This window comes from Nocardia sp. NPDC004068, from assembly GCF_042874315.1.
Lineage (GTDB): Bacteria > Actinomycetota > Actinomycetes > Mycobacteriales > Mycobacteriaceae > Nocardia.
This window is the reverse complement of the sequence record NZ_JBIAMW010000006.1, coordinates 57,672-170,386: the sequence shown is the minus strand read 5'-3', so window position 1 is coordinate 170,386 and position 112,715 is coordinate 57,672. Positions and strand designations below refer to the sequence as shown.

General features: G+C 69.3%; 106 protein-coding genes, 1 other RNA gene and 2 pseudogenes (2 of these 109 cut by a window edge). 51 read left to right on the top strand and 58 right to left on the bottom strand.

Annotation, left to right across the window (positions count from 1 at the left end; genetic code table 11):
* The 3 genes in view from ACFYTQ_RS16845 to ACFYTQ_RS16835 are tightly spaced (at most 49 nt apart) and all read right to left on the bottom strand, a layout consistent with a single transcriptional unit that may run on beyond the window.
* Window positions 1-1,052 carry the 5' portion of a ubiquinol-cytochrome c reductase iron-sulfur subunit gene (locus ACFYTQ_RS16845; RefSeq protein WP_387361581.1) on the bottom strand. The gene continues 88 nt to the left of window position 1, outside the view, so the window shows 1,052 of its 1,140 coding nt (coding positions 1-1,052); the start codon lies at window positions 1,050-1,052; the stop codon falls past the left edge of the window.
* A gap of 20 nt (window positions 1,053-1,072) precedes the next feature.
* Window positions 1,073-1,954: a c-type cytochrome gene (locus tag ACFYTQ_RS16840; RefSeq protein WP_387361579.1), complete on the bottom strand. Its 882-nt coding sequence runs from the start codon at window positions 1,952-1,954 to the stop codon at window positions 1,073-1,075.
* A 49-nt stretch (window positions 1,955-2,003) separates the two neighbouring features.
* Entirely contained in the window at window positions 2,004-2,621 is a 618-nt protein-coding gene (locus ACFYTQ_RS16835) for a heme-copper oxidase subunit III (protein WP_387361577.1), read from the bottom strand.
* 413 nt (window positions 2,622-3,034) lie between these two features.
* Here ACFYTQ_RS16835 and trpD point away from each other — a divergent pair, with 413 nt between their 5' ends.
* A complete protein-coding gene (gene trpD, locus ACFYTQ_RS16830; RefSeq protein ID WP_387361575.1) occupies window positions 3,035-4,090 on the top strand; it encodes an anthranilate phosphoribosyltransferase in 1,056 nt (351 codons plus the stop codon).
* 4 nt (window positions 4,091-4,094) lie between these two features.
* On the opposite strand, the gene ACFYTQ_RS16825 is transcribed toward trpD, so the two are convergent.
* Genes ACFYTQ_RS16825 through cysD form a run of 7 tightly spaced genes read right to left on the bottom strand, consistent with a single transcriptional unit; the run spans window position 4,095 to window position 11,351 of the window.
* Window positions 4,095-4,991 (bottom strand): alpha/beta fold hydrolase, encoded by an 897-nt coding sequence (locus ACFYTQ_RS16825; protein ID WP_387361573.1) that lies wholly within the window; start codon window positions 4,989-4,991, stop codon window positions 4,095-4,097.
* An 11-nt stretch (window positions 4,992-5,002) separates the two neighbouring features.
* Window positions 5,003-5,455: a MaoC family dehydratase gene (locus ACFYTQ_RS16820; protein ID WP_387361572.1), complete on the bottom strand. Its 453-nt coding sequence runs from the start codon at window positions 5,453-5,455 to the stop codon at window positions 5,003-5,005.
* A 17-nt stretch (window positions 5,456-5,472) separates the two neighbouring features.
* Window positions 5,473-6,609, bottom strand: coding sequence for a sulfotransferase family protein (locus ACFYTQ_RS16815; protein ID WP_387361571.1), 1,137 nt, complete (start codon window positions 6,607-6,609; stop codon window positions 5,473-5,475).
* 11 nt (window positions 6,610-6,620) lie between these two features.
* Complete coding sequence (locus ACFYTQ_RS16810; protein WP_387361569.1) at window positions 6,621-7,400, bottom strand: SDR family oxidoreductase; 780 nt, start codon at window positions 7,398-7,400, stop codon at window positions 6,621-6,623.
* Window positions 7,397-8,584: a hypothetical protein gene (locus tag ACFYTQ_RS16805; protein WP_387361567.1), complete on the bottom strand. Its 1,188-nt coding sequence runs from the start codon at window positions 8,582-8,584 to the stop codon at window positions 7,397-7,399. Before ACFYTQ_RS16805 ends, ACFYTQ_RS16810 begins: the two co-directional genes overlap by 4 nt.
* 26 nt (window positions 8,585-8,610) lie before the next feature.
* Entirely contained in the window at window positions 8,611-10,446 is a 1,836-nt protein-coding gene (gene cysC / locus ACFYTQ_RS16800; protein ID WP_387361566.1) for an adenylyl-sulfate kinase, read from the bottom strand.
* Window positions 10,446-11,351 (bottom strand): sulfate adenylyltransferase subunit CysD, encoded by a 906-nt coding sequence (gene cysD / locus ACFYTQ_RS16795; protein WP_387361564.1) that lies wholly within the window; start codon window positions 11,349-11,351, stop codon window positions 10,446-10,448. Before cysD ends, cysC begins: the two co-directional genes overlap by 1 nt.
* A 149-nt stretch (window positions 11,352-11,500) precedes the next feature.
* On the opposite strand from cysD, the gene ACFYTQ_RS16790 reads away from it, so the two are divergent.
* Window positions 11,501-12,316, top strand: a complete 816-nt coding sequence (locus ACFYTQ_RS16790; protein WP_387361562.1) for an IclR family transcriptional regulator — start codon at window positions 11,501-11,503, stop codon at window positions 12,314-12,316.
* A gap of 6 nt (window positions 12,317-12,322) precedes the next feature.
* Here the strand turns inward: ACFYTQ_RS16790 and ACFYTQ_RS16785 are convergent, their stop codons facing one another.
* From ACFYTQ_RS16785 to ACFYTQ_RS16765, 5 genes are read right to left on the bottom strand one after another with little or no spacing between them, the layout of a single operon-like run.
* A complete protein-coding gene (locus tag ACFYTQ_RS16785) occupies window positions 12,323-12,760 on the bottom strand; it encodes a hypothetical protein (protein ID WP_387361561.1) in 438 nt (145 codons plus the stop codon).
* Window positions 12,757-13,026 (bottom strand): hypothetical protein, encoded by a 270-nt coding sequence (locus tag ACFYTQ_RS16780; protein WP_387361559.1) that lies wholly within the window; start codon window positions 13,024-13,026, stop codon window positions 12,757-12,759. Before ACFYTQ_RS16780 ends, ACFYTQ_RS16785 begins: the two co-directional genes overlap by 4 nt.
* 3 nt (window positions 13,027-13,029) lie before the next feature.
* A complete protein-coding gene (locus ACFYTQ_RS16775; protein ID WP_387361557.1) occupies window positions 13,030-14,442 on the bottom strand; it encodes a hypothetical protein in 1,413 nt (470 codons plus the stop codon).
* The gene (locus ACFYTQ_RS16770; protein WP_387361555.1) at window positions 14,439-14,738 is read right to left on the bottom strand and encodes a WXG100 family type VII secretion target; all 300 of its coding nucleotides are present in this window, start codon (window positions 14,736-14,738) and stop codon (window positions 14,439-14,441) included. Before ACFYTQ_RS16770 ends, ACFYTQ_RS16775 begins: the two co-directional genes overlap by 4 nt.
* 3 nt (window positions 14,739-14,741) lie before the next feature.
* Window positions 14,742-15,056 (bottom strand): WXG100 family type VII secretion target, encoded by a 315-nt coding sequence (locus tag ACFYTQ_RS16765; protein WP_387361554.1) that lies wholly within the window; start codon window positions 15,054-15,056, stop codon window positions 14,742-14,744.
* Window positions 15,057-15,164: 108 nt separating this feature from the next.
* Here ACFYTQ_RS16765 and ACFYTQ_RS16760 point away from each other — a divergent pair, with 108 nt between their 5' ends.
* Genes ACFYTQ_RS16760 through ACFYTQ_RS16750 form a run of 3 tightly spaced genes read left to right on the top strand, consistent with a single transcriptional unit; the run spans window position 15,165 to window position 16,838 of the window.
* Entirely contained in the window at window positions 15,165-15,617 is a 453-nt protein-coding gene (locus ACFYTQ_RS16760; RefSeq protein ID WP_387361552.1) for an ester cyclase, read from the top strand.
* 9 nt (window positions 15,618-15,626) lie between these two features.
* Window positions 15,627-16,121, top strand: coding sequence for a DUF3237 domain-containing protein (locus ACFYTQ_RS16755; protein ID WP_387361550.1), 495 nt, complete (start codon window positions 15,627-15,629; stop codon window positions 16,119-16,121).
* A 45-nt stretch (window positions 16,122-16,166) separates the two neighbouring features.
* Window positions 16,167-16,838, top strand: a complete 672-nt coding sequence (locus ACFYTQ_RS16750) for a VOC family protein (protein ID WP_387361548.1) — start codon at window positions 16,167-16,169, stop codon at window positions 16,836-16,838.
* Between the two features lie 70 nt (window positions 16,839-16,908).
* Here ACFYTQ_RS16750 and ACFYTQ_RS16745 read toward each other — a convergent pair whose 3' ends face one another.
* Entirely contained in the window at window positions 16,909-17,673 is a 765-nt protein-coding gene (locus ACFYTQ_RS16745; protein WP_387361546.1) for an SDR family oxidoreductase, read from the bottom strand.
* 125 nt (window positions 17,674-17,798) lie between these two features.
* On the opposite strand from ACFYTQ_RS16745, the gene ACFYTQ_RS16740 reads away from it, so the two are divergent.
* Window positions 17,799-18,668, top strand: a complete 870-nt coding sequence (locus ACFYTQ_RS16740; protein ID WP_387361544.1) for a type II CAAX prenyl endopeptidase Rce1 family protein — start codon at window positions 17,799-17,801, stop codon at window positions 18,666-18,668.
* 546 nt (window positions 18,669-19,214) lie between these two features.
* Window positions 19,215-20,492 carry an FAD-binding oxidoreductase gene (locus ACFYTQ_RS16735; RefSeq protein ID WP_387361542.1) on the top strand — a complete coding sequence of 426 codons (1,278 nt, stop codon included), beginning with the start codon at window positions 19,215-19,217 and terminating at the stop codon, window positions 20,490-20,492.
* Window positions 20,493-20,597: 105 nt separating this feature from the next.
* On the opposite strand, the gene ACFYTQ_RS16730 is transcribed toward ACFYTQ_RS16735, so the two are convergent.
* Entirely contained in the window at window positions 20,598-21,014 is a 417-nt protein-coding gene (locus ACFYTQ_RS16730) for a cytochrome c oxidase subunit 4 (protein WP_387361540.1), read from the bottom strand.
* A gap of 22 nt (window positions 21,015-21,036) precedes the next feature.
* Window positions 21,037-22,026: a cytochrome c oxidase subunit II gene (locus ACFYTQ_RS16725; protein ID WP_387361538.1), complete on the bottom strand. Its 990-nt coding sequence runs from the start codon at window positions 22,024-22,026 to the stop codon at window positions 21,037-21,039.
* Between the two features lie 376 nt (window positions 22,027-22,402).
* Here ACFYTQ_RS16725 and asnB point away from each other — a divergent pair, with 376 nt between their 5' ends.
* The 3 genes from asnB to ACFYTQ_RS16710 all read left to right on the top strand — a co-directional run bounded on the left by asnB (window position 22,403) and on the right by ACFYTQ_RS16710 (window position 26,821).
* Window positions 22,403-24,328, top strand: coding sequence for an asparagine synthase (glutamine-hydrolyzing) (gene asnB, locus ACFYTQ_RS16720; RefSeq protein WP_387361536.1), 1,926 nt, complete (start codon window positions 22,403-22,405; stop codon window positions 24,326-24,328).
* Between the two features lie 155 nt (window positions 24,329-24,483).
* Window positions 24,484-26,094 carry a purple acid phosphatase family protein gene (locus ACFYTQ_RS16715; RefSeq protein ID WP_387361534.1) on the top strand — a complete coding sequence of 537 codons (1,611 nt, stop codon included), beginning with the start codon at window positions 24,484-24,486 and terminating at the stop codon, window positions 26,092-26,094.
* Window positions 26,095-26,287: 193 nt separating this feature from the next.
* Complete coding sequence (locus ACFYTQ_RS16710; protein ID WP_387361532.1) at window positions 26,288-26,821, top strand: glyoxalase superfamily protein; 534 nt, start codon at window positions 26,288-26,290, stop codon at window positions 26,819-26,821.
* Between the two features lie 430 nt (window positions 26,822-27,251).
* Here the strand turns inward: ACFYTQ_RS16710 and ACFYTQ_RS16705 are convergent, their stop codons facing one another.
* From ACFYTQ_RS16705 to ACFYTQ_RS16690, 4 genes and pseudogenes are all read right to left on the bottom strand, one after another.
* The gene (locus ACFYTQ_RS16705) at window positions 27,252-28,001 is read right to left on the bottom strand and encodes an adenosylcobinamide-GDP ribazoletransferase (RefSeq protein WP_387361530.1); all 750 of its coding nucleotides are present in this window, start codon (window positions 27,999-28,001) and stop codon (window positions 27,252-27,254) included.
* A gap of 40 nt (window positions 28,002-28,041) precedes the next feature.
* Window positions 28,042-29,103 (bottom strand): nicotinate-nucleotide--dimethylbenzimidazole phosphoribosyltransferase, encoded by a 1,062-nt coding sequence (cobT, locus tag ACFYTQ_RS16700; RefSeq protein WP_387362274.1) that lies wholly within the window; start codon window positions 29,101-29,103, stop codon window positions 28,042-28,044.
* Between the two features lie 579 nt (window positions 29,104-29,682).
* Window positions 29,683-30,207 (bottom strand): annotated as a pseudogene (locus ACFYTQ_RS16695) (bifunctional adenosylcobinamide kinase/adenosylcobinamide-phosphate guanylyltransferase); the annotation flags it as partial.
* Window positions 30,208-30,518: 311 nt separating this feature from the next.
* Window positions 30,519-31,496, bottom strand: coding sequence for a GlxA family transcriptional regulator (locus ACFYTQ_RS16690; protein WP_387361528.1), 978 nt, complete (start codon window positions 31,494-31,496; stop codon window positions 30,519-30,521).
* Window positions 31,497-31,582: 86 nt separating this feature from the next.
* Between ACFYTQ_RS16690 and ACFYTQ_RS16685 the strand changes: the two genes are divergently transcribed.
* Window positions 31,583-31,786, top strand: a complete 204-nt coding sequence (locus tag ACFYTQ_RS16685) for a hypothetical protein (protein ID WP_387361526.1) — start codon at window positions 31,583-31,585, stop codon at window positions 31,784-31,786.
* A gap of 348 nt (window positions 31,787-32,134) precedes the next feature.
* On the opposite strand, the gene ACFYTQ_RS16680 is transcribed toward ACFYTQ_RS16685, so the two are convergent.
* Complete coding sequence (locus ACFYTQ_RS16680) at window positions 32,135-32,818, bottom strand: DUF3043 domain-containing protein (protein ID WP_387361524.1); 684 nt, start codon at window positions 32,816-32,818, stop codon at window positions 32,135-32,137.
* A gap of 142 nt (window positions 32,819-32,960) precedes the next feature.
* Between ACFYTQ_RS16680 and ACFYTQ_RS16675 the strand changes: the two genes are divergently transcribed.
* From ACFYTQ_RS16675 to ACFYTQ_RS16665, 3 genes are all read left to right on the top strand, one after another.
* On the top strand, window positions 32,961-33,314 hold the full coding sequence (locus ACFYTQ_RS16675) for an iron-sulfur cluster assembly accessory protein (protein WP_387361523.1): 354 nt from the start codon (window positions 32,961-32,963) through the stop codon (window positions 33,312-33,314).
* Window positions 33,315-33,494: 180 nt separating this feature from the next.
* On the top strand, window positions 33,495-34,466 hold the full coding sequence (locus ACFYTQ_RS16670; protein WP_387361521.1) for a carbohydrate kinase family protein: 972 nt from the start codon (window positions 33,495-33,497) through the stop codon (window positions 34,464-34,466).
* 157 nt (window positions 34,467-34,623) lie between these two features.
* Window positions 34,624-35,337: an MBL fold metallo-hydrolase gene (locus ACFYTQ_RS16665; protein ID WP_387361519.1), complete on the top strand. Its 714-nt coding sequence runs from the start codon at window positions 34,624-34,626 to the stop codon at window positions 35,335-35,337.
* Window positions 35,338-35,490: 153 nt separating this feature from the next.
* Here the strand turns inward: ACFYTQ_RS16665 and ACFYTQ_RS16660 are convergent, their stop codons facing one another.
* Window positions 35,491-36,591: a branched-chain amino acid aminotransferase gene (locus tag ACFYTQ_RS16660; protein ID WP_387361517.1), complete on the bottom strand. Its 1,101-nt coding sequence runs from the start codon at window positions 36,589-36,591 to the stop codon at window positions 35,491-35,493.
* A gap of 419 nt (window positions 36,592-37,010) precedes the next feature.
* Window positions 37,011-38,111 (bottom strand): glycine cleavage system aminomethyltransferase GcvT, encoded by a 1,101-nt coding sequence (gcvT, locus tag ACFYTQ_RS16655; RefSeq protein WP_387361515.1) that lies wholly within the window; start codon window positions 38,109-38,111, stop codon window positions 37,011-37,013.
* A 39-nt stretch (window positions 38,112-38,150) separates the two neighbouring features.
* On the opposite strand from gcvT, the gene ACFYTQ_RS16650 reads away from it, so the two are divergent.
* Entirely contained in the window at window positions 38,151-39,656 is a 1,506-nt protein-coding gene (locus ACFYTQ_RS16650) for a leucyl aminopeptidase (RefSeq protein WP_387361513.1), read from the top strand.
* 243 nt (window positions 39,657-39,899) lie between these two features.
* Here the strand turns inward: ACFYTQ_RS16650 and ACFYTQ_RS16645 are convergent, their stop codons facing one another.
* Window positions 39,900-40,247, bottom strand: a complete 348-nt coding sequence (locus ACFYTQ_RS16645; protein WP_387361511.1) for an oxidoreductase — start codon at window positions 40,245-40,247, stop codon at window positions 39,900-39,902.
* Between the two features lie 297 nt (window positions 40,248-40,544).
* On the opposite strand from ACFYTQ_RS16645, the gene sucB reads away from it, so the two are divergent.
* The 6 genes from sucB to ACFYTQ_RS16615 all read left to right on the top strand — a co-directional run bounded on the left by sucB (window position 40,545) and on the right by ACFYTQ_RS16615 (window position 48,458).
* On the top strand, window positions 40,545-42,374 hold the full coding sequence (gene sucB, locus ACFYTQ_RS16640; RefSeq protein WP_387361509.1) for a 2-oxoglutarate dehydrogenase, E2 component, dihydrolipoamide succinyltransferase: 1,830 nt from the start codon (window positions 40,545-40,547) through the stop codon (window positions 42,372-42,374).
* A gap of 11 nt (window positions 42,375-42,385) precedes the next feature.
* A complete protein-coding gene (locus ACFYTQ_RS16635; protein WP_387361507.1) occupies window positions 42,386-43,276 on the top strand; it encodes a TIGR01777 family oxidoreductase in 891 nt (296 codons plus the stop codon).
* Window positions 43,277-43,534: 258 nt separating this feature from the next.
* Window positions 43,535-44,050 (top strand): GNAT family N-acetyltransferase, encoded by a 516-nt coding sequence (locus ACFYTQ_RS16630; RefSeq protein WP_387361505.1) that lies wholly within the window; start codon window positions 43,535-43,537, stop codon window positions 44,048-44,050.
* Between the two features lie 252 nt (window positions 44,051-44,302).
* Entirely contained in the window at window positions 44,303-45,355 is a 1,053-nt protein-coding gene (gene lipA, locus ACFYTQ_RS16625) for a lipoyl synthase (protein WP_387361503.1), read from the top strand.
* Window positions 45,356-45,449: 94 nt separating this feature from the next.
* The gene (locus ACFYTQ_RS16620; protein WP_387361501.1) at window positions 45,450-47,648 is read left to right on the top strand and encodes an elongation factor G-like protein EF-G2; all 2,199 of its coding nucleotides are present in this window, start codon (window positions 45,450-45,452) and stop codon (window positions 47,646-47,648) included.
* A 66-nt stretch (window positions 47,649-47,714) separates the two neighbouring features.
* Window positions 47,715-48,458, top strand: a complete 744-nt coding sequence (locus ACFYTQ_RS16615; protein WP_387361499.1) for a DUF4191 domain-containing protein — start codon at window positions 47,715-47,717, stop codon at window positions 48,456-48,458.
* Here ACFYTQ_RS16615 and ACFYTQ_RS16610 read toward each other — a convergent pair whose 3' ends face one another.
* On the bottom strand, window positions 48,459-48,920 hold the full coding sequence (locus ACFYTQ_RS16610; protein ID WP_387361497.1) for an RDD family protein: 462 nt from the start codon (window positions 48,918-48,920) through the stop codon (window positions 48,459-48,461). It lies immediately after the preceding gene.
* Between the two features lie 278 nt (window positions 48,921-49,198).
* Here ACFYTQ_RS16610 and glnA (ACFYTQ_RS16605) point away from each other — a divergent pair, with 278 nt between their 5' ends.
* Window positions 49,199-50,635 (top strand): type I glutamate--ammonia ligase, encoded by a 1,437-nt coding sequence (glnA, locus tag ACFYTQ_RS16605; protein ID WP_387361495.1) that lies wholly within the window; start codon window positions 49,199-49,201, stop codon window positions 50,633-50,635.
* 62 nt (window positions 50,636-50,697) lie between these two features.
* Here the strand turns inward: glnA (ACFYTQ_RS16605) and ACFYTQ_RS16600 are convergent, their stop codons facing one another.
* Both ACFYTQ_RS16600 and ACFYTQ_RS16595 read right to left on the bottom strand, forming a co-directional pair.
* Complete coding sequence (locus tag ACFYTQ_RS16600) at window positions 50,698-51,708, bottom strand: hypothetical protein (RefSeq protein ID WP_387361493.1); 1,011 nt, start codon at window positions 51,706-51,708, stop codon at window positions 50,698-50,700.
* A 46-nt stretch (window positions 51,709-51,754) separates the two neighbouring features.
* Window positions 51,755-52,171: a hypothetical protein gene (locus ACFYTQ_RS16595; RefSeq protein ID WP_387361491.1), complete on the bottom strand. Its 417-nt coding sequence runs from the start codon at window positions 52,169-52,171 to the stop codon at window positions 51,755-51,757.
* Between the two features lie 192 nt (window positions 52,172-52,363).
* On the opposite strand from ACFYTQ_RS16595, the gene ACFYTQ_RS16590 reads away from it, so the two are divergent.
* Entirely contained in the window at window positions 52,364-53,233 is an 870-nt protein-coding gene (locus ACFYTQ_RS16590; RefSeq protein ID WP_387361489.1) for a tyrosine-protein phosphatase, read from the top strand.
* Window positions 53,234-53,274: 41 nt separating this feature from the next.
* Here the strand turns inward: ACFYTQ_RS16590 and ACFYTQ_RS16585 are convergent, their stop codons facing one another.
* Window positions 53,275-53,454 (bottom strand): hypothetical protein, encoded by a 180-nt coding sequence (locus ACFYTQ_RS16585; protein ID WP_387361487.1) that lies wholly within the window; start codon window positions 53,452-53,454, stop codon window positions 53,275-53,277.
* Window positions 53,455-53,561: 107 nt separating this feature from the next.
* Window positions 53,562-54,011, bottom strand: a complete 450-nt coding sequence (locus ACFYTQ_RS16580; protein WP_387361485.1) for a hypothetical protein — start codon at window positions 54,009-54,011, stop codon at window positions 53,562-53,564.
* Window positions 54,012-54,253: 242 nt separating this feature from the next.
* Here ACFYTQ_RS16580 and ACFYTQ_RS16575 point away from each other — a divergent pair, with 242 nt between their 5' ends.
* The 3 genes from ACFYTQ_RS16575 to ACFYTQ_RS16565 all read left to right on the top strand — a co-directional run bounded on the left by ACFYTQ_RS16575 (window position 54,254) and on the right by ACFYTQ_RS16565 (window position 58,309).
* Entirely contained in the window at window positions 54,254-55,156 is a 903-nt protein-coding gene (locus tag ACFYTQ_RS16575; protein WP_387361484.1) for an oxygenase MpaB family protein, read from the top strand.
* A gap of 145 nt (window positions 55,157-55,301) precedes the next feature.
* Entirely contained in the window at window positions 55,302-56,960 is a 1,659-nt protein-coding gene (locus tag ACFYTQ_RS16570) for a CocE/NonD family hydrolase (RefSeq protein ID WP_387361482.1), read from the top strand.
* A complete protein-coding gene (locus ACFYTQ_RS16565) occupies window positions 56,957-58,309 on the top strand; it encodes a M20/M25/M40 family metallo-hydrolase (RefSeq protein WP_387361480.1) in 1,353 nt (450 codons plus the stop codon). Before ACFYTQ_RS16570 ends, ACFYTQ_RS16565 begins: the two co-directional genes overlap by 4 nt.
* A gap of 576 nt (window positions 58,310-58,885) precedes the next feature.
* Here the strand turns inward: ACFYTQ_RS16565 and ACFYTQ_RS16560 are convergent.
* A complete protein-coding gene (locus tag ACFYTQ_RS16560; protein ID WP_387361478.1) occupies window positions 58,886-59,539 on the bottom strand; it encodes a nitroreductase family protein in 654 nt (217 codons plus the stop codon).
* 561 nt (window positions 59,540-60,100) lie between these two features.
* Here ACFYTQ_RS16560 and sigJ (ACFYTQ_RS16555) point away from each other — a divergent pair.
* Window positions 60,101-61,042 carry an RNA polymerase sigma factor SigJ gene (sigJ, locus tag ACFYTQ_RS16555; RefSeq protein ID WP_387361476.1) on the top strand — a complete coding sequence of 314 codons (942 nt, stop codon included), beginning with the start codon at window positions 60,101-60,103 and terminating at the stop codon, window positions 61,040-61,042.
* 82 nt (window positions 61,043-61,124) lie between these two features.
* On the top strand, window positions 61,125-62,312 hold the full coding sequence (locus ACFYTQ_RS16550) for an NAD(P)/FAD-dependent oxidoreductase (protein WP_387361474.1): 1,188 nt from the start codon (window positions 61,125-61,127) through the stop codon (window positions 62,310-62,312).
* On the opposite strand, the gene ACFYTQ_RS16545 is transcribed toward ACFYTQ_RS16550, so the two are convergent.
* Window positions 62,299-63,408 carry a protein kinase family protein gene (locus ACFYTQ_RS16545; RefSeq protein ID WP_387361472.1) on the bottom strand — a complete coding sequence of 370 codons (1,110 nt, stop codon included), beginning with the start codon at window positions 63,406-63,408 and terminating at the stop codon, window positions 62,299-62,301. The two genes, ACFYTQ_RS16550 and ACFYTQ_RS16545, sit on opposite strands and share 14 nt — an antisense overlap.
* A 429-nt stretch (window positions 63,409-63,837) precedes the next feature.
* Between ACFYTQ_RS16545 and ACFYTQ_RS16540 the strand changes: the two genes are divergently transcribed.
* From ACFYTQ_RS16540 to ACFYTQ_RS16525, 4 genes are all read left to right on the top strand, one after another.
* Entirely contained in the window at window positions 63,838-65,010 is a 1,173-nt protein-coding gene (locus tag ACFYTQ_RS16540) for an FAD-dependent monooxygenase (protein WP_387361470.1), read from the top strand.
* An 80-nt stretch (window positions 65,011-65,090) separates the two neighbouring features.
* Window positions 65,091-65,942 carry an alpha/beta hydrolase gene (locus ACFYTQ_RS16535; RefSeq protein ID WP_387361468.1) on the top strand — a complete coding sequence of 284 codons (852 nt, stop codon included), beginning with the start codon at window positions 65,091-65,093 and terminating at the stop codon, window positions 65,940-65,942.
* A gap of 29 nt (window positions 65,943-65,971) precedes the next feature.
* Window positions 65,972-66,739, top strand: a complete 768-nt coding sequence (locus ACFYTQ_RS16530) for a DUF2334 domain-containing protein (RefSeq protein WP_387361466.1) — start codon at window positions 65,972-65,974, stop codon at window positions 66,737-66,739.
* A complete protein-coding gene (locus tag ACFYTQ_RS16525; protein ID WP_387361464.1) occupies window positions 66,739-68,316 on the top strand; it encodes a glycosyltransferase in 1,578 nt (525 codons plus the stop codon). Before ACFYTQ_RS16530 ends, ACFYTQ_RS16525 begins: the two co-directional genes overlap by 1 nt.
* Before the next feature lie 208 nt (window positions 68,317-68,524).
* Here the strand turns inward: ACFYTQ_RS16525 and ACFYTQ_RS16520 are convergent, their stop codons facing one another.
* The 7 genes from ACFYTQ_RS16520 to ACFYTQ_RS16490 form a co-directional block, all read right to left on the bottom strand.
* A complete protein-coding gene (locus tag ACFYTQ_RS16520; RefSeq protein WP_387361462.1) occupies window positions 68,525-69,571 on the bottom strand; it encodes a DMT family transporter in 1,047 nt (348 codons plus the stop codon).
* Between the two features lie 113 nt (window positions 69,572-69,684).
* Window positions 69,685-72,051, bottom strand: a complete 2,367-nt coding sequence (locus ACFYTQ_RS16515) for an ATP-binding cassette domain-containing protein (protein WP_387361460.1) — start codon at window positions 72,049-72,051, stop codon at window positions 69,685-69,687.
* A 9-nt stretch (window positions 72,052-72,060) separates the two neighbouring features.
* Window positions 72,061-72,471, bottom strand: a complete 411-nt coding sequence (locus ACFYTQ_RS16510; protein ID WP_387361458.1) for a VOC family protein — start codon at window positions 72,469-72,471, stop codon at window positions 72,061-72,063.
* A gap of 5 nt (window positions 72,472-72,476) precedes the next feature.
* Window positions 72,477-72,929, bottom strand: a complete 453-nt coding sequence (locus ACFYTQ_RS16505) for a helix-turn-helix transcriptional regulator (RefSeq protein ID WP_387361456.1) — start codon at window positions 72,927-72,929, stop codon at window positions 72,477-72,479.
* A 274-nt stretch (window positions 72,930-73,203) separates the two neighbouring features.
* On the bottom strand, window positions 73,204-74,433 hold the full coding sequence (locus ACFYTQ_RS16500; RefSeq protein ID WP_387361454.1) for an RNA polymerase sigma factor: 1,230 nt from the start codon (window positions 74,431-74,433) through the stop codon (window positions 73,204-73,206).
* Complete coding sequence (locus ACFYTQ_RS16495; RefSeq protein WP_387362272.1) at window positions 74,430-74,825, bottom strand: YciI family protein; 396 nt, start codon at window positions 74,823-74,825, stop codon at window positions 74,430-74,432. Before ACFYTQ_RS16495 ends, ACFYTQ_RS16500 begins: the two co-directional genes overlap by 4 nt.
* 96 nt (window positions 74,826-74,921) lie before the next feature.
* Entirely contained in the window at window positions 74,922-75,587 is a 666-nt protein-coding gene (locus ACFYTQ_RS16490; RefSeq protein WP_387361452.1) for a TetR/AcrR family transcriptional regulator C-terminal domain-containing protein, read from the bottom strand.
* 72 nt (window positions 75,588-75,659) lie between these two features.
* Here ACFYTQ_RS16490 and ACFYTQ_RS16485 point away from each other — a divergent pair, with 72 nt between their 5' ends.
* Window positions 75,660-77,180 (top strand): FAD-dependent monooxygenase, encoded by a 1,521-nt coding sequence (locus tag ACFYTQ_RS16485; RefSeq protein ID WP_387361450.1) that lies wholly within the window; start codon window positions 75,660-75,662, stop codon window positions 77,178-77,180.
* Here ACFYTQ_RS16485 and ACFYTQ_RS16480 read toward each other — a convergent pair.
* Complete coding sequence (locus ACFYTQ_RS16480; protein ID WP_387361448.1) at window positions 77,129-77,389, bottom strand: hypothetical protein; 261 nt, start codon at window positions 77,387-77,389, stop codon at window positions 77,129-77,131. The two genes, ACFYTQ_RS16485 and ACFYTQ_RS16480, sit on opposite strands and share 52 nt — an antisense overlap.
* Between ACFYTQ_RS16480 and ACFYTQ_RS16475 the strand changes: the two genes are divergently transcribed.
* Window positions 77,388-77,543 (top strand): hypothetical protein, encoded by a 156-nt coding sequence (locus ACFYTQ_RS16475; protein WP_387361446.1) that lies wholly within the window; start codon window positions 77,388-77,390, stop codon window positions 77,541-77,543. The genes ACFYTQ_RS16480 and ACFYTQ_RS16475 overlap by 2 nt on opposite strands.
* Here ACFYTQ_RS16475 and ACFYTQ_RS16470 read toward each other — a convergent pair.
* The 4 genes from ACFYTQ_RS16470 to ACFYTQ_RS16455 form a co-directional block, all read right to left on the bottom strand.
* On the bottom strand, window positions 77,506-78,879 hold the full coding sequence (locus tag ACFYTQ_RS16470; RefSeq protein ID WP_387361444.1) for a bifunctional lysylphosphatidylglycerol flippase/synthetase MprF: 1,374 nt from the start codon (window positions 78,877-78,879) through the stop codon (window positions 77,506-77,508). The genes ACFYTQ_RS16475 and ACFYTQ_RS16470 overlap by 38 nt on opposite strands.
* A 141-nt stretch (window positions 78,880-79,020) precedes the next feature.
* A complete protein-coding gene (locus ACFYTQ_RS16465; protein WP_387361442.1) occupies window positions 79,021-82,032 on the bottom strand; it encodes a bifunctional [glutamine synthetase] adenylyltransferase/[glutamine synthetase]-adenylyl-L-tyrosine phosphorylase in 3,012 nt (1,003 codons plus the stop codon).
* Between the two features lie 82 nt (window positions 82,033-82,114).
* On the bottom strand, window positions 82,115-83,452 hold the full coding sequence (gene glnA / locus ACFYTQ_RS16460) for a type I glutamate--ammonia ligase (RefSeq protein WP_387361440.1): 1,338 nt from the start codon (window positions 83,450-83,452) through the stop codon (window positions 82,115-82,117).
* Between the two features lie 35 nt (window positions 83,453-83,487).
* Complete coding sequence (locus tag ACFYTQ_RS16455) at window positions 83,488-84,162, bottom strand: TetR/AcrR family transcriptional regulator (RefSeq protein WP_387361438.1); 675 nt, start codon at window positions 84,160-84,162, stop codon at window positions 83,488-83,490.
* An 80-nt stretch (window positions 84,163-84,242) separates the two neighbouring features.
* Between ACFYTQ_RS16455 and ACFYTQ_RS16450 the strand changes: the two genes are divergently transcribed.
* Window positions 84,243-85,145 carry an NAD(P)H-binding protein gene (locus ACFYTQ_RS16450; RefSeq protein ID WP_387361436.1) on the top strand — a complete coding sequence of 301 codons (903 nt, stop codon included), beginning with the start codon at window positions 84,243-84,245 and terminating at the stop codon, window positions 85,143-85,145.
* Here ACFYTQ_RS16450 and ACFYTQ_RS16445 read toward each other — a convergent pair.
* Window positions 85,132-86,679 (bottom strand): alpha/beta hydrolase, encoded by a 1,548-nt coding sequence (locus tag ACFYTQ_RS16445; protein ID WP_387361434.1) that lies wholly within the window; start codon window positions 86,677-86,679, stop codon window positions 85,132-85,134. The two genes, ACFYTQ_RS16450 and ACFYTQ_RS16445, sit on opposite strands and share 14 nt — an antisense overlap.
* Window positions 86,680-86,825: 146 nt before the next feature.
* Between ACFYTQ_RS16445 and panB the strand changes: the two genes are divergently transcribed.
* Window positions 86,826-87,674 (top strand): 3-methyl-2-oxobutanoate hydroxymethyltransferase, encoded by an 849-nt coding sequence (gene panB / locus ACFYTQ_RS16440; protein ID WP_387362270.1) that lies wholly within the window; start codon window positions 86,826-86,828, stop codon window positions 87,672-87,674.
* 207 nt (window positions 87,675-87,881) lie between these two features.
* On the opposite strand, the gene proS is transcribed toward panB, so the two are convergent.
* The gene (gene proS / locus ACFYTQ_RS16435; RefSeq protein WP_387361432.1) at window positions 87,882-89,321 is read right to left on the bottom strand and encodes a proline--tRNA ligase; all 1,440 of its coding nucleotides are present in this window, start codon (window positions 89,319-89,321) and stop codon (window positions 87,882-87,884) included.
* A gap of 136 nt (window positions 89,322-89,457) precedes the next feature.
* Between proS and ACFYTQ_RS16430 the strand changes: the two genes are divergently transcribed.
* From ACFYTQ_RS16430 to ACFYTQ_RS16415, 4 genes are read left to right on the top strand one after another with little or no spacing between them, the layout of a single operon-like run.
* On the top strand, window positions 89,458-89,901 hold the full coding sequence (locus ACFYTQ_RS16430; protein WP_387361430.1) for a hypothetical protein: 444 nt from the start codon (window positions 89,458-89,460) through the stop codon (window positions 89,899-89,901).
* Complete coding sequence (gene pip / locus ACFYTQ_RS16425; RefSeq protein ID WP_387361428.1) at window positions 89,901-90,863, top strand: prolyl aminopeptidase; 963 nt, start codon at window positions 89,901-89,903, stop codon at window positions 90,861-90,863. The genes ACFYTQ_RS16430 and pip overlap by 1 nt, the downstream gene beginning before the upstream one ends.
* A complete protein-coding gene (locus tag ACFYTQ_RS16420) occupies window positions 90,860-91,426 on the top strand; it encodes a hypothetical protein (RefSeq protein WP_387361426.1) in 567 nt (188 codons plus the stop codon). The genes pip and ACFYTQ_RS16420 overlap by 4 nt, the downstream gene beginning before the upstream one ends.
* Entirely contained in the window at window positions 91,423-92,286 is an 864-nt protein-coding gene (locus tag ACFYTQ_RS16415; protein ID WP_387361424.1) for a CHAD domain-containing protein, read from the top strand. The genes ACFYTQ_RS16420 and ACFYTQ_RS16415 overlap by 4 nt, the downstream gene beginning before the upstream one ends.
* A 113-nt stretch (window positions 92,287-92,399) precedes the next feature.
* On the opposite strand, the gene ACFYTQ_RS16410 is transcribed toward ACFYTQ_RS16415, so the two are convergent.
* The 3 genes from ACFYTQ_RS16410 to ACFYTQ_RS16400 form a co-directional block, all read right to left on the bottom strand.
* Window positions 92,400-93,842 carry an RNB domain-containing ribonuclease gene (locus ACFYTQ_RS16410; protein ID WP_387361422.1) on the bottom strand — a complete coding sequence of 481 codons (1,443 nt, stop codon included), beginning with the start codon at window positions 93,840-93,842 and terminating at the stop codon, window positions 92,400-92,402.
* 14 nt (window positions 93,843-93,856) lie between these two features.
* On the bottom strand, window positions 93,857-94,093 hold the full coding sequence (locus tag ACFYTQ_RS16405; protein ID WP_387361420.1) for a hypothetical protein: 237 nt from the start codon (window positions 94,091-94,093) through the stop codon (window positions 93,857-93,859).
* Window positions 94,094-94,913: 820 nt separating this feature from the next.
* On the bottom strand, window positions 94,914-95,717 hold the full coding sequence (locus tag ACFYTQ_RS16400) for a slipin family protein (protein WP_387362268.1): 804 nt from the start codon (window positions 95,715-95,717) through the stop codon (window positions 94,914-94,916).
* Window positions 95,718-95,898: 181 nt separating this feature from the next.
* Here ACFYTQ_RS16400 and ACFYTQ_RS16395 point away from each other — a divergent pair, with 181 nt between their 5' ends.
* From ACFYTQ_RS16395 to ACFYTQ_RS16385, 3 genes are all read left to right on the top strand, one after another.
* Complete coding sequence (locus ACFYTQ_RS16395; RefSeq protein WP_387361418.1) at window positions 95,899-96,660, top strand: hypothetical protein; 762 nt, start codon at window positions 95,899-95,901, stop codon at window positions 96,658-96,660.
* 1 nt (window position 96,661) lies between these two features.
* Window positions 96,662-97,969: a hypothetical protein gene (locus ACFYTQ_RS16390; RefSeq protein WP_387361417.1), complete on the top strand. Its 1,308-nt coding sequence runs from the start codon at window positions 96,662-96,664 to the stop codon at window positions 97,967-97,969.
* Window positions 97,970-98,049: 80 nt separating this feature from the next.
* Window positions 98,050-98,910, top strand: coding sequence for an NmrA/HSCARG family protein (locus ACFYTQ_RS16385; RefSeq protein WP_387361415.1), 861 nt, complete (start codon window positions 98,050-98,052; stop codon window positions 98,908-98,910).
* 384 nt (window positions 98,911-99,294) lie between these two features.
* Here the strand turns inward: ACFYTQ_RS16385 and rnpB are convergent.
* An RNA gene (rnpB, locus tag ACFYTQ_RS16380) (RNase P RNA component class A) lies at window positions 99,295-99,702 on the bottom strand.
* Between the two features lie 112 nt (window positions 99,703-99,814).
* On the opposite strand from rnpB, the gene ACFYTQ_RS16375 reads away from it, so the two are divergent.
* From ACFYTQ_RS16375 to ACFYTQ_RS16365, 3 genes are all read left to right on the top strand, one after another.
* Window positions 99,815-100,702 carry an alpha/beta hydrolase gene (locus tag ACFYTQ_RS16375; RefSeq protein ID WP_387361413.1) on the top strand — a complete coding sequence of 296 codons (888 nt, stop codon included), beginning with the start codon at window positions 99,815-99,817 and terminating at the stop codon, window positions 100,700-100,702.
* Window positions 100,699-101,193: a GNAT family N-acetyltransferase gene (locus ACFYTQ_RS16370; RefSeq protein WP_387361411.1), complete on the top strand. Its 495-nt coding sequence runs from the start codon at window positions 100,699-100,701 to the stop codon at window positions 101,191-101,193. The genes ACFYTQ_RS16375 and ACFYTQ_RS16370 overlap by 4 nt, the downstream gene beginning before the upstream one ends.
* Window positions 101,194-101,298: 105 nt before the next feature.
* Window positions 101,299-101,817, top strand: coding sequence for a TrmH family RNA methyltransferase (locus ACFYTQ_RS16365; protein WP_387361409.1), 519 nt, complete (start codon window positions 101,299-101,301; stop codon window positions 101,815-101,817).
* Between the two features lie 5 nt (window positions 101,818-101,822).
* On the opposite strand, the gene ACFYTQ_RS16360 is transcribed toward ACFYTQ_RS16365, so the two are convergent.
* Both ACFYTQ_RS16360 and ACFYTQ_RS16355 read right to left on the bottom strand, forming a co-directional pair.
* On the bottom strand, window positions 101,823-103,043 hold the full coding sequence (locus ACFYTQ_RS16360; protein WP_387362266.1) for a bifunctional RNase H/acid phosphatase: 1,221 nt from the start codon (window positions 103,041-103,043) through the stop codon (window positions 101,823-101,825).
* A gap of 5 nt (window positions 103,044-103,048) precedes the next feature.
* The gene (locus ACFYTQ_RS16355; RefSeq protein ID WP_387361407.1) at window positions 103,049-103,786 is read right to left on the bottom strand and encodes a zinc ribbon domain-containing protein; all 738 of its coding nucleotides are present in this window, start codon (window positions 103,784-103,786) and stop codon (window positions 103,049-103,051) included.
* Between the two features lie 151 nt (window positions 103,787-103,937).
* On the opposite strand from ACFYTQ_RS16355, the gene ACFYTQ_RS16350 reads away from it, so the two are divergent.
* Window positions 103,938-104,375, top strand: a complete 438-nt coding sequence (locus ACFYTQ_RS16350) for an OsmC family protein (protein WP_387361405.1) — start codon at window positions 103,938-103,940, stop codon at window positions 104,373-104,375.
* A gap of 370 nt (window positions 104,376-104,745) precedes the next feature.
* Here ACFYTQ_RS16350 and ACFYTQ_RS16345 read toward each other — a convergent pair whose 3' ends face one another.
* The 3 genes and pseudogenes from ACFYTQ_RS16345 to ACFYTQ_RS16335 form a co-directional block, all read right to left on the bottom strand.
* Window positions 104,746-105,876, bottom strand: coding sequence for a Nif3-like dinuclear metal center hexameric protein (locus tag ACFYTQ_RS16345; RefSeq protein ID WP_387361403.1), 1,131 nt, complete (start codon window positions 105,874-105,876; stop codon window positions 104,746-104,748).
* A 323-nt stretch (window positions 105,877-106,199) separates the two neighbouring features.
* Window positions 106,200-107,237: an Rv2231c family pyridoxal phosphate-dependent protein CobC gene (gene cobC, locus ACFYTQ_RS16340; protein ID WP_387361401.1), complete on the bottom strand. Its 1,038-nt coding sequence runs from the start codon at window positions 107,235-107,237 to the stop codon at window positions 106,200-106,202.
* 463 nt (window positions 107,238-107,700) lie between these two features.
* Window positions 107,701-107,854, bottom strand: a pseudogene (locus ACFYTQ_RS16335) (hypothetical protein); the annotation flags it as partial.
* 149 nt (window positions 107,855-108,003) lie between these two features.
* Here ACFYTQ_RS16335 and ACFYTQ_RS16330 point away from each other — a divergent pair.
* The gene (locus tag ACFYTQ_RS16330) at window positions 108,004-108,483 is read left to right on the top strand and encodes a low molecular weight protein-tyrosine-phosphatase (RefSeq protein WP_387361399.1); all 480 of its coding nucleotides are present in this window, start codon (window positions 108,004-108,006) and stop codon (window positions 108,481-108,483) included.
* A gap of 5 nt (window positions 108,484-108,488) precedes the next feature.
* Window positions 108,489-109,352, top strand: coding sequence for an SURF1 family protein (locus tag ACFYTQ_RS16325; protein ID WP_387362264.1), 864 nt, complete (start codon window positions 108,489-108,491; stop codon window positions 109,350-109,352).
* On the opposite strand, the gene ACFYTQ_RS16320 is transcribed toward ACFYTQ_RS16325, so the two are convergent.
* Window positions 109,331-109,510: a hypothetical protein gene (locus ACFYTQ_RS16320; protein WP_387361398.1), complete on the bottom strand. Its 180-nt coding sequence runs from the start codon at window positions 109,508-109,510 to the stop codon at window positions 109,331-109,333. The genes ACFYTQ_RS16325 and ACFYTQ_RS16320 overlap by 22 nt on opposite strands.
* Window positions 109,511-109,964: 454 nt before the next feature.
* On the opposite strand from ACFYTQ_RS16320, the gene ACFYTQ_RS16315 reads away from it, so the two are divergent.
* A complete protein-coding gene (locus tag ACFYTQ_RS16315; protein WP_387361396.1) occupies window positions 109,965-110,735 on the top strand; it encodes a hypothetical protein in 771 nt (256 codons plus the stop codon).
* A 329-nt stretch (window positions 110,736-111,064) separates the two neighbouring features.
* Here the strand turns inward: ACFYTQ_RS16315 and ACFYTQ_RS16310 are convergent, their stop codons facing one another.
* The gene (locus ACFYTQ_RS16310) at window positions 111,065-112,030 is read right to left on the bottom strand and encodes a cobalamin biosynthesis protein (RefSeq protein ID WP_387361394.1); all 966 of its coding nucleotides are present in this window, start codon (window positions 112,028-112,030) and stop codon (window positions 111,065-111,067) included.
* 311 nt (window positions 112,031-112,341) lie between these two features.
* On the opposite strand from ACFYTQ_RS16310, the gene sigJ (ACFYTQ_RS16305) reads away from it, so the two are divergent.
* Window positions 112,342-112,715, top strand: the 5' end (the start) of a protein-coding gene (gene sigJ / locus ACFYTQ_RS16305; protein ID WP_387361392.1) for an RNA polymerase sigma factor SigJ. 553 nt of this gene lie beyond the right edge of the window; the window shows 374 of its 927 coding nt (coding positions 1-374); its start codon is at window positions 112,342-112,344; the stop codon falls past the right edge of the window.

Below are 112,715 nucleotides of genomic sequence, written 5' to 3'. Positions count from 1 at the left end.
GGCAGCTGCGGCAGCGCTCGGGCAGCGGGACCGAAGACCGGCTTACCCCACTCTACGGCCGAGAACTGCGACTGGTGGCACGGGCAGAGAATGCGATTGGTCTGCTGCTCGAACAGCGAGGTCGGGCAGCCCAGGTGCGTGCAGATCTTCGAGTAGGCGAAGTAGTCGCCGTAGTTGAAGCTCTCCTGGCCCCGGCGCTTGACCGCCTTCTGCGCGTCCTCGGTGCGCAGGCGAATCAGCATGACCGCGTTGCGGATTCCGCGCAGCGACTGAAGTGTCTCCTCCTCGTTGCCGCGCCACTCCTCTTTCCAGGGGAAGACGGTCTCCATCGCGCCCGCGTCCAGATCCTCCGGCCGCACCAGCACGATGTCCTCCGGGCGGCCGGTGTCCTTGCGCAGGTAGATGGTCTGGCCCGGGTAGTCCGGGGTCCAGCCCGACACCCACAGCGGCGACTTGTCGCCCTTGGCCCACGGGTTCTTGATCATGCCGCCGACGAACACGAACAGCGCGCCGATGCCGAGCACGCCCGCGCCGAGACCCGCGGTCCGGGTGATCAGCTTGCGGCGGCCCAGCGTGGAGGTCTCCAGCGCGTCGGACAGTTCGGCGGCCAGCGTGCGCCGGTTCACCTCGGAGGACTTGCCGTCGTGGCGGTCCTGCACCGACAGCTCGGCGGGGATGAACTTCTTGCGGATGATCACCGCGGCCACGCCGATGGACAGCACCGCGATGCCGAGCAGCAGACCGTAGAGCGGGGTGGTCAGCGAGTAGATGCCCGCGCCCTCCTCGCCCCGGCCCTTGTACTCCCAGGGCCAGAACAGGAACACCGCGATCAGGCCCAGGCCCGACAGCGCGGAGATGGCGAACCACAGCGCGACCTGCCGCTCGGCCCGCTTCTCCGCGCGAGTGCCCGGAATCGGCCAGCGCGGGGCGCGGTAGGCGACATCGACGCCGTCGAGTTCGGTGCCGAGCTTGACCAGCTCGTCCCGCGACATCGCGTCGAGTTCGTCGTCGGTGGGGGTGGCGTTGCCGTGGGGGTCCGCGGGGCGACCCATGTCGTCAGTCTCCTGTCCACTCATGAGCGAGATCCGATCCACATCGCCGTGCCGACCAGAGCCACGATGCCGATCACCCAGACGGCCAGGCCCTCGGTGGCGGGACCGAGTCCGCCCAGGCCCCAACCGCCTTCGGGATGCGATTCGGTGCGGTTCTTGATGTAGGCGACGATGTCGCGCTTCTCCTCCGGCGTCAGCTGGCGGTCGGAGAACTTCGGCATGTTCTGGGGGCCGGTGAGCATCGCGGTGTAGATCTGCTGTTCGCTCGCGGGATCCAGCGAGGGGGCGAACTTGCCCGAGGACAGGGCGCCACCGCGACCGGTGAAGTTGTGACACGACGCGCAGTTCATGCGGAACAGCTCACCACCGCGGGCGGCGTCGGCCCCCGCGATCAGCGACTCCTGGGCGATCTTGCCGTCGGCGTCGCGCACGACCGTCGGGCCGCCGCCGTTGGCCGCGACGTACGCGGCCAGGGCGTCGGTCATGTGCTCGTCGAACTTCGGCTCCTTGCGCTGGATCTGCGCGCCGTTCGCGGCCGCGGGCATCCGGCCGGTGGAGACCTGGAAGTAGACGGCCGCCTCGCCGACGCCGATGAGGCTCGGGCCGCGGTCCTGCACACCCTGCAGATTCGCGCCGTGGCAGGTGACACAGGAGGTCTCGTAGAGCTGCTTGCCCTCGCGAATCAGCGCGGACTGGTCCTCGTTCGCCGTGGCGACCTGTGCGTGCGGGGTCAGTGCCGACGCCGCGAGACCGGCTCCCACGAGACCCATCAGCAGCACCAGACCACCCGCGAACCGGCGTCGCAGCCGCCGCTGCTTGCGGACCTTGGTGGCCTGGTCGTTCTTCGCGCTGCCGACCCCGGGGCTGGTGGGGTCCGGCGCTGACGGGGGAGATGAACTCATCTGTGTCCCTTTTGGAGTAGACGGAACCGACGGTGGCTGCTGTCCTGCTTCAGCGGACGAAGTAGATCGTGGCGAACAACCCGATCCAGACGATGTCGACGAAGTGCCAGTAGTAGGAGACGACGATGGCCGCGGTGGCCTGGGCCGGGGTGAACTTGCTGACCGTCGTCCGGACCAGCAGGAAGATGAAGGCGATCAGACCACCGATGACGTGCAGACCGTGGAAGCCGGTGGTGATGAAGAACACCGAGCCGTAGACGCTGCTCGAGATCGTGGTGCCCTCTTTGTAGAGGTTGTGGTATTCGAACCCCTGGCCGAGCACGAAGAACAGGCCCATCAGGAACGTGATGACGTACCAGCGCCGCAGCCCGAACACGTCGCCCTTCTCCGCCGCGAACACGCCCATCTGGCAGGTGAACGAGGACAGCACGAGCACCGTCGTGACCGGCACGGCGAGATACATGTTCAGCTCGGTCGGCTCCGGCGGCCACGGCCCGCCCGCGTGCGCCTGCGCGCGCGCGACGAAGTACATGGCGAACAGGCCGGCGAAGAACATCAGCTCGCTCGACAGCCAGATGATGGTTCCGACGCTGACCATGTTGGGCCGGTTCAGCGAATGCACACGCTGAGTAATGGCCGATCCTGGGGTCCCTACTGCGGTCGTCACGCCGGTAAGTATGACTCGTCGTAGTACGACAGGCGTAGCCGGGTGCGAAACTCGGCCGTCCGTGTCGGAAACCGCACGGCGAGACGGGGTCTCACCGGCCCATCGGCGTGTCCCCCGAACCCGCCGTTCGTCGCCCCTCCCCGCGGGACCCGCGGTCACCACCCGCCGCGAATCCGGCGGCGGCGCCCGCCCTTCCCCGCAGGGCCCGCGGTCGCCACCCGCCGCGAATCCGGCGGCGGCGCCCGCCCTTTCCCGCAGGGCCCGCGGTCACCACCCGCCGCGAATCCGGTGGCGGCGCCCGCCTCTCCCCGCGGGGCCCGCGGTCGCCACCCGCCACGAATCAGGTGGCGGCGCGGTCGCATTGGGGCCGCGGCGGATGCGGCGGCTCGCCCCGCCACATTAGGCTGCTAGCCATGAGCGCGCGCAGCTGGCCCGAGATCCTCGGGGCCCTCACCGACGGGGTCGACCTGACGGCGGAGGAGGCCGCGTGGGCCATCGACGAGATCTTCTCCGACAATGCCGGCCCCGCCCAGATCGCCGCGTTCGGCGTGGCCATGAAGATGAAGGGCCCCACCGCGACCGAACTGTCCGGCCTGGCCCAGGGCATGCTCGGCCACGCGCGGCGGGTGAGGCTGGACGCGAACGCGGTCGACATCGTCGGCACCGGCGGTGACCGTTCGGGCTCGGTCAACATCTCCACCATGTCCTCGATCGTGGTGGCCTCCGCGGGTGTCCCCGTGGTCAAGCACGGCAACCGCGCGGCCTCCTCCAAGAGCGGCGGCGCCGACGTGCTCGAGGCGCTCGGCGTGCGAATCGCGTTGGGCCCCAAGGCCGTCGAACAGTGCGTCACCGAGGTGGGGATCGGCTTCTGCTTCGCCCCGCTGTTCCATCCGGCGCTGCGTTTCGCCGCCGCCGCCCGCAAGGACATCGGTATCCCGACCGTGTTCAATGTGCTGGGCCCCCTGACCAATCCGGCCCAGCCCCGCGCGGGCCTGATCGGCTGCGCCTTCGCCGACCTGCTCCCGGTCATCGCCGGGGCGTTCGCCGAACGCGGCGTCAACGCCCTCGTCGTCCGCGGCAACGACGGCCTCGACGAGATCACCACCGCCGACACCACCGAGGCATGGGTCGTCACCGGCGGCCACCTCACCCACACCACCATCGACCCCACCCGCCTCGGCCTCGACCGCGTCTCCCCCGAAGCCCTGCGCGGCGGCGAGGCCGAAACCAACGCCGTCATCGCCCGCAACATGCTCGGCGGCGCCCCCGGCCCCGTCCGCGACGCCGTCCTGCTCAACTCCGCCGCCGCCATCACCGCCTGCGAACTCACCCCCGAAACCGCCGACAAGGACCTCCACGACGCCCTCGCCGAAAACCTCGGCCGCGTCGCCCGAGCCGTCGACAGCGGCGCGGCCTCGGCATTGCTGGACCGCTGGGTGCATCTGAGCAATCGGCTCGGGCCGGACTGAGCGACTACCGCGCCCGACCTCGGGGAATCGACCGGAGGAACTCGGCGAGCAGGCGCGTCGTCTGCTCGGGAGCTTCCTCGGCCAGGAAGTGACCGCCTCGAATCGGAGCGCCCGTCACCTCGGGCGCCCACCCGCGCCAGACCTCGAGCGGGTCGTACCACCGCGCGACCGCCCCGCTGTCGCTCCACAGCGCCAGCACCGGACAGGCCCCCAGACCCCGGACCCGATCCGCTTCGTCGTGGGCGATGTCGTGCGTGGCGGCGGCCCGGTACTGCTCGCAGATGGCGTGCACCCGTTCGGGATCGCGGAACTGCGCTCGATACGCCGCCCGGATCTCGCCGGTGAACACCTCCGGCCGATCGGCCCACTCGTCGAGCATGTGGTCGACGAAGGCGTCCGGATCCCCGGCGATGAGCCGCTCCGGGATCGGTGCGGGAGCGGCGAGGAACGACCACACCCAGTATCCGAGCGCGAAGTCCCGGTCCGCGCGGGCGAACGCGTCCGCGGTCGGGACGATGTCCAGCACCGCCAAGGCGTCCACCCGCTCCGGATGGTCCAGCGCGGCGCGGTACGCGCACCGCGCACCACGATCGTGCCCGACCACCGAAAACCGTTGGTACCCAAGCCGATCCATCACCTCGACCTGATCGCGAGCCAGCTCCCGCATCGCGTACTCGGCATGATCCGGCCCGCTCGCGCACACGGCGGACGCACCGTATCCCCGCAGATCCGTGACCACGACGGTGAACTCACGCGCCAGGACCGGGGCGACCAGCCGCCACATCAGGTGCGTTTGCGGAATCCCGTGCAGGAGCAGTACCGCCGGGCCCGAGCCACCCCGCCGCCCGAAGATCGTGCCGCCGCCCGTCGGAACGGTGAACTCGTCGAAGTCGTCGAACATCACGCCTCCGTCTAGACGAGGTAGCGCGCCACGCTCTCCGACACGCAAGCAGGTTTGTCCGCACCCTCGAGTTCCACCGTCACCGTCCGCACGGCCTGCACCCCGCCCGGGATGTCGGTGACCGAATCGAGGACCACCCGCGCCCGAATCCGCCCGCCCACCGGAACCGGCGTGATGAACCGAACCTTGTTGAGCCCGTAGTTGATTCCCATCCTCACCCCGCCGACCGACGCCGCCTGCGCGCCCAGAGCGGCGGTCAGCGACAGCGTGAGGAACCCGTGGGCGATGGTCTTCCCGTACGGTCCCTCGGCCGCCCGCTCCGGATCGACGTGGATCCACTGGTGATCCCCCGTCGCCTCGGCGAAGGTGTCGATCCGCTCCTGGTCGATCGTCAGCCAGTCGCTGACCCCGATCTCGGTGCCCACGGCGCCGCGCAGCGCCTCGACGTCCGCGAAATGCGTCATGGCTCCCGAGGTTACGCTCACCCGGCTCGGAATCGCTCCCGTACTTGATCTTCGGTCAGGCCGTAGTCGGCCAGTGCGTAGGTGTGCACGGGTTTGCGGTCGCCGCTGCGGCTCTCCTCGTCGAGGGCGGTCATGGCCGCGCGCGCCGCGTCGGTGAACTCGATGCCGAACGCGTTGTAGATGGCGGCGACGGTGCCCAGCGGATCCGCGCGAAGATCGGCGAAGTCGACGTCGAGGAACTGCGCCGGATCGTAACCGCGCCGCGCGGCGGTGAACTCCCGCAACCCGCGCGACCACAGTTCCAGCTGGGTCTCCCCGATCACCGTGCCGGAGAACGTATTCGACCACCCGCGCGTCGCGTGCTCGGACAGGCTGCACGCCGAGGCCAGCACGGTCTCCGGCGCGCGGTGGGTCTGGATGACCAGCGCGTCGGGATACACGGCCATGAGCGCGTCGAGCGCGAACAGGTGGCTCGGATTCTTGAGCACCCAGCGCCGCTCGTCCCCGAGCCCGATGAGTTGCAGGTTCTTGCGATGCCGGGTGTAGGCGTCGGTCCAGTCCTGCCGCCGCAGCCACTCCGAATACGTGGGCAGATAGGCCAGTGTCTCGTAGGACACCGATTTCACCGTCTGCCGCAGCAGCTGCCAGCACTCCTCCACCTCGGCCGCGTTCATGAAGTGCAACCCCATGAACTCCGGATTCTCGATGTGGTGCTGCGCGAAGCCCGCGTCGATCTGCCGGTAGATCGGATTGTCGGCCCACGTCTCGCGCGGCGGCCGCGGCTGCGGGAACTCGGTCAGCCACATCTCCAGCGCCTGATGCCGCGGATCGGCGGCGAGCAGCCGGTGCAGCGCGGTGGTGCCGGTGCGCGGCAATCCGGTCACGAAGATGGGCCGGGTGATCGCGGTGTCGGCGTAGCCCGGATTCGCCTGCCACGCCGCCTCGCTCAGCGCCCGCGCCACCAGCGCGCCGCGCAGGAAGTAGCGATTCATCTTCGAGCCCAGTTCGGTGAGGTCTGCGTCGCGGCGATACGACTCGAGCAGCACCTCGAGCGCCTCGAGATAGTCGTCGGCCCCGAAATCGGTGAGCCCGCAGACTTTGGTCGCCGAGGCGTGCAGATCCTCGACGGTGCCCACATCGGTACGTACGGTCATGTCCCTGATTCCTATGCGTGGTATTCGCCGCAGTTCACATCGAGCGTCTGCCCGGAGATGGCGCTGGACCAGTCCGAGGCGAGAAACACCACGGCGCGGGCGATCTCGTCGGGTTCCGGCAGGCGTTTGAGATCCGAGCGGGCCGCGGTCTGCTCGTAGACCTGCTCCACGGTGATCCCGTACTTCTCCGCCACCTGGCCGAAGTACCACTTCAGTTGATCGCTCCAGATGTAGCCCGGCGCTACCGTATTGACCCGAATCCCCTTGGTCCCCAGCTCTTTCGCGAGCGTCTGCGACATGGCGAGCAACGCCGCCTTGGACAGTTTGTAACTGCCGTAGCGCGGCTCGGAGTGCCGGATGGCGGCCGAATTGATCATCACCACAGCGCCTTTCGCCTTGGCGAGCTCATCGGTGAACGCCTTGGTCATCCGCAGCCCACCCAGCACCGTCAGCTCCAGGCTGTCCCGGATCTGCTGAAAGTCGGTGCGCTCCAACGACTTCATCGACGGCACCGCGAACGCATTGTTCACCAACGCGTCAACCCGCCCGAACGTCTCGACCGCGCGCGCCACCAGATTCGCCACCGCCGCGTCGTCGGTGATATCGGTCGGCACACACAGCGCCTGCCCCCCGGCCCCCTCGATCTCACCCGCAACCTCCCGCAGTCGCGATTCGGTCCGCGCGGCCAGCACCACCTTGGCCCCCGCCGCGGCGGCCTCGGTGCAGATCGAGCGCCCGAGCCCCGGCCCCACACCGCTCACGACGACCACTTTGTCCGCGAGCAGACTCATGCCAACATCCTTTCCGCGAAACCCCGCTGACGCTCGGCAATCCTTGCCCGCCAGCCGTTCTCATCGATCCGATTGCTCTCGTAGTACGGCAGCCGCGCCGCCACCTCCCCGACCGGCACCACGGTCACCGTCGGCCCCTCGGCCGCCGTGACAGGCCGCGCGACGCGCTGCCAACGGAACTGGAGAATCCCGCGCCGCCGCCCCGTCGTCTCGATCCAATTGGCGATCCCCGGATTTCGCGCCGACACCACCATCCGAATGACCCCGTCCGGATCCACCTGCGCCTGCGCGCTGTTGAGGCTGGTCTGATGGTTGACGTAGTCCAGCGAGATGTACCAGCGGCTGCCCAGCTGGAAACCCTGATACGGCGCATCGGATTTCGGCACCGCGATCACCAGCGCCTGATCGGGCTCCAGCTCGAAATGCCCCACCGACGAGTACTGCGTGCTCAACCCGCCCGGCGTGAGCCGCGGCTCGGTCAGCGTATTGACCGGCAGATCCAGATAGAACCACTTCGGGAAGTTGAACCAGGTGTGGATGCGCTGCACCAGCATTCGCCCCGCCGCCCGATACCGCTTGCGCAGCTGCTCGACGCCGGGTTCGACGGGCGCGGTGCCGATCGTATCGGTCCGCTCGATCCGGATCGTGCCCTTGCGCTCGGTGTTCCAGTTCCCGTACACCTCCCGTACCGCGAGCATCGACGCGCCCTCGCCGAGCACGAAGTAGTCCGGCTCCGGATTCGCCTTCGGCGGCCCGAACCGCAGCCGGTAGTTCCCGTCGGCGTCGACGCGCAACCGCCGATCGTCGAAGGCGTCGTCGCCGTTGGGCACGTCGGTGGCGGTGTAATCGCCCTTCAACACCTGGAAACTCAGATCCACCGTGCTGCCCCGCGTCCCGGTGACCACGTACTCCGCGGTCGGCTCGACATTCGCGTGGTAGTACAGCGTGTCCGGATTGTCCAGTCCCATCTTCGCGTACGGCCCGGTCGAGCTGACGAAGTACGGGTGGCTGGTGCCGTGCGCGCGGGACAGGTTCAGTACGGCCGCGATACTGCCCGACAGATAGTCGTACCCCTCGGCCAGATCGTGCTCGTCGTGAATGAAATCCGCTGCGGCGATGAGCTTTTCGGCCTCGGCGACGGCGGCCAGGAACGGTTCGGTCAGCGGCTGTTCCGATATCTCCATTGATCTCCCACTTCGTTGTGCGCGAGCTACAGTCCCAGATCCCGGCGCAGGCGCGCGGCGATCTCGGCGGGCGTCCCGTCCGCGGTGCCGATCACCACATCCGGATGTTCGGGCCGCTCGTAGGGCGAGTCGATGCCGGTGAACTGCGGCAGTCGCCCCGCCCGGGCGCGGGCGTAGAGCCCCTTCGGGTCGCGGCGCTCGCACACCTCGAGCGGGGTGTCCACGAACACCTCGTGGAACGGCAGCCCGCGCCCGTCGTGCACCGCGCGCGCCTGCTCCCGCTGCGCGGCGAACGGGCTGATGAGCGACACGATCGCCACCACCCCGGCGTCGGCGAACAGCGCGGCCACCTCGGCCACCCGGCGGATGTTCTCGCGCCGGTCGTCGTCGCCGAAGCCCAGATCTGCGTTCAGCCCGTGCCGCAGATTGTCCCCGTCCAGCAGATACGCCGGCCGCCCCGCGGCCACCAGCTGACGCTCCAATTCGACTGCGACCGTGGACTTTCCGGACCCCGACAATCCTGTCAGCCACACCGTCGCACCCCGATGCGGACGCCCGGTCCGCTCCACCGAGGAGCTGTGCCAGACGACCTCGCTCGCCCCGGTCCGCGCGCCGGTGTCGCGGGCCAGGATCATGCCCGCGGCCACGGTCTGATGGGTGGCGTCGTCGACGAGGATGAAGCTCCCGGTGCGGCGATTGTCCCGGTACGGGTCGAACATCAGCGGGGTACGGGAGCGCAACGACAACCGCGCGATGTCGTTGAGCGCCAGGCTCTCCGCGCCGACCTCGCGATGCAGCGTGTTCACGTCGAGGCGGTAGTCCAGCTCGGTGACGCGCACGGCGCTGGTCTGCGCGGCGGTGCGGATGGTGTACTCCGCCCCGGGCCGCAGCACGGCGTCGTCGGCGAACCAGCACACCATCGCGTCCAGATCGCGATCCAGATGCGGCCGATTCCCCGGGCGCGCCAACATGTCTCCGCGCCCGACGTCGAGCTCCTCGTCGAGGGTCAGCGAGACCGACATCCCGGTGAACGCCTCGTCCACTTTCGTCCCGCCCGGCCCCCACACCCGGCGCACCCGCGTCGAGCGCCCGGACGGCAGCACCACCACCTCGTCGCCCGGTTTGAAGATCCCGCCCGCCACGGTCCCCGCGTAGGCTCGGTGCCCGTCCGCGCGTATCACGTACTGCACGGGCAACCGGGCGTCGATGAGATTGCGGTCCGACGCGATGTGCACGTCCTCGAGATGACGCAGCAGCGGCGGCCCCGCGAACCACGTCATCCGCTCCGACGGCTCGACGACATTGTCGCCCAGCAGCGCCGACACCGGCACGAAGCTCAGATCACCGACGGTCAGTTTGGCCGCGAAATCCGCGAATTCCGTGCGGATCTCGTCGAAGCGTTCGCCCGACCACCCGACCAGATCCATCTTGTTCACGCACACCACCATGTGCGGCACCCCCAGCAGCGCGGCCAGGAAGGCGTGCCGCCGGGTCTGCTCGATCACGCCCTTGCGCGCGTCGACCAGGATCAGCGCGAGGTCCGCGGTGGACGCGCCGGTGACCATGTTGCGGGTGTACTGCACGTGCCCGGGAGTGTCGGCGATGACGAACTTGCGCCGCGGCGTGCTGAAGTAGCGGTAGGCCACGTCGATGGTGATGCCCTGTTCGCGCTCGGCCCGCAGCCCGTCGGTCACCAGCGCGAGATCCGTTGCGGCGTCGCCCCTTTGGGTGCTGAACCGCTCGATGGCGGCGAGCTGATCGGTGAACAGGTTCTTCGAGTCGTAGAGCAGGCGCCCGATGAGGGTGGACTTGCCGTCGTCCACGCTCCCGGCGGTCGCGAGTCGAAGTAGGTTGCGGCTCATCAGAAGTAGCCCTCCCGCTTGCGGTCCTCCATGCCGGACTCGGAGATCCGGTCGTCGGCGCGGGTCGCGCCGCGTTCGGTCAGCCGGGTGACCGCGGTCTCGGCGATCACCGCCACCGGATCGGCGGCCTCGCTCTCCACGCAGCCGGTGCAGGTGGCGTCGCCGACGGTGCGGAAGCGCACGGTCGTCTCGAACACCTCCTCGTCCGGTCGGGGCGTCACGAAACGGTTGGCGGCCAACAACATTCCGTCGCGGCGCACCACCTCGCGACGATGCGCGTAGTACAGCGACGGCAGCTCCACGGCCTCGCGATCGATGTACTCCCAGATGTCGAGCTCGGTCCAGTTCGACAGCGGGAAGACCCGGATGTGCTCGCCCGCGCGGTGCCGCCCGTTGTAGAGATTCCAGATCTCCGGCCGCTGCGCCCGCGGCTCCCACGCCCCGAACTCGTCGCGGAAGCTGAACACCCGTTCCTTGGCGCGGGCCTTCTCCTCGTCCCGGCGCGCCCCGCCGAATACCGCGTCGAACCTGTTCTCGTTGATCGCCCGCAGCAGCGTGGTCGTCTGCAACCGATTGCGGGTCTCGCCCGGCCGCTCGACCACCCGCCCCGCATCGATGTCGTCCTGTACCGCGCCCACCAGCAGCCGCGCGTTCAGCCGCGCCGCGGTCCGATCCCGGAACTCGATCACCTCGTCGAAGTTGTGCCCGGTGTCGATGTGCAGCAAGGGAAACGGCAACGGCGCAGGCCAGAAGGCCTTGCGCGCCAACTCCAGCATCACCGCCGAATCCTTGCCCCCGGAGAACAGCAGCACCGGCCGCTCGAACGTCGCCGCCACCTCCCGGAAGATGTGGACCGACTCGGCCTCCAACGCCCCCAGATGCGAGAGCTCATATCCCGTCCGCACAGCCCTCTCCCACTTGCACTGTCGAATATTCGACGCTATCGTTCGATATTGTGACACCGACGATAGGCCGCGCCAGCCACGCCGGTCAAGAACCTGTTCCAGAAAAGGACCCCGCGGCGGCGTCCCCGCCCACCCATCGCGTCGTCCAAGTGATCGAACTACTGGCCCGCCGCCCCACCGAGCACCTGTCGCTGGCCCGCATCGTCCGCGACACCGGCATGTCCCGCGCCACCGCCCACGCCGTGCTCACCCAGCTCACCGCCGACGGCTGGACCGCCCGCGACCCCGACGGCAACTACACCCTCAGCCTCGGCCTGGTCACCCTCGCCCGCCGCGCCGAATCCGCCTTCCCCCTCCGCCGCCTCGCCCAGGACCCCCTGCGCGAACTCGTTGCGCGCCTTGACGTTCCGGTCTTCCTCGCCGAACGAGACAACGACACCATCCTCATCACCGAAGTCCTCGGCACCCCCTCGGTCCCCTGGATCCGCCCCGGCCGCCGCCTCCCCCTCGCCCCACCCGTGGCCCGCGAATTCGCCGCCTGGGCCCCCGCCGCCACCCGCGAATCCTGGCTCGCCTCAGCCGACCCCGCCCACCGCGACCGCCTCCGTGAGGTCCTCACCGCCGTCCGCACCCGCGGCTACTCCGTAGAACGCCTCGCCGACGAATCCGCCCCCATGCTCGAAGCCCTGGCGACCCTCCGCACCTCCCCCGTAACCGACCCCCTCCGCAACCGCCTCAACGCCATGATCGCGGACCTCATCTCGATCGATTACCTCCCCGACGAACTGGGCCCGGAGAACGCGGTAGTCACAGTGGCCGCCCCCATCTTCCTCACCCCGGAAACAGTCTCGGCCACGGTAGTAGCCTGCCCGGACCGCCTCCTGTCGGCCGAGGAGTTACAGAAAATGGGCGAGGCCGTCCGAGAAACAGCCGACCACATCACCAAATCCGCCCTCCCCCAATAGTTCCCCCTACTCCAGCCACCCACTCCGATTCCGCCACCGAAAGTACTCGTCATCGGCAGCTTGAATCTCCTCCTCGGTCAGCGCGCGCCGGGGTCGACCGTCTTTTGCCGGTTCCCGCCGCCCGATCAGTTCCCGCAACGGCCCGCGCAGACGGGGATCAGCACGCTCCACTACCTGCTCCACCCGGCTCTTCGCATCGGCACGAGCCCGGCGGTGGCAGTCGCGAATCACGTCCGCGAGTTGCGCACTGTGCCAGCGCATCACCCCGGGCGCGAGCCGCATGTCGGTGATGTCCCCGGTGGCGTCGACCTCGACGAGAACTCCGCGAAACTCGGCGCGGCCCCGCACGGCTCCGAGCACTTTCCGAAAGCCCTCACCACGCTGCTCGATCTCGGCGAGTTCCCGCCGCAGAATCCGCTCCCATTCGCGAAAGTCGACAGTCACGACAGGGCCTGATCCGGATCAGTGGAGTAGATGACGTCACCCGGCTCCACCCAGGCGGAGACTTCTCCGGAGAACACCAACGAGAACTTCCCCGCCGCGGGACGATGAAGGTCGAGCGCCTCCAAAGTTCCCCGATGGACCGTCCCGTCCTTCTTGCGTAGCTCCACGTGCTCACCGACCGCGAAGTCGCCGACCGCCCGTCCCACGACAAACGGCGTCGGCCGGAAACTCACTGGAAAGATCTCTTCGACATGGAATTCACTCACGGCCTATTCACCCTTCCCGGAAACGAAACGCTGCCAGAATTCCTCGTCGGCCCGATAGGCCTCGCTCTCCAACTCATCGGCCACGGCCGAGCCGATCCGCCCTTGGGCGTACTGTTCGATATGCACCCGTTCGTGAACGAGATTCCGCAACAGCGCCTCTTCGTCGGCAAATGCACTGGGAGCCAAGGCGATATGGCCGGGCCCGGTGCTCGCGCTGGCACCCATCATATCGTAGTACCGAATATCCTCCGCTGAATTCGCCACGTCCACTTGCACACCCCGTAGATCGATCCCGGCCCGGCGCGCATATTCCTGAATGGTCTCCTGAGTCATGGGTAGATGATCTCCGCTCTCCATGATCTCTCGGTTGCTGCGTGCCCCCATTCGAGAGAACAGCCGCCCATCTGCCGAAACGGCCTCGCGCCGCGCCAACGGAGTCAGCCTTATCCTGGCAGCCTCGACCCAGTTGCGAACCTTGTCGAACAGCGGTCCGAGCCGTTCCACGAGCGGCTTGACGGCAGTGGCGACAAGGCGCGCCACTCGCGCGGCGAGTTCCCCGATAATCGTCGCGACCCGCCGCGCGCGTATCGCGATTCGCCCCGCCATGGCGGCGTTTCCCACCCATTCCGACAAGGTCACCGTGAATGGCGTGAGAACAGCGAAAGCTACCTCCCCCGCGGCTGTTTCGAGGACGAGCCCCTTCAGCTCTTCGAGTATCTTGTGGTGCGCCTCGTCCAGGTAGTGCGCGTACTCACCGCACGCGTCACCGAGCACCTGACAGACATCGGCCAGTGCCAGCAGATCGGCCTGCCGGTCCGTGCACGTCCGCACGCTGACGTCGATCTCGGGAGACTGCTGGTTTCGAAGCAGTTCCACCGCTTGGGGAGCTTGCATGGCGACGGTCCGGAAATCCCGAGACGCGGTCTGCCAAGCCACTTTCGCGGCTTCGAGTTTGTCCTGATGCCCGTTGGGCCACGCCCACCCGACCGCGTCCTCGATGATCGACCATCCGAACGGCTCGGGAATACCGTTCCCGGCTGCTGAGACCGCCGTGTCCGGTAGACACGGATCCGGCGACAGCGCCGGAGGCGGCGGTAGTTCCGTTCCTCGAGGATTGGAGGCCGCCTCGGCGACCTGATGATTATGAGCTCCGACCACGATCAGATCCCGCACCTGCCCACACGCCGTGGCCAGTTTCGACGACGCCGAGACCGCCAACTGCGCCGCCTGATCGTAGGAACTCGCCCACTCCCGCCCCACGCTGTCACTCCCCGCCATCCCCGCGTTCGCCGCCAGAACCGCCACCAACGGAGAATGCGTCGCGATGGCATCGTTCGCCATCTGCCCGAAAACCTCACCCGCGGAGTGATATTCGACCGCACGGCAGACGATCAACGGCACGGACGGCGAGGTCATTGGGGCCACATCCGCGTGTTGGTGTCGACGGCGGCGGAGTAGTTGGCGTGCGCCCGGCGCGCCACCTCGCGCAGTTCGTCGAGGTTCTGCCGCATTTCGGCGGCTCCCGCCAGCCACTTGGCGTGCGCCTCGCGCTGCACGTCGGCGGCCCGACTCGACCAGGAGAGATGGAGATCGGCGATGTGCTGATCGACCTCCCGAAGCCAGCCGTCGACCTCCGCACCGAATTTGCCCATGGCCGCGATCGCGTCATCGAGCTGTTGCAGGTCCACACGAAAGCTGAAGTCGTCCACCATGTTTCATCCCCGGCCTTCGGTTCCGGTGATCGAATCACGTCCGGCATTGTCCTGCATCTCGTACCGGTTGGCGGCATCGGCCAAACCGGACGCCGACGACTCCAGGGCGGCCACGATCTCGTCCGCCCCGCGCTTCCATTCGATCCACGATTCGTCGTAGACCGAGGCGGCCTTGCCCTGCCACCCGTCGGCCAGCAGTTCCCGCCCCACCGTGCGATCGAGCTCTTGTACCCGAGTCTTGATGGTCTGCGCCTTGTCGGCGATGAATCGGGCCGCCGCACGTAGTCGCGCGGGGTCCACCTGAAGTCCGTCGACCATCCACCCCTCCTCACGTCGAGCCCCTCTACGCACTATAAGACGCGCCGGCCCTCCTCTCGGCTCCCCGAAGTCTTGCCTTTACATACGCCCGTACGTATTCTTCCCTCCATGCCCTCCCCCCGCTTCGCCCTAGCCCAAGCCCTCGCCGAAGCCAAGAGCCGCCAGGACATCCCCGCCGCCCTCACCGTCCTCCACCCCGAATTCACCTTGCACACACCACCTTTCGGCACCACCACCCACGGCCGCGCCGCCACCGAGAAGACCCTGGCATCCTTCTTCGCCACCTTCCCCGACTACGAGGTCACCCTCGAATCCCACGCCGACAACGGCCACACCCTCGTCTGTTGGGGAACCGCCCGAATGACCATGAGCACAACACGTTTCGGCGTCACCCCCAACGGCCGCCGCGCCGAACTCCCCGTCTTCATCCGGTTCACCTTCGCCGACGACCTGATCGCCGAGGAAGTGTTCTTCTTCGATCTCTCTGCCCTCTGCGCCCAGTCGGGCGTCTCGACAGATGCCGTGCGGCACAAGCTGTTCGGCGAACCCGCCCTCGTCTGAGAAGGATCGATGACCCTCGACACCCGCGTCCACGCCGTCCCCCCGATCACCACCACCCCCTTGTTCGACATCGCCGTCGACCTCGAACCCCCCTTGAAATTCGGCCCGGGCCCCCTCGGCCGCCGCACCCTCTACCCCGCCTCGCGCGGCACCTTCCACGGCCCCCGCCTGCGCGGCGAGGTCCTCCCCGGCGGCGGCGACTGGGCCCTCTACCGCGCCGACGGCACCATGTCGCTCGACGTCCGCCTGACCCTCCGCACCCACGACGACCACCTCATCCACATGACCTACGGCGGCCGCTGGGTGATCCCCCCGGACGTCCGCGCCGACCTCGCCGACACCGCCACCCGCCACCACATCGACCCGGCCCGCTACTACTTCCGCACCACGCCCCTCTTCGAGACCGGATCACCGAAGTACGGCTGGCTCAACGACATCGTCTGCGTCGGCTCGGGTTATCTGATCGAGAACGGCATCGCCTACCACGTGGCGCAGTTGACCTGAACCGCACTCGAGGTTCTACCGTCGGACGCGACGAACGGAGGACCCATGCACATTCGCGAAGTGACCATCACCGCAACGGATCTCGACGAGAATCTCACCTTCTACCGCGACGTCCTGAACCTACCCGTCGACACCACCCCCTCCGGGCTCCGCATCGCCATCGGCACGAGCCGTCTGGTGATCACCCAGGGCCCGGAGTTCGACGGCGTACACCACCTCGCCTTCGACATTCCCCCGCAAGACCTCGACCTCGCCCACACCTGGCTCCGCGCCCGCCTCGACCCCATTCGGGTCAACGGCGAAGAGATCGTCGACGGCCCGCCCGGCTGGTCCTCCCGCTCGATCTACTTCCGCGGCCCCGACGACATCGTCCTGGAATACATTGCCCGCCAAGCACACTCGCACGAACGCGGCGCGGACGGCCACACTCCCCGCCTGCTGTCCATCAGCGAGATCGGCATCGGCGTCGCCGACCTCCCCGCGGCGGTGGCGACCCTGGACGAGACCTTCGCCCTCCCCCATTTCCCGCCCCAACTACCGACGTTCGCACCCCTGGGCGACCACGACGGCCTCCTCATCCTGGCCGACACCGACCGCATCTGGTTCGCCACCGAATCCGACCACCCCGCCCGGGGCCCGATCAACGCGATCCTGGATATCGACGGCCGCCACACCCGACTCGCTCTCGACCCCCGAACCGAACTCATAGCCGCGTAGCGCGAAGGACTCCCTCCACCCGCACGGGGTGAACGGACTCGAGGTCGTCCCCGGGGGACGACCTCGATCACTACCTCCGCCCGTACGGCGCCCCCGCGTCGGACGCCACGAACTCCCCCCACGTCCGCACCCCGTCCCGCTGCTCCGGACACAAGTTGTACCCCGCCCGTAGTCCGCGAGCCACCCGCCCCCACAACGGAATTCGCACCACCCGCCGCGGCTTGCCCCGACGCGCGCGCCACACCTCGGTCATCTCCCCGAACGTCAGCACCTCCGGTCCGCCCATGTCCGGCGCCCGTCCCAGCGGGTCACCGGCGATCAGATCCGCGATCCGCAGTGCCACGTCCTCGGTGGCGACGGGCTGGAAGCGGAAGTCCGGGGGCAGCGGCGCGATCGGCAGCCGTTCCGCCGCGCGCAGCCCGGCGGCGATCAGGTCGTGGAACTGGGTGGCGCGCAGGATCGTATGCGGCACAAGGCTTCCCGTGATCAGGTTTTCACAGGCGAGCTTGTTGCGGTAGTAGCGCATGGGGATGCGGTCGATGCCGACGATCGAGACGTACAGCAGATGCCGGACCGTACCGGAGGCCGCCAGGAGGTTGCGGGTCTGGGCCACATCGGGTTTGCCGACCCGGCGGGTGTCGGAGGCGGCGTGCACGATCAGCTCCGCGCCGTCGACGGCCGCCCGCACCCCCTCGCCGGTGGTCAGATCCCCCACATGGGTTCCGGCCCCCTCGCGCCGCGACAGCACCCGCACCTCGTGCCCCTGTACCCGCAGCCGCTCGACAATCCGCTTACCGAGGGCGCCGGTGCCCCCGGTCACGAGAACCGTGCTCATACCGTGAGCTAACCGCCGACCGCCCGCGATCACAAGTGACTGATCCGCATGTCACAGTTCGTGCCCCGGACACGACCCGAATCGTCCTGGTAGAAAGGGAGCTTTCGACCGAGGGGGATGAATCGATGACCATTTCGCGCCGCGACTTCGCGGTCTTCGCAGCGGTGGCCTACGGGACGGCGTGGATCGTCGCCGCGGGCCCGTGGCTCGACGGGCACGGCCTGACCTCGCCCTGGCTGCCCGCAGGCGCCGCGATCATGATGCTCGCCCCCACCATCGCCACCCTGGTCGTCTGGCGACTACGCCGAATACCGCTGCGGGACTTCGTCTCCGGCGTCGGACTCGACCTCGGCCACCGCCCGCGGCGCACCCTGCTGACCGTCCTCGTCGTCTGGCTGACGATGCCCCTGTTCCCCCTCGTCCGCTTCCTCGTCGACACCGGATTCGGCTGGCTCGACCTGGGCGCCCGCTACAGCGCCGAGACCACCTGCGCGATGCTCGTCATGGGCGTGTTCGTGAGCGTGCTGCAAATGGTCCCGCTCGCCCTGGGCGAGGAGATCGGTTGGCGCGGTTGGCTACTGCCGCGGCTGACCGACCGCCTCGGCGTCCCGATCGCGCTGATCACCACCGGAGTGGTCTGGGGACTGTGGCACGCCCCCCTGACCCTGCTCGGCTACGGCTTCACCGACATCGGCGCCTGGGCAGCCCTCATCTACATCCCCTTCTGCACCATCTTCGGCACGCTACTGGGCTGGCTACGGCTATGGACAGGCAGCGTCTGGCCGTCCACGGTCGCCCACGCAGCCAACAACACCATCGCATCCGTCCTGGCAACCCTTTTCGTAGCCGACATCCACCAAACCCACACCCTCCTACTCATCCTCCCGGACCTCACCCTCACCGCCATCCTCGGCACAACCCTGTTCCCCATAACCTCCATCCCCCGCCCCACTCCCACCAAGTCCCACCCAACCGAACAACCCACCCCCGCCTGAGCGACCATCGCGCTTTCCCGCCACCCGCACCCCTTACCGCAGCCGCCGCGCTCGCCCTTTCCCGCCACTCACACCCATTCACCACGCCGCCGGATTCGCGCTCTCACACCACCTGTACCCACTCACCACCCGCCGGGCTCGCGCTTTCACCGCACCCGAGCCCACCTACCACGGCCACCGGATTCACGCCTTCACACCACCCGTACCCACTCACCACCCGCCGGGCTCGCCCCTTCGCGGCACCCGTACCCACCCACCACAGCCGCCGGATTCACGCCTTCATGCCACCCGTACCCACTCACCGCCCCGCCGGATTCGCGCTTTCACGACACCCGTATCCACTCACCACCCCGCCGGGCTCGCTCTTTCACGCCACGCGTACTCACTCACCACGCCACCGGGCTCGCCCTTCACTGCACCCGAACCCACTCACCACCCCGCCGGATTCGCGCTTTCACGCCACCCACACCCTCTCACCACGGCCGCCGCCGGACCGCTGGGTTCGGGGCAGACGAAGGTAACCCGGGTGTGGTTAGCTGTGGGGCCATGAGCACGACGTTGGCCGCCCTGCCGGAGGAATATCTACCCCGCGATACCGCGGATGTCGTTCGCACAGTTCGCGATTCGCGGCCCCAGCCGCTGACCGTGTACGGCGGGGAGCCCACCGCGGAGGACGAGCTCGGTCCACCGGACCGCCGCGTGGTGCTGTCGCTGCGCCGGATGAACCGGGTGCAGGCCGTCGACGCCGACGCCCGGCTGGTCCGCGTGCAGGCCGGGGCGCGGCTGTCCGATATCGACCGCACGCTGGGCGCGCACGGGCTGGGCCTGCCAATCGTCGGCGACCACCGCGAGATCACCGCGGGCGGATTCGCGGCCGTCGGCGGGCTCAGCGGCGCCTCCCACCGCTACGGCATGTTCAGCGACAACGTCGTCTCCCTCGAATACGTCGATCCCGAGGGCAGATTCGGCACCTGCGGGCGCAACCACCACACCGACCGGTTCCGCCGCATCCTCGGCAGCGGCGGCCGCGCCGGGATCATCACCGCGCTCACCCTCGAGGCGGTCGAGGTCGACAAGGACCGCACCTGGCTGACCTCCGACGCGCACCGCTTCCTGGACTTCGACACCTTCGTCGAGCACTCCCTCGCCGAGATCGTCAAGCCCGGCGACGCCATGCTCCAGGTCGGCCGCTGGGTCGATACGGCCCCGCTACGGGTTTCGCGTCCCGTCGGTACGGGTCACGTCCAGCTCGGCACCGTGCGCTTCGGCCAGTGGTCGAGCCTGCACCCGACCACCGCCACCCCGTCGCTGCGGGCGCGCCGCGAACTCGGCGCCCGGGCCCGGAAGTCGTTGGGCGCCATCGCCTCCGCCGCGCGCGGCCCGGCCGGGATGCCGGTCCGCAACGCCGCCGCGGGCGCGCTGATGTTCTCGCCGAAGGTGCTGACCCTGCGCGACGCCGAATACCTCGCCGACACGGTCGTGACATCCTCCGAACGTGGACCGGCCTACCGCGTCGCGGTGTTCGCACCGCTGTCGACCTACACCTCGGTATTCCATCAGCTGCACGATCTGCTCACCGACCACCGCGAGCGCAACGGCGCGTTCACCGTGATCTCGGCCCTCACCTACGGCGTACGTTCCCCGTACCTGCACGAATTGTCCGGTGAGGACCACGGATTCATTTCGTTCACCTGCCGCCTGCGCCCCACCGGCACCACTTACCCGGCCCGGTCCGGCATGCCAGAGGTGCTGCGCGAGATCGACGCGGGCATCGACGAGATCTGCCTCGTGGAGCGCGCCCGCCGCTACCACGCCGCCGACTGACCGCCCCGAAAACGCCGAACGCCCGGTCGAATTCGACCGGGCGTTCCTCGTGTACGGGAAGGGCGTCAGTGCGGCTCGGAACCCAGGGGTGCTAGAACCAGGGCGTCAGTGCTTCTCCGGACCCAAGTGGTACTCGAATACCAACCCACCCACCGAGGTCAGCACACAGATCACACCGAGCCCGATCAGCCACGGCTGGAAGAACGCGAAGCCGATGGCGGTGATCGAACCCGAGGCGGCCATCAGGATGGGCCAGAAGCTGCCGGGCGAGAAGAAGCCCAGATCGCCCGCGCCGTCGACGATCTCGGCGTCCTCGTAGTCCTCGGGACGCAGATCCAACCGGCGCGCCACGAACCGGAAGTAGGTGCCGACGATCAGGGTCAGCCCCGCGGTCAGCACGATCGCGGTGGTACCGGCCCACTCGACGCCGGTCCGCGACTGGCCGGTGAAGAAGGCGTAGACGACCGCCACGATGATGAAGAACACCGTGAGCAGCTCGAAGATGCGTGCTTCGACCTTCATGTCAGATCAGTCCTCGCTTGCTCTAGGAGGAGCTTCCGCCGCGGGCGGTGCGCTCGGTCTCGAACGGGTGGGTCGTGGTCGCCACCGGCGATTCGCCGATCGCGGCCAGCGCGTCCGCATTGGTCTTACCCGCCTCGCGCGCCTTCAGGTACTGCTCGAACTTCTCCGGCGACACCGCGCGGACCTCGAAGTTCATCATCGAGTGGAAGGTACCGCACATCTCCGCGCAGCGACCGACGAAGGCGCCCTCCCGCTCGATCTTGGTGATCTGGAAGGTGTTGTCGGAGTGGTTCTCCTTGGGGTTGGGCATGACGTCCCGCTTGAACAGGAACTCCGGCACCCAGAAGGAGTGGATCACGTCGGCGGAGGCGAGCTGGAACTCGACGATCTTGTTGGTCGGCAGCACCAGCACCGGGATCTCGGTGCTCGAACCGACCGTCTCGACCTTGTCGTAGTGCAGGTAGGTGATGTCGTTGGCGGGCTTGCCGTGCACCGGGCCGGGCTGCGGGTGGCCGTCCGCGGTGCGCTCCTTGTACTCCTCGATGATCTTGTCGTCGAGGCCCTGGCGGGTCTGGTCGACACCGTCATACACCTGACCGCCGGCGAGCACGGCCTTCTGGTAGCCGAACTTCCAGTTCCACTGGAAGGCGGTCACGTCGACGACCACGTCCGGATTGCCGACCTTCTCGTGCACGTAGTTCTGCACGACCACGGTGAAGTAGAACAGCACCGCGATGATGACGAACGGGATCGCGGTGTAGGTCAGCTCCAACGGCACGTTGTAGCCGGTCTGCCGCGGGAACTCCGGCGAATTCGGCTTCTTGCGATGGAAGGCGACCGTCCAGAAGGTCAACCCCCACACCAGCACACCCACCAGCAGGGCGGCGACGACCGACCAGGTCCACAGTTCCCGCATCTTGGTGGCCTGCGGGGTCACGCCCGTCGGCCAGCCGAACCGAAGCACGGGGTTGTCGATCGAGCAGCCCGAGACGAGCAGCACGGTGATCCCCATGGACACCGCCAGCCCGGCCCGCCGAAGGATGCGGCCCCGGCCGGAGGTAGCGCCTCCGCCGGGTCGTGCCCCTATCGCTTCGCTCGCCTTGTGCGCCACGCTCAACGCCTTCCTGGTCGTCTATCCGACTCGACGCCGCCCGACCTGCGGGCGACGCGGTTTCAGCTCGTTCGGGGCACTCGCGGGCGAACCGGCGCAACGCACGGCGCATCCCGGGAGTTCCCGAGTACTACGCAGCGTAGACCAAACCGGGTGCTGTGTTGTGACCGGGTCGATTTCGACACACCGGGCCCAGCGCGAATCCCGTACCTACGGCATACTCGAAGACCACCGGCCACCGTCCGTCCCCCGATCCCGAAACGAGGTTCCCCCCGCAGTGTGTGGACTGCTCGGATTTCTGACCGCCGACGGCGCGACCGACGATGTCGTCCAGCGGGTCTACGACGCCCTCCAGTGCGGTCGGCACCGCGGCCCGGACGAGCGGGGCACGTGGCACGACGGGGACCTGATCCTCGGGTTCAACCGGCTGTCGATCATCGATATCGAGCATTCGCATCAGCCGCTGTTCTGGGGGCCGCCGGACAATCCACGCCGCTACGTGCTGGCGTTCAACGGGGAGATCTACAACTATCTCGAGCTGCGCGAGCAGTTGCGCGCCGAGCACGACGCGGTGTTCCACACCGAGGGCGACGGTGAGGCCATCGTCGCGGCCTATCACCATTGGGGCACAGCGGCTTTCGCGCGACTGCGCGGGATGTTCGCGTTCGCGTTGTGGGACAGCGAGACTCAGCGGCTGGTGCTCGCACGCGATCCGTTCGGCATCAAACCGCTGTTCCTGGCGACCGGGCCGCGCGGCACCGCGTGGGCGAGCGAGAAGAAGTCGCTGCTGGAACTGCTTGCGCCGCTGGGCCTTTCGGACGAGCTGGATGTGCGGGCGCTGGAGCACTACACGGTGTTGCAGTACGTGCCGGAGCCGGAGTCGCTGCACGCGGACATCCGCCGCCTCGAGTCGGGCTGCTACGCCACATTGTCGCCGGGTGAGAAGCCTTCCAGCGAACGGTATTTCGAGCCGAAGTTCCGGGTGCGGCCGTTCGCGGCCGGATCCGAGGAGGCGCGCTACCGCGAGATCGCGGCGGTGCTCGAGGATTCGGTCGCCAAGCACATGCGGGCGGACGTGACCGTCGGCTCGTTCCTGTCCGGCGGCATCGACTCGACGGCCATTGCGGCACTGGCGATTCGGCACAATCCGAATCTGCTGACGTTCACCTCGGCGTTCGAGCGGGAGGGGTATTCGGAGGCCGATGTGGCCGCCGAGACCGCGGAGGCGATCGGGGCGAAGCACTACATCCGGGTGGTCAGTCCCGAGGACTTCGCCAACGCGATTCCCGAAATCGTCTGGTATCTCGACGATCCCGTGGCGGATCCGGCGCTGGTGCCGCTGTACTTCGTGGCGAAGGAGGCGCGCAAGCACGTCAAGGTGGTGCTGTCGGGCGAGGGATCCGACGAGCTGTTCGGCGGATACACGATCTATCGGGAACCGTTGTCGCTCAAGCCCTTCGAGTATCTGCCGCGCGGCGTGCGCCGGTTGGCGGGGAGGCTGTCGGAGCGGATTCCCGAGGGCACGCGCGGCAAGAGCCTGCTGCATCGCGGATCGCTGCCGCTCGAGGAGCGCTACTACGGCAACGCGCGCAGCTTCTCCGATCAGCAGCTGCGGGCCGTGCTGCGCGACTTCCGCCCCGAGTGGACCCATCAGGACGTCACCGCGCCCATCTACGACCGCTCCCGCGGCTGGGATCCGGTGGCGCGCATGCAACATCTGGACCTGTTCACCTGGCTGCGCGGCGACATCCTGGTCAAGGCCGACAAGATGACCATGGCCAACTCCCTCGAACTGCGGGTCCCCTTCCTCGACCCCGAGGTGTTCCGCGTCGCCGAACAGATCCCGTTCGACCAGAAGATCACCAAGGACACCACCAAGTACGCCCTGCGCCGTGCCCTCGAGACGATCGTCCCCCCGCACGTCCTGCACCGCCCCAAACTCGGCTTCCCCGTCCCCCTCCGCCACTGGCTGCGCGGCCCCGAACTCCACGACTGGGCCGCCACCCAGATAGCCGACTCCCAAACCGACCACCTCCTCGACAAACCGGCGATCAAATCCATGCTCGCCCAACACCGTTCCGGCACCACCGACCACAGCCGCCGCCTCTGGACCCTCCTGGTCTTCATGATCTGGCACGGCATCTTCGTGGAAAACCGCATCAAGCCGGACATTCAGGAACCGACTTACCCGGTGCGGCTGTAGGGCGCTGCCCTCTCCTGTGCCCCGGCACCCGCACCCCCTGTGCCCCGGCGCTCCCACCTCCTGTGCCCCGGCGCGCTTTTCGCCGGGGCCTACGTTCACCTGCAATTCGCCGGGTTGTGACGGACCCTGAACCGGGGGCGGCTTAGCTGAAGGGCATGACCGAGCGGGAATCCGAGGGTGCTGGCAGTTCCGAGCAGACCGTGAGTCGGCGGTGGTTGTTCGGGGCTTCCGGGGTGGCGGCGATCGCGGGGCTGGCGGCGGGGGCCGGGGCCACGGCGTCGCAGCGGAGCGAGCCGGGCGGGCAGGACCATTGGCCTCGGTCGGCGGAGATGCTGATCGGGCCGGATCGGGCTGCGGCGCCGCGGGTTTCGGGGCTGCATCTGCAATTCGGGGCCGACGCGGCGCGGGAGGCGGTGGTGTCCTGGCACACGGTCGGCGCGGTGACCGATCCGAAGGTTCGGTACGGGACGGCTACGGACGGGTTCGGCACGGTGGTGCGCGCCCGGACCCGCACCTATCGCGACGCCAAATCGGGTACGGAGGTCCAGGCCCACCACGCGCGGCTCACCGGACTCACCCCGGGCACCGACTACGTCTACGCCGCCGGACACGACGGCGCGCCCCCGGAACTCGGCACCCTCCGCACCGCCCCCGCGGGCCGAGCGGCCTTCCGCTTCACCAGCTTCGGCGACCAGGGCACCCCCACCCTCGGCAAGCTCGACAACGGCAAATTCGTCAACGACAACCTCGGCTCCCCCTTCGCGGGCGACGTCACCGCGGGCATCGAACGACTCGCCCCGCTGTTCAACCTCGTCAACGGCGACCTCTGCTACGCCAATCTCGCTACGGATCGAGTACGGAGCTGGGACGACTGGTGGGCCAACAACTCCCGCTCGGCCCGCTACCGCCCCTGGATGCCCGCGGCGGGCAACCACGAGAACGAACTCGGCAACGGCCCCATCGGCTACGCCGCCTACCAGACCTACTTCACCGTCCCCGAGAACCGCGGCGACGACCTGACCCGCGGCCTCTGGTACTCCTTCACCGTCGGCGGCATGCGGCTGATCGCCCTCGCCAACGACGACATCTGCCACCAGGACGCCGGCAACACTTATGTACGGGGATACTCCGGGGGCGCCCAAAAGCGTTGGCTGGAGGGCGAATTGGCGGCCGCCCGCGCCGACCGCGACATCGACTGGGTGGTCGTCTTCATGCACCAGACCGCCATCTCCTCGGCCGACAAGTTCAACGGCGCCGACCGCGGCATCCGCGAGGAATGGCTGCCCCTGTTCGACAAGTACCAGGTCGACCTGGTCCTGTGCGGCCACGAACACCACTACGAACGCTCCCACCCCGTCCGCGGCGTCCTCGGCACCGACACTCTCACCCCCAAACCGGCCGACACCCGCACCGATCGCATCGATACCTCGAGGGGCACGGTTCACCTGGTGATCGGCGGCGGCGGCACCTCGGTTCCCTCCAACGCCCTCTTCTTCCCCGGCGAGCAGTGCCGCGTCATCACCGAGGTCGGCAATGCCGACTCCGCCACCGGCAAGAAGTCCCCCACCTACGTCGTGGAACAGGCCCCGTGGTCGGCCTTCAAGGACGCCGACCACCCCTACGGCTTCTGCGCCTTCGACGTCGACCCCGGCCGCCCCGGCGGCGAAACCACCATCAAGGCAACGTATTACGCGCTGGTCGGACCGACCAGCGAACTGAAGGCGATCGACACCTTCACCCTCGCCCGCCCCCGCTCGGATCGGTGACACCGACCACCCGTCGCGCTGTGCCATAATCGCTCCCGAGGTTGGCGCACCTGCCGCTCGCAACCCTCCTCGGGTTCGGTGAACACGCCGTCATGTCCGTCGCGTATCGGAATCCTGACACCGAGGCTCCCGAGAACCGCTGGCAACGCGAGCTCCCGGTGGTGTTTCTCCGCCTCGCCGAAGGAGATCCGTGATGTTCCCGCTCACCGTCGACGCCGCCAAGCGCGCCGCACGCGCCCTGCGCGAATCCCTCTCATCGGCCGACCTGGCCTCCCTGACCCACGCCCAAGCGCTCGAAACCCTCGCCCACACCCTCGGCTACCGGGACTGGAACACCTACAGCGCCGCACTGAGAACGCCCCGCCCCCTCACTACGGTTCCGGTACTGCGCAGCTACGATTCCCGCATCGCGCGGCGATTCTATTGCGACTACCTGGGTTTCGAGGTGATCTTCGAGCACCGCTTCGCACCGGACCTCCCGCTCTATTTCCGCATAGCCCGCGGCGAGATCCAACTCGACCTGAGCGAACACCTCGGCGACGGCACCCCCGGCAGCGGCGTCTGGATAGCCACCGCAGGCCTCGACCCCTGGTACCGCGAACTCCGCTCCAAGGACCACCTGACCACCCTGCGCCCCGCCATAGACCGATCCGCCCCCGGCGGCACAACCCTGCAACTCACCGACCCGTTCCAAAACATCCTGCGCTTCTGCGAGCCCAGCGACTAACGGGCAACCCGCCACTGCCCGTCGGAGCACACCAGTCGGGTCGATCACCTCGTCACGCCCTACGGCACCGCCGACGGGTCCAGGCAGGCCCTGCGGCACAGACACACCCGCAGGATCAGACGCGACCCAAGCCCACGCGCTCCCTGCACACCTCTACGAACCCCACCACCTCCCCACCCTCCAGGCCCACACGACCCAGGCCCTCCCCGCATACCTGTACGAACACCCAATCGCCCTCCCAACTCCCCTTCCCCACTCACGACGCAGCACCACGCCCAGCCCCACTCACGCCCAGCCCCACTCACGCGCAGGGCCACTCACGCGCAGGGCCACTCACGCGCAGGGCCGCCCCTGTCGGCAGGCGCGATGCGCCCCCGACGGGGCGGCCCTTCCCGGGGAGCCGATCAAGCTCGCGGGTCCTCGAAATCGCTCAGGCCGAATGCAGCGAAAGCGACACAGCGGCAACCGAAACCGCGATCTCCACCGCCGCGCCGAGCGCATCGCCGTTCACCCCCTCGAACCGCCGGACGCAATGCCGGACCACAAACAACGCCACGGCGAGACCCGCGACCACGGCGGCGATCCCCAGCCACCACCGCCCCGGAACAACGAAAATACTTGCCGCCGAGACGATTACGATCCACCCCACCGCCATCACCCACCCTTGGGTATCGGCGACCAACGCCCCGAACCCAGCCCCCGGCGCGGCCGCGTACCCCCGGCACGCGAGCACCACAGCCACCCGTCCCACAACCACCGCCACGGCCACCCCCCACCACCGTCCGGCCTCGGCCATCCCCGCGAACGCGAAGGTCTGCAACCCCACCGCGAACACCATCGCCACGGCCCCGAACGGCCCCACACCCCCACTCTTCATCACCTCGCGCGCCCGCTCCGGCGGCCCGTAGCACCCCAGCCCATCCGCCGTATCGGCCAACCCGTCCAGATGCATCCCCCGCGTCACCAGAGCCAGCATCCCGACGGTGATCAACCCAGCCGATGCGAAACCCGTACCCGCCCAGCACAAAACCCACAGCACACCCGTAGCCACGGCCCCGAGCACAATCCCCACCACCGGAGCCAGCGCGATGGCCCGCCCCGCCACATCCCGATCGACCGATTCCGGCCCCCGTACCGGAAGCACACTCAACCAGGAGAACGCGAGCCGCACGGCGTTCATCGCCGCTCCGCCGAGCGTCGGAACCCTTCGGCTCGCCCGCTCAGGAGCCCACCTCGCTCGGCGCCTCCGCCGTGCTCACCCCGGCCTCGTCGAATGTGGCCATCTCCCCGAGCGTCGCGACCGCCGCTCGCAGGACGGGCAACGCGGTCAGCGCGCCGGAGCCTTCGCCGAGGCGCATGTCCATATCGAGGAGCGGTGACAGGCCCAGTTTGGTGAGGGCCATCTGGTGGGCGGGCTCGGTGGAGCGGTGACCCGCCACCCACCACTCCCGCGCCCCTGGCGCGAGCATCTCCGCGACCAGCGCGGCCGCAGTGATCACCACGCCATCGAGGATTACTGGCGTGCGGCGGGCGGCGGCACGCGCCAAATAGCCTGCGGCAGCGGCGAAGTCGGCACCGGCGGCGACGCGCAGCAGCGCCACCGGATCGTTGCGATGCGGACGCGCGCGCCACATGGCGTCGCGGACGGCAGCGGCCTTGCGCATCCAGCCCGCGTCGTCGACACCGGTACCGCGACCCACCGCGAGCACCGGCTCGGTATCGGTCAGCGTGGCGATGAGAACCGTTGCGGGCGTGGTGTTTCCGATTCCCATATCGCCCGCGATCAGCAGATCCGCACCCCCGTCGATCTCCTCGTCCGCGATCGCCCGCCCCGCCGCCAGCGCCGCGCGCACCTGCTTCTCGTTGAGCGCGTCCTCCCGATCGATGCTCCCGCTGGCGCGCATCACCTTGTACGCCGACACCGACGGATCGGTATCCCCGCCGACCGCGATATCGACCACCCGCACACTCGCCCCCGCCAGCCGGGCCAGCGCGTTGACCGCCGCCCCACCCGCCAGGAAGTTGGCGACCATCTGCGCGGTCACCTCACTCGGATACGCCGAAACCCCATGTCGCGCAACACCATGATCGCCCGCGAAGACCACCACGCGCGCCCGCTCGAACTGCCGCGGCGGACACACCCCCTGACACGCCGAAACCCAGTTCCCCAGCACCTCCAACCGCCCCAGCGCACCCGCGGGCTTGGTCAACCGCAACTGCCGAGCCTCGGCCTCCGCCCGCACCCCGGCGTCCGGCGCCACCACCGGCCCGAACTGCGGCATCTCATCCCCACCGGTGAACCATTGCCTACCCGCATCCCGACTCGAATCCACGAGATCAGTTGCGTCCGAGGAAGTTTCGCGGTTCAGCCCGCCTCGCGCAGCACCGCCGTCATCCTCACCGGTAGCCGCTACACCACGCGCCGGCGACCCAGGTCCCGACGTAGCTCCGAAACCGGTTGCATCAGAATCCTTTTCAGCAACCGAGGCCGATGCGGACGCACCCTCCACCGACGTCTCATGCCCGCTCGGCACTCCCGGGGCGCGCGGACTCGCCGCGGCGGAATGCCGTTCACCCGGAGCTGATTCACCGCTAGCTACCCCCGCCTCGCCCAAACCAGCTGCGGCCGAACCACTCTCGCCCGGCACCGACTCACCGCCCGATCCCCTGAGCTCGCCAGAACCCGCCGCAGCCGAACCACCTCCACCCGAAGCCGATACCGCTGACTCGCGAGAACCCGCCCCAACTCCCCCCGCCGCAGCACCGGAAACAATTGCCGCCGAACCGGTTTCACCCTCCCGCGAACCAGCAACACCCGAAGCCACCCCGCCCTCGAACGCCCCCGGCTTGATCCGCGTGGCCACCCCCGCCACCACCAGATAGACCTCATCGCACACCCGCCCCAACCGCTGATTCAACTCCCCGATCTCATCGGCGAACAACCGCCCCGACCGGGTAGCGGGCACCACCCCCAGCCCCACCTCGGGACTCACCAGCACCAGATCCCCCGAGTAATCCGAAACGGCCGCCACCAACGCGTCCAAGTCCGCCGCCACCGTCCCCCGCGGCGCCTCCCACGCCCCCCGGGCATCGATCCGCCCGGTCAGCCACGTCCCCAGATCATCGATCAACGTCATCCGCGCGGGCTCCCCGAGCACCGCCACCGGATCCCCCTCCACCACGGCCCACTGCCCCGGCCGCCGAACACGATGCGCCGCAACCCGTTCGGCGAAGTCGGCATCGCCCGGATCGACGGACGCCGTAGCCACATACCGCACGGCCCCCGCCCGCCCGGCCAGTTGCTCGGCGAACGCCGACTTCCCCGACCGAATCCCGCCGAGTACCAGCGTCCGCAATCCCCGCCCGCCCGCAGCATCGTTCAACACGCGAGCACGGTACCAACCCCCCACCCCCTCCGGGCACACCTGTACCAGCCCCCACCACCTCCCGGCCCACCTGTACCAGCCCCCACGCCCTTCCCCACCCACCCGAAACAGGAACCCAACACACCAAGGCTCACTCCCCCAGGTACACCACCCCAGCCGCACCCCTTATTCGGATCCGCACCCGTTACATGGCCCCACAAAGGGTGCGGATCCGAATAAAGGGTGCGGCTGTGTTGCCGTACCTTCTGAAGGCCGCACTTGCCGAAGCGCCGAAAGACCGGTGGTGCCGAGCCTCTGCGGTCGGCAGAACCCTAAGACGACCCCACCGAAGACGGCTGTCCGAACCTCCGCCGATACTCCGTCGGCGCGATCCCCACCACCCGCTGGAAGTGGTGCCGCAGCAACGCCCCCGACCCGAATCCACACCGCCCGGCGATCGTCTCCAGATCCAGCGTCGTGTCTTCCAGCAGATGCTTGGCCAGCAGAACGCGTTGATTCGTCAGCCATTTGACGGGTGTCGTTCCGGTTTCGGCGACGAAGCGGCGGGCGAAGGTTCGGGTGGACATGGCGGAGCGGGCGGCGAGGTCCTCGACGGTGTGGGTGAGGTCGAGGTGTTCGGTCATCCAGGCGAGGGTGTCGCGCAGGCTGTCGGCGCGGCATTCGGGGACGGGCTGTTCGATGAACTGGCGTTGGCCGCCGTCGCGCTGCGGGGGGACGACCATGCGGCGGGCGATCTTGTTGGCGATCGCGCTGCCGAGTTCGCGCCGGACCAGATGCAGGCAGGCGTCGATCCCGGCGGCCGTGCCCGCGCTGGTGATGAGCGGGCCCTCGTCGACGAACAGCACGTCCGGGTCGACGGTCGCCGACGGGTAGGCCGCGGCGAGTTGGTCGACGTAGCGCCAGTGCGTCGTGCACCGCCGTCCGTCGAGCAGCCCGGCCGCCCCGGCGAGGAATGCCCCGGAACACACCGTGAGCACGGTCGCCCCGCCCGCCGCGGCCTCCCGCACCGCGTGCACGACGCGCGGGTCGATGGCCATTCGGTCCCCGGCCGGAAACGCGGGCACCGCAACCAGATCCGCGTCGAGCAGTGCCTCGAGGCCGTATTCGGGCGTGACGGAGATTCCGGGAGACGACGAGGTCAGCGGCTTGCCGGGGTCGGCGCCGCACACTCGGAAGTCGAAGACGGGCAGGCCGTCGTCGCTGCGGTCCAGGCCGAAAACCTCGCAGATGACGCCGAATTCGAACATGGCCAGGCGCTCGTTGAGCACGACCGCAACCTTCGACAGCATGCGTCGAGTCTACGTGGCTGAATCTTTACGAACAATGTCAAAACTGCCACTGGTGGCGGTAAGTGCAGGAGCGAAAAATTACTGCCATGATTGCTTCGCTGCTTCTCCTCGCCGCCGCGGTCGCCATGATCCTCGCCCTCGCCGCGCCTTCCCTGTTCCTGCGGCACAACCTGACCCTGCCGCTGCTCGGCTCGACCGATCACACCGACCGCGACGCCGAACGCCACGAGGCCGACCTCCGCGCCATCGTGTCCCTGCGCGGCCAGGGCTCGATGCGCGAACACGGCTGAGCGCCAAGCCGATCCGAGCCCGGCCGCCCCGCGAACCGCGAGCCCGGCCGGGGCTCGGCCCACTCCGCACTCATCCCGTACGCAACCAGGACCCCCGAAAGCGCCGCACCAACCCGTACTCGCCCCGCACAGAACTGACGCACCCGAGCCCGGACTCAAACCCGTACCGGCCCCGTAGACAACCCACCAGCACAACGAAAGCGCCCGAGCCTCAGCTCAATCCGCGCCCGACCCCAAGCCCCCGATCGAACCCGCACCCACCCCGCACGCAACCAATACGACCGAGCCTCCCGCACAGATGCGCCGCGTCGACTACGAACCGCCCCCGCGACCCGACTCACCCCACCCTCAAACCGATTCCCCCGGATTCACCCGCGGCTTAGGCGCCCGCATCCGCCGAATCTGCGACGCCCGCACGAACGCATACCACCCCAACGACAACGACGAATCCGTCCGATCCGGGAACCGCTCCGACACCCGCCGATTCACGATCCGCCCGAGCAGGAACCCCTCCCCGGCCATGAACACCATCATCACGAGCATGGCCAAGGTCACATACGCCTGCACCGCGGGCGTCAGGAACATCGTGAGAATCAGCACCAGCGCCAGCGGCATGAACAGCCCGACCAGATTGCGCCGGGCGTCGACCAGATCGCGGACGTAGGCGCGCACGGGACCGCGGTCGCGCGGCGGGAGGTACTTGTCCTCCCCCGCGAGCATCCGCTGCCGACGGTCGGCGGCGTCGCGGCGACGCTCGGCGGAGGCGGCCTTGCGGTCCTGTCGGGAGCCGCGGGCGGCCTTGCGCCGGGCGCGCGCCTCCTTGGCCGTCATGGGGGCGGGCGCGACGGGACCGCGGCGGCGGTTCTCCGCGTCGCGGCGCTTGGGGGTGGGCCTGCCCTTACCGGCGGTCGCGGTGGCGGCCGATCGTTCGGGGGTGGACGCGCCGCCGTCGGAACCGCCGCTCGTGGCGGCCGAGGTATCGTCGGCGAGGTCGTCGGTGGTGCTGGCATCGCCACGGCGGAGGAACTTCACGCCGACCAGGCTATTCGATCGGTTCCCGGGGCCATGCCCCCACCCGGTCCATCCTGGTGGCAAGATTGGAAATAGCCACCCGCGAAGTGGCGTTGACATCTTGGAGCCGTTTCACGGGTATCACAGGTCCCTAGGAGAGTTCATGACTGTGCAGAACGAGACCGCCACCACCCACGGCGTGACTCTGACCGAGGCCGCCGCGTCGAAGGCGAAGGCGCTGCTCGATCAGGAGGGCCGCGACGATCTGGCGCTGCGGATCGCCGTGCAGCCCGGCGGCTGCGCCGGTCTGCGTTACCAGCTCTTCTTCGACGATCGCGCCCTCGACGGCGACCTCACCGCCGAATTCGGCGGCGTCACGCTGACCGTCGACCGGATGAGCGCCCCCTACGTGCAGGGCGCGTCCATCGACTTCGTCGACACCATCGAGAAGCAGGGGTTCACCATCGACAACCCCAACGCCACCGGCTCCTGCGCCTGCGGCGACAGCTTCAACTGATCGAACCAGTTCGGCGCGGGACCCGTACGGGTTCCGCGCTGTCCTCTGCCCGGGGTGAGATGCCCTGCGCCACAACGTAAAACGTAGGGAACACCCGGCACGTCGGTCTGGTGGGATCGCCGTTGGACGGTGTACGTTACGGACGAACCGCCCAGCTCACGAACCCCGAAGGAATTCCCCGTGACGATCGCCGTGTCCGGATCCATCGCGACCGACAACCTCATGCACTTCCCGGGCCGCTTCTCCGAGGCCCTGCTGCCGGACCAGCTCGAGCACGTGTCGGTGAGCTTCCTGGTCGACGATCTGGCGATCCGGCGCGGCGGCGTCGCGGGCAACATCAGCTACGCCATGGGCCTGCTCGGCCGGTCCCCGCTGCTGCTGGGCGCGGTCGGCCCCGACTTCACCGAGTACCGCGAGTGGCTCGAGAAGCACGGCGTGGACTGCTCGGCGGTGCACGTCTCGCAGAAGGCGCACACCGCGCGCTTCATCTGCACCACCGACGAGGACATGGCCCAGATCGCGGCCTTCTACCCGGGCGCGATGAGCGAGGCCCGCGACATCTCCATCGAGCGGGTGGCCGACGGCCGCGACCTCGAGCTGGTGCTGATCGGCGCCGACGATCCCGAGGCCATGCTGCGTCACACCGTCGAATGCCGCGAGCTGGGCATCCCGTTCGCGGCCGACCCGTCCCAGCAGCTGGCCCGCCTCGACGGCGACCAGTCGCTGCAACTGATCGACGGCGCGACCTACCTGTTCACCAACGAATACGAGCTGGGCCTGCTGCGGCAGAAGACCGGGCTCACCCTCGAGGAGATCGACCGCCGCGTCGGCATCCGGATCACCACCCTCGGCGCGAAGGGCGTGCAGATCACCGACCGCGACGGCACCGAGATCAACGTCGAGGTGGTTCCCGAGTCGGCCAAGGTCGATCCGACCGGCATCGGCGACGCGTTCCGGGCGGGCTTCCTCACCGGGCACACCGCGGGGCTGAGCCTCGAGCGGGCGGCCCAATTGGGTTCGCTGGTAGCGGTTCTCGTGCTCGAGACCGACGGTCCGCAGGAGTGGACGCTCGATCGCGAGGCGGCGCTGGCGCGCATTCGCGGCGCGTACGGACCCGAGGCCGCCGACGAAATCAGCACAGTGCTGAATTGAAATCGGCTCGAGCGCTGGTGGATTGGCGCGGTTTCGGGTTCAAACTGGGCAATTCACAAAAAAATCGCACACCTCCGAAAGCGGGTACTCGTGCGCGGTGAGGGTTCACAGTCCACCGGATGCGTGAAATTCGCCGACGGGCAATAGGGTGGTGGGCATGGCAACCGACCGCGTGTACTTCCGTCAACTTCTGTCCGGCAGGGATTGGGCCGTCGGCGACCCGATCGCCACACAGATGCGCAATTTCGCGTATTTGATCGGGGATCGGGAGACCGGGGAGTGCGTCGTGGTCGATCCGGCCTATGCGGCAGGGGATCTCGTGGATATCGCCGAGGCCGACGGACTGCGCCTGACCGGCGTCCTGGCCACCCATCACCACCCCGATCACGTCGGCGGGACCATGCTCGGATTCACCCTGCGCGGGTTGCGGGAACTGCTCGAACGGGTCGCCGTCCCGGTGCATGTGCAGCAGTTGGAATTACCGTGGGTGGCCAATGTCACGGGAATCGCGCCGAGCGAGCTGACCGGCCACGAACACGGCGACAAGGTCGCCGTCGGCGGCCTCGAGATCGAATTGCTGCACACCCCTGGACACACTCCGGGTAGCCAGTGCTTCCTGTTCGAGGATCGGCTCGTGGCGGGCGACACATTGTTCGTCGACGGCTGCGGCCGTACCGATTTCCCGGGCGGGGATTCCGACGATATGTTCCGCAGTCTGCGTTACCTGGCCGGGCTGTCGGGCGACCCGGTCGTCTACCCGGGTCACTGGTACTCGCAGGAGCCCAATGCCGCGCTGTCCTCGGTGCGCGACAACAACTATGTCATGCGGCCGCAGACGCTGGAGCAGTGGCATACGCTGATGCCGGGCTGAGTCGCGCTGCGCGCCAAGGCGTTTCGAATCGAACCGTGCCCGGCACCGAGGGGTGGGACCGGGCCGAGTCACGCCGAACCCCTACATTCCGGGACCTACGAAGATCGCCGCCGAATCGCGTTAGCCCCCTTGACCTTTCGAGCAGGGTACGGGTCAGGCGAGGGTCTGCATCCAGTTGTGGATATCGGCGAAGGTGCCGCGCTGGATGCCGGTCAGGGTGTCGCGCAGGGCCATGGTCACCTCGCCGGGCTGGCCGGTGCCGATGGTGAATTCGCCGTCGGCCGAGCGGACCGAGCCGACCGGGATGACCACCGCGGCGGTTCCGCAGCCGAACACCTCGGTGATCTCGCCCGACTCGACGCCCTTGCGCCACTCCTCGACGGAGATTCGGCGCTCCTCGACCTGGTAGCCCGAGTCGGCGGCGAGGGTGATCAGCGAATCGCGGGTGATGCCGGGCAGCAGCGAGCCGGACAGTTCGGGGGTGACCAGGCGGGCCTGGGAACCGGAGCCGAACACGAAGAACAGGTTGTTGGTGCCCATCTCCTCGACGTAGCGGTGCTCGCAGGCGTCCAGCCACACCACCTGATCGCAGCCCTGTTCGACGGCTTGGCGCTGCGCGAGCAGCGAGGCCGCGTAGTTGCCCGCCACCTTCGCCTCTCCCGTACCGCCCGGTGCGGCCCGCACGTACTCCGTCGACAGCCACACCCGCACCGGCTCGAGGCCGCGGGGGAAATACGCGCCCGCGGGCGAGCCCAGCAGCAGGTACTTGTACTGTTCGGCGGGCTTGACGCCCAGCCCCGCCTCGGTCGCGAACATGAACGGCCGCAGATACAGCGACTCCTCGCCACCCGCGGCGGGCACCCAGTCGCCGTCGACCTCGAGCAGTTGCCGGATCGACTCGATGAACAGCTCCTCCGGAAGCTCGGCCATCGCCATCCGCCGCGCCGAGTTCCGGAACCGCCGCGCGTTGGCATCGATCCGGAAAGTCGCGATGCTCCCGTCGGCCTGCCGATACGCCTTGAGGCCCTCGAAGATCGCCTGCCCGTAGTGGAACACCATCGTGGCCGGATCCAACGGCAGCGGCGCGTACGGCTCGACCCGCCCGTTCACCCACTGCCCGTCGATGTAGTCGAGCGTCACCATGTGATCGGTGAACCACCGCCCGAACCCCGGCGCCGCGTGAATCTCCTGTCGCCGCTGCGCCAGCGTCGGACTCGGATGTGGAACACGGGTGAACTGCGCGGCAACGGTCATGCAGCTGATCCTAGAACGCCACGTCCGAAGCCTGATGCCCGGTTCGGCATGTCGAATAGATGACACCTCGACTGCTGTGCAGATTGCTCAGCCCGCTCGCTCTCGAGCCTCGCCCACCACCCGATCTGCCGACTCCGGCTCAGCGACGTTTCACCGCCCGGGCTCCCCGCCCGCAGCACGCCAGCCTGCCCGGCGCGGAACGCGGCCTCGGCAATGCACGACCGCCCCCGCCCACCCCACGTCAGTCCGCGCGGCGCTGGAACGCAGCCTCGGCGGTGCGCGACCGCCCTCGCATGCCGTACTCAGCCCACTCGGCGCGGAACCTGGTCTCAGCGGTGCACGACCACCCTCGCCCGCCGCACCTCACCCCGCCCGGCGCGGGACGCGGCCTCCGCGATGCACGGGCGCGCCAGCCCCGCTCACGACGTGTGCGAGGGCACGAACGGCGGCCGGACGATCTCCGCGCGGAGGCGGCGGCCGCGGACGTCGACCTCCACCTGATCGCCGGGCTCGAGGCCCGCGGTCGTGCTCAACAGGGCCAGGGCGATGCCGGATTTCAAAGTGGGCGAGAAGGTTCCGGAGGTGGTCTCGCCGATCGGCTCGTCGCCGCGCAGCACGGTCTGCCCCTGGCGGAGCACGCCTCGGTCGATGGCCTTGAGGCCCAACAGGATTCGCCGGGGGCCCGTCGCCTTCTCTTGTTCCAGCGCGGTCTTGCCCCAGAACTCGGCCTTCTTCCAGCCGATCGCCCAGCCACATCGCGCCTGCACCGGCGAGATGTCGAGGGAGAGTTCGTGGCCGTGCAGCGGATAGCCCATCTCGGTGCGCAGGGTGTCCCGGGCGCCGAGGCCCGCGGGCTCTCCCCCGGCCGCGCGTACCCGCTCGACGAGGGCACGGAACAGAGGCTCGGCGTCGTCCCACCGCGGCAGCAACTCGTACCCGTGCTCGCCCGTATATCCGGTGCGGCAAACCCGTACCGGCCGCCCGTCCCACTCGGCGTCGGCGAAGGCCATGTACTCCATATCGGTCGGAAGCCCCAGCGCCGCAAGCACTTCCGCCGACCTTGGGCCCTGCACCGCGAACACCGCGTACTCCCGGTGCTGCTCGGTGACGGTGACTCCCGCGGGCGCGGCCGCGCGCAACGCGGCGACCACCGCGGCGGTGTTGGCGGCATTGGGCACCAGGAAGACCTCGTCGTCGCTCACGTAGTAGGCGATCAGATCGTCGATCACCCCGCCCTGCGCCGTGCAGCACAACGTGTACTGCGCCTTCCCGGGCCGAATCCGCCCCAGATCGTTGGTCAACGCCGAATTCACGAACTCCGCCGCCCCCGGCCCGGCCACGGTCGCCTTCCCGAGATGACTCACATCGAACACCCCGACCGTCGTCCGCACGGCCGTGTGCTCGGCCACGGTCCCCCCGTACTGCACCGGCATCTCCCACCCCCCGAACGGCGCGAAACTCGCCCCCAGCTCGACATGCACACCGTGGATCGGGCCCTGCAACAGGTTCGTGTCGGTCACACGGGGAGCTTAACGGGGCCCGACAGTAGCCTGGTGCGCATGACTGGTGTTGCAGATCGTTCCCTCGGACCGGAGTTGGCTCGCGTCGTCGGCATCGGGGATGCCGACGTGCTCGTGGTGGGATTGTTCAGCACCGACGACGGACCCGTGATCGCGCCGACCGACGCCTTCGAGGACGTGCTCGGCGGCGACGTGCGGGCGGCGCTGGTCGAGCAGTTGCGGGCGGTCGGGGCGAAGGGGAAGGGCGAGGAGTTGACCCGGGTGCCCGCGCCGGAGGGGCTCGGGGTGACCAGCGTGCTCGCGGTCGGGCTGGGCTCGCCGGAGAAGGCCGACGCCGAACAGGTACGCAAGTCGGCGGGCGTGGCGGGCCGGGCACTGGGCGGCGTCGCGACGGCGGTGACCACGCTGTCCGGGCTGGATCTCGGCGCGGCGGCGGAGGGATTCTATCTGGGGGCCTACACCTTCACCGCGTTCAAATCCGGTAAGTCGGCGCCGAAGCCGGACGAGCAGCCGGTGCGGCGCGTCGAATTCCTCGTTCCCACACCGGAATCCGGCGAGGAGGAGCTGTTCCGCTCGCAGGCGATCGCCGAATCCGTCGCCACCGCACGGGATTTCGTCAACACGCCGCCGAGCCACCTGTACCCGGCCGAATTCGCCTCGCGCGCGGCGCAATTGGCCGAGGCGGCGGGGCTCGAGGTCGAGGTGCTCGACGAGAAGGCTTTGGAGGCGGGCGGTTACGGCGGTGTGCTCGGCGTCGGCAAGGGCTCCTCGCGGCCCCCGCGGCTGGTCCGGATCACCTACCGCGGCGGTGAGCGCAAGGTCGCGCTGATCGGCAAGGGCATCACCTTCGACACCGGCGGCATCTCCATCAAGCCCGCCGCCAATATGGAGAACATGACCTCCGATATGGGCGGCGCGGCGGCGGTCATCGCGACCACGCTGCTCGCGGCCCGGCTGAGTCTGCCGGTCACCGTCACCGCGACCGTGCCCATGGCCGAGAACATGCCGTCGGCCACCGCGCAGCGGCCCGGCGATGTACTGACCCAATACGGTGGAACCACGGTGGAGGTCATCAACACCGACGCCGAGGGCCGCCTCATCCTGGCCGACGCCATCGTCCGCGCGAGCGAGGACGACCCCGAGTTCATCATCGACGTCGCCACCCTCACCGGCGCCCAGATGGTCGCCCTCGGCACCCGCACCCCCGGCGTCATGGGCACGGACGAATTCCGCGACCGCGTCGCCCGCATCTCCCAGCGCGTCGGCGAGAACGCCTGGGCCATGCCCCTTCCCCCCGAACTCCGGGCCGACCTCAACTCCAAGGTCGCCGACCTCGCCAATGTCTCGCCCCATCGGTGGGGCGGGATGCTCACGGCCGGGCTGTTCCTCAAGGAGTTCGTCCCGGAGGACGTGCAGTGGGCGCACCTGGATGTCGCGGGTCCGGCCTACAACACGGGCGGGCCCTTCGGGTATATCCCCAAGGGAGGCACGGGAGTTCCGGTGCGGACGTTGATCGCGGTGTTGGAGGATATTGCGGCGGAATGAGTTTCGGTTCCTTGTGCTCGGCCCTGGGGGGCCGAGCACAAGGAACAGGGGGTCAGCACCACGGCCTGGGCACGAGGACCGGGGGATCAGCACCCACGGCCTGGGCACAAGGAACAAGGGGTCAGCACCCATGGCCTGGCCACAAGGAACAGGACCACGGCCCGGGCACAAGGAACAGGGGACAGCACCACGACCTGGGCGTAAGGGGTAGGAGTGCCACGGCCCGCGCACGAGGACCAAGCCTCAGTCCGGCCCCTCCCGCAGCTCCTCCTCCAGAGCCCGCTTCCGCTCGACCCGCCGCCGCGCGTCGTAATCCCGCATCCGCTGCGGATACCCCGTCCGCGCCACGTCGTACACCGGGATCCCCAGCCACCCCGCCAACCGCCGCGCGCCCTGCTCGCCGACCACACGGCGGGTCCATTCGCCGTCGGCGGCCACCAGAACCGCTGTGACATCGGTCACAGTGGTCTTCGGTTCGACGTAGGCTTCCACCCCCGTGTGGGTGCGAACCCAGTCCGCCAGATACCGGGTATCGCCCGCGTCGGCCACGCCGCGCGAGCCGCCGCGGCGGAAACGATCCAGCAAACCCATCCCCGCCTACCTCTCTTCCTGCACCGGAGACGTTCACACCCGGTGCATCGATAGTGCCAGGAAATTGGACAATCCCGGCCGGTGTGCGGGGCGGCGTTCTCGCCCAACACGGCCGCCCTGTGGTACGTACCGACACGGCGAGTGCAAGGATGGGAAGCCGGAACAAGAACCCACGGATCTCCGGTGCCACACAAGAGTGTTCGGGTGGCGTTCGGACAATCGCCGCGACCCGCGGCGGGCGTCCGCCGAGAGACGAACTGTTGTAGACCCGTCGAGCAGTTAGAGGAGTCAACGGACATGGCCTTCTCCGTCCAGATGCCAGCTCTTGGTGAGAGCGTCACCGAGGGCACTGTGACCAGGTGGCTGAAGCAGGAAGGAGACACGGTCGAGGTCGACGAGCCCCTGCTCGAGGTGTCCACCGACAAGGTCGACACCGAGATCCCGTCGCCCGCGGCGGGCGTGCTGACCAAGATCGTGGCCCAGGAGGACGACGTCGTCGAGGTCGGCGGCGAACTGGGCGTGATCGGCGACGCGAACGAGGCCCCGGCCCAGCAGTCCGCCCCCGCTCCCCAGGCCGAGCATGCCCCCGCGCAGGAGCCCGAGCCGCAGCCCGAGGCGCAGCCGGAACCCGCGCAGCAACCGGCCCAGCAGCAGCCCGCCGCCTCCGGCTCCGCCGACGGCACGCCGGTGAAGATGCCCGAATTGGGCGAGTCTGTCACCGAGGGCACGGTCACCCGGTGGCTCAAGCAGGTCGGCGATCAGGTCGAGGTCGACGAGCCGCTGCTCGAGGTCTCCACCGACAAGGTCGACACCGAGATCCCCTCGCCGGTCGCGGGCACGCTGCTCGAGATCAGCGCGGAGGAGGACGACGTGGTGTCCGTGGGCGGTCAACTCGGTGTGATCGGCTCCGGTCAGCCCGCCCAGCAGCAGGCGCCCGCGCCGCAGCCGGAGGCGCCGAAGCAGGAGGCCCCCAAGGCCGAGCCCGAGCCGCAGCAGGCGCCCCAGCAGCAGGCGCCACAGCAGCAGGCCGCGCCGCAACAGCCGCAGCAGCAGGCGCCGCAACAGCAGGCCCAGCAGCAGCCGCAGCAGGCCGCACCCCAGCAGCCGAAAGCCGAAGCGCCGCAACCGAAGACGCAACCGTCCTCGACCGACTCCGGTAACGCGGACTCCCCCTACGTCACCCCGCTGGTGCGCAAGCTCGCCGCCGAGCACAATGTCGACCTCGCGAACGTGAAGGGCTCCGGCGTCGGCGGCCGCATCCGCAAGCAGGACGTTCTCGCCGCCGCCGAACAGCAGCAGGCCCCCGCGGCTCCCGAGCCTCAGGCCCCGGCCGCCGCGCCGAAGGCCCCCGCCGCCGCGTCCTCCGCGCCCGCGGCCACCGCCGGTGTCCGCCCGCAACTGCAGGCCCTGCGCGGCACCACCCAGAAGGCCAGCCGCATCCGGCAGATCACCGCGACCAAGACCCGCGAGTCGCTGCAGACCACCGCGCAGCTCACCCAGACCCACGAGGTCGACGTCACCAAGATCGCCGCGCTGCGCGCCAAGGCCAAGGACGCCTTCGCCAAGCGCGAGGGCGTGAACCTGACGTTCCTGCCGTTCTTCGCCAAGGCCGCGGTCGAGGCGCTGGGCGTGCACCCGAACGTCAACGCGTCCTACAACGAGGACACCAAGGAGATCACCTACCACTCGGCCGTCCACCTCGGCATCGCCGTGGATACCGAGCAGGGCCTGCTTTCCCCGATCATCCACAACGCGAGCGACCTCTCGCTGGCCGGGCTGGCCCGCGCGATCGCCGACATCGCCAACCGCGCCCGCACCGGCGGCCTGAAGCCGGACGAGCTGGCCGGGGGCACGTTCACGATCACCAACATCGGCAGCCAGGGCGCGCTGTTCGACACCCCGATCCTGCTTCCGCCGCAGTCGGCGATGCTCGGCACGGGCGCGATCGTCAAGCGGCCCATCGTGATCGCCGAACACGGTGACGAGTTCATCGGCATCCGCTCGATGTGCTACCTGCCGCTGACCTACGATCACCGCCTCATCGACGGCGCCGACGCCGGTCGCTTCCTCACCACGATCAAGCATCGGCTCGAGGAAGCGGCGTTCGAGGCGGATCTGGGCCTGTAGGTCGCCCTCGGATGAGGGTGGTGATCGCCGGTTCGTCCGGCGCGATCGGGACGGCGCTCGTGGCCGCGCTTCGGCGCGACGGGTACGAGGTGCTGCGGCTGGTGCGCCGTCCCGCCGCCGCCCGCGACGAATTCGAATGGGATCCGTCGCGGGCGCAGATCCCCGACCGGGCCCTGCGGGGTGCGGACGCGGTGGTGAATCTGTGCGGGGCGAGCGTGGGCGCGCGCCGCTGGGACGGCCGCTACAAGCAGGTGCTGCGCGACAGCCGCATCGTCCCGACCGACGTGCTGGCCACCGCGGTCGCCGCCGCGGGCGTGCCGACGCTGATCAACGCGAGCGGCGTGCACTACTACGGGGGCGGTACGGGAGATCGGATAGTTACCGAAACCCATTGCGCCGGAACGGGTTTCCTGGCCCGGCTCTGCGCCGACTGGGAGGCGGCCACCACCCCCGCCGCCGAGGCCGGGGCCCGCGTGGTCCTGCTCCGCAGCGCCCTGGTCCTGTCCCGCCACGGCGGCCTGCTGGACATGCTGCGCCCGCTGTACTCCCTGGGCCTCGGCGGCCGCCTCGGCAACGGCCGCCAGTACGTCCCCTGGATCTCCCTCGACGACGAGATCGGCGCCCTCCGATACCTGTTGGCGGACACCACGATCCACGGCCCCGTCAACATGACCGGCCCCGCCCCCGTGACCAACGCCGAATTCACCCGAGCCCTCGCCCGAGCCCTCCACCGCCCCGCCCCCTTGGTCTTCCCCTCCCCCGCCCTCCGCCTCCTCCTCGGCGAATTCGCCCAGGAGGCAATCCTCCACGGCCCCCGAGCCATCCCCACGGTCCTCGAGGAAGCGGGCTACCCCTTCCACCACCACACCATCGGCCAGGCCCTGTCGACCATCCTCCCCTGACCACCCCTCCACCTCGTCTCCAGCAAGCCCACGTCCCCCGGTCCCCCAACCCAACCGCATCAGCCTTCAGAAGAAGCCCACTTCCCCAGGTCCTTCAACCCAACGCACCAGCCTTCAAAAGCCCACTTCCCCCAGGTTCGGCAGCCCCAGCCGCACCCTTTATTCGAATCCGCACCCCTTACAGGGCACAGAAAGGGGTGCGGATTCGAATAAGGGGTGCGGCTGGGCTGCCGGGCCTGGGGTGGTTAGCGTGGGGGTGTGATCATCAGGGATGCGCGGGAGGGGGATCTCGGGGGGATCGTGGCGATTCATAATGCGGCCGTTGCCGATACGACGGCTATCTGGGATGAGGAGCCGGTGGATGTGGAGGAGCGGGGGGAGTGGTGGCGGGGGCGGGTGGGTGCGGGGTATCCGGTGTTGGTGGCCGAGGTGGAGGGGGTGGTGGCGGGGTATGCCAGTTACTCGCAGTGGCGGCCGAAGGTGGGGTTTCGGTTCAGTGTGGAGAATTCGGTGTATGTGGGGGCGGATTTTCAGGGGCGTGGGGTGGGGGCCGCGTTGCTCGGGGGGTTGATCGAGCGGGCGCGGGGGTCGGGGAGCGTGCATGCGATCGTCGCGGCCATCGAGTCGGGTAATGCGACCTCCATCCGGTTGCACGAACGGTTCGGGTTCCGGATCGTCGGTGAGTTGCCGGAGGTGGGGTGGAAGTTCGGGCGGTTTCTGGACCTCACGTTCATGCAGCTCACGCTGGCCGGGCCGTTGGGTGAGGAGAGCTAGGCCCGGCTATAGGGCGCTTCGGGGCCACGAGCAAGGGACGCGCGCCTCCCACCGGGCCGTTTCGGGACCACGAGCGAGCGGCGCGCGGCCTCCGGCCGAACCCATCGAGACCGCCAACGAGCCTTAGGCAACGTTCCACCAGACCGCCCCGAGATCGGACAGGAGCAACTCCCATCCCCCGCCCTATCGCCCACGTCACACCACCCCAACGCACCCCCCACCCCCAATTCCCACCGGCGTAGCATCAATCCAGTGACCTCAGTCGACACCCCGACATCGAAGGACGGCGGCCAGAACCCGGCCCAGCCGAACGGACGCAAGCTGCTTCGTATCGAGGCACGCAATGCCGAGACGCCGATCGAACGCAAACCCAAGTGGATTCGCACCCGCGCGACCATGGGACCGGAGTACTCCGAACTCAAGGGTCTGGTGAAACGCGAAGGGCTGCACACGGTTTGCGAGGAGGCGGGCTGTCCGAACATCTTCGAATGCTGGGAGGACCGCGAGGCGACCTTCCTCATCGGCGGCGAACAGTGCACGCGCCGTTGCGATTTCTGCCAGATCGACACCGGTAAGCCCGCCGCGCTGGACCGCGACGAGCCCCGCCGCGTCGCCGAGAGCGTGCAGGCGATGGGCCTGCGCTACTCGACCATCACCGGCGTCGCCCGCGACGATCTCGACGACGGCGGCGCCTGGCTCTACGCCGAGACCGTCCGCGCGATCAAGCGGCTCAACCCGCACACCGGCGTCGAACTGCTGATCCCCGACTTCAACGCCGACCCCGATCAGCTCGCCGAGGTCTTCTCCGCGCGCCCGGAAGTGTTGGCGCACAACCTCGAGACGGTCCCCCGGATCTTCAAGCGCATCCGCCCGGCCTTCCGCTACGAACGCTCCCTGTCGGTGCTCACCGCTGCCCGCGAGGCCGGTCTGGTCACCAAGTCCAACCTCATCCTCGGCATGGGCGAAACCCCCGAAGAGGTCACCCAGGCCATGCGCGACCTGCACGAGGCGGGCTGCGACATCCTCACCATCACCCAATACCTCCGCCCCTCCCCCCGCCACCACCCCGTCGACCGCTGGGTGAAGCCGGAGGAGTTCGTCGAACACTCCCGCGTCGCCACCGAACTCGGCTTCGCGGGCGTCATGGCCGGACCGCTGGTCCGCTCCTCCTACCGCGCGGGCCGCCTCTACGCCCAGGCCCTCGCCCACCACGGCCGTACCCTTCCCGTAGAGATGGCGCACCTGGCCGAGGAGGGCAGCGCGGCCCAGGAGGCGACGTCGGTGCTGGCCCGCTTCGGGTCGTAACCCTCACTCCGCCCGACCGTAGGCGTGCCTGCGCCGGATCTCCCGATTCCCCGACACACCGCCCTCCCCAGTGGGAAGCTCGGATGAACCGCACATGTCGTACTCCGGGAGCGAGGGCCACATGGTCGACAAGGCGAGCGCGGTCGAACACCCCGCGGACATTCGGAACGTGGTGCTGGTCGGGCACAGTGGGTCCGGGAAGACGACGGTGGTGGAGGCGCTCGCCGTGGCCGCCGGGGCGGTGCCGCGGGCGGGGCGGGTCGAGGACGGGACCTGTGTGTCCGACTATGACGACATCGAGCAGCGGCAGCATCGGTCGGTGCAGTTGTCGGTGGTGCCGGTGTCCTGGGACGGGATCAAGATCAATCTGGTGGATACGCCGGGATACGCCGACTTCGTCGGGGAGTTGCGGGCCGGGCTGCGCGCCGCGGACGCGGCGCTGTTCGTGATCTCGGCCGCGGCGGGGGCCGAGGGGGTCGGCGGGCAGACCCTCGCCCTGTGGGAGGAGTGCGCCGCGGTCGGCATGCCGCGCGCGCTGGTGATCACCCATCTCGACGCCGCGCGCGCCGATTTCGACGAGATGGCCCGCACCTGTCGCGATATCCTCGGCGGCGGCGCGTCGGAAAGCATGCTGCCGCTTCATCTGCCGGTGTACGGGCCCGCGTCCGCCGACGGCCATCGTCCGGTCACCGGTCTGGTCGATCTGCTCACCGAGCGCGTGTTCGACTACTCCGCGGGCGAGCACACCCGTACCGAACCCACACCCGAGCAGCGGTCCGAACTCGACGCCGCGCGCGGCCGGCTCATCGAGGGCATCATCGCCGAGAGCGAGGACGAGACCCTCATGGACCGCTACCTCGAGGGCGCCGACATCGACCTGCCGACCCTGGTCACCGACCTCGAACGCGCCGTGGCCCGCGGCAGCTTCCACCCCGTCCTCACCGCCGCGCCGCCCCCCGAGGGCGCGAAACAGGGCCTGGGCACGGTCGAGATACTGGATCTGATCACGCGCGGATTCCCCACGCCCGCAGAGCATTTCGTCGCCGCGAGCCACCCCGCCGACGGTTCGCCGCCCGCTCGGCTGGCCTGTGATCCGCACGCCCCGCTCGCGGCGGAGGTGATCCGCACCGCCTCCGATCCCTACGTCGGGCGGCTGTCGCTGGTGCGGGTGTTCTCCGGCACGCTGCGCCCGGACGAGACGGTGCACATCTGCGGTCACGGCCCCGACGTCGAGCGCGATCACGACCTGGACGAGCGGGTGGGAGCGGTCTCGGCCCCGTTCGGCAAACAGCAACGCCCGCTCGCCCAGGCCATCGCCGGGGACATCGCCTGTGTCACCAAACTCGGTCACGCCGAGACCGGAGACACGTTGTCCGCCAAGGATTCTCCGCTGCTCATCGAGCCCTGGCAGCTGCCCGAACCGCTGCTGCCGGTGGCGGTGCGGGCGCATTCGAAGGCCGACGAGGACAAGCTGTCCCAGGGCCTCGGCCGCCTGGTCGCCGAGGATCCGACCGTCCGGCTCGAACAGAACGGCCAGACCCATCAGCTGGTGCTGTGGTGCCTGGGCGAGGCGCATCGCGACGTCGCCCTGGAACGGCTGCGGTCGCGATTCGGCGTGCGGGTCGACACCATCGAGCACCGGGTGGCGCTGCGGGAGACGTTCGCGGGCACCGCGACCGGGCGCGGCCGCCACGTCAAACAGTCCGGCGGCCACGGCCAGTACGCCGTCTGCGAGATCGAGGTGTCCCCGCTGCCGGAGGGTTCGGGCATCGAATTCGTCGACAAGGTCGTCGGCGGAGTCGTTCCACGCCAATTCATTCCGTCGGTGGAGAAGGGCGTGCGCGCCCAGGCCGCCCGGGGACTGATCGCGGGCTACCCCCTCGTCGACGTCCGCGTCACCCTCTACGACGGCAAGGCCCATTCGGTCGACTCCTCGGATTCGGCCTTCCAGACCGCGGGCGCCCTCGCCCTGCGCGAGGCCGCCGCGGCCGCCCGCCTCGACCTGCTCGAACCCCTCGCCGAGGTCCGGGTCACCGTCTCCGACGACTATCTGGGCGCGGTCCTGGCGGACCTGTCCGGCCGTCGCGGGCGCGTCCTCGGCACCGAACCGGTCGCCCCCGGCCGCAGCGCCGTCCGCGCCGAGGTCCCCGAACTCGAGTTGAGCCGCTACGCCATCGACCTGCGCTCGCTCTCGCACGGCACGGGCCGGTTCACCCGCTCCTACATCCGCCACGAGCCCATGCCGAGCCAACTCGCCGACGGCATCAGAACGCGGGCGACGGCCTCGGCCTGATCGTCGCGCCCGAACCGGACGGTCCGGCTGCGGAACCCGGCCCGCGTTCCCACTATCCTGAGAACCATGGCAGCAGGTAAGGGCGGTAAGCCGTCGAAGGAAGCGAAGGCCGCGGCGAAGGCGGCGCGCCGGCAGGCGTCGAAGGAGCGGCGTCAGCAGCTCTGGCAGGCGTTCCAGATGCAGCGCAAGGAAGACAAGCTGCTGCTGCCGATGATGATCGGCGCGCTGGCCGGCATCACGCTGGTGCTGTTCGTGATCGGCCTGTTCTTCGACCTGCAATGGTTCCTGCTGCCGATCGGCCTGATCCTGGGCGCGCTGGTGGCGTTCATCATCTTCGGCCGCCGGGTGCAGCGCAACGTCTATGCCAAGGCCGAGGGCCAGGCGGGCGCGGCCGCGTGGGTGCTGGACAACCTCCAGGGCAAGTGGCGCGTCACCCAGGGCATCGCGGCCACCACCCAGCTCGACGCCGTGCATCGCGCGATCGGCCTGCCCGGTGTCGTCCTGGTCGGCGAGGGCTCCCCGCAGCGCGTGAAATCCCTGCTGGCCCAGGAGAAGAAGCGCACCGCGCGCCTGGTCGGCGACACCCCGATCTACGAGATCGTCATCGGCAACGAGGAGGGCCAGGTCCCGCTGAAGAGTTTGCAGCGCTACCTGACCAAACTCCCCCGCAACATCGACACCAAGCGCATGGACCTCATCGAGGGCCGCCTCAGCGCGCTGGCCACCCGCGGCGGTCCCGCGCTGCCCAAGGGCCCGCTGCCCGCGGGCGCGAAGATGCGCGGCGTGCAGCGCACGATCCGCCGCCGCTGATCACCGCGACCGGATCAGTGCCGTTCCCGTAGCCCGGTCGTGCATGCCCCGCCCGTCGGAATCGGTGAACAGGGCGGGGACCACGAACACGAGCAGCACCTGCCGGGCCAGCGCCCGCACGATCCCCACGGGCGCCTCGGCGTCGACGCGGATCACCCGCATCCGCAGGAAGAACTGTCCCGGGGTGAACCCGAACAACGTCACCGTGACGAGTCCGATCACGAACCACACCAGCAAGGTGACGGTGTTGAGCGACCCGCTGCCGTGCACGAACAGCGCCGCGATTCCCATGGCGATGAACCAGTCGACGAACAACGCCACGATCCGCTTGCCCATCGGCGCCAGCGACCCGGCCCCGGCCTCCGGCAGGCCCAGCAACTTGCCCGGATACTCGTCGGGCCCGGGCTGCCCCGGATCGGCCGCGCTCGGCCCGGACAGCCAGGAACCCGTAATTCGTGCCATGCTTCCCAGCTTAGGCAGCCCGCGACCGTCGTCCGCGTCACACCGGCCCGGGCGGTACACTTCGGCGGCACGCGGAACGACTCGCCGATGTTGACCGAACCTTTGCCAGCGCACCCGGGCGCCCGCGCTCGAGCCGATGGCAGGATATGCCTGCCAGGCAGCACGTGTAACACTGGCGAAACACAGGCTTGACTGTCGGGAAACACCGCATCCATAGCGTTCTGCGACGAACCCAGCACGCGGCACTGGCTGGGAACCGATCCGGTAAGGAGTACTAAGTGGCGTTCAGCACGGCCGACGAGGTCATCAAGTACATCAAGGAGGAGGAGGTCGAGTACGTCGACGTCCGGTTCACCGACCTCCCCGGTGTGCAGCAGCACTTCTCGATCCCGGCGAAGACCTTCACGGCCGATCTGGCCGAAGAGGGCCTGGCGTTCGACGGATCCTCCGTGCGCGGTTTCCAGTCGATCGACGAGTCGGACATGTTGCTGCTACCCGACTTCAGCACCGCGCGTATCGATCCCTTCCGTGCGGCGAAGACGCTGAACCTGAACTTCTTCGTGCACGACCCGTTCACCCGGGAGGCCTACAGCCGCGATCCGCGCAACATCGCCCGCAAGGCCGAGGAGTACCTGCGCTCGACCGGTATCGCCGACACCGCGTACTTCGGTCCCGAGGCGGAGTTCTACATCTTCGACTCGATCCGCTACGACTCGGCGATGAACGGCGCGTTCTACGAGATCGAGTCCATCTCGGGTTCGTGGAACACCGGTGCGGAGTTCAACCCGGACGGCACCCTCAACCGCGGCTACAAGGTCCGCAACAAGGGCGGCTACTTCCCCGTCGCGCCCTACGACCACTACGTCGACCTGCGCGACAAGATCTCGACCAACCTGCAGAACGCGGGCTTCGAGCTCGAGCGCGGCCACCACGAGGTCGGCACCGCCGGTCAGGCCGAGATCAACTACCGCTTCAACACCCTGCTGGCCGCGGCCGACGACCTGATGCTGTTCAAGTACGTCGTCAAGAACACCGCCTGGGCCGAGGGCAAGACGGTCACCTTCATGCCGAAGCCCCTGTTCGGCGACAACGGCTCGGGCATGCACGTGCACCAGTCGCTGTGGAAGGACGGCAAGCCGCTGTTCCACGACGAGGCCGGTTACGGTGGCCTGTCGGATCTGGCCCGCTGGTACATCGGCGGCATCCTGCACCACGCCCCCTCGCTGCTGGCCTTCACCAACCCGACGGTGAACTCCTACCACCGCTTGGTCCCCGGCTTCGAGGCCCCCATCAACCTGGTCTACTCGCAGCGCAACCGCTCCGCCGCCGTCCGCATCCCGGTCACCGGCAACAACCCGAAGGCCAAGCGCCTCGAGTTCCGCGCCCCCGACTCCTCGGGCAACCCGTACCTGGCCTTCGCCGCCATGCTGATGGCCGGCCTGGACGGCATCAAGAAGAAGATCGAGCCCGCGGCCCCCGTCGACAAGGACCTCTACGAGCTCCCCCCCGAGGAGGCCAAGAACATCCCCCAGGCCCCCACCAGCCTCGCCTCGGTCATCGACCGCCTCGAACAGGACCACGAGTACCTGACCGAGGGCAACGTCTTCACCGACGACCTGATCGAGACCTGGATCCAGCTGAAGCGGGACAACGAGATCGCGCCGGTGAATTTGCGGCCGCATCCGTACGAGTTCGAGCTGTACTTCGACGTGTAAATCGTTGCGCGACAGCTAGTTCCGAGGCCCCAGCCGAATCCGGCTGGGGCCTCGCCCTTTTCCTACTTCGCCCCCCGACGCGACAACGCCTGCGTAGCAATCGATGTCGCCGCCCGGCAAGCCTCCCCCGCCTCACCCTGAACCGGAAGAAGCACCTGCGTATACAGCAATTCGCTGAACGCCACCCCGTTATCGGACCGATGCTCCCCGGGCCACGGATCCCAACTCTTCGTCGGCGTGGTGACCACGCATCGCCCGGCCCCGTTCGTCGCGCTGATATCCCATACCCGCGACGGAAAGCCGTTGATGGTGGCCCGTTTACCCATGAACAGCTTCGGATCGTCGAGCATCACCGAAATCATCGCCCCGGGCGGCATGTCCGAACCGTCGTCGGCCCGCCACTGACAGTCCTGTTCGGCGGGGGCGGATTTGTCGGTGAGGCCGGTGAGATGCACCGTGCTTTCGACCTCCGGCAATGGGATCGAGCCGCACAGGTCGTATCCGTGCAGTGAATCGCTGGGGTAGGTGAGGTGCTTGTAGGCCCCGTGTCGCATTGCCGCGACAATGGCGTCGACGGCGTGATCCCGCGCCGGGCACGGGTCGACCTCCGGAAGCGGCCGCCCGTTGCGGTCGGCGGTCGCGTGCACCTGGACTCCCTGCCCACCGGACAGCCGGACCGTCGCATCACACCACGCACCGTCGTGTGACGTGCCCTTGGTGACGCGTACCGGCCCGCGATCGCTCGACACCGCGTCCGGTGCGACGAGGTCGGCCGTGTGCGCGCCGAGGATCGTCCACAGCGCGATTCGACTCCCCTCCTCCTTACCCACCGGCCGCAGATTCAGATTGCACCGGACGAAGTTCGACGGTTCGATCGTCATTCTCGTCTCGACACTCTTCAGATCCGCGAAGGCGTCCGGCGTCACGAATCCACACGGATCCAATGTCGTCATGTCACCGATCGACGGGGCCGCCACCGGAGTATCGGGATCACAACCCGCCCCCAGACAGACAACGAAAAGCACTGCGACGAAACACCTTACGGCCCCGCCGATCCGGCGACGATGAATCAAGACCCCTCCGAAACTTCCGTGAGAACCAAGCGGTTGAAAAACGCCGTCACCCCGCGATGCGGGGCGGACCGAAGTTGCCCAGATCGAGATCGGCGAGCCGAATCTCGGATTCCGGCCCCCGGAAAGCGACCCGCAGCACACCCGACTCGACCACACACGTCGGCCTGCCGCCCGCGCCCTCGTCGAGCGGCCACCGAGTACGAGTCGCGATGGCCACGTCGTCCCGAAACTCGCTGAGCCCGTGCTCGACCCCATCACAACCCGCGTCGAGCCGTTCGAGGGCCGCGCCCAGATTCCTCGAGGCGACCAGCCGCGCGCGGCCGTCGACAACCTCCAACAGCAACAGAGACCCATCGAACGACTCGATGCTGAACGGCGTAGCGATCAGCGCGTCGAGTTCGCGCGCGAGGTGAGCGATCACCACGTGCGGTACGCCGCCGCCGAAGGCCGTCGGGATCCGCATATTCCCCTCCGTCTTCGCATCGCGCGCTGCCCGGTGGAGCGCGTCGATTACTTGGACGCGCCGGGTGCGCCCCCGGTTCCCTCCCTGTTGTCCACGCCGGATCTCACTGAGCACATCGCCCAGTCCCGATCAGTGAGCCGTTGCCTCGCAACGCCTTCGGAGCCGCGGCGCGCGCACCTACTGTCCCCCGGCATGAAGATTTCGTTGATTCCCTGGGCGGGAGCCGTTTTCGCCGTCCTCGCGTTGACCGCGACCGGCGTCTCCGCCCAGCCCTCGGCCCAGGCCGCCCCGACCAGGATCGATCTCCAGGGCGCCGTGAACACCCGTGACATCGGCGGCTACCGCACCTACGACGGCAAAACCGTCAAGTCCGGCAGAGCCATTCGCTCCGATGCCCTCAACGCCCTCACCGACGCCGACCTGGGGACACTCGGCCGCCTGCACCTGAAGCAGGTGATCGATCTGCGCACCCCGGCCGAGGTCGGCGCGCAGGGCGCGGATAAGGCGCCGCCGGGAGTCGCCGTCGTCGCCCGTCCGATCAGTGACACCGGGATGTACCTCCGGATGCTCCAGCTCATCCAGTCCCGCGACCCCCAGCAGCAGGAGGCCGCTCTCGGCAACGGCGGCGCGGAGCGGATCATGCGCACCATGTACGCCAGCTTCGCGACCGATCAGGCCACGAAAGACGCACTGGGACAGACGATCCGGGACCTCGCGAACACCGACGCGCCCACCCTCTACCACTGCACCGCCGGGAAGGACCGCACCGGCTGGCTGACCTACGTGACCCTGCGGGCGATCGGCGTGCCGGAGGGGACGGCGCGCCAGGACTATCTGTTGTCGGACCAGTACCGCGCCGCCACCGACGCCAAGCTACGGGAACAGGTGAAACAGGCGGGGCTGATGACGAATCCGGATCTGCTGATCCCGTTGCAGGAGGTGCGCGCGGACTATCTCGACACCGCGGTCGAGCAGATCGGCGACTTCGGCCACTATCTCACCGACGAGCTGGGCCTGGATCCGGGCACGATCCTGCGCTTACGCAAGAACCTGGTCGGCTAGGACACGACGAAGCCCCGGCGCCGCGCCGGGGCTTCGGTCGTTCAGAAGTGCGGGTGGCAGCCCAGGGAGGCGCTGTACACGGCGGGCGGTCGCTGGGCGGCCGCCAGGTTCCGGCGTTCCTCGCCGGTGAGGCGGTGCCGGGTCAGCGAACGCACGGCGTAGTCGCGGAGGGCGGGGAGCCAGGGCCGGTGTTCACCGGTGCGAAAGTGTGGACGGATCATCGAGATTCACTCCCCTCGGACTGCTGACGCGTGATGCTGGACTGCCCAGGGTAAACCCAAATAAACCCGAACTCCAGAGAAAATTCAGGGAAACGGGAGATGAACTTTCAGAACACTCGTCGCCGGGCCATCGGCCCCAGCGCGGTGAGGTCCAACTCCCCCGACACCTCGGTCCACCCCATGGCCCGCAGATCCGCGGGCGCCTCCACGCCGAGCGCGTCGTGCAGGCCGTAGGCGACCGCACCCGCCAACTGCAACAGGCCCTTTCGGGAGATCGGCCAGAACAGCGTACGGTGCCAGTTCTCGATCTCGTGCGCCGGGACCGGTGCGCTCCAGCCCAACTCGCGTAATCGGCGCTCGGCGGTGGCCGGGATGGGTTCGGCCAGATAGTGATTGCCGGTCAGCTCGACGGTGAGCCGGATGTCGTACTGGAGGAACTGCACGTAGCGGTTGCCGGGGGCCGCGATGACCAGGGTGGCTCGGGAGGGCAGGTCGGCGAGACAGCGAGCCAGCGCACGCGCGAATTCGTCCCAGTCCGTTGCCACAGCTTCGCTCATTCGTCCCCCGGCGCGCCCATTCACCGTTGGGCCGATCATACGCCGTCCAGACGATGGCGTCGCCGAATTATTTTGCCTTGTAGCGCTTTCCGGAACCGATCTCGCGGGCCGTTTGCCGGATTCGAGAGATTTCTTGCGGTCGGGCCCGCGCGCGGACCGGAGCAGTCTTGCGACAACCGCGAGAGAGTGAGAGGATCAGATACAAATCCTCTCAAGTAGTCGAGTGGTCGAAGGAGATCACCATGACCGCGTCCGTCGCACCCATCGAACGAGACACCCGGCCGCAGCGGCGGCCCTTCGGCCCCGGCTCCCGCATGTGGGAGGAGACCGGGCTGATCACGTTCTCGCTGACCGCGGGTTCGGCGTTCCTGTTGCAGACCATGGAACCGTCGATCGCGGCCGTGGTGGACGAGCACTCCTCCTTCCGCACCGATCCGATGGGCCGGGCGATGCGCAGCGTCGCGTCGGTCATGATGTGGATCTACGGCGGCGAGGAGGCGTTCGCCGAGACCGAGCGCCTGCGCGCGCTGCACGCCTCGCTCAACAGCACCGATTCGAACGGGGTGCGGCACAAGGCGTTGTCGTCGGGTCCGTGGGCGTGGGTGCTGCACACCGGGATCTACGCCTACGTCGAGGGCAATCGCTACTTCACCCGCGCGCCGCTGACGCAGGCGGACAAGGAGGAGTACTACCGGGAGAGCGTGCAGCTCATGCGCAATCTCATGGTGGCGCCCAAGGAGATTCCCGCGACCTACGCCGAGTGGGAGAGGTTCTTCTTCGAGAAGGTCGAGGGCCTCGAACCCACCCCTGTCGCCTACGACTACCTGCGCGTCATCCGCACGATCGCCCCGCCGAAGGGCCTACCGCGACCGCTGCGTCCGCTGTGGCGGGTCGCCGCGTCGCCCGTCGGCCGATTGCAGTACTTCTTCACCGTCGGCACGACCCCCGATGTCATCCGCCGCAAGCTCGGCCTGAGCTGGTCGCCCGCCGACGAACTCACCCTGCGCGCGCTGGGCTGGTTCATCGGCCGCGGGGTTCCGCTGCTGCCGGAACGCCTGCGGTACTTCCCGATCGCCTTCGAGGCCCGCCGGTTGGAGCGTGACCGGGAACGGCTGCGCAAGGTGATCGACTTCCGGCCGCTCTGAGCCGCACGGCTTTCAAAGGGTCCCCGAGGACCGCACGGTTCGTCGTGAGGGGTTGGCACCGACGGCACCGTGCTCGCGGCGCAACGCCGCGACACCCCGGTTCCGGGGGCTGGACCTGCGGGCGGACAGGTCCGATAGTCCTAGGGTGAGCCGGACTTCGATCTTGTGGGCCTTGGTGGGGCTGGTGTTGGTGGCGGGTTCGGCCGCACCGGTGACCGCGACGGCCGCGCCGAGTGTGCCGTATCAGTGGCGGCAGGAGTTCCTCGACGCGGCCGACGGCACTCGGCTGCACGCGGATGTGTTGCGGCCCAGCGGAATTCCGGACGACGCGCGGACGCCGGTGGTGATGACCGTGAGCCCGTATCGAGCCCATCTCGCGTACCTGACCAATCCGCGACCCCAGGGCGGGCCCTCGACGGAGAACCTGCTGACCGAGATGTTCCTGCAAGCCGGGTACACCTACGTGATCGTGGATCTGCGCGGCTACGGCGGATCGAGCGGCTGTCCGGACTTCGGCGGTCCCGGGGAGCGGTCGGATGTGGCGACGGCGGTGGAATGGGCCGCGCGGCAGCCCTGGTCGACGGGGCGGGTCGGGTTGTACGGGACCTCCTACGAGGGGTGGACCGGTTTGATGGGCCTGGCCGCGAAACCGCAGGGGTTGGCGGCGGTGGCCGCCTTCGAACCCGTAGTCGATCCGTACTCCTACCTGTACATGCAGGGCGTCTCCTGGAAGTTCTCCGGAAAGCCGGTGACCGAGAGCGGGGTTCGCCCGGCCGATATGGCGGGACTCGAACATCTGCTGATCTCGGCGACACCCGCTCATCCCGGCGATCCCGCCGAGTACCAGGCGCACGCCGACCGCAATCCGCTCGAATGCGCCCAGCCGTTCCTGTCGGAGACCGCCGATCACGACGGGACCTCGGCGTTCTGGCGGGATCGGGATCTCGTGGAACGCCTGCGCGGCGACACGATTCCGCTGTTCCTGGGTCAGGGGTTCGTCGACTACAACACACGCGCGTATCGGGTCTTCGATCTGTGGAACGGGCTCGGTCCCGGCGAGCACAAGGCGTGGTTCGGGCAGTGGGGGCACCGGACCTGTCATATCGACTGCGGCACACCGCAATTCGACACCGAGCTGTTGGCCTTCTTCGACCGGCACGTCGCCGGGAAGGCGGTGGACGTTCCCGGACCGCGGATCACCGTGGGCCGGTTCGACGGGTCGTGGCGCGGCGAGAACGCCTGGCCGCCTGCCGATTCCGCGCGGGTCGCGGTGGCGCTGCGCCCGGGCTCCTACACCGACCGCGGGCTGCTGCCCGGACCGGATCGGGAGTTCTGGTCGGTGTCGCAGCCGCTGCCCACCGATCAGCATCTGGCCGGGATCCCGACGGCCACCCTCACCCTGCACGGGCCGCCCGACGCCACGGTCGCGGTCGAACTCTACGACATCGATCCGAGCGGGCGGGCCACCGTCATCACGCGCGGCATCGCGCCCGTGCGGGATACGGCCGAGGTACGGCTGCTGGGTCAGGATTGGCTGGTGTCCGCGGGGCATCGGATCGGATTCCGTGTGACCGATGTCGTGGACGACGTGTGGTCGCACACTCCTGCCGACGCGCGGGTGACGGTGGACGCCGCGCGGGTCGAGCTGCCGCTGGTGCTCGGCGAGCGGCGCGGCGACGTCGAGGGCATCGTCACCGACGGCATCGTGAAGTGGCGCGCGGAGAAGACCGTGACCGTTTCGCCGGATGTGCTGAAGAATGCAACGGTGGACGTCTCCTTCCCCGATCGCATTCCGAACCGATGAGCGCGCACCTACCGGCCGCCGACGACGACACCGCCGAACGGCTCGCCGCCGCCCTGCGCTGCGCGACCGTGTCGACCGAGGACGGCGCATCCGCCGACGCCGAGTTCGAGAAGCTGTCCGACCTGCTGGAACGGTCGTATCCGCTGGTGCACGAGCGGCTCGAGCTCGAGCTGTTCGGCCACAGCCGCCTGTACCGTTGGGCCGGAACCGAATCCGGCACGGCCGCCATCCTGCTCGGGCACATGGACGTGGTCCCGGTCGACGACGAGGCGCGCTGGACCCATCCGCCGTTCGCGGGGGTGATCGACGGCGAATTCGTCTGGGGGCGGGGCGCGATCGACGACAAGAGCCGGGTGCTGGCGATCCTCGAGGCCGTCGAGGCGGCGCTCGCGGCCGGGCGGCGACCGCGGCGCACGGTGTATCTGGCGTTCGGGCACGACGAGGAGGTCTTCGGCCTCGGCGGCGCGTCCCGCATCGCCGCGGTACTGCGCGAGCGCGGGATACGTGCGGATCTGCTCCTGGACGAGGGCGGGGTGATCCTGTCCGGCACGACCGGGGTGCGGCGGCCGGTCGCCTCGATCATGGTCGGTGAGAAGGGTTGGGCGACGGTGCGACTCGCGGTGAGCGATCCGGGCGGGCATTCATCGATGCCCGGCAAGCGGACCGCCGTCGGGCGGATCGCGCGGGCGGTCACCCGGGTTCAGGAGCATCCGATGCCGCTGCGGATGACACCCACGGTCCTCGACATGCTCGACCGCATCCGGCCCGGCCTGCCGCTGCCGCTGCGCGCCGCCCTCGGGACGCTCCCGCACGGCGGCCGCGCGGTCGCCCGCGTCCTGGCGCTGCGCCCGCAGACCGAGGCGCTGGTCCGCACGACGACCGCGCCCACGGTCATCCACGGCGGCGTCAAGGCCAACGTCCTGCCGCAGCACGCCGAGGCACTCGTGAATTTCCGCATCCTGCAAGGCGATTCGGTCTCCGACGTGCTCACCCACTGCCGCCGAGCGATCCGCGACCGCGAGGTCACCATCGACCTCCACGGCCTCTCCTCCGAACCTTCCCCCCTGAGCCCCCCGGGCCCCGCCTTCACCCTCCTCGCCGACCTGACCCGCTCCCTGGTCCCCGAAGCGATCATTACCACCGGAATAGTCCCCGGTGCCACCGACTCCCGCCACTACGAGGGCCTAGCCACCGCCCGCTACAACTTCGCCCCCATAATCCTGACCAACACCGACCTGTCCCGAATCCACGGCACAGACGAACGCCTGTCCCGCCTGAACTACGCCCGCCTGATCGAATTCAACAAGCGATTACTGGACGAACTCACGGAGATCCCCGCCGCTCGCTGACGCTCGCGGCGGGGAACAGGGGGGTTCGCCTCCGCGGAGAGCGGAGATGCGCCTCGGCTAGGAGCGGAGGTTCCGCCCAGCCTGGAGCGAAGACGCGCCCAGAGCCGAAAGCGGAGATGCAGCCCCTGGGAGCAGAATCCGCCCTGACCGAGAGCAGAGATGCGGCCCAGCGGGAAGCGGAAATACACCCCGACCGAAAACGGAGATGCGGCCCAGCCAGGAGCGAAAAGCGCCCGACCGGGAGCGGAGGTGCGGCCCAACGGGAAGCAGAGAGCACCCCGGCGGGGGCAGAGGTGACGCCCAGCCGGAGCAGAGATGCGCCCCGGCCGGGAGCGGAGGTGTGCCTCAGCCGGACACCGAGGTGTGGCCCAGCCGGAAGCCGAGATGCCCCTCAACCGGGAGCACAGATGCGGCCCAGCGGGGAAAGCCGCGCGCGAGCGGGGGCAGGCCGCGGCCCAGCGGGGGAAGCCGCGCCCCAGCGGGGGCAGGCACGCCCCAGCGGGGATGCCTGGCCGGGGAACGGGGGCGGCGCGCCTTGACGAAGAACCCCGGGTTCCCCCGGCCGGGAACCGGCTCCTACCACTCGTTCCAATGCGTAAGTCGCTCAGCCGGAAGGCGTTTGGCGGGGCGGAAGTCGGTGCCCTTGGTGTAGGCGATGGGGAACAGGCCGCCCTGGCTGAACTTGTCGTAGGGGATGCCGAGGAGGTCGGCGGCCTGTTTCTCGCCGTCGCCGACGAGGTGCAGGGTGGTCCAGGCGGAGCCGAGGCCGCGGGAGCGCAGGGCCAGCATGAAGCTCCAGACGGCGGGGAGGAGCGAACCCCAGAAGCCGGCGCTGGAGGCGCCCGGTTTGGTGTCCGCCCGGCCGGCGAGGCAGGGGATCAGCAGGACCGGGACCTCGTGCAGGTGGTCGTTGAGGTAGCGGGCCGATTCGGTGACCAGCGGCTGCCGCTGGTCGCGCTCGTCACCGTAGGCGGGCTTCGGCGCGTCGAGGTAGGGCGTGGCGTTGGTCCGGTAGATGTCGGCCAGCGCCTTCTTCCGCTCGGCGTCCTCCACGAAGACCCATTGCCAGCCTTGGGCATTCGAGCCCGTCGGCGCCTGCAACGCCAATTCCAGACACTCCAGCAGCACCTCGCGCGGCACCGGCCGCTCGAGGTCGAGCCGCTTCCGCACCGAACGCGTAGTGGACAACACCTCGTCGACCGACAGATCCAGTACGTTTCCGACTGTCATTCCGTACCCCTCTCAGGCAGCCGCCCTCGGCGAACTCCCACGATTCCGAAACCGCAAACGCTTCGGACAACATCGAACGGACGCGGAATATTCGGCCCGCGAGCCCCGCCGAACCCGCGAGCCGCCGTCACTTCCCCTCGCTGGCGGGCTCCGCCCTACTGGCTGGATCTGCGCGCCTACGACCCGGTCGCCACCGCGACCACACTGGACACACCCATCCTGATCCTGCAAGGCGGCCGCGACTACCAGGTCACCGTCGCCGACGACCTCCCGGCCTGGCGAGCAGGGCTGGCCGGACGCCCCGACGTCACAATCCGCGTCCACGACCGCGACGACCACCTGTTCTTCCCCGGCAACGGCCCGTCCACCCCCGCCGACTACGAGAAACCGGCTCACGTCGACGCGGCGGTGATCGACGACATCGCCGACTGGCTCGCCCCTCCGCGCGAACGCGGCCCGATCGCGCGGAGGTGGCGACTCGTCCGACGCTCGGCCTGATATCCGCTCCCGGACACCCCTCCGGATGGACGCGACCACCACGCATAACCGACGATGGCTGACATGTCGCTTACGTCCGAAACCGATCTGTTCGAGAGCTTCCGGGGTCGCCTGTCGGCGATCGCCTACCGCTTGCTGGGTTCGGCGAGCGACGCCGAGGACGCGGTGCAGGAGACGTATCTGCGCTGGCAGGCCGCCGACAGGGACGCCGTCGAGACACCCGAGGCGTGGCTGACCAAGGTGCTCACCAACCTGTGCCTCAACCAGCTCACCTCGGCCCGCGCGCGCCGGGAAACCTATGTGGGACAATGGCTTCCGGAGCCCGTGCTGGCCGGGTCGCCGATGCTGGGCCCGGCCGACACCGTCGAACAGCGGGAGTCGGTATCGATCGCGATGCTTACGCTCATGGAGCGGCTCACCGCCAAGGAGCGCGTCGTGTACGTGCTGCGCGCGGCGTTCGGCTACGCGCATCACGAGATCGCCGAGTTGCTCGACATCAGCGAGGCCAACTGCCAGCAGATCCATCGGCGCGCCAAACAGCATCTGGCCGGGGCCCGGGCGCGGATCGAGGTGGACGAGGCCGCCGCCCGCCGGATCGTCGAGGAGTTCCTGGCCGCGGCGGTCAGCGGGCGGACCGACGAGCTGGTGCGGTTGCTCACCGACGACGCCAGCATCATCGGCGACGGCGGCGCCTTCTACCCCACCCTGAACCGGCCGCTCGTCGGCGCCGAGCGCGTCGCGACCTTCGTGCGGCTCGCCGTCAAACCGTCGGATACCAAGCGGGACACGTTCGGTCGCGCGCTCACCCCCTTCGCCGCCATCGTCAACGGCAGGCCCGCGCTGGTCGTGACGGCCGCCGATCGCGTCGTCGGCATCGTGGTGCTGGAGGTGACCGCCGACGGCATCGCCGCGGTCCACGCGCACGCCAACCCCGACAAACTGGCGTACGCCAACCGGCAATGGACCACCCACGAGCCGGGAGACCCCCTGCCCACATTGTGGTGACGCAGGTCACAGTCTCCCGCTGTCAGTATTCGTGCGGCCGCTCGGTTCAGGTATCGAACCCTCCCCGAGACAGGAGCACACCATGAAGCACCGCATCGTCGTCCTCGGAGCCGGGTACGCCGGAGCCACCGCCGCCGGCCGCCTGGCCAAGCGACTGCACCGCGACGACGTCGAGATCACCCTGGTCAACGGCGATCCCGACTTCGTCGAGCGGGTGCGCCTGCACCAGCTCGCCACCGGACAGGACCTGCCGGTGCGGCCGTTGCGAAAGATGTTCGCGGGCACCGGCGTTCGGGTGCGCATCGCCCGCGTCGACGCCGTCGACGCCGACCGCGGGACCGTTCACCTGCTCGACGAGCACGGCGCGGAAACCCTCGCCTACGACACGCTCGTCTACGCCCTGGGCAGCACCGTCGCCGACTTCGGCGTGCCCGGCGTCGTCGAACACGCCCATCACGTCGCGAGCAAGCAGGCGGCGCTGCGGCTGCGGGACCGACTGAACGAAATGCCTTCGGGCGCAAACGTAGTGGTCGTGGGCGGCGGCCTCACCAGTATCGAGATCGCCACCGAGATCGCCGAGGCGCGCCCGGATCTGCGGGTCGCCGTCGCCGCGCGCGGCGGCGTCGGGGACTGGCTGGACGAGAAGGCGCGCCGCCATCTGCGCGACGCGTTCGAGCGCCTCGGCATCACCGTCCACGAGCACACCGACATCGTCCGGGTCACCGACACGAGCGTCATCACCCGTTCGGGAACGGAGATCCCGGCCGAAACCACCGTCTGGACAGCGGGTTTCGCGGTCCATCCGATCGCGGCCGCCAGCACGCTCACCGTCTCCGACACCGGCCGGATCGTGGTCGACGCCACCCAGCGTTCGATCTCGCACCCGAACGTCTACGCCCTGGGCGACGCCGCGCACGCCATCGGAATCGGCGGCAAGCCCCTGCGCATGGGCTGCGCCACCGCCACCCCCATGGCCTGGCTCGGCGCCGACGCCCTCGCCGCCCGCCTCACCGGACGCCCCGTCCCCGACGCCCCCATCGGCTACAACAGCCAATGCATCAGCCTCGGCCGCCGAGACGCCATCGTGCAGAAGGTGACCAAGGAGGACGAACCGACCCCCAAGGTGGACGTCGGCCGCAAAGCGGCTCGCATCAAGGAACTCATCTGCACAGGCGCGGCGTGGTCCGTCCGGCACCCGACGTTCCTGATCCCGAGTCGGCGGCGTCGGGTCGTCGAAACCGGTGCGAGCGTTGCGGTTACGACGGTTTGACGCGAGAGCCCGCCCCCGCCGAATCCGGCTGGGGCGGGCCTTGCACCAGCAGGCGACGCATCTCCCGGTCCGGATACGGAGTGCGCCGACTCTCCTGCTGAAACGCCCGCGTGAACGCGCCCATCGCCGCGGCGACGGGCGCGTGCCGGAGGAGAACCGAGGCGCCCCCGGCGGGCAGGCCCTCCGGCGACTCACCCGCGGCGAAGGCGCGCACCATCGTCTCCCGGTCCTCCCCCCGAAGCCCGTACAGCGCGGTGATGAGCCAGTTCACCAGGTAACTGACGGCGAAACCGCGGTCGTAACTCTGGTTCCGGTCGAAGAACGCGGCCTCCTCAGCCGTGAGATCGAACCCCCGAAAGAGCGCGAGACCATAGTCACCGAAGTACAGCCGCCGACCATCGGTGAGGATGTTTCCGAAGTGCGCGTCGAGATGCAGCAGCCCTCGGCTGTTCATGAACCCGACCCCGGCGGCCAGCTCCCGCTCCACCATGAGGCAGGCCCGATCGGCGGCCTCGTCACCCGCCTCGAACTGGCCGTTCAGCCAGTCGTGCAATGTGTTCGGAATGTACCCCAGAAACAGCGCGATACTCGCCGAGGAATCCCGGAGCGCCTCGATCCGGCGACGCACCCGCGGGCTGTCGTCCCAATAGGCGACCGCGCGATCGATATCGGCGAGTTCCTCCGGCAACGGCGTCGTATCCGGAAGCACGCGCCAGTGGTACAGCAGCGGAAACCCCTCGTATTCGGCCGCGAGCACCCAGTTCGTCGTCATGATGTGCACAGCGAGTTCGCGCCAGGCCCCGAACCCCGGCGACCCGATGAGGCCGACGCCGTAATGGCTGAACAACGGCATCTCGAACAGATTCGCCGTGGACCGCCCGTGCTCCGCCCGCCGTTCCAGATCGGTGAGGGGAATCCGCTTCACGAACACCGGAATCCCCGCGACCTCGACCAGCGCCGCCTTCCCGCCGATACCGACCCCGATCGGCGCGGCCGCGTCCACGAGCGCACGCAAGGCGTGATCGCTGTGCAGCGCGAGCGACGTCGAGACGGTGCTGTAGGCGGGCAGGCGCGCATCGGGTGATGAAACCGGCACTGCTGCAAGAGATTCCGTCGCGGATTCCATGTCGGCACCGACCTCGATTCAGCCATGCCCACACGGTCTGCGGGGGCCTCGGAGTGTGCGGGAGGCAGGTCCGCACTACGGCCGACGCGATCGGTCCCCCGATCGGGACTCTACGTCACGCCTTCGACGTCATCGAGCGTTTCCGTCCCCTCAACCGCCCCACCGCAGTTCGGCGGCGGCTACGCCGACCGCACCACCCGGCACGCCGACGGCCTCATCCCCAGGGTCGCGGCGGGCTCGACCGCCACAGCAGGCCGATCGCCGGTGACACGATTTCCCGCTCTCCGACCGATGAACTTCGATCGTCACGTCCGTCCCTACCTCTGAACACACGGAAGATCCACAGGAAGGCACTGGGATGCGCGGCAACCGAATTCACACCACCGAGCAGGTGACCCGATGAGCGCCAAGGTCCTGATCGCGGGCGCGAGTATCGCGGGTCCCGCGCTGGCGCACTGGCTGCACCGCTTCGGAGCCGAGGTGACGATCGTCGAGCGCGCTCCCGAACTGCGGCCCGGTGGCCAGGCCGTCGACGCGCGCGGGATCACCAAGGAGGTCATTCAGCGGATGGGTTTGGACGAGGCGGTTCGCGCCGCCCGCACCCTCACCGCGGGGGCGCATACGGTCGACGCCGAGGGCAATGTCCTGCAAACCTTCAGTGCCGAGGACGACGGCGGCGACGGATACATCGCGGAAATCGAGATCCTGCGCGGCGACCTCGCCCGCGTGCTCTACGACGCCACCCGCGACCACGTCGAATACCGCTTCGACGACCGCATCACCGAGCTCACCCAGGACGCGGACGGCGTCGACGTGACCCTCGCGAGCGGCGAGCGGCGGCGCTTCGACCTGGTGATCGGCGCGGATGGCCTGCATTCCGCGCTGCGCGCGATGGTCTTCGGCCCGCGCGAGGAGTACCTGCGTCACCTCGGGCTGGTGCTCGCCTTCTACAGCGTGCCCAACGAATTCGGCCTGGATCGCTGGCTGCTCGACTATCAGGAGTCCGGCCGCTCGGTCGCCCTGCGGCCCATCCAGGACGCCACCCGGGCGATGGCCATGTTCACCTTCCCCGCGGTCGAGTTCGACGTCGACTATCGCGACATCGAGGGCCAGAAGCGCCTGCTGCGCGAGCGGATGGCCGACCTCGGCTGGCTGACCCCGAAAATCCTTGCGCACCTGGACGATACGCCGGACTTCTATCTCGACCAGGTCGCGCAGGTTGTGATGGACCGCTGGTCCGAGGGCCGGGTCGCCCTGCTCGGGGACGCGGCCTACAGCGCGTCGCCGATGTCCGGGCAGGGTACGGGATTGGCATTGGTCGGCGCCTACGTCCTGGCCGGGGAACTGGCCGCGGCCGGATGGGACCCGCACGCCGGGTTCGCCGCGTACGAGACACGGATGCGCTCGTTCGTCGAGGCCAATCAGGAGATCGGTCGCCTGCACGTCCAGAGCCTCGAGGGCGCCGAGCCGACCGCGGACTTCGAGAGCAAGTGGTTCCGCGACCTGATCGACCGCGCGCTCAACGGCGTCGAGCTGATCGACTACGTCGGCGCGCCGGGCGTACGGGGCTGACGCGCGACCCGGAACGAAAACCGGACACAACCCTCCCCCGAAGCGCACAATGGCCCTGACAACAGGCAGACGGAGGCGATATGAGCCGTAGCGAGACCGGTGAGTTCGAGGGCCGGGGCGGTCGGATCTTCTGGCAGTCGTGGGTGCCGGAGGGGGACGTCAAGGGCGTCATCGCGTTGGTGCACGGCGTGGCCGAGCATTCGGGGCGCTATGTCCATGTCGGGGAACGGCTGGCCGACGCGGGGTACGCGGTCTACGCGCTGGATCACGTGGGGCACGGGCGGTCGGTCGGCGACAAGGCCAACATCGATTCCATCGACGGCGCCGCCGACAATGTGACCGCGCTGCTCGACCTCGCGGCGGGCAAGCATCCGGGCGTGCCGCGCTTCGTGGTCGCGCACAGCATGGGCAGCCTGGTCACGCTGCATCTCGCGACGCGCGCGCCGCTGGACGTGGCCGGGATCGCGCTGTCGGCGCCCCCGTTGGTCGTGGACTCCAATCCGGTGCAACGGGTCGTCGCGCCGCTGGTGAGCCGGATCGCGCCGAATCTCGGTGCGGTGCGGGTGGATTCGACGTGGATCAGCCGCGATCCGGAGGTGGTCCGGGCCTACGACGAGGATCCGCTGGTCTATCGCGGACGGCTGCCCGCCCGGACCGCCGCCGAGATCCTGGAGACCGGCGACGCGGTCGGCAAGCGGCTGGACCGGCTCACCGTGCCCACCCTGGCCATGCACGGCACCGCCGACCGGATCGCGAATCCGGTCAGCACCGATCTCATCGAACGGAACGCCGCCGCAAGCGATCTCACCGTGCGCCGCTACCCGGGCCTCTACCACGAGCTGTTCAACGAACCCGAACGCGGCACCGTGCTCGACGATCTGGTCGCCTGGCTCGACGAACATTGCCTCGCCACGCCCCGATCGTTCAACTGATGGCAACCGGGCGCTGCTAGCGTGCGCGCGTGTCCGCACGTCTGGTGGTGAGTATCCACGATGTCGCTCCGGCCAGCGAGGCCGAGACCGCGCGCTGGTGCGCCGACGCCGACGCGTTCGGAATCCCGGTGTCGCTGCTGGTGATACCCGGTCCGTGGCGCGGGGCCCGGCTGTCCGAGGCGCCCGATTACGGGATGTTCCTACGCGAGCGCCGCGCCCACGGCGACGAGATCATGTTGCACGGCTGGGACCATCGCGCCCCCGCCGACGGTTCGCTGTTACGCCGTGCCGTGGCCGCGCTGGTGGCGCGGGGCGCGGCCGAATTCGCCGCGCTCGACTACGCCGCGGCCGACGCCCGGCTGCGCCCGGCGATCGCGGTGATGGACCGGATGGGTTTGGCCACAACGGGTTTCACGCCGCCGGGGTGGCTGGCCTCGCCCGCCGCGCTGCGGCTGCTGTGCCGGGCCGGGTTCTCGCACACCACCGATCATTTCGGGGTGCTCGATCTGCGCACCGGCCGTCGCCATCGCGGATTCGCGCTGTCCCAGCGTCCCGGCGGTTTCGGTGAACAGACCGCGGCCTGGCTGATGCGCACGCTGGCCCGCCGCACCGCGCTGCGCCGCGGCTTCGTCCGCATCGCGCTGCATCCCGACGATCTGCGCCGACCCGGGCTGCGCGACGCGGCGCTGCGCGCGATCGACGCCGCCCTCACCGCGGGTGCCCGCCCCATGACCTACGCGGAGGTGATCGGGTGCGCGGGCACGCGAGTCGTCGCACCGCGCGAGGTGATCGGCTGATGCGCATCGTGCAGCTCGCCAACTTCTACACCCCCGCCTCCGGTGGGCTGCGCACCTGCGTCGACGAGATCGGCCGCGGCTACGTCGCCGCCGGGCACGATCGGGTGCTGGTGGTGCCCGGCCTCGCCGACGCGGACGAGCGCACCGCGGCCGGGCGTCGAATCACGCTGCGGGGGCCGCGTTTCGGCAGCGCGGGCTATCACGTGCTCACCGCCCGGCGCACCCGAATGCTGCTCGAGGAGCTGCGGCCCGACGTGCTCGAGTGCAGCGACAAGCTCAGCGTCCGCTGGCTCGCGCCCTGGGCCCGCCGCGCCGGAGTGCCGTTGGTGTTGTTCTCCCACGAACGCATCGATGCCATCCTGCGCTCCCGGGTCCCACCCGGCTTCCCGCTGGCCACCGCCGCCGACCTGGCCAACCGCCGCCTGTCGGCCCGCGCCCACCGCATCATCGTCACCTCGGGTTTCGCCCGCGACGAGTTCACCCGCATCGGTGCCCGCAACGTCCACCGAATCCCCTTGGGCGTGGACCTGGAAACCTTCCGCCCCCTCGACCCACAGTTGGCTACGGGAACCGACACCACCCGTCCCCCGTACGCCATGCGTGAGAGGTGGCGCGACGCGGGACCGGACACCCGGCGCGACAAGCGCCGCGACACGGACACCGACCGGCCGCCCTACGGCCCGCGCGACACGCGACGCGAAGCCGGATCGGACCCCGACCGATCGCCCAACGCGGCGCGCAGGAAGCGAGGCGAAGGGGGAACGGACCCCGACCACTCGCCGTACGACACGCGCGACACGGGAACGGACCTCGACCGCCCGCTCTACGGGCGCGTCAAGCGGAAGGACGCGGGAACCAACGGCCGACCGTCCCGCTTCGCGCTCGGCCGGGGTGCGAGTGACTCCCGCGACGCGGAAAGGGCTCACCCCCTACGGGTCTCGCACGGCCTCGGTACGGGAGACGCAGCGTCCGGGGGCGCGGTGCTCCGGCTCGTGGACACCCAACACGATTTCGCCCTGTCCCGCATCGAAACTCGCGGCGTGGTGGGTCTGGTCCTGGTCAGCCGCCTCTCCCGGGAGAAGCGACCGGGCCGGGCGATCGAGGCACTACGGCTGCTGCGCGAGGCGGGCATCGATGCCGAGCTGACCGTGATCGGCGACGGCCCGCTGCGAGATCGCCTGCGGGAGCAGGCATCCGGGCTGCCGGTGACCTTCATGGGCCACGTCTCCGAACGCGGCACCGTCGCCCGCATGGTCGCCGCGGCCGACATCGCCGTCTGCCCGTCCCCCGCCGAGACCTTCGGTCTGGCCGTGCTCGAGGCCCTGGCCTGCGGCACCCCGGTCGTGGTCCCCCGCGCGGGCGCGGCCCGGGAACTACTGGGCGCCCCCGGTTCCGGCGTCGAATGCGACGGCACCGCAACAGGTCTCGCCGCAGGAGTCACCACCCTACTCGCCATCCCCGAATACGCCCGCCGCACCGCCGCCCGCCGCACCGCCGAACGCTTCCCCTGGTCCGCCACAGTGGCCGAATTACTCTCCCTCTACGCCATCTTCGAACCAGCCGCCCGCTCAGCCTGACCCACCCCCGCACCGCAACCTGACCTGCACCTGCACCAACCTGACCCGCGCCCGCACCACCAACCTGACGCACACCCCGCAGACACCTACGCCGCCAACCTGATCCACGCCCGCGCCAACCGAACCCCGCCCGCACCGCCACCCTGACCTACACCGGTGCCGACCCAATCCGCACCCGCGCCGTCAACCTGGCCCACACCGGTGCGGCCTAATCCGCGCCCGCACCGCCAACCTGATCCACGCCCGCGCGGCCTAATCCGCGCCCGCACCCGCCAATCTGGCCCACACCCGCGCGGACCGAACCCGCGCTCCCGCCACCAACCTGATCCATGCCCGAATTGACCTGGCCCGCGCTCACACCCGCGCCGACCTCCACCGGCACCAGCGTCACCGGTAACTCCCGCTCGTCGTGCAGGGTGGGCGAATTCGCCAGCAGCGCGATGCCGCCGATGATGAGCGCGCCCGCCGCCGCCAAGGGCAGCGGGTAGATGTGCGCCGGAGTGTCGAACAGTGTCAGACCGGCGACATAGCTCAGGATCGGATCGGTGATGGTCATGGTGGTGAGGGCGGTGGGCAGCGAACCGCGGGCGAACGCCTCCTGGGTGAGGACCGCCCCGACCGTGGTCGAGATCGGCACCCCGACCAGCGCCCAGCTCGGATTCGGTAGTGCCGCAGCGGAAATCGAGACCAGCACCGCGGTCGAGGAGACACAGCAGCCGGAGGCGACCGCGAGCAGGGCCGAGCGGGACTGCGGGGAGCGGATGGTCTGGGCCACGGCCACCAGCGACAGCACCGCCACCGGGATGGCGATAGCCGCGATGGGGAGGCGGTCGGTCAGTACCGGACCGTGCGGAACCCCGTGCGCGATCAGTACCACCAGCCCGCAGCAGACCGCGACCGTGCCCGCCCAGTCCCGCCGCAACAAGCGCCGCCGACGCCGCCCGGCCGCCAGCGGCAGCGCGAACAACAACTGCACCACCAACAGCGCCTGCACCATCGACAGGGCCGCGTACCGTAAAGCGGCCGCGTGCAACAGGAATCCGGTCGCGCTCGCGCCCTGCCCGAGCAGCCAGCGCCGATTCGTCAGCAACACCCGCGCGATGCCGATCACCGCGATCGCGCGCCCGTCCCGGGGGTCCGCCAGCGCCGCCCGCCGGGCACTGTTCTGCTGAAACGCCGCCGCCACCGCGAACAGCAGCGCGGACAGCAAGGCGAGCGCGCCCCCGACCACCTCGCCGTCGACCCAACCCATCATGGGTCCATCCTGCGCAGCCCCGGTGAACCACGGTTTTCGATCACATGGACGGTGGTCATCGCCTCATGCCCCAGGTCATCACGCACGCATCGACCGCGCGGCGAATGCGGCGCTCACGCACCCACGTACGCGGCGAGATGCTCTCCCGTGAGCGTCGACCGCGCGGCCACCAGATCCGCCGGTGTCCCCTCGAACACGATCCGCCCGCCGTCGTGCCCCGCGCCGGGACCGAGGTCGATGATCCAGTCCGCGTGCGCCATGACCGCCTGGTGATGCTCGATCACGATGACCGACTTGCCCGAATCCACGAGCCGGTCCAGCAGCCCGAGCAGCTGTTCGACGTCGGCGAGGTGCAGACCGGTGGTCGGCTCGTCGAGCACGTACACCCCGCCCTTGTCGCCCATGTGCGTGGCCAGCTTCAGCCGCTGCCGCTCGCCGCCGGACAGCGTGGTCAGCGGCTGCCCGAGGGTGAGATAGCCGAGCCCGACGTCGGCGAGGCGGTCGAGGATCTTCTGCGCGGCCGGGGTGCGGGCCTCGCCCTCGGCGAAGAACGTCCGCGCCTCGCCCACCGGCATCGCGAGCACCTCGCTGATATCGCGCCCGCCGAGGTGGTATTCGAGCACCGACGCCTGGAACCGCTTGCCCTCGCACTCCTCGCACGTCGTCGCGACCCCGGCCATGACGGCCAGATCGGTGTAGATCACGCCCGCGCCGTTGCAATTCGGGCACGCGCCTTCGGAATTCGGGCTGAACAGCGCGGGCTTGACGCCGTTGGCCTTGGCGAACGCCTTGCGGATCGGCTCGAACAACCCGGTGTAGGTGGCGGGATTGCTGCGCCGCGACCCGCGGATCGGCGTCTGGTCCACCGACACCACCCCCTCGGCATCGCCGAGCGACCCGTGGATGAGCGAACTCTTGCCCGACCCCGCGACACCGGTGACCACGCACAGCACCCCCAGCGGGACGTCGACGTCCACGTTCTGCAGGTTGTTGTCCGAGGCCCCGCGAATCTCCAACGCGCCGTGGGACTTTCGCACCGACGTCTTCAGCGCCGCCCGGTCGTCGATATGCCGACCGGTGACGGTGTCGCTGGCGCGCAACTGCTCGAAGCCGCCCTCGAAACACACGCTGCCGCCCGCGGTGCCCGCGCCCGGCCCCAGGTCCACGACATGATCGGCGATCGCGATGACCTCCGGCTTGTGCTCGACCACCAGCACGGTATTGCCCTTGTCGCGCAGGCGCAGCAGCAGGTCGTTCATGCGCTGGATGTCGTGCGGATGCAGGCCCGCGGTGGGCTCGTCGAACACGTAGGTGACGTCGGTGAGCGACGAGCCGAGATGACGAATCATCTTGACGCGCTGCGCCTCACCGCCCGACAGCGTGCCCGCCGGGCGCGCCAGCGACAGATAGCCCAGCCCGATCTCGACGAACGAGTCGAGGGTGTGCCGCAGCGAGGCCAGCAGCGGCGCGACCGACGGTTCGCGCAGCTTGCCCACCCATTCGGCCAGATCGCTGATCTGCATATCGCACGCGTCGGCGATGCTGACGCCCGCGATCTTCGACGAGCGCGCGAGCTCGCTCAGCCGGGTGCCGTCGCAGTCGGGGCAGATCTGGAAGGTGACCGCCCGTTCGACGAACGCGCGGATGTGCGGCTGCAGGGCGTCGATGTCCTTGGACAGCATGGACTTTCGGATGCGCGGGATCAGGCCCTCGTAGGTGAGGTTGATGCCCTCGACCTTGATCTTGGTCGGTTCCTTGTACAGCAGGTCGTTGAGCTCGCGCTTGGTGAACTTGCGGATCGGCTTGTCCGGGTCGAAGAAGCCGCAGCCGCTGAAGATCCGGCCGTACCAGCCGTCCATGCTGTAGCCCGGGATGGTGAGCGCGCCCTCGTTGAGCGATTTGCTGTCGTCGTAGAGCTGGGTGAGGTCGATGTCGTTGACCGAACCGCGGCCCTCGCAGCGCGGGCACATGCCGCCGGTGATGCTGAAGCTGCGACGTTCCTTGACGGCCTGACCGTTGCGTTCGACGGTGACCGCGCCCGCGCCGCTGATCGAGGCGACGTTGAACGAGAACGCCTTCGGCGAGCCGATGTGCGGGGTGCCGAGGCGGCTGAACAGGATGCGCAGCATGGCGTTCGCGTCGGTGGCGGTGCCGACCGTGGAGCGCGGGTCGGCGCCCATCCGCTGCTGATCGACGATGATCGCGGTGGTCAGGCCCTCGAGCACGTCGACCTCGGGCCGCGCGAGGGTCGGCATGAAGCCCTGCACGAACGCGCTGTAGGTCTCGTTGATCAGCCGCTGGGATTCGGCGGCGATGGTGTCGAACACGAGTGAGCTCTTGCCCGAACCGGATACGCCGGTGAAGACGGTCAGGCGGCGCTTGGGGATCTCGATGCTGACGTCTTTGAGGTTGTTCTCCCGCGCGCCGAGGACGCGAATCAGGTCGTGGCTGTCCGCGACATGGGTGTCCGGCTCGGTCATGCTCATCTCTCAGTTCAGTTCCTGCATGCGGACCATATTTCCCGCGGGGTCGCGGAAGGCGCAGTCGCGCACGCCGTAGGGCTGGTCGGTCGGTTCCTGGACCACCTCGGCGTCCCCGGCCTGCACCCGCTCGAAGGTGGCGTCGATGTCCTTGGTTGCCAGCAGGATGCTCCCGAAGGTGCCCTTGGCCATCATCTCGGTGATCGTGCGGCGTTCGTCGTCGGTGAGTCCCGGATTGGCCTCCGGCGGGTACAGCACGACGTTGGTGTCGGGCTGTGCGGGCGGGCCGAGGGTCAGCCAGCGCATGCCGTTGTAGCCGACGTCCTTGCGGAGTTCGAAGCCGAGCGTGTCGCGGTAGAAGGCCAGGGCGGCCTCGGCGTCGTTGTGCGGGAGGAAGCTCGCGTTGATGGTGATGTCCATGGCGTTCAACCTAATTGCGTTCCGGTAGCCGACGCTTCTCGATTCCTGACCGGTCTGGTGACCTGTTTGGCCACGCACGAGGGCATCCCCTCGGTCTCCCCCGCCGCCTCCCGCCGATACACGCTCGGCGGCACCCCCACCAATTCGGTGAACCGCGTACTGAACGTCCCCAACGACGAACACCCCACCGCGAAACACACCTCGGTCACACTCAGATCCCCCCGCCGCAACAACGCCATCGCCCGCTCGATCCGCCGCGTCATCAGATACGAATACGGCGACTCCCCATACGCCGCCCGAAACTGCCGACTCAAATGCCCCGCCGACATGTGCGCGTCCCGAGCCAACGCCTCCACATCCAGCGGCTGCGCATACTCCCGATCGATCCGATCCCGAACCCGCCGCAGCCGCGCCAAATCCCGCAACCGCTGCCGCTCCCCATCCGGACCACTACCCATAACCGCATCCTGCCAGCCACACCCCGGAAAGCCCAGCTACCCCACCCCTCGCTCCGCTCGGGGCGGGGACATGAGAGCGTGCCGCTCCGTTCCTACGCAAACCACACCGCCCCGAGCGCTCGTCCCTGTTCCCGGGCGCCTCTCCCCTGTCCCCGGGCGCTCCTCCCCTGTCCCCGGGCGCCTCTCCCCTGTCCCCGGGCGCCTCTCCCCTGTCCCCGGGCGCCTCTCCCCTACCCCGGGCGCCCCTCCCCCTGTCCCCGAGCGAAGCGAGGGGTTACTCCAACCGGTCGGCCTGGGCGTTGAGGTAGCGCTGTTGGGGGAGGCTGCGGGCCTTTTGGGCGGCGGTGCGGTAGGTGGTGCGGGCTTGGGGGAAGTTGCCCAGCATTTCCAAGAGGTGGGCTCGGGTGGCGTCTACTCGGTGGTCGTCGGGGAGGCGGGGGGAGATCTGGTCGAGGAGGCGGAGGGCCGGCTCGGGGCCGTGGGACATGGCGACGGACGCGGCGTGGTTGAGGGCTACGACCGGGTTGTCGGAGAAGGTGAGGAGGCGTTCGTAGAGGGCGGTGATCTGGGGCCAGTCGGTGCTGGCGTAGTCGGGGGCCTCGTCGTGGAGGGCGGCGATGGCGGCCTGGAGTTGGTAGGGGCCGAGGGGGCCGCGCGGGAGGGTGGCGGTGATCAGGGCGATGCCCTCGGCGATATCCTTTGTGCGCCAACGACTTCGGTCTTGGTCGTGCATGGGGATGAGATCGCCGGTGGGTGTGGTGCGGGCGGGGCGGCGGGCGTCGGTGAGGAGCATGAGCGCCAGCAGGCCCGCGGTCTCGGCGTCCTCGGGCAGCAGGCGATGCAGCAACCTGGTGAGACGGATTGCGGCCGTGGACAATTCGGCCCGATGCAGCTCCGCGCCGGAGGTGGCGGCGTAGCCCTCGGTGAAGATCAGATAGAGCACGTGCCGCACCGCGGCCAGCCGGGCGGCCCGCTCCTCCGGCGCGGGGACGGCGAAGGGAATGCCGCTGTCGCGAATCGTGGCCTTGGCCCGGCTGATCCGCCGGGTCATGGTCGCCTCCGAGGTCAGGAACGCCCGCGCGACCTCCGCGGTCGTGAGCCCCCCGACCGCCCGCAGCGTCAGCGCGATCTGCGCGGTCGGCGACAGCGCCGGATGGCAGCACAGAAACAGCAGGATCACCGTATCGTCCCCGTCCGGCGGCCGATCGGCGGGCGCCGCGAGCCGATCGCGCGGCAACGCCCAGTGCGCGACGACCTCCTCCCGCTGCCGCCGGGCCTGCTCGTTGCGCAACAGATCGGTCAGCCGCCGCGCGGCGACGGTGATCAACCAGTTCCGCGGCTCGTCCGGCACCCCCTGCGCAGGCCACCGTGTCGCGGCCGCGAGCAGCGCCTCCTGCACCGCGTCCTCGGCCGTATCGAAATGCCCGTACCTCCGTACCAGCGCGCCGAGGACCCGCGGCGCGAGGTCGCGCAGCAGGTCCTCGAGCTCACCGCGCCCGGTCACATCTCGTCCGCGGACTCCGCGATCGGCCGGATGTCGGCATAGGCGTTGGCGTACACCGCGTCCGGAGCCGGACAGTTCTGCAACCGCCCCGCGATCTCGACGGCCCGATCGAAGCTCGCGCACTCCACGATCCAATACCCGGCCAGTACCTCCTCGGTCTCGGCATAGGGCCCGTCGGTCACGAACGCCTGCCCGTCCCGATTGCCGACCCGCCGCGTGTGCACCGGCGCGGCCAGCCCCCGCGTCTCCACGAGTTCGCCGGACTCCTCCAACTCCTTGTTGAACGCCGTCATGAACTCCGCCAACCGCGCGAAATCCTCGGGCGTCCAGGGCGATTCGCCCGCCCCGCCCATCCCGTCGTAGTCCCGCTGCGAACCGTAACTCAGGATCATGTACTTCACGTCCACTCCTCTCGCCCGGCGCCCCGTCGGCGCCGTTCACGGATACGTCGAAGCAACGACCGCTTTCCGGACAACCCTGATCGGACGCTATTCCCGCGCACCGAACACGCGCAACCCCGCCAGCACCACCCGCAGCCCGTCGTCGAATCCGGCATCGGTGTCCGGATCGAACAGATCCCCCAGCGCCGCCGCCGTCAGCGGAAACCGCTCGGGGTCGACCACCTCCCCCATCCGCCGATACGGATTGTCCGCGTCGTACGCCAGCCCCGACCGCGCCTGCTCCTCGATGGTGAAGCCGACCGTGTAGTGCAACACCGCCGGAAATCCGCGCGCCGCGTCCCGCAGCGAGAACCCGGCGTCGCACAACGTCCGCAACGTCAGCTCCACGGTCCGGAACACCACCGGATCGCTCGCCGCCGTCCCCGCGAACACCCGCGCCCCGTCCCGATACCGCAACAGCGTGCGCCGCAGCCGCCGCGCCCACCCCGCCGCCCACTCCTGCCAGCTCTCCCCCCGCCGGGGCGCCTCGATATCCGCGACGGTGTCGACGTACATGATCGTGGCCATCGCGTCGAGCAGCTCCTGCTTGTTCTTGACGTGCCAATACAGCGCGGGCGCTTGCACATTCAGCCGCGCGGCCAACTGCCGCATGGTCAGCCCGTCCAGACCCACCTCGTTGAGCAACTCCAACGCGGTGCGCGCGATGAGGTCCACGGTGAGCTTGACGGGCGGGGCGTTCTTCGACTTCGGCACGCTTGACAGCTTAACAGCGTTCAATGCATCCTTAACAGCGTTCTATTTAACGTTGTTAAGGAGGTGGTCGCCATGGCGACCGTGCTCATCGCCGGTGCGGGTCCGACGGGTCTCCTGCTGGCCTGCGAATTGCGAACGGCCGGAATCGAAGTCGTGCTCGTGGACCGACAGGAGCGGCGCTCCGGCGAGTCCCGCGCGGGCGGCCTGCACCCGCGCACCCTGGAGGTGCTCGATCAGCGCGGCCTGCTCGACCGCTTCCTGGCAGCGGGGCAGATCCGGCAGATCGGCCACTTCTCCGGTCTCGCACTGGATTTCGCCGAGCTGCCGACCCGGTATCCGTATTCGCTGGTCCTGCTGCAACACCGGGTGGAGCGGCTGCTCGAGGAGCGCGCGGCCGAACTCGGCACGCGGGTGCGCTGGTCGACGGAGGTGACCGGCATCGAGCAACACCCCGGCGACGTCACCGTGACGCTACGCGGCCCGGACGGAATCCACAGCCGCACAGTCGATCACATCGTCGGCTGCGACGGCGGCCGCAGCGCGGTCCGCAAGCTGGCGGGCATCGGCTTCCCCGGCACCGACGCCACCCTGACCTGCATCCTCGGCGATGTCGAACTCGCCTGTCCCCCAGCCGAATCCCTCTTCCAGGAGCGCCGCGAGCACGGCAATTTCTCCGTCATCGGCTTCGAACCGGGCTGGTATCGGCTCATCACGACCGAATACGACCGGCCGATGGACCGCGACGCGCCCGTCGGCGTCGAGGATCTGCGCCGGGCCATGATCCGCATCGCCGGAACGGATTTCGGCCTGCACCGCCCGCGCTGGGTCTCCCGCTTCGGCGACGCGGCCCGCCAGGCCGACCGCTATCGCGCGGGCCGCGTGCTGCTCGCGGGCGACGCCGCGCACATCCACTTCCCGGCGGGCGGCCAGGGCCTGAACCTCGGCGCGCAGGACGCGGTGAACCTCGGCTGGAAACTCGCCGCCGTCGCCACCGGCCGCGCCCCCGAGGCCCTGCTCGACACCTATCACGACGAACGCCACCCGGTCGCCGCCCGCGTCCTGCACAACACCCGCGCCCAGTCCGCGCTCGGCCGCCCGGACACCCACACCGACGCGCTGCGCGAAACCCTCACCGACCTGCTGACTCTCACCGACGTCAATGCCCGCCTCGCGGGCATGATCGCCGCCCTCGACATCCGCTACGACCTCGGCGACACCCACCCCCTGCTCGGCCGCCGCGTCCCCGACCTCGATCTGAGCACCGCCGCGGGCGCCACCCGCCTGTTCACCCTGCTGCACTCCGCCCGCCCGCTGCTGCTCGACCTCGGCCACCCCGCCGATCTCACCGCGGCCGCCCGCGGCTGGCACGACCGCGTCGACATCGTCTCCGCCCGCTACGACGGCGACCGCCCGACCCTCCCCGGCACCGGCCCGATCGACCTCCCGCCCGCGATCCTCGTCCGCCCCGACGGCCATGTCGCCTGGGCCGACACCACCGACCTCACCGCGGCCCTCACCACCTGGTTCGGCCCCGCCGACCCTCAGGCTCCCAGCGCCCCCGCCAACGCCCCGATGCAACTGTCCCGCAACTGATCTCGGCTCAAAGTCCCGCGCTCGAGCCACTCCAGCGACAGCGTGTGCACGAACCGCAACCAGGCCATCAGAACGCTCCCCACCGCCTCCCGCCCCGGCCCGTCCAGCCCGGTGGTGTCGAGATCGACCAGGGCCACCAGGGCGTCGGCCGCGGCCTGGTAGATGGCCGCGAAAAGCGCTCTCTTGGTGGGGGTCATCCACCTGCTCATGCTGATCTTCTTCGCCGGTGGCCTGGTCCGCCTGCTGACCGTGGCCTACGTCGGCACCCTGCCGCTGGTCGTCTCGCCCCCGCTGTGGCGGCTCACCGGCCGCCCGGCACCGCGCCTCAGACCTGTTTGCGGTGCGGCACGAACTCGAGGGTGAGCAGGGCCGCCGCCGTGAACACCAACTCCCGCCAGCGGATCAGCACGAACCGCTGATCGCCGAAGGAGTTGAACTTGCGCAGGAACCGATACAGCGACTCCAGCCGGATCATCGGATCGAGCGTGCGGGCCAGCACGTACAGGCCCTGCCGGGTGCGCGAGCGGTCCTTCTCGGCGTACAGCTCGGGAAACGCCGCGAACGCCAACGAGATTCGCTCCACACCCTTGTCGCGGCCGTAGTCGACCAGATCCACGATCATGCGCTCGTCCAGCCCGTTGGGGGCGTCCTTGCGCCGCCACGGCACGTCCAGGCTCAGCTCGGCCCCGTGATTGGACGACCCGTAACGCTGGAAACCCACCACCCGACCCTCGGCGTCGCGGGCCAGCACCACGAGCATCCCCGGATTACGGCCGTCCAGAAGATGATCCAGGATCATCGAGAACCCGCGGGTCTGCCGCCCCGAACCCCACTCGTCGACGATGTCGAACAGCGTGTCGCGCAACGCCGGTTCCAGCTCGCGCTCGTAGCGGATCTCGGTGCTGACCCCGAAGTTGCGGGTGCGGCTCACCGCCTGGCGCAGATTGCGGAACTTGCGCCCGACCATATCGAACTCGCCGACCTGGACCACCACGTCGCGCCCGATCGGAATGGCGTGCAGCCCATGATGATCGGTGGCACGCGTGCGCCACAGCTCGCTCAGCTCGGGGCTCGCGCCGAGGATCGCGATGCGCCACCCCTGTTTGCCCGCGAACTCGGAGAACTCCCGGATCAGCCCCGCGAACTCGGCCCGATCGCCCACCGGATCGCCCGCGACGACCGCGATGCCGAACCGGGTGCGGTAGCCGATGGCCGCGGTCGCGGCGGCGTTGAAGAAGTAGGACTTGGCCGAGTGCAGCGCGAACGGCGCCAGCGGATCGGCCACCGTGCGGTCGACCAGGGCCGCGATCCGGCACCGCTGATCGGGCTGCGGGCGCGAACCCTGCGGCAGCATGAGCACGAAACCGGTGGAGGCCAGGCACACGAATCCGACGACGTGATGGTCGCCGCGATAGGCGATATTGGAGACCCCGAGCACGATGACGGCACTGGTGAAGTGCGGCAACGTGATCGGCCGCCGCAGATGCAGCCCGCGCGCGACGCCCAGCCCGGAGATCGACACCGCCACGAACCAGCCGCGGTTCACCCCGTCCTGCGCGGCCCGGTCGGCGGCGTACAGCAGCACCACGCCCACGAGCAACAACACCGTGATCAACGGCACCCGCACCGCACGCGTCGGCGTGAGCGCCGCGTCCCTGTAGGTGCGGTAACCCGTCAGGGCAGAGTTGGTGTCCGCCATGGTCGTCCTCCCGATGGTCCTACCAACGACACACTATGCGGAACGCAGGCCCCGGGTGAGGACCAACCCCTCGGCGGCGCGGTGCGCGCTCCCAATTCACTTCCAACCGATATCGTCTCGCGGCTGTTCCCCGCAACCGGATTATCCGCCGAAAACGCGCTCGACGACCGTTTTCGCCCGTCGTGTGACCCGCATGTAGTGATCCAGGAACTCGCTGCCGTCGTCGCGCGGCCACCCCGCCACCCGCGCGACGGCCGTCAGCAGCCGCCCCGGGCCGGGCAGCTGATCGGTCGGTTTGCCCCGGACCAGCACCAGCGCGTTGCGGGCGCGGGTCGCGGTGAGCCAGGCGTCGCGGAGCAGCGCCACGTCGGCCGGGTCGAGCAGGTCGGCCCGCTCGATGGCGTCGAGGGTTTCCAGCGTGGAGGTGTTGTGCAGGGCGCGCACCTCGTGCGCGTGCCGTAGCTGCATGAGCTGCACGGTCCACTCGATATCGGCCAAGCCGCCGCGCCCGAGTTTGGTGTGGGTGGCCGGATTCGCCCCGCGCGGCAGCCGTTCGGAGTCCACCCGCGCCTTGATGCGCCGGATCTCGCGCACCGCGTCGGCCGACACGCCGCCCTCGGGGTAGCGCACGGCGTCGATCATGCGCAGGAACCGCACGCCGAGTTCCTGATCGCCCGCGACCTGATGGGCGCGCAGCAGCGCCTGCACCTCCCACGGCTGCGCCCATTGCCGGTAGTAGGCGTCGTAGGCGGCCAGCGTGCGGACCAGCGCCCCGTTGCGGCCCTCCGGGCGCAGGCCCGCGTCGACCTGCAACGGCGGATCGGTGCTCGGCGCGCCGAGCAGCCGCTGCACCTGTTCGGCGACGCCGATGGCCCACTTCACCGCGATGGTCTCGTCCTCGCCGGGCCGCGGATCGCACACGAACAGCACGTCGGCGTCGGAGCCGTAGCCGAGTTCCATGCCGCCGAGCCGACCCATCCCGATCACCGCGAGCGAAGCCGGTGCGGGACCGCCCAATTCGGCCTCGCTCGCCCGGATGACGGCCTGGAGCGCGGACTCGAGCACCGCCACCCACACCGACGACAGCGCCTTGCAGACCTGCGGCACCTCGAGCATCCCGAGCACGTCGGCCGAGGCGACCCGGGCCAGTTCGTGGCGGCGCAGCGAGCGCGCGGTCGCGATCGCCCGGCGCGGTTCGTTGTAGCGGGCGGTCCCGGCGAGGATGCCCTCGCTCACCTGATCGGGCCGGGTCGACAGCAGCAGCGGACCGTCCGGCCCGTCGGCGAACATGCGGATGGTCTCGGGCGCGTTGATCAGCAGATCGGGCAGATAGGCCGAGCAGCCCAGCACGATCATCAGCCGTTGCGCGATCGCGCCCTCGTCGCGCAGTTCGCGCAGGAACCAGATCTGATCGTCGAGCCCCTCGGAGACCCGCCGGTACGCGAGCAGCCCGGCGTCGGGATTCGGTGTGTCGCCGAGCCATTCGAGCAGCGTGGGCAGCAGCAGCGCCTGGATGCGGCCCTTGCGGCCGACCTCGTTGGTGAGCGCCTTGAGGTGGCCGAGCGCGTTCTCCGGCGCGGCGTACCCGAGCGCGGCCAGCTGCCGCACGGCGGCCTGCGGACTCAGCCGCAGCGCGTCGGCGTCGAGCCGGGCCACCGATTCCAGCAGCGGCCGGTAGAACAGCTTGGCGTGCAGGCGGCGCACCCGCATGGTGTTGCGCTTGATCTCGCTGCGCAGCACGCCCACCGCGTCCTGCCGCCCGTCGGGCCGCATGTGCGCGGCGCGGGCCAGCCAGCGCATCCCCTCCTCGTCGTCGGGGGCGGGCAGGGTGTGGGTGCGCTTGAGCCGCTGCAATTGCAGGCGGTGTTCGAGCAGTCGCAGGAATTCGTAGGAGGCGGTGAGGTTGGCGGCGTCGTCGCGGCCGACATAGCCGCGGTCGGCCAGCGCGGTCAGCGCCTCCACCGTGCCCTGGACGTGCAGCGACTCGTCGGCCTTGCCGTGCACCAATTGCAGCAGCTGGACGGCGAATTCGACGTCGCGCAGGCTCCCGTGCCCGAGTTTGAGCTCGCGCTCGCGCAGATCGGCGGGCACCAGATCCTCCACCCGCCGCCGCATGGCCTGCACGTCGGCGACGAAGTCGGGTCGCTCCGAGGCGCTCCACACCATCGGCATGAGCGCGTCGCGGTACTGCTCGCCCAGCTCGAGATCGCCGGTGGCCGGGCGCATCTTCAACAGCGCCTGGAACTCCCACGTGCGCGCCCACCGCTTGTAGTACGTCACATGCGAATCCAGCGTCCGCACCAGCGCACCGGCCCGCCCCTCCGGGCGCAACGCGGCGTCGACCTCGAAGAAGGCGTTGCCCGCCACCGACATCAGCTCCGCCGCCAGCCGGGTGGCGACGGTGTCGGCCGGTTCGGCGACGAAGACCACGTCCACGTCGGAGACGTAATTCAGTTCGCACGCACCGCATTTGCCCATCGCGATCACCGCCAGCCGCACCGGCGCCGGGCGGTCCGGGCAGATCCGCGCGATCGCCACGGCCAGCGCGGCGGTCAGGGCGGCGTCGGCCATATCGGTGAGCTGCCGACCCACCTGCTGATGCCGCAGCACCGGTTCGTTCTCCACGGTGGCGGCCAGATCGTGCGCGGCCAGCAGCATGAGATGATCGCGATATCGCTTGCGCAGCAACGAGATCGAGTCCGGCCCGGAGATGCGGGCCCGGTGCACCATGGGCCCGGCGGCCGGACCCTCCTCGGGCGCCGCCTCCACCGCGGCGAGCAGATCGGCGATCAGTTCGTCGCGGTCCGGCAGCTCGTCGCGGCGCAGCAGCTGCCAGCAGGTGGGATCGGCCACCAGATGATCGGCGAACGCGGTCGAGGAGCCGATCAGGGCGAACAGCCGACCGCGCAGCGAGACCTCGGTCCGCAACGCGGAATCCAGTGCGGGCCAATCGCTTTTGAGCCGTTCCTTCAGCCGGACCAGCGTGAGCAGCGCCAGATCGGCGTCCGGCGCACGCGACAACGCCCACAGCAGCGGAACACTCTCGACGTTGTCCCACGCCAGTTCTCGCAACGAAGCGCCTGCCGTCGGCTCGAGCAACCCGAGCCGACCGGCACCGGGCACCGCGGAACGGGCAGTCGGTGGCCGTACCATGCCTTCAAACTACAGGGTGCGACCCGCCGTCGGGACCGCGCCCGAAGCTATCGGAGATATTGTTCTCAGTTCGTGCCTCCGACTAGAGATCCAGGTACTCCTGGAGCTCCCAGGGCGTGATTTGTGCACGATAGCCCGCCCACTCGCGGCGCTTGTTGCGCAGGAAGAAGTCGAAGACGTGCTCGCCGAGCGTCTCCGCGACCAGCTCCGAGCGTTCCATCGCCTTGAGCGCCTCGTCGAGGCTGCCGGGCAGTTCGCGGAAGCCCATGGCCCGCCGCTCGGCCGAGGTCAGCGACCACACGTCGTCCTCGGCCTCGGGCGGGAGCGTGTAGCCCTTCTCGATGCCGCGCAGCCCCGCGGCCAACAGCACCGCGAAGGTCAGGTAGGGGTTGCACGCGGAGTCGGGGCTACGGATCTCGACCCGGCGCGAGGACTGCTTGTTCGGGGTGTACATCGGAACCCGCACCAGCGCAGAGCGATTCGACCGGCCCCAGGACGCCGCGGTCGGCGCCTCGCCGCCGTGCACCAGCCGCTTGTAGGAGTTGACCCACTGGTTGGTGACCGCGCTGATCTCGTTGGCGTGCTCCAGGATTCCGGCGATGAACGCGCGCGCGGTCTCGGAGAGGTTGAGCGGGTCGTCGAGGTCGGCGAACGCGTTCTGCTCGCCCTCGAACAGGCTCATGTGCGTGTGCATGGCCGAACCCGGATGCGGGGCGAACGGCTTGGGCATGAACGTCGCCCGCACGCCCTCGTCGATCGCCACCTCCTTGATGAGGTAGCGGAAGGTCATCACGTTGTCGGCCATCGACAGCGCGTCGGCGTAGCGCAGGTCGATCTCCTGCTGACCGGGCGCGCCCTCGTGATGGCTGAACTCCACCGAGATGCCCATCGACTCGAGCGCGTCGATGGCGTGGCGGCGGAAGTTGGGCGCCTCGTCGTGGACCGCCTGATCGAAGAAGCCGCCCTTGTCCACCGGGAGCGGATTGCCGTTGTCCAGCACCGACTTCACCAGGAAGAACTCGATCTCCGGGTGCACGTAGCAGCTGAAGCCCAGATCACCGGCCTTGTTCAGCTGCCGCCGCAGCACGTGCCGGGGATCGGCCCACGACGGCGACCCGTCGGGCATCGCGATATCGCAGAACATGCGCGCCGAATGCTGGTGACCCTTGCTGGTCGACCACGGCAGCACCTGGAATGTCGAGGGATCGGGCTTGGCCACCATATCGGCCTCCGACACGCGGGCGAAACCCTCGATGGCCGAGCCGTCGAAGCCGATGCCCTCCTCGAAGGCGCCCTCGAGTTCGGCGGGAGCGATCGCGACCGACTTGAGATACCCCAAGACATCCGTGAACCACAGCCGTACGAAGCGAATATCCCGCTCCTCGAGCGTCCGCAGCACGAATTCCTTCTGGCGATCCATAGCCGCGAGCGTAGGCATGTGGCGTTAAATCCGTGTTACATGGCCGGTTCCCCGCCATTCCGGCGTGTTTCGCCGGGCCCGAGACTCCCCAAACCGTCGTTCACCAGTCCTCGAACCGCCGCCACATCGACCTGCTCCGGGAGGGCTTCCAGCACCGGCTCGTCGGTCAGCACCTCCTCCACGCCGAGCAACGTGCGCATCAGCCGGGGCAGCACGGTCCGCGCGAGCAGGTCCTCGGCCAGCGCGGCGGCGGCCGCGGAGTCCAGAGTGTATCGATCGGCGAGATACGCGGCCAGCCGCTCGGCGCCGCTGCCGAAGATGGCCTGGAAATACGCCGTCGAGCTCTCCGGCAACCGTTCGGCCACCGCGATGGTCAACCGGCACGTGCGCACCTGCGGCGACCACACGACGGTCTGGAGGAACCGGGCGCAGAACAGCGTCACCGCCTCGGCCGGATCCTCGGCGTAGTCGGCCGGGGTCTGCAACCGGGTGAGATACAGCTCCCGGATGAAATCCAGCACCGCGCCGAACAATTGGTCCTTGTTGGCGAAGTGGGCGTAGAGCGAGCGCTTGGACGTGCCCGCCCGCGCGGCCACGGTGTCCATCGAGGCCCGCTCGTAGCCCGCCTCGAGGAAGACGTCCTTGGCCGCGAACAGGATGTGGCGGCGCAGTTCGGCGCCGCGGCGCTGCGGTTCGGCGGGCGGGCTCATCGCGGGACTCCCCAAAAAGTAAACGGTACGGTAGAGTTTACTTTGTTGGACATTCCGACTCACTCCCTCGGAGACATCCCTTGATCGTCATCACCGCTCCCACCGGAAATATCGGCCGCCAGGTCCTCGCCAATGTACTGGCCGGTGACCAGCCCGTTCGCGTCATCGTCCGCGATCCGGCGCGGCTGCCCGCCGACGTGCGCGATCGCGTCGAGATCGTGCGGGGCTCGCACGGCGACGCCGAGGTCGTCGCCCGCGCCTTCGACGGCGCCGACACCCTGTTCTGGCTGCTGCCGCCCGACTTCCGCGCCCCGGATCTGCACGAGGCGTTCGTCGGCTTCTCCCGCCCCGCGGCCGAGGCGCTGCGCGAGGCGAAAATCCAACGCGTGGTGAGCATTTCGGCCCTCGGCCGCGGCACCGCGCACGCCGACCGGGCCGGGCACGTCACCGCGTCGCTGGCCATGGACGATCTGCTGATGAGCACCGGCGTCGCGTACCGGGCGCTGGCCCTGCCCTCGTTCATGGACAACCTGCTGCGGCAGGTCCCGGCCATCGCCGAACAGGGCATGTTCTTCGACATCGTCGACCCGGAGCGCAAGGCCCCCACGATCGCCGTGCGCGATATCGCCGCGATCGCCGCCCGCCTGCTGCTCGACGCCACCTGGACCGGGCAGCGGGAGTTCCCCGCCCTCGGCCCCGAGGACCTCTCCCTCGACGATATGGCCGCCATCGCCTCGGACGTCCTCGGAACCCCGGTGCGCTACAAGCGAATTCCCGTCGCCGCCCTCGAGGAGCGGATGCGGGCGAACGGCGCGTCGGATGCGGTGATCCGCGGCATGGTCGAGATGATGACCGCCAAGGACGCCCGCATGGACGGCGATATCGTCCGCACGCCGCAACACGCGCTCGACGCCCCGACCACATTCCGGGAGTGGTGCGCCGACACCCTCGCCCCGGCGGTGCGCGCCGCTAGCCGCAGGTGAGTCCGGTGGGCGGCTCCTTCAACTCGATCAGGTAGTCGAAGACCGCGTTGTCCACGCACGGCACCCCGCCGGACAGGAAGGCGGTGTGCCGGGTGCCGCGGTTGGTGATCAACGCCGCGTTGAGATCCGCGGCCAGATTCACCCCCGCCTGATACGGGGTCGCCGGGTCCTGGGTGGTGGAGACGACCACCGTCTTGGGCAGGCCGGGGGCCGAAACCTTGTGCGGCGCACGGGTTGTCGGCACCGGCCAGAACGCGCACAGTTCCAGCGGCGCGTGCCCGCTGGCGTGGCCGTCGTCGAGGAAGGGCGCGACCTTGCGCAGGTCGGCGTCCTCCTGATCGGCGACCGCGCGGTCCTTGATCGCCGGATCGTCGACGCAGTGGATGGCCAGGAACGCGTCCTGGGAGTTGGTGTAGGTGCCGTCGGGGCGGCGGCTGTCGTAGTCGTCGGCCAGCGCCAGCAGCACATCGCCCTTGCCCTGGGTGATCTCGGTGAGTCCGGCGCTGAGCAGCTGCCAGCGGTCCTCGGAGTAGAGGCTGTCCTGCACGCCGATGACGGCGTCGCCGTAGGTCAGCGGGCGGCCGTCCTTGGTCGGCAGCGCGTGGTCCCACAGCGGCGCCACCAGCGCCCGGAACCGCGAAACCGCTTGCGCCGGATCGGTTCCCAGCGGGCAGTCGGCGTTCTTCGCGCAGTCGGCGGCGAAGGCGTCGAACGCCTTCTGGAAGCCCGCGGCCTGTTCGAGCGACTCGCGCACCGGCTGCTCCTCGGGATCGATCGCGCCGTCGAGCACCAGCGCGCGCACCCGGTCGGGGAACTTCTCGGCGTAGGCCGAACCCAGCCGGGTGCCGTAGGAGTAGCCGACGTAGGTGAGCTTCGGATCCCCGAGCACCGCCCGGATGACGTCCATGTCCTGCACCACGTCCCGGGTGCCGACGTGGGCGAGGAACTCGTTGCCGGTCCGCTCGCTGCAATGCGCGGCGAACTCCTTGTTCTCCTGCTCGCTGGCCGCGATGCCCGCGGGCGAGTAGTCCTTGGGCGGTTCGGCGCGCTGGTCGTCCCACTCCTTGGCCGTCAGGCAGGTGATGGCCGGGGTGGACGCGCCCACCCCGCGCGGATCGAAGCCGACCCGGTCGAACCGCTCGGCCAGCGGGGTGCCGCCGCCCTGGGTCGCCATCGGCAGCCCGCTCACGCCCGGCCCGCCCGGATTGAACAGCACCGAGCCGATCCGGTCGCCGCTGGCCTTGATTCGGGACAGCGCGATCTGGGCGGTGCTGCCGTCGGGTTTGTCGTAGTCGACCGGGACCGTGACGCGGGTGCATTCGATGCCGCGCGGCAGCCGGATCTGCGGATCGTCGACATAGCTCTCGCAGCCCTCCCACCGCGGCGTCTGGTGGTAGTAGCGGTCCAGCGCGGCGGGCGTCGGCGCGCCGGGCGACGCGGGCGCGGGCTCCTCCTTACCGGACACGGTGCAGGCCGCGGCCAGGCACGTCAGGAACACCAGGACGGCCACCCGGCCGGAGCGCAACAACGGCATGCGAGCGATCCTGCCATCCCGGTTCCTGTGACCAATTGCATGGTCGGCACGCCTTCGATCGCCCCGCGGCCCGGTGGCAGACTGGATGGGTCACATCAACCCGGGGACCCGTATCGGGCCTCGAGGAGACAACGAAAGGGACGATGATGTCCGAACAGGAAACCCCTGCCTACGGTGGCGCACCGAAGACTTCTCCCGCCCGGAAGAAGATGCGAGTGCAGCACCTGCGGCAGATGAAGGCCGCGGGCGACAAGTGGGCCATGCTCACCGCCTACGACTACTCCACGGCCAAGCTGTTCGAGGAGGCCGGGATCCCGGTGCTGCTGGTCGGCGACTCGGCGGCCAACGTGGTCTACGGCTACGACACGACCGTGCCGATCTCGCTCGACGAACTCATCCCGCTCGTCCGCGGCGTCGTGCGCGGCGCCCCGCACGCGCTGGTGGTGGCCGATCTGCCGTTCGGCAGCTACGAGATCTCCGCGCAGCGGGCCTTCGACGCGGCGGTGCGGCTGATGAAGGAGGGCGGCGCGCAGGCTGTCAAACTCGAAGGGGGCGAACGGGTTTCCGATCAGATCGCCACCCTGACCGCGGCGGGCATCCCGGTGATGGGGCACATCGGCTTCACCCCCCAGTCGGTCAACACCCTCGGCGGTTTCCGGGTGCAGGGCCGCGGCGACAGCGCGGAGCAACTCATCGCCGACGCCTTGGCCGTCCAGGAGGCGGGCGCGTTCGCCGTCGTCATGGAGATGGTCCCCGCCGAACTGGCCGCCCAGGTCACCCGCAAGCTGACCATCCCCACCGTCGGCATCGGCGCCGGCGCCGACTGCGACGCCCAGGTCCTGGTCTGGCAGGACATGGCCGCGTACACCAGCGGCAAAACCGCCCGCTTCGTCAAGCACTTCACCCAACTCGGCGACCAATTGCGCTCCGCCGCAGCGACTTACGCCGACGAGGTACGCCGGGGGACGTTCCCGGGGCCCGAACACAGCTTCTGACCCCTCCCAGGCCCACCACCCTCCGGGCCAGGCCCGTCCCCCGGGCCTGGCCCGCTCTCCAATGCCCGGCTCTCTCCAGGGCCTGGCTCTGCTCAAGGCGTGGTTCTCTTCAGAGCCCAGCTCTCTCTCACCCCGGCCCGGCCCTCATCCGGGCCGGGTTGGGCAGTGGGCACCCACTCTCGGGTCGTTGGGCCGGGGTCCGGCGAGTCAGTAGGCCCGGCCGAAGATCACGCGCTTGCCGTATACCGCGGGCGCACCGCAGCGCACGCAGGACCCGGACGCCGAATCCGCTTCCAGCGGAATGCATCTCGGCGTGGCGGCGGTGCGGGCCTTGATGTCGTCCTCGCAGGCGGGGGTCCCGCAGTGCAGGGCGAGTGCCCAGCCGGTGCCGACCGCCTCGACGAAGGCGTCCCAGTCGTCGACGGTGCGGGTGTGGGTGTCGCGGAATTCGGTGGCGCGGGTGAGCAGGAACTCCTGGAACTCGTCGAGGATCGCGGGCAGCTCGGTCGGCAGCGCGTCGAGCGCGATCGCCCGCTTGCCCTCGTCGCCGAGGCGCTTCACCAGCAGGGCGGTGCCCGCCTCGAGATCGCGCGGCCCGAGTTCGAGCCGGATCGGGACCCCGCGCATCTCCCACTCGTTGTACTTGAATCCCGGCGTGAGCTGCGGGCGGGCGTCCACGTGCACGCGTATCCCGGCCGCCCGCAGCCGCCGCGCGAGCTCGTCGGCCGCGGACTCCACCTCGGTGTTGCCGCCGCGCGTGATCGGCACGATCACCACCTGATACGGCGCGAGCCGAGGCGGGAACACCAGCCCCTTGTCGTCGCCGTGCGTCATGACGATGCCGCCGATCATCCGCGTGCTCATCCCCCAGGATGTGGTGTGGCACAACTCTTCCCGGCCCGACTCGCCGGTGTAGCGGATGCCGAACGCCGCCGCGAAGTTCGTGCCCATGTAGTGCGAGGTCCCCGCCTGCAAGGCGCGGCCGTCGCGCATCATCCCCTCGATGGTGTAGGTGGACACCGCCCCCGCGAACCGCTCCCCGGGCGTCTTCTCCCCCGGGATCACCGGCATCGCGGCCAGATCCCGCGCCACCTCGTGATACAGCCCGAGCGCGAGTTCGGTCTCGCGCAGCGCGTCGGCCGCGTCGACGTGCGCGGTGTGCCCCTCCTGCCACAGAAACTCTGTGGTACGCAAGAACATTCGCGGCCGCAACTCCCACCGCACCACATTCGACCACTGATTGAGCAGCAGCGGCAGATCACGATGGGAGTCGATCCACTTGGCCATCATCTCGCCGATGATGGTCTCCGAGGTGGGCCGCACCACCAGCGCTTCCTCGAGCTCCTTCCCGCCCGCGTGGGTGACCACGGCCAGTTCGGGCGAGAAGCCCTCGACGTGCTGGGCCTCGCGGCTCAGATAGCTCTCCGGGATCAGCAGCGGGAAGTACGCGTTCTCGTGGCCGGTGTCCTTGATGCGGCCGTCGAGTTCGGCCTGCAACCGCTCCCACAACCGGTACCCGTACGGTCGAATCACCATGGTGCCCTTGGCCGGGCCACGGTCCACGAGGCCGGCCTTGAAGACCACCTCGTTGTACCAGGCAGCGAAGTCCTCACTCTGGGCGGTCACACCGCGCTCATCCCGTGCCATGGTGCGAGGGTACTGCCGCCGCACCGGTTTCCGATTCCGGCCTCCGAGCTACGGGCGACGGGGCGCGATCAGTGGCAAACTCGGAGACCGACGAGCACGAATCGAGCAAAGGGAACAGATGTCGCAGACCCGTTGGATGACTCGCGGAGCGGCGGCGGCCGCCGCCCTGGTCACGGCCGCGCTGATCGCCGGATGCGGGGGCGGCACGAACGGATCGTCCGGCTCCGCCGGAACCAGCGGATCGGCGACCGCGACCGTCCCGCACCCCAGCGGCACCGCCGCGCCGGGCACGGGCGCGAATCCGACGCCGTTGCAGCTCAACGACGAAGTGGGCAAACAACTCTGCGACGCGCTGTCCCCGCAGCTGTCGGACTGGCGCGTGCAGGGCCCGACGCTGGGCCGGGTCGCGCTCAACATCACCGTGCACGACTGGGCGGCCCGCAACGGCGGCATCAATCTGCAGGTGCTGGGCGACAAGGCGGTCGTGGACCGCCTCACCACCAAGAACTGCCCCGACGTGCGGACCGAGGCGTTGCGCGCGCTCGAATTGCAGGATCTGGCCTCGGGAATCGCGTTCTGATGCGCACCCTGTACCCGCCCCTCGAACCGCGTCGCCAGGACTGGCTCGACGTGGGCGACGGGCAGCGGATCTACTGGGAGGAGAGCGGTAACCCCGACGGCAAACCGGTGGTCTTCCTGCACGGCGGACCCGGCGGCGGCACCGCGTCGTTCCATCGCCGGTTCTTCGATCCGCGCGCCTACCGCATCGTGCTGTTCGATCAGCGCGGCTGCGGCCGATCCACCCCGCACGTGGCCGACGGCGCGAGCCTCGAGCACAACACCACCTGGCATCTGGTCGCCGACATCGAGGCCCTGCGCGCGCATCTGGGCATCGACCGCTGGCAGGTGTTCGGCGGCTCCTGGGGCTCCACCCTCGCCCTCGCCTACGCCCAGACCCACCCCGAGCGGGTGACCGAACTCGTGCTGCGCGGGGTATTCCTGTTGCGCCGCAAGGAGATCGACTGGTACTACAATGGCGCCGCCGGATACGTCTACCCCGACGAGTGGGAGAAGTTCCTCGCCCCCGTCCCCGAATCCGAGCGCGGCACGGACCTGGTCGCCGCCTACCACCGCCTTCTCCACGACCCCGACCCGTCGGTCGCCACGGCCGCCGCCATCGCCTGGTCCACCTGGGAGGGCGCGACGAGTTCGCTACTGCCCCAATCGGATCGCGTCGCCGAATCCGCAGAACCCCGCTTCGCCCTCGCCTTCGCCCGCATCGAGAACCACTACTTCGTCCACGGCGGCTTCCTCGACGAGGGCCAACTCCTCCGCGACATCACCCGCATCGCCCACCTCCCCGCCGTCATAGTCCAGGGCCGCCACGACATCGTCTGCCCCGCGATCAGCGCCTGGGACCTCCACCGAGCCTGGCCGAACTCGGAACTACACCTCGTCCCCGACGCCGGCCACGCCGCCAGCGAACCAGGCACAACCCACCACCTGATCGAGGCCACCGACAAGTTCCAGGAGGTTCGATGAGAGACAGCGCCGAATTCGTTTCGGGCGGGCCGACTTACCAATCGGCCACTGTCCTGATTCGGGAGCGGGCTATGTGCGCCGCCGCCGACCCCGTCCCGTGCGGGCCGGTCCACCACCCGATCGCGGCCACCAACCCCAACCAGGCGCGGGCTATGCGCACCCTCGCGGAATTCGTCCCGGGCGAGCCGACCAGCCGCCCGACCGCGACCACCACCCCCAACCGGGAGCGGGCTATTCGCACCCTCGCCGGATATGTCGCGAGCGAGCCGACCAGCCGCCCGATCGCGGCCACCAACCTTATCCGGGAGCGGGCTATTGGCACCCTCGCCGGATACGTCATGAGCAAGCCGACCAGCCGCCCGATCGCGACCACCAACCCCAACCGGGAGCGGGCTATTGGCACCCTCGCCGAATCCGTCACGGGCGGGCCGACCCACCGCCCGATCGCGACCACCCCGGTGCGGACGGGGGCCTCGAGCGTTGCCGCCAGACCTGCTGTGGGCGAGTCCGATTCGGCCCATCTCCTGGTCGCGGCGGCGGACACATTCGGGGAGCGCTTATGAAGACGACCGCTGGGCCCGCCTTGACGGCCGCGTTGGCCGAGGATCTGGATCGGCTGTTGTCGGCGGAACCCGAGGTGCGCGCCGATCATCCGGACTCGGTGCACAGTATGCGGGTGGCGACGCGGCGGCTGCGCAGCGTGCTGCGCTCGTATCGAAAGGCCTTCCACCGGGCGCAAGTCGATGAGCTGCGCGACGAATTGCGTTGGCTGGCAGGGATATTGGGCGTGGCTCGGGACGCAGAGGTGCGCGCCGAACGCTTCGCCGCACTGGCCGAGGAACAACCGGCCGAACAGCGCCGGGTGGGCTGGCGGCTGGTCTCGACCGAACGCGCCCGCTACACCCGCGCCCACAAGGACGTGCTGCGCGCCCTCGACGGCGACCGCTACGCCCGCCTGCGCAAACGACTCCTGAAACTCCGCGACGATCCCCCGCTGCGCCGCCGCCTCGCCAAGGCCGACGCCACCGACGTCTTCACGAAGGTGCTGCGCAAGGACTTCCGCAACCTGCGCGCCCTGGTCCGCGCCGAACCGAAGGTCCCCGACGAGGACCGTATCGAACACCTCCACGACATCCGCAAGGCCGCCAAGCGCCTCCGCTACGCCGCCGAGGCCGCCACCCCCGTCCTCGACGGCCCCGCCGAACGACTCGGCAAGAGCGCCAAGAAACTCCAAACCGTCCTGGGCGACCACCGCGACGCCGTCGAGGCCATGGCCACCATCCGCTCCCGCGCCACGGCCGCGGCCGCCCGAGGCGCCGACCCCACCCCCTACGACGACCTCTACCGCTCCGAGGCCACCGCCGCCCGCAAGGCCCTGGCCGACTACCCCACCACCACCTCATTCCTCCACCACAAACCCTGACCCCCCGCCCACGAACCCAGCCGCACCCCTTATTCGAATCCGCACCCCTTGCAGGGCTACACAACGGGTGCGGATTCGAATAAGGGGTGCGGCTGGGTTGCCAGGCCGGGGGCTCAGTCGGCGGGGAAGGCGAAAACGACGGAGCGGGACGGGGGTTCGGCTTCCACCAGACGGACGCGGACTCGCCAGCCTTCCGGCGGAGAGCCCAGGCAGCGGCCTGCCACCGGGGGCTCGGCGACGAAGATCTCCGCGGGCCGACTGCCATTGGCCTCGCGGACCACCACCGCGTCGAACACCGCCCCCACCCGCGCGGCGAGCACCGTGGCCTCGGTGAGATCGATGCAGGCCCGTTCGACCTTGCCCGCGAGCGCGTCGCTGCGCCGCATGCTCTCCACCACAGACCCGAGCCCATCGCGCACCCAGGACGGCACCGGTGCACCGGCACAACGAGCAAGACAGATCTCGGTGGCGAAACGATCCCCCAACCGCCGCAACGGCGCGGTAACATGCGCGTAGGGTGCCCCGATTCCATTGTGCCGCAAGTCTTCCGGAGCCCCGTCCCCCAGCACCGTGTACGTGGCGCCACGCAACAACGAGGTGGCGTCCGACATCAACGCCATCCCCGCGGGCGCGTTCGGATCGAGCCCGGCCAGCATCCGCGACACCGGCACCTCGGCGGGCCAGTCCACCTGCAACGCGGCCGCGGTGCGCCGAATAGTCTCGAGCGCCGACCGCGACGGCGCGGGCATCGTGCGCAGCAACCCCGGACCGTCCCGGTCGTCGGCCTCGAGCATGAGCCGCGCCGCGCACATCCCGGTCAGCAGCGAGACCTGTTCGTTCCAATCGTCGGCGGGCGTCCGCGGCTCCAGCACCAGCCGCCACTTCGGCGGCGCGCCGTCGTCCCGCCCGTCCGGCACGACCGACTGCGCGGGCAGTCGCAGCCCGATCGCGCCCCGCGCGAGCCCTGCCTCGATGCGCAGCCGCCCGAATTCGGGCAGCGCGGCGATCGAGGGATGCGCGCGCCCGGCGTCGAAATCGGCCTGCACCCCGGCGTAATCGAGCCGGGCCCGGGAGCGCACCAGCGCGCGTCGCACCGAAAACCGTTGCGGCTCAGCCTGTTCGTCGCATTCGATGGTCCACAGCGCCGCGGGCCGGTCCTGATCCGGCAACAGGCTGGCGGACCCTTCCGACAACACCGGCGGATGCAGCGGCACGGTGCCGTCGGGAAGATAGAAGGTTTGACCCCGCTTCACCGATTCGCGGGCGAGCGCCCCGCCGGGCGCGACGACGGCTCCCACATCCGCGATGGCGTAATGCAGCAGGAAGCCGGTGGGTGTTCGTTCCAGAGCCAGCGCCTGGTCCAGATCCAGCGCGCCGGGCGGGTCGATCGTGACGAGGGGAATGTCGCGGCGATCGGCCCGGGAGCCCGCGAACGCGTCGACCGCGTCGCGGGCCTCCGAGACGGCCTCGGCGGGATAATCCGAGGCCAGTCCGAATTCGGTTCGTACCGCGCCGAAGTCGACCGGCGCCGAGACGATCCGCTGATGCAACTCCACGCGTGGGCGCTGACCTACTGCAGGGCCAGCATCGTGCCGTTCAACTGATCGAACGGCCCGTACACGGTGAACACGACCCGGCCGTCCGGGTACTGCGCGGACAGATCGGCCGCCGAGTTCAGCGCCTGCCCGAACGACGCGGCCGACGGATGGGGCAGCGTGGCGATGGCGTTCCCGATGTGGGTCTGGTGCACCCACTGGGTGTCCCCCGGGCTGAGGTCGACCTGCACCCCACCCGGCAACGGAGTCACCGAGACCGCCGACGCGGACCCGGCCCCCAACACAGCCAAAACCGAAGCAGCACCGGCAATCATGGCACCGGCGACCAACTTGCGAACCACTCGCATAGAGACAGAACCTGCTTTCCGACGTCGTTGACACCCACAGCTCCGTTGCTGCCCCCCGACAACGGAACCTTCCAACGCGCAACACTCTATGACGTTTGTCACGGCCGAATCCAGTCGAGCCAGGATCTTCGCGCGCGTCCCGGCGAGCCGCACCCCGTCGGCCTCGCGTTCGACCGGACGTCCCCCTTTCCAAACGTGGCGGACGCCACCCCTATCCGCTCGAGGCCCGGGGTGCCTCGGGATTCCCGTCTCCGGACCGTAGCGCCCCCGCAGTCGTCCCGCACCGGCGCGCCGCCGAATTCGCGGGAAACCGATTGGTACCCTTTGCCCGAATCAGCACCTCCGCGTCACCGGAGCGCCGCCTCGCACCCATCAAGATCAAGAGCCGATCCGAATAACTCCCCCCGGCACACCATCGAAGGGGCAGCCCGGTCGCACACCCGCGCGACCCCCACACCCAGCGCACCTGCGCCGCCCCCGCTCCACTGCTACTGTGGCCCGTGCCGCGGGACCGGTCGGTCCCATGCACCAACCACGTCGACAACCAAGGGAGTTCCGCACCGTATGTCGTCCATCGTCTACGACTACCTGCTGCCACTGCTCGGCCCCGAGCAGGCCACCTACTGGGCCCAGATCTTCGTCATCAACCCGGTCGGCTGACCCGGCACCTCGCATCCCGCCGGTTGCGGACCGGCCAGGGCGGCACCGATTCCGGTGCCGCCCTTCACTTTTCCCGATATCCGCGGTCGTCCGAGCGCTCCGGCTCCGGCGTCGACCGCTCCAGAAACCGCAACAGCTCCACCGGAAACGGCAGCACCAGCGTCGAATTCTTCTCCGCCGCCACCTCGACCACCGTCTGCAACAGGCGCAGTTCCAGCGCGGCCGGGGCGCTCGACATCGTGGCGCCCGCCTCGGCCAGCATCTGCGACGCCTGCAATTCGCCCTCGGCCGTGATGATCCGGGCCCGCCGCTCCCGTTCGGCCTCGGCCTGCCGCGACATCGAGCGCTTCATCGACTCCGGCAGCGCGACGTCCTTGATCTCGACCCGATCGATGTGCACGCCCCACGCCAGCGCGGGGCTGTCGATCATGAGCTCGAGGCCCTTGTTCAGCTGCTCGCGATTGGACAACAGATCGTCGAGTTCGCTCTTGCCGATGATCGAGCGCAGCGAGGTCTGCGCGACCTGGGCGACGGCGAACAGATAGTCCTGCACCTCGACCACGGCCTGCACCGGATCGACGACCTTGAAGTACACCACCGCGTCGACCCGCACGGTGACGTTGTCGCGGGTGATGCCCTCCTGCGCGGGCACCGGCATGGTGACCAGCCGCATCGGCACCTTGCGCATGCGGTCGACGAACGGAATCAGCAGGCGCAGACCGGGATCGCGGACCGCGCGCACCCGGCCGAACCGGAACACCAAACCCCGCTCGAACTGTTCCACAACCCGTAGTCCGGTACCGGCGACGAGCGCGCCCAGCACCACCCCCAGAATCAGGACGACCCCGAGGATCACCAGCACATCCATGTTCCACCGCCACGCGCGCGCCCGACACGCCGAGGCCGGGCTCATCCATCGATGATGGCACCATCCGATGACGCCGCGGCAACGAATATCCAGTGACTGCAGCTGATTTCGATCTTGTCAGCCGGTGTTGGTCGCGTAATGCATTAAGGCCGGTCGGTTTTCGGGAAAGGGTGGGGGTCCGATGATTCAGGCGCTGCTGGTCGCCGTCGTCTCCGCGGCCATCGCTATCGCGGTCTTCGTGGCCGGGGCACGGGCGTGGCCCCGCTCCTGGCAGCAATCCGACGACCACGCCGCCGGGGGCATGGTGTTCGACATGATCAACACCTTCTTCGTGGCCGTGGTCGCCTTCGTCGTGGTGCTGTGCTGGCAGCAGTACGACAACGCCGAGAGCCACACGGTCGAGGAGTCCAAGGCGCTGATCGACACCTATTGGATCGCCCACGAGCTGCCCGATCAGGACCGGCAGCGCGTCCAGGGGCTCGTGCGCGACTACACCGAACAGGTCCTCGGCCAGGAGTGGACGGTCATGGACCACGAGGGCCGCCTCAGCTCGACCCCGCAACGCACGCTCGAATCCCTGCGCGACACCGTCTCCGCGCTGCCCGCCGACGACGAGGCCGCGAAGGATCTGCGTGACAAGGCCCTCGACAGCGTCCGCCAGATCAACGCCGCGCGCCAGGACCGAGCCGTCGACGTCCGTCGCGGGATCCCCGAATTCCTCACCATCGCACTGTGGTTCGGTACGGTTCTGGTACTGCTGAACCCCGTCTTCTCCGGCTTCCGCGTCACCCTCAAGAACGTCCTGATGATCGGCCTGCTCGGCCTCGTCATCGGCCTGGTCCTGTTGCAGATCAACCACCTCGAACGACCGTTCTCCCACCTGACCGTCGTCCCCCGCGACGCCTTCGAGAACGCGCTGTCCAACTACGACCAGGTGACGTGACATGACCGGGTTTTCGCGAAAGACATTGCGGGACAGCGCGATAGTGGGCATCGCCGTCCCCGCGGCACTGTTGTTCTCGGGTCCGTCGGCGGTCGCGCAACCCCCGGTGCCCGGCCTCCCCTTCGGCACCGGGAGCGCCGCGCCCGGATCGGCCGATACGGGGAGTTCCGGCGAGGATCTCGGGATCCCCTTGGAGCTCGGCTCCGCGACGCTCAAACCGCCCGCGGCCAAGCCGAATCCCGTGGCCCGTACAACTCCCGCACCCGCACCGGAGACGCCAGCGGAGACCCCCATCGCCATCCCCGGACCCGCCACCGGCAGCGTGCAGACCGCGTGCGCCGGAAGCGCCGTCCTCGGTGGGTCGGCTTTGCTGCTCGCGCTGGCCACGGGTAGCGGGACCGGATCAGGTTGGGGGAGTGCGGGTTCCAGCTTGTTCGGTACCGGCTCGGCGCTCGGCTCCGCGCTCGCGGGCACGGGTTCCGCGCTGGGCTCGGCTCTGCCGGGCGTCGGTTCGGCCCTCGGGTCAGGGCTCGCGGGCACGGGTTCGGCGCTGGGTTCGGCATTGCCAGGCGTCGGTTCGGCGCTCGGATCCGGACTTGCGGGCACGGGCTCGGCCCTCGGCTCAGGGCTCGCAGGCACGGGCTCGGCCCTCGGCCCTGGGCTCGCAGGCACCGGCTCAGCCCTTGGTGCCGGGCTCGCGGGGACCGGCTCGGCACTCGGATCCGGACTCGCGGGCACCGGCTCAGCACTCGGCCCTGGGCTCGCAGGCACCGGCTCAGCCCTCGGCTCAGGGCTCGCGGGCACCGGCTCAGCACTCGGCTCAGAGCTCGCGGGCACAGGCTCAGCCCTCGCCGCAGGTCTCGCAGGCACAGGCTCCGGCCTCATCGCCCCCGGCTCAGCCTCCGGCTCCGGCCTCGTCGGCACTGGATCCGCTTTGGCCTCCAGCGAATCCGGCCTCGGCAGCGCCGCGGTCGGCAGCGCGGCCACCGGAAGCGCCCTCCTGACCTGCCTCCTGCTCATCCCCGTCCCCAACGTCCCCGAACTCCCGCTCCAGATCCCCCCGGCAACACCCACACCCCCACCCCTCCCACCGCCCCCACCCGCCGTCCTCGCGGCCGCACCACCCGAACCCGCACCCCCGCCCGCTCCCCCGGCGCCCCCGCGAGCCGCCGCCCGCCAAACCCCGAAACCCCCTCCCCCCGTACCGATCCCGGGTGACTGGAACACCATGCGAACCATGAGCTACCTGATCATCTCCATCCTCGCGGGCGCGGGCGCCGCCAAGGCCGCGCGCCGCCGCCGCGCCTGACGGGGACTAGAAATCGGGGCGCACGTTCCGTATCGTTCCCAAGCGGGGCGCACGCTCCGCTTAATCGAGAGGGAACGATCATGGACAGATTCGTCGTCGTCACCGGCGCGACCGGACAACAGGGCGGCGCGGTCGCGAAACACCTTCTGGCCCAAGGCTGGCCGGTCCGCGCACTCACCCGCGACGCCACCGCACCCAAGGCCCGAGCCCTGGCGACGGCCGGAGCCGAAGTCGTCGAGGGCACCTTCGAGGACGAGGCGACCATCGACCGGTACCTCGAGGGCGCCTACGGCCTCTACATCGTGCACCCCGGCCCCATCTCCCCCGACCAGGACGAAATCCGAGCGGGCAAGCTCCTGGCCGACGCCGCCGCGAAACGCGATGTGGCCCATATCGTTTACAGCTCCGCCCTGGGCGCCGACCGCATCGGCGGCGAGAAGTGGGAGATCGAACAGCACCTCACCGCGCTCGGCGTCTCCGCCACCATCCTGCGCCCGAGCTCGTTCATGGAGAACCTCTACACCCAGTCCGAGACGGTCGGCGTCCACTCCGGCGCCCTCCGCACCGCGCTCGCCCCCCACATCCGCCAGCAGTTCATCGCCCTGGACGACATAGGCGCGATCGCAACCCGCGCCTTCACCGACCCACCCCGCTTCCGCGCCCGCACCCTCGAACTCGTCGGCGACGCCCTCACCCCACCCGAAGTGGCCGCCAAACTCACTGCGGCCGTAGGTCATCCGGTCCCCTACCGCCAACGCTCGATAGAGGACCTCCGCCGCATCAACGAACGCTTCGCCCGCGGCTACGAACTCCTCAACTCCACCGACGGCACCATCCCCGACGTCGACATATCCGAACTACGATCCCTCCACCCCGACCTCATGAACTTCGACACCTGGCTCCAACGCACGGGCTTGGAGTTGCTCCGCCCACTGCTGTGAGCGAGAGGAGGTCGCGATCCCTCCACCCGGACCTCACGAACTTCGACACCCGGCTTCAGCGCAGGGGCTCGGACCTGCTCCGCCCATTGCTGTGAGCGAGAGGAGGTCACGATCCCTCCACCGGACCTCATGGGCTTCGGCGCACGGCTTCACGCGCAGGGGCTCGGACCTGCTCCGGCGCTGCTGTGAGCGAGAGGGGTCGCGATCCCTCCACCGGGACCTCACGAACGTCGACACCCAACTTCGGCGCACGGGCTCGGACCTGCTCCGGCCGCATATGTGAGCGAGGAGGTCACGCCTCCTCCACCCGGACCTCATGGACTTCGACACATGGCCCCGGCACAAGCCCGTTGCGCCGCCCACCGCCGTGACCAAAAGAAAGTGAGGACGAGTCGGTCTATAAGCCGGATCCTGTCCCGGTCGAAACCGGGGGCGGCCATCCATCTGGGTGCACCGTTGCCGGGCACCTCGAGCGGTCCACCCGCAGGCTCGGGCGAGCAGCCCTCGGACACCTGCGCAGCCGCACTCCGGGGAGTGCGGCCTTCGACCTTGCTCCGGGCGGGGTTTACCTAGCCGCCCCGGTCACCCGGGGCGCTGGTGCGCTCTTACCGCACCGTTTCACCCTTACCGGCGCTGTGCGCGCCGGCGGTCTGCTTTCTGTGGCACTGTCCCGCGGGTCACCCCGGGTTGCCGTTAGCAACCGCCCTGCTCTGTGGAGTCCGGACTTTCCTCGGCGACGGGCAGCGACACCACCGTGCCCGTTCCCGTCGACGCGGCCGCCCGACCGACTCGTCGGGACAGATTATGCCCCACGGTTGCCCGCCGCGGGATTCCGGCACGGACGCCCGTCCCCCCGAGGATCCGGATCGGCGGCGGAACCACGGAGCAAGTACGGTATTTCGGCATGGAGCGTGTCGAGGTGGGGTTCCCGTCGGGAAGCGAACAGTGTGCAGCGTGGCTCTATCTGCCGGACGGGCCGCCGAAGCCGCGGCCGCTGGTGATCATGGCGCACGGTCTGGGGGCGGACCGTCAGATGGGTCTGGATCGATACGCGCGGCGGTTCGCGACGGCCGGAATGGGCGTGCTGGCGTTCGACTATCGCCATTTCGGCGCGAGCGGCGGCCAGCCCCGGCAGCTGATCAACATCGCCCGCCAGCGCGACGACTGGCGCGCGGCCATCGCCTTCGCCCGCACGCTCAGGGGCTTCGACGCGACGCGAATCGCGTTGTGGGGCAGCTCGTTCGGCGGCGGGCACGTGTTGTCGATCGCACACGAGGACGACTACCTCGCCGCCGTCGTGGCGCAGGTCCCGTTCGCCAGCGGCCGCGCCTCGACGATGGCGAAGAGCCCGATCAGCGTCCTGAAGACCGGCACCCTCGCGATGACCGATCTGGTGGTCGGCCCGATCCGCCGCAAGCCGATCGGCGTGCGCGTCGCCGGGCGGCGACATTCGGCAGCGCTCATGGCCGCCCGCGACGTGCCCGAGGGCTTCGGCCGCCTCGCCGAGGAGAGCGAGCACTACCAGCCCAAGGTCGCCGCCCGCTTCGGCCTGTCGGCGTTCTTCGACGCCCCCTGGCGGCGCACGAAGGGCATCAAGGTCCCGGTGCTGTACGCCCTGTGCGACAACGATTCCGTGGCCCCGATCGCCCCGGCCCTCAAGGCCGCCGAGCGCACCAAGCACGCGGTCGTCAAGCGGTATCCCATCGGCCATTTCGACATCTACTTCGACGACTGGTTCGAGAAGGCCGTCTACGACCAGATCGAATTCCTGGTCTCGGTGCTGCGGCCGTGACGACCCCGCCGCCCGGCATCCGGGTCCGGCACCTCGGCGCCGAGGACTGGCGGGTCGCCCGCGCGGCCCGCCTCGGCGCGCTGGCCACCTCCCCGCCCGGCTCCTTCTCCACCACCTTCGAGGAGGCCGCCGGCTGGGACGAACGCCGCTGGCGGCACTGGCAGGCGAGCAGATCGCTGTTCGTCCTCGAATCCGACCCCGGCCCCGTCGGCTGTGCGGGCGTACTACGGGAATCGTCCGGTCCCGTGCTGGTCTCGGTGTGGGTCCACCCCACCGTCCGCGGCACCGGCGCCTCCCGCCTGCTGATCGGCACGATCGTCGACCACGTCCGCGCCGCGGGCGACACCACCCTGCGCCTGTGGGTGGTCGAGGGCAATACTCCTGCCGAGAAGCTTTACCACGCAATGGGTTTCGAGCCCACCGGCCGCCGTCAGCTGACCGCGGCTCACAGTCCCCACTACGAGTACGAGATGATCCGCCACCTCGCCTGAGCTATCCTGGAGGCCCCGTTCGTCCGACGATGGCCCCGGTGCGCCGCGAAGCACCCCGCACATGACACCTCCACTCCTCCCCGGGAAGGCCACTCCCGCCCGCCGATGACGCCCCCGCGGGCCCGCACGCCCGCCGAGATCCGTCGGCACCGCCGCCCCCGCGCCCACACCTGCTGGAATCACCTCATCGCCGCACCGCTGTGGCCCAAGCACACCGCGAATCTCGGCACCCTCCTGCGCACCTGTGACGCCGTCGGCGCCTGCCTCGCCGTTCCCCGAAAGCCTTGGGTCCCAGAGGCTTTGGCCCGCGGCAACACCCTGCGCAAACCGACCTGCGTGCACTGGCTCGACGCCCGCCCGGACCGCTGGCTCGACCGTCAGCGCACCGGCGGCGCGGCCATCGTGGGCGTGGAACTCACCGACGAATCCATCCGCCTCGCCGACCTCCCCCCGGCCCGCCGCCGCACCATTGTCGTCCTCGGCAACGAGGGCTACGGCATTCCGCCGGACGGTCTGGAACGCCTGGACGTCGCCGTCGAGATCCCCATGGTCGGTACCGGATCCAGCCTCAATGTCGCGGTGGCCGCGTCGTTGGTGCTCTACAAGCTGGCCGGATTGTGTTGAGCGCCTTACAGATACGACGTGTCGTTCACCAAGCGCACCGAGGCCCCGCCATCCGGATAGAACTCCGCGATCGACAGCGACGCCAGATCCAGATGCAGCCGGTACAACAGATTCGACCCCACCCCCAGCGCCAGCTGGAGCAGCGTCTTGATCGGCGTAACATGGCTCACCACAACGACATTGCGGCCCGGGTACTGTGACAGGAGGTCGGCGCGGACCGCTTCGACGCGCTCGCGGACCTGATCGAAGCTCTCCCCGTGGGGCGCGGGCAGCGACGAGTCGCCGAGCCAGCGGCGGTGCAGATCCGGATCCCGTTGCGCCGCTTCGAGAAACGTCAACCCCTCCCACTCACCGAAGTCGGTTTCGATGAGGCCGTCGAGGACTCGCACCGGAACCTGCAGGGCCTGCGCGGCGGCCTCGGCGGTTTCCTGCGCGCGGCCCAGGGGGGAGGTTACGACGGCTTCGATATCGCCTTTGGTGGCAAGGTGTTTCGCGGCTCGGGCGGCCTGGTCGCGACCGAGGGCGGTCAAGGGTGGATTGCCGCGGCCCGAATAGCGGCGCTGCACCGACAGTTCCGTTTGTCCGTGCCGCAGCAGCAACAGCCGTGTCGGGCGGCCGCGTGCGCCCGTCCACCCGGGGGCGGCTTCGGCTGGATCGGTGGTCTTCGCCGCGCCGACCTCGTCGACCCAGCTGGGCAGCTGCCGCTCGTCGCCTGCCGGAGTGATATCGCCGACCGAATCCTTTTCGCTCACAATCACTTTCGGAGCGGAATCGCCGGGAATCGTGCGGTCCCAGCCCTCGGCCTCCCGTACCTCGTCGACGAGCTTCGCATCGTCCATCGCCTCGTTCGCCAGCCGATCCGCGTACGAGTTCTCCGCGCGCGGAATCCACTGGAACGCCACACGATCGAACCCGGACACCAGCCCGCGAGCACGCTCGGCGAGCGGAATCATGGCCTCGTGCTTGACCTTCCACCGCCCCGACATCTGCTCGACGACGAGTTTGGAGTCCATCCGGACCTCGACCTCGCGCGCCCCGAGCTCGGCCGCCGCCGCCAAACCCGCCAGGAGACCGCGATATTCGGCGACATTGTTGGTGGTGACGCCCAGCGACTGCTTGCGTTCGGCCAGGACGTGGGCGCGGTTCGCGTCCCACACCACCGCGCCGTACCCGGCGGGGCCGGGATTGCCGCGCGATCCGCCGTCGGCCTCGACGATCACGAGCATGCCGGTCACAACCCGGATTGCTTGGTGCGCACCAGGATCGCGCCGCATTCGGGGCAGCGCACGACCGTCTCGGGCGGGGTCTGCGTGATGCGGGAGATCTCGCCGCGGTCCAGTTCGATCCGGCAGGCGCCGCAGCGCCGCGCCTGCAACAGCGCCGCGCCCACACCGTGCTGGGCGCGCTGCCGGTCGTAGATGGCGAGCAGATCGGCCGGGAACGCGGTGAGCAGACCCTCACGATCGCGCGCGCACCGCTCGGCGGCCACGTCGAGATCGGCCACGGCCTGATCGCGCAGGCGCTGCGCGTCGGCGAGGTCGGCCTCGGCCTTGCTCAGATTCGCCCCGGCGTGCTGATGATCGGCGGCGGCGGCCTCGCGGCGCTCCATCACCTCGAGCAGATCGTCCTCGAGGACCGTGCGGCGGCGTTCCAGGCTGGTCAGCTCGTGCTGCAATTCCGAGAGCTGCTTGGCGCCGACGCCGCCGCCGTCGAGCATGCCGCGGTCGCGCTGCTCGCGCTTGCGGACGCCGTCGATCTCGGTCTCGAGCTTGCGGATGTCGCGGTCGAGGTCGTCGATGAGGATCTCGACCTTCACCGCCGCGTCCTTGCGCGCCGTGCGCTCCTCCTCCAGCCGCCGCACCTCCTGCTGCTCGGGCAGCACCTTGCGGCGGTGCTCGATGCGCGTCAGTTCGGCGTCGACGGCGGCGAGATCGAGCAGCTTGGCCTGGATCGGTGGTTCGACATTCAACGCGGAACTAACTCCTCGGCACATGGACGATCGAGCGCCCGGTCGGGCACCCAGCACAGACCTTCAACCGTACCCCGCCCGTACCCGAACGCACCCGACCCCCACGGATAATCGGCGGCGCCCGACGGCGGGCGTGTGGCACTCTCCCGTCATGCACAGCTATACGGTCGAGATCGTCTGGACGGGCGCGACCACGGGTTATCGCGCGTACTCCCGCAACCACGAGGCTTACGCGCCCGGCCGTCCACCCCTACCCAGCAGCGCCGACCCCGTCGTCGGCCGCGGCGACGACGACCGCTGGAATCCGGAGCTGCTGCTCGTCGCGTCGCTGTCGCAGTGCCACATGCTGTGGTATCTGCATCTGTGCACCAGCGCGGGGATCGTGGTGACCGGGTATCGGGACGAGGCGGTGGGGTCCATGGACGAGACGCGGTTCCAGCGGGTGGTGCTGCGGCCGCGGGTGACGATCACCGATCCGGCGCGGGTGGCGGAGGCCGGGGGGCTGCACGGGGAGGCGCATCGGCGGTGTTTCATCGCTAATTCGGTGAACTTTCCGGTTGAGCATGAGCCGGAGGTGGTGGCGGGGTAGGGCAGTGGGCGTGGGCGAAAGCGGTGGTGTTTCATGGCAATTCGGTGAACTGCGCCAGCCCTCGCCCACGCGATCCGGCCGGGCGTGCAATGGGATGGTCGAGCACGAACCGGAGAACGTGGCGGGATAGGGCATCGGGCGCGGGCGAAATCGGTGGTGTTTCATGCCAATTCGGTGAACTGTCCGGACGAGCACGAGCCGGATGCGGGATAGGGGCATCGCGGGGAGAGGTCGGTGGTGGAGGGCCGTCGCGAGGACTCGGGTCGAGGATTCGTCGCGCCGCCCACAGGCGAAGGCCCGCCCATAGGCGGCGGGTCGGCATCGGCCTTGGAGGCGGGGCACGTCCCCGCCCCTTCGACAACGGATTCGATCAGTCGTCCGCGGCCCCGAGCGTCCACGGGTCGGTGCGGATCGGGCAGACACGAGTCTGCAACTGCGGCAAGGCGTTTCGCACGATCCGCTCGGCCTGCGCGCACCACGGGAATTCCGTGGCCCAGTGGGCGGCGTCGATGAGCGCCGGACCGCCCGCGCGCAGGTGCTCGTCGGCGGGGTGATGGCGAAGGTCGGCGGTCACGTAGGCGTCGACGCCGAGCCGGGACACGGTGCCCAGGAACGAATCTCCCGCCCCACCGCACACGGCGGCGGTTCGGATCATCCGGTCCGGATCGCCCGCCGCCCGCACACCCCACGCCGTCGCGGGCAACGCGGCCCGAACGCGAGCGGTGAACTCCCGCAACGTTTGTGGGCGCGTCAGCTCGCCGACGCGTCCGAGCCCAACATTACTCGGCAACGCGGCCCGCTCGGTCACATGGAACGCCGGTTCCTCGTACGGGTGCGCCGCCCGCAAGGCCGCGAGCACCGCGCCCCGCTTCGACGGCGGCGCGATCACCTCGACGCGTTCCTGCTCGACGGTCTTCAACTCCCCGACCGCACCGTCCGCCGGTGCCGCCTCCAGCGACGGCCGAAACTGCCCGAAACCAGCACTCCAACAGGCGCTTTCGCTGTATCGCCCATCCCCACCGGCTCCCGCCGCGAACAATGCCACGAGCACCCGCTCCCGATATTCCAGGGGCACCTGCACCATCCACTCATCAACGGCCGCAGCGTTTTTCGGCTCCAACGGCCCGCTGACCTCGATACCCAGCACCTCGGCCAACGCATCCGAAACTCCCGGGGACGCCGAATCCGCATTCGTATGCGCCGTGAACAACGCACACCCGTTCCGAATCAACTTGTGCACCAACGCCCCCTTGGGCGTCCCCGTCGCCACCGTATCCACCCCCCGCAACAACAACGGATGATGCACCACCAAAACCTGAGCCCCCCACCGCACCGCCTCCTCCACCACCCCCTCCGTGGCATCCACCGCGAACAAAACCCGCCCCACCAACTCCCCCGAATCCCCACAAACCATCCCCACCGAATCCCACCCCTCCGCCAACCCCGGCGGATAAGCCCCCTCCAACACCCCCACCACATCCCCCACAGTCACACCCACCACCAAACCTCCTCCCAATCCAACCGACCCCCAAAACCTACCGTCCCCACTCCCACGCCCCCACCAACCCAGCCGCACCCTTTATTCGAATCCGCACCCGTTGTGTAGCCCTGCAAGGGGTGCGGATCCGAATAAGGGGTGCGGCTGGGTTCGTACACCTGGGGATCGGTGACGCCTGGGGTGCACGACAGCGGCGGCCGGGGTGCGGACTGGGTTCGCGGGCCTGGGATCGGTGTCCCACCGGCAGTGAGTTCCAGCGGGGCCAGGCTCCGGCTGGGCTCGTTGGTCTGGGATCTCGGTGGCCCGTTGGGGGTGCGGTTGGGTGGTTACAGGCCGGATTCGGTGATGGCTTCGATCAGGCGGGTTACCTCGGTGGGGCCTCGGACGGCTAGGCGGAGGTGGTTGGGGGTGAGGCCGGGGAAGGTGTCGCAGCGGCGGAGGGCTATTCCCTTGTGGGAGAGGCGTTTTCGGAGGAGTTCGCCGTCGGGGGCCTCGATGAGGAGGAAGGGGGCGTGGGCGGGGGTGTGGGCGGTGATGCCGATCGCGGCTAGGCGGGTGATCATTTGGGCTCGGGACTCGGCGATGGTGTGGGCTCGGGCCTGGGATTCGGCGATGGCGGCGGGTTCGGCGGTGGCGGTGATGGCTTCCAGTTGGAGGGTGCCCAGGGGCCAGTGGGGGCGGCCTCGGGTCAGGCGGGTGAGTAGGGCGGGTGGGCCCAGGAGGTAGCCGCAGCGGAGGCCGGCGAGGGCCCAGGTCTTGGTGAGGCTGCGGAGGATGAGGACGTCGTCGAGGGGGTGGGCGGCGAGGGATTCGGGTTCGCCGGGGACGGCGTCGGCGAAGGCTTCGTCTATGACGAGGACGCGCCCGGGGCGGCGCAGGGCCAGCAGGGTTTCGGCGGGGTGGAGGACCGAGGTCGGATTCGTCGGATTGCCCAGGACCACCAGGTCGGCCGCATCGGGAACCAGGGCGGGGTCGAGGGTGTAGGGCGGGTCGAGAACGACGCGGGCCACGTCGACCCCGCCGTCGCGCAGGGCCAGTTCGGGTTCTGTGAAGGACGGGTGGACGACCGCGGCCAGTCGGGGAGCCAGGCGCGGCAGCATCGCGAAGCCCTCGGCGGCACCCCCCAACAGCAGTACCTCATCCGTAGTCCGCCCGTGCCTGGCCGCCACGGCCGCCCGCGCGGCCTGCTCGTCGGCCGCCGACGGATAACTCCCCAACTCCCCCAGCCGCCCGGCCAACCGCCGCCGCAACCACTCCGGCGGCCCCCCGCCCTGCACGTTCACCGCGAAATCCAACATCCCCGGCACCACATCCACATCCCCGTGATGCCGCAACGACTCCCGATCGAACCCGTCACCCACCATCGACCTCCAACCTCCCGGCGAACCCACCCCAACCTTCGCATCCCCCAATCCGCCCGAGCCGCCCGGCACCCGTACCGCCTTCCGGAGGGCAGCCGCACCTAGAACCCAACCGAGCCACCCGGCACTAGAACCATCCTGCACAGGGCAGCAGCGCCCGAACCCACCGATCAAGCCGCACTCGGATCACCCTCCGCAGGCAGCAGTGCCCGAAACCCACTCAGCCACCCGGCATGCGAGTGACCGTCCGCCCAGGCAGCGCACCCGAAACCGGCTGAACCGCCAGAACACACGATCACCCATCCACGCGAGACGGCAATATCCTGAACACGCGAACCGCCCGGGTATTTGAGCCACCATCCGCGCAGGCCAGCAGCACCAATCCCACTCACGCGATACAGCAGCGCACCCCCAAACCCACCCGGCACTCGAATTACCTCGGGGCAGCGACACCTGAACGCCGCCGAACCCTCTTGTACACGAACGCGTGGTCCAGGCATGCAGGTGTTGATCTCGTCCTCGCGGGTCTGCTCGGCCTTGCGCGCCCACTCGGGGTCGGCCAGCAGCGGGCGGGCCAGCGAGATCAGGTCGTCGTCGCCACGGGTAAGGATCTCCTCGGCGGTTCGCTCGGCACACGAGGGCCATCGCGAGGAACACGGCACCTCGAAACTCATCGAGCCTCCCTCGAGCAGGGCCGAAGGTAACGCGATCCGCGCCCCAACCCCCTGTCACGCACCCGACATAGCTCACCCCACCCCAACCCGCCAGAATGGCTGTCGTGGGTGAGCTGCACGTGACCTTCATTTGCACCGGCAATATCTGTCGGTCGCCGATGGCCGAGAAGATCTTCGTCGGGTATCTGGAGCGGGCCGGGTTGGGTGATCGGGTGCGGGTGAGTAGTGCCGGGACTACGGCTTGGCATGTCGGGGCGGATGCGGATCCGCGGACGACGGCCGTGTTGCGGCGGCACGGGTATCCGGTGGGGCATATCGCGGCGATGGTGGGGGCCGATCATTTGAATGCGGATCTGGTGGTGTCGTTGGCTACCTCGCATGATCGGGAGATGACGCGGTTGCGGGTGCCCGCTGGGCGGCGGCGGTTGTTGCGGAGTTTCGATCCGGACGCCGACTCCGTGGACGTACCGGATCCGTACTACGGGGGCGATGCGGAATTCGAACTGGTTCGGGAGCAGATCGAGGCGGCGATGCCCGCGCTGCTCGACTGGGTGCGTGAGCGGTTGCCGCGATGAGTGTGCTGCGTCGGCTGACCTTCCTGCTGCGGCCCAGCTGGGTGATTCTCGCGGTCGTGGTCGTGGGGTTCGCGTATTTCTGTTTCACGGTGCTCGCGCCGTGGCAGTTGGGTAAGAACTCCTCGACCTCGCATCGCAACGACCTCATCGCCCGTTCGGTCGACGCCGCGCCGGTCGACGTGACCACGCTGCTCACCGATCCGTCCGCGACCGACACCGAGTGGCGGCGCGTAATCGCAACGGGCACTTACGTTCCCGGCTCGACGGTGGTCGAGCGGTTGCAGCGGCTGGACGACAATCCGGCCTTCGGGGTGCTGGCCACCTTCCGGCTCGACGACGGGCGCGTCCTGCTCGTCGACCGCGGCCTGCTGCCCGCCGCCGACGGCATCCGCCTGCCCACGATCCCCGAACCGCCCACCGGCCCGCAACGGATCGAGGCGCGCGTCCGCAAGTCCGAGGGCGTCACCCCGGGCAAGGATCCGATGACCCAGGACGACTACCGCCAGGTGTATTCGATCGACACCGGCCAACTCGCCACGGTCCTCGGCGCCCCGCTCACCACGATCCCGACCGGCGGCCCCGGCGGCTACCTCCAGCTCACCGACCACCAGCCGGGCGCCTTCACCTCCCGCCCCCTCCCCCAACTGGATGCGGGCCCGTACCTGTCCTACGGCCTGCAATGGATCGCCTTCGGCATCATGGCCCCCCTTGGCCTGGCCTACTTCGTCTACGCCGAACTCCGCGAACGCCGCCGCGACCGCCAACCTCCGGCCCCGGAGCCCGAAACCTCTTCTCCCGCAACGGTTCCCGCACCACCCAGCACCAACGCGGACCGGCTGGCCGACCGCTACGGCAACTCACGCCGCTGACCGCGCGGCGGCACCTCGTCGAACGGCCGAACGTTCACCGCCACAACGACATTCCCGACCCGCCGCCTTGCGCCACCGTGGGAGCCGATCGCCGCGCCCGCCAGCTTGTGGCTGTTGAGCAGGTTGGTCAGCACCATCGACATGATCGCGGTGCCCACCGAGGCGGCGGCCTGGTTGGCGAGCTCTCCGAACAGACGGCAGCCCGAACGGTTTCCGCTGGGGCTACCGATCGAACACTGACCGCTCGACCGACCACGGCCGCAACGTCACCGCGATGACATACCGGCGAGAGCCAACCAGCGGACCCCTCCGCTCAGGTCCACGGCCAGCGATTCCGCGCCGAGTCCCTCACCCGACCGAACGCCAGAAGTTCGCCCACCCCAGCCCCACCCCCGTGCATCGACCCGATAACGGTCGACCACATCGACCACGAACACACCCCCGCACCCCCAAACTGACCCCATGGCGAACTTTCCGAACGGTAATTTCACCATCACCAATAACGACACCGGCCGATGCCTCCGAGCCCGGCTCGGATCCAGCAGGGACATCGTCGACCACAAGGAAGGCACCGAATATCTCCTGTCCCGGACCGATCCCCCCTGGCTGGAATTGGCCGAGCCCGACGGCACCATCGCGTCGGCCTGGTACTTCAACAGCGCCCACGACGGTTCCGAGCGTGTCGCGTACAACCAGATCGTCAGTGCCGCGGTCGCAAAACTGCAGAACATCGGCGATTACTGCGTCTGGCTGACGAGGAACGGCGAGGCCGAGGTCGCCAACGAGCTCGACCGGGAGTACGCGGTCGCCGACGCCCGGTACGCCGCGGAACAGACCCGCTCGGAGGCTCGAAAACAGTATCTGGACACGCTGATTCCCGCCGCCTGGCACGACGAATTGAGTGACCGGGACACCTGGGAACAATGGTGTCTGGATTACGCCTATCACGGCGAGAAATGGTTGTGGGAGACCGTGCAGCACGTCCAGGGCTGGAACCCCCTGAGCCGCGACAAGAAAGGCATTCTTGCCGCGATGGATTCGTATCTCACCGAAATCGCGCAGGAAGGCGTGACGGTCGGCACCGCGGCCGGTAGCGACGCGCCGACCCGGCTGGACGGCTGCGGCAAAGACCGTCCGAGCGGTTCCACCTATCGGTGGACCACCGACGGCACGCACCTCTTCGCCGCCGACGACCGGACCGTCCCCGCGGACCGGACCTACTGGACCGACGCGGGCGGATTCCTGGTCGGCCGCCCCAAAGGCGGTGCGGGACAGAGCTGGACGATCGCCCCCTGGTCGCCGCCGTCCACATCGGACAACCGCACGGGCGCCATCCTCGGCACCGGCCTGTTCGGCCCGCTCGGCGGACTCATGGGCCTTTAAGCGGGGATAGAGAGTTACTGCGGCCTGGGGCTCATATACCCGGGCCACGGGCACTGGCGAGTTCCCGGTTGATAGTCGTACGCGTCGTATTTGCCATCCGGTTGCTTGTACCAACAGGGCGGTGCGTTCTCGCCACAGACGATGGCGCCCTCGATACCACCCGCCCGCGCACAGGCGGGCTGGGAGGGAGCGGAGGTCGCTATACCACCCCCAACGGTCAGAACCATGACAGCCGAGGCGATCGCGACGGCAAAAGGCGGCAGAGCCCGCATGAGACCTCCATGACGAGGATCGGAATCGGACCATGTCGAACGGCATTCGCCTCGTGATTATGCGGGCTCGGCCGCCGATCTCCGCGCCACACGCCGTGCGGATCCGGCGAATGTCGCGACGACCATCGCCACCACGACACCCCCGGCCTGCACGGCCGCCGACAACCGCACGGCCCGCCGCAGATCCGGCACCCGGGGCGCGGACCCGTCCCCCAGCACGGGTCGCGACTCCGTCCCGTGCCGATACCGGGTGACGCCCCCGAGCCGCACACCCAGCGCACCGGCCATACTCGCCTCTGCCACACCGGCATTCGGGCTCGGGTGTCGCCCGGCGTCGCGACGCCACGCCGCCAGCGCGGCGGCCGGGCGACCCCCCACCACGGGAGCCAGCATCGCCGTGAGCAGCCCGCTCACCCGCGCCGGAATCAGGTTCGCGACGTCATCGACCCGGGCGGCCGCCCAGCCGAACGATTCGTAGCGTTCGTTGCGATACCCGACCATCGCGTCGAGCGTGTTCACCGCCCGATACCCCAGCAACCCCGGCACCCCCGCGACCGCGCCCCACAGCAACGGCGCGATGGCCGCGTCGGAGGTGTTCTCCGCGATGGATTCCAGTGCGGCGCGGGCCAATCCGACCGCGTCCAGCGCCGAGGGATCCCGACCGCACAGCGAAGGAAGCAGCGCCCGCGCGCCCTCGATATCATCGGCTTCCAGCCGGTCCGCCATCTCCCCACCGACCCGGACCAGGGACCGTCCGCCCAGCACGATCCACGTCGACACGGCCGTGAGCGCGAACCGAAACCCGGTGCGCTGCAACGCGATACCCGCGAGAACCACGCCGCCCACCAACGCGGCCTCGTACCGGATCCCCGCCGCCCGGCTGTCTCGATAGGCCACCGACTCCACCCGCGCGGCCGCGGACCCGAACCCCGCGACCGGATGCCACCGCCGCGGATCGCCCAGTACCCGGTCCAGGACGAAACCCGCACCCAACCCGACCACCGTCGACAAGCCCTCGCGCACCGGCCGAGGGTAGCCGACGGCATGTCACACAGATGCCCGGCCCGGGGGCACCGGCGGGCCGAACTCGCCGACGACATGTCACGCGAACGCCCGGCCCGGGGACACTGGCGGCCCGAACTCGCCGACGACATGTCACACCAACGCCCGCCCCAGGGACACTGGCAGCCCGAACTCGCCGACAACATGTCACGCGAACGCCCGGCCCGAGGGGCACCGGCGGCCCGAACTCGCCGACGACATGTCACACCAACGCCCGCCCCACCGTCTCCCTGGTGACGGACGGTTAGGCTCCGGTCGAGAGGACGGTGGATGTGAGCGAGCAGGGGTTCGGGGACGGCGATCGGGCGGAGTTGGCGCGGCGGTTCGAGGAACATCGGGGGTACTTGCGGCGGCTGGCTTACAGCACGTTGGGGAGTTTGACCGACGCCGACGATGTGGTGCAGGACGCGTGGCTGCGGTTGCAGCGGTGGCACGAGACCCGGCCCGAGGGAGCGGAGATCGAGAATCTGCGGGCCTGGCTGTCGACGGTGACGGGGCGGCTGGCATTGGATCAGCTGGGGTCGGCGCGGGCGCGGCGGGAGCAGTACGTCGGGGAGTGGCTGCCGGAGCCGGAGGTGACGACGTCCGCCGATCCGGCGGATCGGGTGACCCAGGACGAGCGGGTGACGACCGCGCTGCTGGTGGT

Bases quoted from the DNA above. Each gene is read 5' to 3' on its own strand.
- ACFYTQ_RS16735 (WP_387361542.1), top strand. From the start codon at position 19,215: ATGAGCACGACGTTGGCCGCCCTGCCGGAGGAATATCTACCCCGCGAT.
- trpD (WP_387361575.1), top strand. From the start codon at position 3,035: ATGAGCGCGCGCAGCTGGCCCGAGATCCTCGGGGCCCTCACCGACGGG.
- ACFYTQ_RS16740 (WP_387361544.1), top strand. From the start codon at position 17,799: ATGACCATTTCGCGCCGCGACTTCGCGGTCTTCGCAGCGGTGGCCTAC.
- ACFYTQ_RS16635 (WP_387361507.1), top strand. From the start codon at position 42,386: ATGAGGGTGGTGATCGCCGGTTCGTCCGGCGCGATCGGGACGGCGCTC.
- ACFYTQ_RS16815 (WP_387361571.1), bottom strand. From the start codon at position 6,609: ATGACCGTACGTACCGATGTGGGCACCGTCGAGGATCTGCACGCCTCG.
- ACFYTQ_RS16400 (WP_387362268.1), bottom strand. From the start codon at position 95,717: ATGGATGTGCTGGTGATCCTCGGGGTCGTCCTGATTCTGGGGGTGGTG.
- ACFYTQ_RS16525 (WP_387361464.1), top strand. From the start codon at position 66,739: ATGCGCATCGTGCAGCTCGCCAACTTCTACACCCCCGCCTCCGGTGGG.
- ACFYTQ_RS16415 (WP_387361424.1), top strand. From the start codon at position 91,423: ATGAAGACGACCGCTGGGCCCGCCTTGACGGCCGCGTTGGCCGAGGAT.
- sucB (WP_387361509.1), top strand. From the start codon at position 40,545: ATGGCCTTCTCCGTCCAGATGCCAGCTCTTGGTGAGAGCGTCACCGAG.
- ACFYTQ_RS16710 (WP_387361532.1), top strand. From the start codon at position 26,288: ATGTTCCCGCTCACCGTCGACGCCGCCAAGCGCGCCGCACGCGCCCTG.
- cobC (WP_387361401.1), bottom strand. From the start codon at position 107,237: ATGGTGGGTGACGGGTTCGATCGGGAGTCGTTGCGGCATCACGGGGAT.
- ACFYTQ_RS16560 (WP_387361478.1), bottom strand. From the start codon at position 59,539: ATGACAGTCGGAAACGTACTGGATCTGTCGGTCGACGAGGTGTTGTCC.
- ACFYTQ_RS16660 (WP_387361517.1), bottom strand. From the start codon at position 36,591: ATGACCGTTGCCGCGCAGTTCACCCGTGTTCCACATCCGAGTCCGACG.
- ACFYTQ_RS16540 (WP_387361470.1), top strand. From the start codon at position 63,838: ATGAGCGCCAAGGTCCTGATCGCGGGCGCGAGTATCGCGGGTCCCGCG.
- ACFYTQ_RS16610 (WP_387361497.1), bottom strand. From the start codon at position 48,920: ATGGCACGAATTACGGGTTCCTGGCTGTCCGGGCCGAGCGCGGCCGAT.
- ACFYTQ_RS16390 (WP_387361417.1), top strand. From the start codon at position 96,662: ATGACCGGGTTTTCGCGAAAGACATTGCGGGACAGCGCGATAGTGGGC.
- ACFYTQ_RS16755 (WP_387361550.1), top strand. From the start codon at position 15,627: ATGACCCTCGACACCCGCGTCCACGCCGTCCCCCCGATCACCACCACC.
- ACFYTQ_RS16585 (WP_387361487.1), bottom strand. From the start codon at position 53,454: ATGATCCGTCCACACTTTCGCACCGGTGAACACCGGCCCTGGCTCCCC.
- ACFYTQ_RS16750 (WP_387361548.1), top strand. From the start codon at position 16,167: ATGCACATTCGCGAAGTGACCATCACCGCAACGGATCTCGACGAGAAT.
- ACFYTQ_RS16730 (WP_387361540.1), bottom strand. From the start codon at position 21,014: ATGAAGGTCGAAGCACGCATCTTCGAGCTGCTCACGGTGTTCTTCATC.
- ACFYTQ_RS16360 (WP_387362266.1), bottom strand. From the start codon at position 103,043: ATGCTCGTGATCGTCGAGGCCGACGGCGGATCGCGCGGCAATCCCGGC.
- ACFYTQ_RS16685 (WP_387361526.1), top strand. From the start codon at position 31,583: ATGATTGCTTCGCTGCTTCTCCTCGCCGCCGCGGTCGCCATGATCCTC.
- ACFYTQ_RS16590 (WP_387361489.1), top strand. From the start codon at position 52,364: ATGAAGATTTCGTTGATTCCCTGGGCGGGAGCCGTTTTCGCCGTCCTC.
- ACFYTQ_RS16350 (WP_387361405.1), top strand. From the start codon at position 103,938: ATGCACAGCTATACGGTCGAGATCGTCTGGACGGGCGCGACCACGGGT.
- ACFYTQ_RS16330 (WP_387361399.1), top strand. From the start codon at position 108,004: ATGGCTGTCGTGGGTGAGCTGCACGTGACCTTCATTTGCACCGGCAAT.
- ACFYTQ_RS16825 (WP_387361573.1), bottom strand. From the start codon at position 4,991: ATGTTCGACGACTTCGACGAGTTCACCGTTCCGACGGGCGGCGGCACG.
- cysC (WP_387361566.1), bottom strand. From the start codon at position 10,446: ATGAGCCGCAACCTACTTCGACTCGCGACCGCCGGGAGCGTGGACGAC.
- ACFYTQ_RS16620 (WP_387361501.1), top strand. From the start codon at position 45,450: ATGTCGTACTCCGGGAGCGAGGGCCACATGGTCGACAAGGCGAGCGCG.
- ACFYTQ_RS16725 (WP_387361538.1), bottom strand. From the start codon at position 22,026: ATGGGGATCACCGTGCTGCTCGTCTCGGGCTGCTCGATCGACAACCCC.
- ACFYTQ_RS16535 (WP_387361468.1), top strand. From the start codon at position 65,091: ATGAGCCGTAGCGAGACCGGTGAGTTCGAGGGCCGGGGCGGTCGGATC.
- ACFYTQ_RS16480 (WP_387361448.1), bottom strand. From the start codon at position 77,389: ATGAGCAGGTGGATGACCCCCACCAAGAGAGCGCTTTTCGCGGCCATC.
- ACFYTQ_RS16465 (WP_387361442.1), bottom strand. From the start codon at position 82,032: ATGGTACGGCCACCGACTGCCCGTTCCGCGGTGCCCGGTGCCGGTCGG.
- ACFYTQ_RS16515 (WP_387361460.1), bottom strand. From the start codon at position 72,051: ATGACCGAGCCGGACACCCATGTCGCGGACAGCCACGACCTGATTCGC.
- ACFYTQ_RS16375 (WP_387361413.1), top strand. From the start codon at position 99,815: ATGGAGCGTGTCGAGGTGGGGTTCCCGTCGGGAAGCGAACAGTGTGCA.
- ACFYTQ_RS16805 (WP_387361567.1), bottom strand. From the start codon at position 8,584: ATGGAGATATCGGAACAGCCGCTGACCGAACCGTTCCTGGCCGCCGTC.
- ACFYTQ_RS16745 (WP_387361546.1), bottom strand. From the start codon at position 17,673: ATGAGCACGGTTCTCGTGACCGGGGGCACCGGCGCCCTCGGTAAGCGG.
- ACFYTQ_RS16765 (WP_387361554.1), bottom strand. From the start codon at position 15,056: ATGGTCGACGGACTTCAGGTGGACCCCGCGCGACTACGTGCGGCGGCC.
- ACFYTQ_RS16690 (WP_387361528.1), bottom strand. From the start codon at position 31,496: ATGCTGTCGAAGGTTGCGGTCGTGCTCAACGAGCGCCTGGCCATGTTC.
- ACFYTQ_RS16580 (WP_387361485.1), bottom strand. From the start codon at position 54,011: ATGAGCGAAGCTGTGGCAACGGACTGGGACGAATTCGCGCGTGCGCTG.
- ACFYTQ_RS16650 (WP_387361513.1), top strand. From the start codon at position 38,151: ATGACTGGTGTTGCAGATCGTTCCCTCGGACCGGAGTTGGCTCGCGTC.
- ACFYTQ_RS16665 (WP_387361519.1), top strand. From the start codon at position 34,624: ATGGCAACCGACCGCGTGTACTTCCGTCAACTTCTGTCCGGCAGGGAT.
- proS (WP_387361432.1), bottom strand. From the start codon at position 89,321: ATGGCACGGGATGAGCGCGGTGTGACCGCCCAGAGTGAGGACTTCGCT.
- ACFYTQ_RS16470 (WP_387361444.1), bottom strand. From the start codon at position 78,879: ATGGCGGACACCAACTCTGCCCTGACGGGTTACCGCACCTACAGGGAC.
- ACFYTQ_RS16810 (WP_387361569.1), bottom strand. From the start codon at position 7,400: ATGAGTCTGCTCGCGGACAAAGTGGTCGTCGTGAGCGGTGTGGGGCCG.
- ACFYTQ_RS16505 (WP_387361456.1), bottom strand. From the start codon at position 72,929: ATGGGTAGTGGTCCGGATGGGGAGCGGCAGCGGTTGCGGGATTTGGCG.
- ACFYTQ_RS16550 (WP_387361474.1), top strand. From the start codon at position 61,125: ATGAAGCACCGCATCGTCGTCCTCGGAGCCGGGTACGCCGGAGCCACC.
- ACFYTQ_RS16455 (WP_387361438.1), bottom strand. From the start codon at position 84,162: ATGAGCCCGCCCGCCGAACCGCAGCGCCGCGGCGCCGAACTGCGCCGC.
- ACFYTQ_RS16385 (WP_387361415.1), top strand. From the start codon at position 98,050: ATGGACAGATTCGTCGTCGTCACCGGCGCGACCGGACAACAGGGCGGC.
- ACFYTQ_RS16575 (WP_387361484.1), top strand. From the start codon at position 54,254: ATGACCGCGTCCGTCGCACCCATCGAACGAGACACCCGGCCGCAGCGG.
- ACFYTQ_RS16820 (WP_387361572.1), bottom strand. From the start codon at position 5,455: ATGACGCATTTCGCGGACGTCGAGGCGCTGCGCGGCGCCGTGGGCACC.
- ACFYTQ_RS16675 (WP_387361523.1), top strand. From the start codon at position 32,961: ATGACTGTGCAGAACGAGACCGCCACCACCCACGGCGTGACTCTGACC.
- ACFYTQ_RS16645 (WP_387361511.1), bottom strand. From the start codon at position 40,247: ATGGGTTTGCTGGATCGTTTCCGCCGCGGCGGCTCGCGCGGCGTGGCC.
- ACFYTQ_RS16365 (WP_387361409.1), top strand. From the start codon at position 101,299: ATGACGCCCCCGCGGGCCCGCACGCCCGCCGAGATCCGTCGGCACCGC.
- glnA (WP_387361440.1), bottom strand. From the start codon at position 83,452: ATGGATCGCCAGAAGGAATTCGTGCTGCGGACGCTCGAGGAGCGGGAT.
- ACFYTQ_RS16595 (WP_387361491.1), bottom strand. From the start codon at position 52,171: ATGCGGATCCCGACGGCCTTCGGCGGCGGCGTACCGCACGTGGTGATC.
- ACFYTQ_RS16395 (WP_387361418.1), top strand. From the start codon at position 95,899: ATGATTCAGGCGCTGCTGGTCGCCGTCGTCTCCGCGGCCATCGCTATC.
- ACFYTQ_RS16485 (WP_387361450.1), top strand. From the start codon at position 75,660: ATGGCGACCGTGCTCATCGCCGGTGCGGGTCCGACGGGTCTCCTGCTG.
- ACFYTQ_RS16840 (WP_387361579.1), bottom strand. From the start codon at position 1,954: ATGAGTTCATCTCCCCCGTCAGCGCCGGACCCCACCAGCCCCGGGGTC.
- cobT (WP_387362274.1), bottom strand. From the start codon at position 29,103: ATGCCGCAGTTCGGGCCGGTGGTGGCGCCGGACGCCGGGGTGCGGGCG.
- ACFYTQ_RS16565 (WP_387361480.1), top strand. From the start codon at position 56,957: ATGAGCGCGCACCTACCGGCCGCCGACGACGACACCGCCGAACGGCTC.
- ACFYTQ_RS16615 (WP_387361499.1), top strand. From the start codon at position 47,715: ATGGCAGCAGGTAAGGGCGGTAAGCCGTCGAAGGAAGCGAAGGCCGCG.
- ACFYTQ_RS16430 (WP_387361430.1), top strand. From the start codon at position 89,458: ATGACTCGCGGAGCGGCGGCGGCCGCCGCCCTGGTCACGGCCGCGCTG.
- pip (WP_387361428.1), top strand. From the start codon at position 89,901: ATGCGCACCCTGTACCCGCCCCTCGAACCGCGTCGCCAGGACTGGCTC.
- ACFYTQ_RS16770 (WP_387361555.1), bottom strand. From the start codon at position 14,738: ATGGTGGACGACTTCAGCTTTCGTGTGGACCTGCAACAGCTCGATGAC.
- ACFYTQ_RS16445 (WP_387361434.1), bottom strand. From the start codon at position 86,679: ATGCCGTTGTTGCGCTCCGGCCGGGTGGCCGTCCTGGTGTTCCTGACG.
- ACFYTQ_RS16475 (WP_387361446.1), top strand. From the start codon at position 77,388: ATGCTGATCTTCTTCGCCGGTGGCCTGGTCCGCCTGCTGACCGTGGCC.
- panB (WP_387362270.1), top strand. From the start codon at position 86,826: ATGTCCGAACAGGAAACCCCTGCCTACGGTGGCGCACCGAAGACTTCT.
- ACFYTQ_RS16705 (WP_387361530.1), bottom strand. From the start codon at position 28,001: ATGAACGCCGTGCGGCTCGCGTTCTCCTGGTTGAGTGTGCTTCCGGTA.
- ACFYTQ_RS16420 (WP_387361426.1), top strand. From the start codon at position 90,860: ATGAGAGACAGCGCCGAATTCGTTTCGGGCGGGCCGACTTACCAATCG.
- ACFYTQ_RS16775 (WP_387361557.1), bottom strand. From the start codon at position 14,442: ATGACCTCGCCGTCCGTGCCGTTGATCGTCTGCCGTGCGGTCGAATAT.
- ACFYTQ_RS16510 (WP_387361458.1), bottom strand. From the start codon at position 72,471: ATGGACATCACCATCAACGCGAGCTTCCTCCCGCACAACGACGCCGAG.
- ACFYTQ_RS16715 (WP_387361534.1), top strand. From the start codon at position 24,484: ATGACCGAGCGGGAATCCGAGGGTGCTGGCAGTTCCGAGCAGACCGTG.
- sigJ (WP_387361476.1), top strand. From the start codon at position 60,101: ATGTCGCTTACGTCCGAAACCGATCTGTTCGAGAGCTTCCGGGGTCGC.
- ACFYTQ_RS16760 (WP_387361552.1), top strand. From the start codon at position 15,165: ATGCCCTCCCCCCGCTTCGCCCTAGCCCAAGCCCTCGCCGAAGCCAAG.
- ACFYTQ_RS16520 (WP_387361462.1), bottom strand. From the start codon at position 69,571: ATGATGGGTTGGGTCGACGGCGAGGTGGTCGGGGGCGCGCTCGCCTTG.
- ACFYTQ_RS16495 (WP_387362272.1), bottom strand. From the start codon at position 74,825: ATGATCCTGAGTTACGGTTCGCAGCGGGACTACGACGGGATGGGCGGG.